Here is a 112,442-nt window from a genome sequence, read left to right on the forward strand (position 1 = left end):
GCGGTAGTTCAGTCGGTTAGAATACCGGCCTGTCACGCCGGGGGTCGCGGGTTCGAGTCCCGTCCGCTGCGCCATATCTGCATCAAGGCCCACTGAACGCCTTGAAGCACAAGGAAAGCCACTGGCTCACCTTGATCCGATAGCAAAGACCCTGGTCGAAAGACCGGGGTTTTTTGTGTCTGGGGTTTGAAAAAAAGCCTCATCTTCTTCGCTACCAACAGCGCTCATTATCGGCAAACGGCCGGCAGAACATTTCGATTCTGTCGGCCGTTTTGCGTTCTTGTGTCAAAAAATTTCAATGTGGTTATTTGCCGCAGGCGCAGAAACCTTTAAAGTTAACCCTTCGGTCAACTTTGCACTGTCATCATGGCCTTTTGATTCGTCGAGAAAGGTTTCTGCAAGTCTCCAGATTTGGTGTACTTAACCATAAGGGCGGATTTATAACCGCTCAGAGGATGATCCATGTCCAACCGTGAAATAACCCGGCGCTCGTTCCTCCAGGGCGGGCTGGTGGCGGGTGTGAGTGTCACGCTCACGCCGCTCAGCACCCAGGCGCTGGCTGCCTTGATGGAAAACAGCGTGACCGTGCCGTCTGAAAAGTGGCTTGGCCATAACGGCAAGGCGCGCCAGCGTAACGATGCCTTGTCGAAAGTCTGCGGCAGCAAGGTGTTTGCCCGCGACATCCGTTCCAAGGACATGCCTGGCTGGCCCCAGCAGCAAGGTCACGCCATGTTGCTCAAAACCATCAAGGCCGACCACATCTACGCGGGCTACGACCTGTCGTGGCTTGGCGCCGAGTTGCAGCCGGACCGCATTGTCACCGCTGCCGACCTGGACAAGGACGGTATCGTCTTCCCGGAAGAACATGCGCCGGACCCGTTGCTACCCGAGGGCAAAGTGCCGATGTTCATCGGTCACCCGGTGGCGATCCTGATCTGGAACGACTTCGAGCGTTTCCGTCAGGCCAAGAACAAACTCAAGTTCAATGACAAGGCGATTCGTTACGGCGCCAAAGTGCCGTATTACGAAGGTGACCCCTACGGTAGCTTCCGCTACGTGCGCGTGGGTGGCCCGACCTCGGCCGATGAAGACGAATTCGCCAGCCTCAAGGATTCGATCCTGTTCCCGATGCTGAAAAACCGTCGCCCAGTGTGGAATTCCCAGCCGAACCTGCACGGCAACCTGACCGAGCGCGGGCTGTTCTACGCCGAGCGCATGAAGAGCCAGATCAACACGCCACCGGACAACTGGCTAGTGTTTGACGAGCGCTACAAAACCCCATCGATCGAACCGGCCGCCATGGAGCCGGACAACGGCAACGGTTGGTACGATCCAGCGACCAAAACCCTGCACTTTGTGGTGGCCACCCAGTGCCCATTGGAAGTTGCGACCGAGACCGCCAAGATGATCTCGCCGTCGCGCTTCGGCCTGGCTCATCTGAACATGCACCCGGGTTACACCGTGGGTTACGGTTCCAAAGACCACAACATTTTCGTCTACTACGCCGCCCTCGCTGCGTTGTATGGCGCTGGTGTGCCGGTGCGCCTGGCCAACGACCGTTACGAGCAATTCCAGAGCGGCATCAAGCGTCACCCATTCGATATCCGCTATCAGTTGGCGGTCGACAAGAACGACCACAGCTTCAAAATCTTCCTCGCCGACATGAGCGTCGACGGCGGTGGCCGGATCAACTACAGCCCATCGGTGGCTGCGGTCGGCGCCACGGCGGCGCAGTCGATCTACTACATGCCGCAGAACGACCTGCAAGTCACCGCGTACCATTCCCGTGGCGTTGAAGCCGGTTCGATGCGGGGCTACGGCACCCTGCAAAGCATGGCGGCGACCGAGATGATGGTCGACGAAATCGCCGGCCGCCTTGGTGTGGATGCCATCGAGCTGCGGCGCAAGAACGCATTGCGTTCGGGCATGAAGAACACCCAGGGCGCGATCCCTGCCGGTGCGTTGCGGCTGCACGAAATTCTCGACAAGGCCGCTGTGCACGACGTGTGGAAAAACCGTGACGCGATCAAGCAACAACGCGAAGCCGCAGACCCGGATAACTGGTATGGCGTCGGTTTTGCCATCTGCCAGAAAGACTTCGGCACCGGTTCCGAAGCGCCGATGGCCAGTGTTGAATTCAGCGCTGACGGTCGCATCAGCCTGCGCCACATCGGAATCGAAATCGGCACCGGCATGTCCACTTCGCAGTCGCTGGTGGTTGCCGACTTCCTCGGCAGCCCGGCCCACGAAGTGAAGACCGGCGAAACACAATGGCAGGAAATGCAACTGGTCACCGGCGGCAACCCTTACACCATGAGCCAGGCCGAGCAGGACAACCTGCTGCGTAACCCGCGTTGGGTGGGCAAGCTCGCTTCGGCGTCTTCGGCGACCAACTCGGCGTACTACTTCAGCCACGCCACCCGCGAAGCGGCGCGTGTGCTGTTCAACCACGGCCTGTGGCCAGCGGCGCTAGAGATCTGGCGCCAGGGCCCGTTCGGCGGCCAGGCCAACCCCTATGTGGTACGCCGCGAAGACGCACATTGGGTGGACGGCAAGCTCACCGCCAACGGCATGCAGCCATTGAGCTTTGAAGAACTGGCCAGGCGCGCTCATGAGCGAGGCCTGGTCACCGCTGCCACGGTCCACGGGTTCAACCGCTGGAGCTGGGCCGAGGCTGAGTACAGCATCGACGGCGTGCGCGAGCGCCTGCCGCTCGACGGTCTGGCGGTGAAATACGGTGATGGCGCACCGAAAGCCAAGCAGGCGCTGATGAGCACTGCCGGTTTCCACCTGCTCGATCGCCAGAACGTCAGCTATCCCGCCACCCAGTTGAATAACGCTGCGGTGACGTACTACAGCCCCGTCGCCACGTTGGTCGAGTTGAAGGTCAACAAGGGTTCGGCGCAGGTCGAAGTGCTCAATCACCATTCATGGGTCGAGTGCGGGCGTGTGCTGGTTGAAGAGTTGGTCAAAGGCCAGCTCGAGGGTGGAGTGGCCATGGGTATCGGTCACGCCTTGATGGAAGAAATGCCGTTGTACGAAGGCGGGCCGGGGGAGGGTGACTGGAACTTCAACCGCTACCGTCTGCCGATGGCGCGTCACGTTGCCGTGTGGAAACAGACCTCGGAGATTCTGCCGGCGCTGTCGCCAAGCGACCCGTCCAAAGGTATCGCTGAAGTGGTGATGATCCCGATTGTCGGGGCCATTGGTAATGCGGTGGCACACGCCATCGGTAAACGTGTTCGCGACCTGCCAATCACGGCTGCACGCATCAAGGAGGCCCTCAATGGCTAACCGTCCGCTTCAACTGACCCTCAATGGTCAACCCGTCGGCCCGGTGGACATCCCTGATGACCTGCCGATGATCGACTACCTGCACGAATACAAAAACCTCACGGGCTCGCGGCTGGGCTGCGGCCAAGGCATTTGCCACGCCTGTGTGGTGATCGTCGACAACCCGGACGGCACCAGCGAAGAAGTGCGCACCTGCATCACTGGCGCGCATTACTTTGAAGGCAAGCAAGTGCGCACTATCGAAGGTCACGCCAAGCGCGATGAGTCGGGCCAGGTCACTGAGCTCAACCCGATCCAGCAGCGCTTCGTGGATGAGTTCGCCTTTCAGTGCAGCTATTGCGCGCCGGGCTTCGTCAATGCGGCGACCGTGTTGGTGGAGAAACTGCAACGCCAGCCGACCGTGTACAGCAAGCTGGAACAAATCATCGAGGACAGCCTCGGTCATCACGTCTGCCGTTGTACCGGGTACGTGCGTTATTACAACGCCACCCGCAACGTGCTGACCGATCTCGGCCTGGTCAAGGAGGGTTAAGCATGAAGCTTTTTCTGACCCGCCTGGCCTTGGCGGTCGGCCTGGCCGCGCCGGTATTGTTTGCCCACGCTGATGATCAAGCCAAGCGCGGCGAATACCTCGCCCGCGCCGCTGACTGCATGGCCTGCCACACTGCACCGGGCGGCGCGCCGTTTGCCGGCGGCCTGCCGATTGTCTCGCCGTTTGGCACCATCTATGGCACCAATATCACGCCAAGCAAAGAACACGGCATCGGCTTGTACAGCGATGACGAGTTCTTCGCTGCGTTGACCGAAGGCAAGCGTCGCGACGGTGCGTACTTGTATCCGGCGATGCCCTACACCTCGTACCACCTGATGCCGCGTGAAGACTCGGACGCTATTCATGCGTACCTCAAAACCATCGAGCCGATCGAGCGCGCAGCGCCGGTCACGAGCCTGAGCTTTCCCTTCAACGTGCGCCTGGGCCTGATGGGCTGGAACGTGCTGTACGGCAAAGCGCTGAAACTGGAACCGGCCGAAGGCAAGAGCGAAGCCTGGAAGCGCGGCCAGTACATGGTCGAAGTGCTCGGCCACTGCGGCGAATGCCACACCCCACGTGGCCTGCCCGGTGCGATGGAGCTGGACAAGCGCCTGACCGGCGGCATCCTCAATGGCTATCTGGCGCCCAGCCTGCTCGCCACCGACCTGGCCGCGCGCGGCTGGAATGAGCAGGACCTGGCCACGTTCCTCAAGCATGGCATGAGCGCACAAGGGACGATGTTCAACGAGATGTTCCCGGTGTTCCACAACAGCACCCAGGGCCTGAGCGATACGGACCTGGCCGCGATGGCGACCTTCCTGCTCGGTGATAAACCGCCCGCAGCCAAGGCGCTGGTCGAAGTGCCGGTGGAACACCTTGGCCCGAGCGCTCAGCGCGGCCGCCAGGAATACCTGAACGTCTGTGCCGGTTGCCATGCCGCCGATGGTGAAGGCAAGCCGCACATCGCGGTGGCGATGCGCGGCAACACCACGCTGCGTCTGGAAGACCCGCGCAACCTGGTGCGGGTGATCGAGGACGGGATTGGCGAGCAGAAGTTCTCCGGGTTCGAGCACATGCAACCGATGCCGGGCTTCGCGGGAAAACTCAGCCCGGAACAACTCACCGATCTGATCAATTACCTGCGCCAAGGCTGGGGCGGGCAATCGGCGGAGCTGGCGGTGAGCGATGTGCAGAAGCTGCAGGCTGAGGCGCCGTCCATCGAGCACAAGGCGCACTGACATGCAGCATCTGGATCTGCAGGTGATACGACGGGCGCTGGCGTGGTCGGTGGCGGGGCAGCGCATTTGGCTCTGTACGGTGCTGGCCACCTACGGCTCGGCGCCGCGGGCGCCGGGTTCGCTGCTGGCGGTGAACGCCGCTGGGCAGTGGATTGGGTCGTTGTCGGGTGGTTGCGTCGAGGAAGACTTTCTCGAACGCGTCGCCGAAGGTGCGTTTTTCGCTGCGGTCAACGTGGTGCGCTACGGCGCAGGGGACGATCCGCGCTCGCGGGTCAGCCTGCCCTGCGGCGGCATTCTCGATGTATTGGTTGAGAAGTTCGAGCCTGACTGCGAGGTGCAGGCGCACCTGCGTGAAGTGGAGTCGGCGCTGCTCGGGCAGCGCCGCTTGATTCGCCAGGTCGACCTGGCCAGCGGGGCGCGCAGCCTGGTCGCTGATTGTGAGCAGGGCGCGCGCATCGAGCGTGACAGTGCGCGGGTGCGCATCCGCGTCGGTGCGGCTCAGCGTCTATTGCTGGCCGGGTACTCCAGCGTGGCGCAGGCGTGTGCCGAGTTTGCGGTCGGCCTTGGGTTTGAAGTGATTCTCTGCGACCCACGCGAGGAGGTGCTGGAAGGCGTGGTGCTCAATGGCGTGGAGATTCGTCGCCAGTTGCCGTCGGTGTTTATTGCCGACGGCGGCTGTCACCGTGATACGGCGGTGGTTGCGCTGACGCATGACCCGCGTATCGACGATCTGGCGATGATGGAAGCGGTGCGTACCGACGCGTTCTACATTGGCGTGATGGGGTCGTTGCAGACCTCGCAGAAGCGCTTTGAGCGACTGCGCCGCATCGGTGGGTTGGGGGAGCCTGAACTGGCGCGGATACACGCGCCCATCGGGCTTAACCTGGGGAGCAGGACGCCGTCGGAAATCGCGTTGGCGGTATTGGCGGATATCGTACGGATTCGTAGCGGGATTGCTCGCGACCAGCTCTGAGCGCATCTTTGCTTGAAGGCTTGATGTAAATGTGGCGAGGGAGCTTGCTCCCGCTGGAGTGCGTAGCGCTCCCAGGCTTTTGGGGCCGCTTCGCAGCCCAGCGGGAGCAAGCTCCCTCGCCACAGTCTGCCTGTGTTTACATCCCGAATTTATCCCGCAACCCGTAGTACCAAGCCCCCAGCGCCGCAAACGGCGTGCGCAACATTTGCCCACCCGGGAACGGGTAATGCGGCAGGCCCGCAAACGCATCAAAACGCTCAGCCTGACCTCGCAAGGCCTCCGCCAGTACTTTGCCTGCCAAGTGCGTATACGTCACGCCATGGCCGCTACAGCCCTGGGAGTAATAGATGTTGTCACCCAGGCGACCAACCTGCGGCAAGCGCGACAGGGTGAGCAGGAAATTGCCGGTCCAGGCGTAGTCGATCTTCACGTTCTTCAGTTGCGGAAATGCCTTGAGCATTTTCGGTCGGATGATCGCTTCGATATTCGCCGGGTCCCGCGCGCCATAGACCACGCCGCCGCCGAAGATCAGGCGCTTGTCGCTGGTGAGGCGGTAGTAGTCGAGCAGGTAGTTGCAGTCCTCGACACAGTAATCCTGGGGCAACAGCGTCTTGGCTACTTCATCGCCCAGTGGTGCCGTGGTGATCACTTGGGTACCGCACGGCATCGACTTGGCCGCCAGCTCCGGCACCAGGTTGCCCAGGTAAGCGTTCCCCGCGACGATAATGAACTTGGCTCTGATCCTGCCTTCAGCAGTGTGCACCACCGGATTGGCGCCGCGCTCAATGCGCACCGCTGCCGATTGCTCATAGATCGTGCCGCCCAGGGATTCCACAGCCGCGGCTTCACCGAGCGCCAGGTTGAGCGGGTGGATATGGCCACCGCTCATGTCCAGCAAACCCCCCACATAGTTGTCACAGGCCACCACCTCGCGGATGCGGCGCTCGTCCAGCAACTCCAGTTGCGTATGGCCGTAGCGCTCCCACAGACGCTTTTGCGACTCCAGGTGGCCCATGTGCTTGCTGTTGAGGGCGGCGAACACGCCACCGTCCTTCAAGTCGCACTGGATCTGATACTTGGCCACGCGCTCACGGATGATCCTGCCGCCTTCAAACGCCATCTGCCCCAACAACTGCGCCTGGTGAGGCCCGACGCTGCGCTCGATCACGTCGATATCGCGGCTGTAACTATTGACGATCTGCCCACCGTTGCGGCCCGAGGCACCAAAACCGACCTTGGCGGCTTCCAGCACCGTAACGCGAAAGCCGCTCTCCAGCAAAAACAGCGCACTGGAAAGCCCAGTATAGCCGGCCCCGATCACGCACACATCGGTCTCGACTTCACCTTGCAACACAGGACGGGGCGGAACTGCATTCGCGGAAGCGGCGTAATACGACTGGGGGTAGGGGGTGTTCGCCATCCTGGAACCTCTGTTTTATATTTTTTACGAGTGCGCCGATCCTACCTGAGTTAAAAATCGCCTGCCAGCCACCCGAAAATCACGGGTGTACCCGGCGCAAATAAAAAATTCGCATATTCATAGGGTTAGCTGCAAAAAAGATGTTGACACCCCTTCGGAATTCCGTAGAATGCCGCCTCACAGCAGGCACGTAGCTCAGTTGGTTAGAGCACCACCTTGACATGGTGGGGGTCGTTGGTTCGAGTCCAATCGCGCCTACCAAACAAAATCCGCTCTGCTGGGCGGTCTAGAAGGGCCCACCGAAAGGTGGGCCCTTTTTTGTTGCTTGAAATTTGGGCAAAGGAAAGCCAAGACGCCGAGCGGCGTCCTTTCAGGGCTTGAATGTTCGATCAGGCGAACAGCGTCGCCACCGCCAGCAGGCAAATTACCTGGGCGAACAGCTGGCAGCGTATTTCGCCAAGCGTGGTCGCCATACTACTCATTTGTCCGGCATACATAGCGGGAACCCTCATTGTCGGCACGACGCCGTGGATGAACTCCAAGTACACACAGCTGCATCGTGGAGTATAGGCGCTGATCAGGAATTTTCCCTGCCGACGCCATAGCGAGTTCATCCTCGCGATATTTCCAAAAAAACTGCGCTGAATCTCTGCATGGCACCGTACCGCCCGAAGCCATCCCCCCACAAAAATTATTGGTTTGCAGCAACAATTTTTCTTGTTGGACACCCCCGGCCCCAGGCAGCAAAGTTGCGCCACTGACGCTCGACCTTCCAGGTCAACAATAAAAAACCGAGCCGACTGCACGCCACTTTCACGCTGTGAGCCCTTTGCCCACATCCTGCTGTAATGGCGCCGCAGCGCGCACTAAAGGACCTCCCCGCCATGCAAACTGTTGTGAACTTATGGCCGTTGATCGGCGTACTTGTCATCGTGGTCGGCTTTGTATTGCGCTTCAATCCGCTGTTGGTGGTCACCGCGGCCGCCATCGCCACCGGGCTTGCCGCCCAGTTCCCCCTGGAAAAAATTCTTGCCACCATGGGTGATGGCTTCCTTCAGACCCGTGCCTTGCAACTGATTCTGTTATTGCCGCTGGCGGTGATTGGCCTGCTGGAACGCCATGGCCTGCGCCTGCATGCGCAGAACTGGATTGCACGCTTCGAACGCGCCACGGTCGGGCGTTTGTTGATCATCTATCTGTTTGTGCGTGAGTCCACGGCGGCCATGGGGTTGACCAGCCTGGGTGGGCACCCGCAGATGGTGCGGCCGCTGCTGGCGCCGATGGCCGAGGGCGCAGCGGAAAAACGCTATGGCAAGTTGCCGGATAAGCTGCGCCACAAGGTACTGGCCATGTGCGCTGCCACCGACAACGTCGGGTTGTTCTTTGGTGAGGACATCTTCGTGGCCTTTGGTGCGATTGCGTTGATGCACACCTTCCTGCTTGGCTCGGGGATTGATGTGGAGCCGCTGCACATTGCGGTGTGGGGCATCCCGACGGCGATCTGCGCCTTCATCATTCACGCTATCCGGTTGCATCGTTTTGACCGGCGCTTGACCCGCGAAATGAGCTCGGCCACCGCTCCGGTGGAGGCTGCTCAATGATTATTTCCATTCAATACCTGTACTGGCTGGCGGGCGTGCTGTTGCTGATCACCGCCGGCATGACCCTGCTCGACCGTTCCCACCCCAAGCGCTGGTCCAGTGCGCTGTTCTGGTTGTTGTTCGCCGTACCGTTCCTTATAGGCGAGCGCCTGCCTTCGGTGGTCATCGGAGTGGGTGTGGTGGTGATGGCATTGATTGCGGGCTTGGGCGGCGTTGGTCGTGGCCGCCATGCCGAATTGCACGACAAGGCGTCCCGCGCCAGTGCCGGGCGCCTGGGCCACAAACTGTTCATCCCGGCGTTGGCGATTCCGCTAACCACGGTGATTGGTTCAGTGTTGCTCAAACACACCGAAATCGGCGGTGTACCGCTGCTGGACCCGAAGAACACCACCTTTGTCTCCCTCGGCATCGGTTGCCTGATCGCCCTTGGCCTGGCCTGCTGGCTGACCCGGGATACGCCGGTACAAGCGTTACGCGAATCCCGTCGCCTGACCGAAGCCCTGGGCTGGGCCATGGTGCTTCCGCAAATGCTGGCGATGCTCGGGCTGTTGTTCAGTGAGGCCGGGGTGGGCACGGCGGTCGCTCATGTCACCACCACCTACATCAACCTGGACTACAAGTTGGTGGCGGTGATGGTCTATGTGTTGGGCATGGCCTTGTTTACCGTGATCATGGGCAATGGTTTTGCGGCCTTTCCGGTGATGACCGGTGGCGTCGGCGTGCCGGTGCTGGTGGGGATTTACGGCGGCAACCCTGCGGTGATGGCGGCGATTGGTATGTTCTCTGGCTATTGCGGTACGTTGATGACGCCGATGGCGGCCAACTTCAATATCGTACCGGCGGCGCTACTGGAGCTGCCGGATAAAAATGCGGTGATCAAAGCCCAACTACCCACGGCGCTGATGATGCTGGTGGTCAATATCGTGCTGCTCTATCTGTTGATGTGAGGCCACTGTGCAAAACGTATTGCTGACGGGCTTCGAGCCCTTTGATAAGGCGGCGGTAAACCCTTCTTGGGAGGCCGTGCGCCAGTTGGACGGTGTGCAGTTGTGCGAGGGGGTGCAAATGGTTTCGCGTTGCTTGCCCTGCGCATTTGCCACCGCTGCCGAAACCTTGCTCCAGTTGATCAATGAACTGCGGCCGGCAATGGTCATCGCCACGGGCCTGGGGCCTGGGCGCAGTGATATTTCCGTCGAGCGCGTTGCGATCAACGTAAACGATGCGCGTATCCCCGACAATCTGGGGGCGCAGCCGATTGATATTGCGGTAGTGGATGGCGGCCCGGCGGCGTACTTCTCGACGTTGCCGATCAAGACCATGGTCAAGGCGGTACGTGAGGCGGGCATTGCGGCTTCGGTATCGCAGACGGCGGGGACGTTTGTGTGCAACCAGGTGTTTTATCGTTTGCAGCATGCCTTGGTGGGGACTGGGGTGCGCAGTGGGTTTATTCACGTACCTGGTTTGCCTGACGCGGGCGAGCATTCGATGGCGCTATCGACAATAGTCGAGGGGTTGCGTGTGGCGGCATTGGCAGCCTGGCAAACCCAGGTAGATATCGCCTTGAGTGGTGGTCAGGTGAGCTGACGGCCGGCGCTGTTGTTTGGGTACGCTGTGTTGCGATTTCAACTACAGTTCAAGCACATATTTGCCTTGGGAAGTCGCCATGTTAAAGCGTACGAAGTTCGTGTCGGTTGCGTTGTCCCTTGCACTGTCCGTGACCAGTGGCCTTGCCATTGCAGATCCAGGGAATGGCAAAGGCCAGGGTAACAATAAAGGTGATGTCTACGGTGGGCAGGGCAAAGGCCAAGGCAATAGCAAGGGTGATGCCTATGGTGGGCAGGACAACGGCAAAGGTCACGGTAATAACAAAGGTAATGCCCAGGGTGGGCACGGTAAGGGCAAGGACAATGGCGGGCCCTCCAGGAATGACTTCAGCGTTGATCGCGGTCTTGTACTGAACGTGCTGGGCGGTCACCGCGATTATTGGCGCCCAGGGCCAGCCTTGCCGCCTGGCATTCAGAAAAACCTGGCACGCGGCAAGCCCCTGCCGCCCGGCATTGCCAAGAAGCTGGACGGCCGCTTGCTGGGGCAGTTGCCTCGCTACGACGGTTACGAGTGGCAGCAAGCGGGAACCGACTTGATATTGGTGGCCATTGCGACCGGTATCATCTACGAAGTTCTGAACGGTGCGTTTGATTGAGTCGCAGCGCCCTCAGGCTTCACGGCCGGGGAAAAACAACTCAAAACAGGTCACGCCGTCTTCACTGCTTACGCGGTACCGCCCGTTATGCAGCTGCATGATGGTCGCCACGATCGATAGTCCCAGGCCGTTGGACTGGGCTGACCGCTCGCGGGATTCATCCACCCGGTAGAACCGTTCGAACAGCCGCGGCAGGTGCTCGGCCGGGATCGTCTGGCCGTGGTTGCTGACCCTCAGGTTGATGCCCGCACCATCCGGCACTGCCTGGATACTCAGTTCCGAGCCCGGCGCGCCATATTTGATGGCGTTGGCGCACAGGTTGGCCAGGGCACGGCGCAGCAACATCGGTTCAGCCCAAATCACCCCTTCGCCCAAGGCGGTGATGTGCATGTCCACATCACCGGCCAACCCCTCGAAGTAATCCGCGATGCGTTCCACTTCATCCGCTGCGTCCAGCGCCTGGCGTTGGCGCAGTGCGCTGGCGGGGTCGGTGCGGGCCAGGAACAGCATGTTGTCGAGCATTCGCGCCAGGCGTTCCAGCTCTTCGACATTGGAGGCCAGCAGTTGCTGGTAGCTCTCGATGCTGCGCTGCTGCTGCAGGGCAACCTGGGTTTCGCCGAGCAGGTTGTTGATCGGGGTGCGCAGTTCATGGGCCATGTCGGTGGACACTTGGCCCAGTTGTACAAAGCCTTTGGCCAGGCGTTCAAGCATGGTGTTGAACGAGTCGATCATGGGCAGCAACTCTTTCGGTGCGCCGTGGCTGTCGAGCCGTTCGGCCAGGTTGCTGACGCCGATCCCTTGGGCATGCCGGGCCAGGCGGCGCAATGGCAGCAAGCCGCGATGAACCAGCAGGTAACCCACCAGCGCCAGGATGATCGCGGCGATACTCGCCAGGATGTATACGCTGAGTCGATAACTGGTGAGCACCGCGGTGCGCTCGGTCATCAGGCGGCCGCTGGCGATTTGCAGGCTGCCCAGGTCGCCGGAGTCGATAGCCACGGCCACTAGCGAGAAGGGAATACCGTTCAGGCCTGGCAAATGTTGCACGTCGCTCAACATGAGTTTGTGATCCTTGGGCAGCGGCTGGATCGACGGCAACTCAATATTCCCCGGGTTTACCAGCAGCAGTGGCTGTTTGTCGGGGGCGGCAATGCTCAGCACGGATTCGCGGTTGCCCAACATGTTCTGGAACAGCTCTGGCTTGGTCTTGATCAGGTCCAGGGTATTGCTGTCGTTGAGCAGGTTGCGTAACTGGTCCACCCGGGATATCAGCGCGGCGTCATCGCGGCGGATCAGTTCGCGCTCCAGTTCCCGGTACAGCGCCACGCCCAGGGTGGCCAGCAAGGCGAAGGCGAGCAGGGCGAAGATCAACGCCAGGCGCAGGGTCAGGGAGTAAGGGTGTTGACGGTTCATGGCTGGGTATCGAAGCGGTAGCCAATGCCCCGCACGCTGTGGATCAGCTTGAGCTGGAACGGGTCGTCGATTTTCAGGCGCAGGCGGCGCACGGCGACATCCACCACATTGGTGTCGCTGTCGAAGTTCATGTCCCACACCCGCGAAGCAATCAGCGAGCGGGACAGTACCTGGTCCTGGTGCGTCGCGAACAGATGCAGCAGGGCGAACTCTTTGTTGGTCAGGGTAATGCGCGTGCCGGCGCGGGTCACCCGACGTTTGAGTACGTCAATGTGCAGGTCGGCGATTTGCAGTTGTTCTTCATCCCGGCTCGGGCCACGACGATTGAGGGTACGCAGGCGCGCCACCAGTTCGGCGAACGAAAAGGGCTTGATCAGGTAGTCATCGGCACCCAGCTCAAGGCCTTTGATGCGGTCGGCGATGTCATCGCGGGCGGTGAGGAACAGCACTGGCGTATCGGCTTCTTTGCGCAGTCGGCGCAGCACTTCCCAGCCATCCATTTTCGGCATCATCACGTCCAGTACGATCACGTCGAAGGGCGTTTCAAGGGCCTGGTGCAAGCCGTCCACCCCATCGCGGGCCAGGCTTACGCAATGCCCCAGCTCCTGCAGCCCATTGAGCAGATAATTACCGGCCTTGGGTTCGTCTTCGACTACGAGGATGTTCATGGAAGGTGCTCTGCTTCAATAAGTTGCGCCAGTGTAGCCCGATCAATTGTCATTGGCGCAACCGGTGCCCTGGACTTGGTAATCCAGCACATGTTCGCGGTCTTGGTGGTCCAGATAGCGCAGTTGCGCCGGCACAACCCCGCATTGGCCGTAGGTGTCGGTGCTCGACAGCACCCTGGCGACATCCAGGTGCACGAAGAAGCCGGTTTTGTCGTGGATCACGTTGGTAGCGGGGGCGGTATCGGCAGCGAATGCCGAGCCAGTGGCGAGCAAAGCGGCGAAGCCCAGGGCAATCAGTTTCATGGTGGTGTCTCACGTTCCGGGTGGGTAGTGAGCTCACGGTAACCAGGCGACCCCAACAGCCAACCAACAGGATCATGACAAGTTCGTCATTTTTTACTTGGAGGTGACGGGCCAGGACTCGGCGTTTACAAGCGTCGAGGTGATCCGTAGATTGCAGGGCCCAGCCCATGAGGAAGCCGCGCAATGTCCAGCCCAACTCCAAATGTATTTACCCGGCGTTACCGCGCCTTTCTGTTCGATATGGACGGGACCCTGCTCAACTCCATTGCCGCTGCGGAGCGCGTCTGGGGCATCTGGGCTGCACGGCATGGCTTGGATGTGGAAGCGTTTCTGCACACCATTCATGGCGCCCGCGCGATTGATACGATCACCCGCCAGGCATTGCCGGGCGTCGATCCGCAGGTAGAAGCCCAATGGATCACCGAGGCTGAGCTGGACGATGTCGAAGGCATCGTGGCGATTCCCGGCGCGGTGGCGTTTTTGGCGAGCCTGCCCGTCGATCAATGGGCGTTGGTCACCTCAGCGCCAAAGGCATTGGCCGTGCGCCGGCTGCAAGCAGCGGGCATCCCCGTGCCGGCGGTACTGGTGACAGCCGAAGATGTGAAGACGGGCAAGCCCGATCCGGCCTGTTATGTGCTGGGTGCTCGGCGCCTGGGCGTGCCGATGCAGGACTGCCTGGTGTTCGAGGACGCCACAGTGGGTATTCAGGCTGGGGAAGCGGCGGGGGCGGATATCATGGTGGTGACCTCGACACACGTGGCGCCGATGGTGACCGCCCATGCTTGCATCGAGCAATACGGTGCATTGAAAGCCGAGCGTGGGGCTGATGGCTTGCTGTCCTTAAGTTCGTTGGCGCCATGATACGTGGAAGGCCGAGCCCGTCACCGGTCTCGGCCTTCCATGCAGTCGATGGGATCGGACAGTGCCTGCAGTCGGCTGTTTTTCATCCCCTGGCGCGACACCACCATTTCCCTGAGTATCTCGGTGGCGAGCCGGTTGATGGCTTCTGTACCGTGATAATGCGCGCGCACGATGCCGGTAATCGCGAAGTGATCGGTTCCCGGGCCGCTGAGAACGGCTGAGAGAGTACCGTCGGCATGCAGCGTGCACTCAACGGTATAGCTGGGCAGGCGCGCTGCCAGTGCTGACTCGATCTGGGCTTTACTGAGGGTATCCATCTGTATCTGCACCTTTGACTGACTGCGCAAGCCCAATGATAGGTGGTGCGGCGGCGCTGTAAATACCGGCGATCCGATAACAGGTAAACGCCCTCAACGTGCGGTTTTTCCATGGGTGCGATGAGCGGCGCGCTGACGCAGCTTGCGCAAGATCACCTTCTGGATGGGCTTGAGGCAGAACGCAAGCAGGTAGCCACAGAGCAGAAGCGCAAGATCCAACCAGGAATGGGCGTCGGGATCGGCCCCTTCCACTTCCATTCTCAAGCAGCACCCGAGTGCCACGAAGACCAGCCCTATCAGCAGGGCGATCATCCAGGATCTTGAAACAAGCGGTTGCGACGCGGCTGGCCTCATCGACGTGTTCCCGAAATGCACTCGGACGGCAGGATAAAGTGTCAGAAGTTGGGCTGCCAATAGCGCGACAAGTTCCGGATGCCCTGACAGTTTCATCTTGCAGCGAAGGAAGGGCTCAACGTGCGCTGGTCACCCGGGAAGCGCGAACAGGCCAATTGGGTTTTCGCCAGCCGTTACAGTGAACGAAAAGGCTGGCTACTGGAGGCGTTTCAAGGCGTCTGGTTTTTGTCAGGTGCAGTCAGGCCGGCCTGGATACGCTGGTAAATCTCCTCGCGATGCACGGCAACATCCTTAGGTGCGTTGATGCCGATTCGTACTTGCTGGCCGCTAACGCCCAGGATGGTGATCGTAATGTCATCACCGATGTTTATGCTTTCACCGACTTTGCGGGTGAGTATAAGCATGGACTTCTCCTTGAATTACTTTTAAGGACACATGTTTCAGACAGGGTAGGTGTCGGATGTGTGTAGCTTACTGCGAAGCGCTTCCCTGTGACTGCCTCTTTCTAGGACGCATAGAGGCGACATTAATTCCCATGGCGGTATCATACAGGTCGCGATACATGATTCGCATTGTTTAAGCCAACGTTTATGACGGCCAGAATAGACAGTGAATGGTAAAGTTGCCTCTTTGATCCTCAAAGGAGCAGGGCAGTGCGTAAAGTAGCGATGGCAATTGTGGTGTTGGCGTTGGCCGGATGCGGTGAAGGTAAGTCGGTCGACGCCCCCAAGGCCAAGCCTGCCGTGACCGAAAGCCTGCCGCAAACCGGTGCGATTGCCGCTCAGGAATGGGATATACGGGTCGGCCCGCCGGACCATAAGCTGCAGGCGATCACCGACCTGACCGCCTGGTTGCTGGAGCACGGGTTCAATTTCTACATTGTGAAAGTCGACGGCAAGGATGAGGTGCTATTGGGGCCGTTCGCGACCAAAGCCGAGGCCGAAGCCAAGCAGGCGCTGCTAAACGAAAAAATGGCGCGGGCCAAGAAAAACGACACCGTGTCGGAGATTATCGAACACCAGGCTGCGCAGTAGCAGGTGAAGTGGGCGGGCACCCCGCCCACAGTCAGCCGCAGGCCTTGAGGTTGACCGGGCCGACGAATTCATTACCACGTCCCATCACGCACGCCACTGTCTGGTTGCGCTGGCGCTCCCAGGTTTGCACCGGATAGGTCTTGTTCCAGGCTTCATACAATTGCCGGTCCTGCTTCGACAGGCGCAGGCCATACTGCTTGCTCATATAAAAATACGTGCGTGCGATCATCCCGCGAATGGACGGGCGCGGCATGACTTTCTTCGCCTTGAAGTCCACCTGGGTCAGGCATGAGCCGTACTGCCCGCTTTGCACCGGCAGCCAGCCAAAACTGAAGTTGTTACGGTCACCATTCACTTCGCCGATGCTCGGCACCAGGTTGTGCAGGTCTGCCTCGGCGCGCTTGAACACCTCATCATGGCGCGTGCAGTTTTTTCGCCCGCCATTTTGCCAGCATTGGCGCTGATGTCCGATTTGCCAGGCCGGCACGATGTGTTCCCACTCAATGCGTGCAGCGCGGTTGGCGTTTTTGCGGGGGATGTAACCGCAGGCTTTCAGGTTCACCCGGTTACCGGTGTATTTGCAGCCGCAATAAAATTCGGTGGATTGCGGCGCGTAGAGCTTCCAGGCGATCTTCTTGGCTTCGCTGAAGGTGCGAGGGGCTTGGGCGTTGGCAGTGAAGGTTAAAAACAGACAGCACACAGCAATAAAACGGGCACTCACAATCAATCTTCCTTCGGTACAACCCAAAAAATCTGCACGCCACCGTCGTCCCGATAGGCGAGGGTGACGTTGTCATTCTCTGCAATCTCTTCCAGTAAACGTTGCCAATCGTTCTCCGGTTCCTCGGGTAAACGGAAGATCAACGCCGCCTTGGCTTTCTGCGCGTTGGTCGAATTGATGATTTTTTGCACGCGGATAGCCAGGCGCTGATAGGCGTCAGGCGCTGCAGGTGCTGCGGAAGAGGGCTTTGCCACAGAGCATTCCTTAATTGGCTGTACGCACATACAGTATTTAACTGTAGGAAATTTCGCAACTGCTTAAATTTCAAGAAGTTCGTCTGACAGCGAATCAGGGAGTTTGTTGAAGTTCGGGGGGAGAGGGGCTGAATGTGGCGAGGGAGCTTGCTCCCGCTCGGGTGCGTAGCGCCCGCAAGTATTTTGGGCGCTTCGCAGCCCAGCGGGAGCAAGCTCCCTCGCCACAAAAGCATCTTTCTACAGATGAATCAGCAGGGATTAGTATTCCCAGAAGATCCGTTGCAGTTCCTTGCTGTCCTGGGTCTTGGTCAGGGCGACCATGGCCAGGATGCGGGCTTTCTGCGGGTTCAGGTCAAGGGCGGCGACCCAGTCGTATTTGTCGTCTGGCTGTTCGGCGTTACGCAGAACCATGCCACCGGCGTTGACGTGGGAAGAGCGAATGATCTGCACGCCTTGTTTACGCAATTCCACCAGCGCTGGAACGACCTTGGACGATACTGACCCATTACCGGTACCGGCGTGAATGATCGCTTTGGCGCCCGCTTGGGCCAATGCCTTGTAGGCAGTGTCGCTCACGTTGCCATAGCCGTAGGCAATTTCAACGTCAGGCAGGCTTTTGATGGTCTTGATGTCGAACTCAGAATCCATGGTGTGACGCTTGGCCGGCAGGCGGAACCAGTAGGATTTACCCTCGACGACCATGCCCAGCGGGCCCCATGGGCTCTTGAACGCTTCGGTCTTGATGTTGATCATCTTGCTGACGTCGCGGCCAGATTGGATCTCGTCGTTCATGGTCACCAGCACGCCTTTGCCCCGTGCATCCTTGCTGCCCGCGACCGCAACCGCGTTGTAAAGGTTGAGCATGCCGTCTGCCGACATCGCGGTGCCTGGGCGCATGGAGCCGACCACCACGATAGGCTTGTCGGTTTTTTCCACCAGGTTCAGGAAGTAGGCGGTTTCTTCAAGGGTGTCGGTGCCGTGGGTGATCACGATGCCGTCCACGTCCTTGTTGTCGGCCAATTCGGCGACACGGCGACCCAGTTGCAGAAGGTTTTCGTTATTGATGCTTTCCGACGCAATTTGCATCACTTGTTCGCCGCGAACATTGGCGATCTGGCTAAGCTCAGGAACGCCGGCGATCAGTTGTTCGATGCCGACTTTGGCCGCCTGGTAGGTGGCACTGTTGGCCGCACTGGCGCCGGCGCCAGCGATGGTACCGCCGGTGGCGAGGATGACTACGTTGGACAGTTTGGTCTTGCTTTCGACTTCCTTTGCCTGGGCGGCAACGGGGAACAGCAGCAGAAGGGCCAGGGCGCCCGGAATGACGTTCTTCAATGCAGATTTCATTATTTTTCTCTCTGGTTTTTGATGAGTGCTGTAGCAGGTTCATCTAGAACACCCGGGCGGTTCTGAACGCCGCGAGGTGCTGAGAAAGAGCAGGATTTGTACCAGACTGAGCATGTTGGTTTTTATAAATTAACTTATTGATTTAAAACAACTTAACCTAAGATTTTAGTTTCATGGGGCTTGGCGCTGTCCGGCTTTCCGAACGCGAAGGGTTGTGGTGTTCGGTTGTCCGAAAGCGATCACGATATGTCCGAGCGCTGTGGTCGATCATTCGCAGTGCACTCTGTCGTTTCAGCGAGCGGCAGAAACGGCGAGCTGGCTTAAACGTATCAGCGGTCGGTGGCTCAAGGGAGAGCTTGGAGGGCGCCAATGAAAGGCTTGCTGCTACCGTTGACAAATCTCGACAAGGTTCTCATAGTTTGCTCAACGCAAACGTTTGCGAGATGTTTCACTGCGCCCTTGGCGCATCGTGAAAGCTCGTATCAGCCGCCCAGGTGGGAGGGCTGCCGAAGGGCTCTTCGGTGCAAGCGTTGCTCACAATAATCATAAGATCGGAGTGAACCCATGAAGCTGCCATTTGCTGGACGTCTTCTTGCTGTTGCTGTGCTTGCTGCCGCATCCGCCGCTTTGCCTCTCTCTTCTGCATTTGCCGATGACGCTGCCAAAACGCCTACCGTGGGTTTGGTCATGAAGTCCCTTGCCAATGAGTTTTTCGTCACCATGACCGACGGTGCGAAGGATTACCAGAAAGCGCACCCAACAGAATTCAAGTTGATCTCCAACGGCATCAAGAACGAAACCGATACCAGCGCGCAGATCGCCATTGTCAACGAAATGATCAACGCCAAGGTTGATGCGCTTGTCATTGCTCCCGCCGACTCCAAGGCACTCGCCAGTGTGCTGAAAAAGGCTTCCGATGCCGGTATCAAGGTGGTCAACATCGACAATCGCCTGGACCCGGAAGTACTCAAAAGCAAAAACCTCGATATTCCGTTTGTAGGCCCGGATAACCGCAAAGGCTCCAAGCTGGTGGGCGACTACCTGGCCAAGCAACTGGCCGCCGGTGACAAGGTCGGCATCATCGAGGGCGTACCCACTACCACCAATGCCCAGCAGCGCACCGCAGGCTTCAAGGATGCGATGGACGCCGCAGGCATGAAGATTGTTTCCACCCAGTCCGGTAACTGGGAAATCGACCAGGGCAACAAAATCGCGGCAGCGATGCTGAGCGAAACGCCGGATATCAAGGCGCTGTTGGCCGGTAACGACAACATGGCTCTGGGCGCTGTTTCCGCCGTGCGTGCGGCAGGCAAGGCCGGCAAGGTGTTGGTGGTAGGTTACGACAACATTGACGCGATCAAGCCAATGCTCAAGGACGGCCGCGTGTTGGCCACCGCTGACCAGGCCGCCGCCCAGCAAGCCGTGTTCGGTATCCAGAACGCGCTGAAGCTGGTCAAGGGTGAGAAAGTCGATGCCAAAGATGGCGTGATCGAAACCCCGGTCGAACTCGTCATCAAGCAGTAATCCTGGCAGTACCCAACAGCGCCCGCTCGTCCTGAGCGGGCGCCTGGAGATTTTCCTATGTCATCTTCCGCCCCGAACGCTGTCCTCTCGGTCAGCGGTATCGGTAAGACCTATGCCCAACCGGTTCTGTCCGACATCACCCTGACGCTCAATCGCGGGGAAGTGTTGGCGCTGACCGGTGAGAACGGCGCAGGCAAAAGTACCTTGTCGAAGATCATCGGCGGCCTGGTCACGCCCACCACCGGGCACATGCAATTCAACGGTCAGGATTATCGCCCCGCCAGCCGCACCCAGGCCGAAGCCTTGGGCGTGCGCATGGTCATGCAGGAACTCAACCTGCTGCCGACGCTGACCGTGGCTGAAAACCTGTTCCTGGATAACCTGCCGAGCCGCTGTGGTTGGATCAGCCGCAAACAATTGCGCAAAGCCGCGATCGAAGCCATGGCCCAAGTCGGCCTGGACGCGATCGACCCGGACACACTGGTAGGCAGCCTGGGCATTGGTCACCAGCAAATGGTCGAGATCGCTCGTAACCTGATCGGCGACTGCCATGTATTGATCCTCGACGAGCCCACGGCGATGCTTACTGCTCGTGAAGTCGAGATGCTGTTTGAACAAATCACGCGCCTGCAGGCTCGAGGCGTGGCGATCATTTATATTTCGCACCGGCTCGAAGAGTTGGCCCGTGTCGCCCAGCGCATTGCGGTATTGCGCGACGGCAAGCTGGTCTGCGTCGAGCCGATGGCCAATTACAACAGTGAGCAGTTAGTGACCTTGATGGTCGGTCGCGAACTGGGTGAACACATCGATTTGGGCCCGCGTACCATCGGAGGTCCGGCCTTGACCGTGACGGGCCTGACCCGTTCGGACAAGGTCCGCGATGTGTCCTTTGAAGTGCGCGCCGGTGAAATCTTTGGCATTTCCGGCCTGATCGGCGCCGGTCGCACCGAATTGCTGCGCCTGATCTTCGGCGCCGACCCGGCTGACAGCGGCACCGTGGCCTTGGGTTCGCCGGCCAAGGTGGTGAGCATTCGCTCGCCGGTCGACGCGGTCGGTCATGGTATTGCCTTGATCACCGAAGACCGCAAGGGTGAAGGCCTGCTGCTGACCCAATCCATCAGCGCCAACATCGCCTTGGGCAACATGCCGGAAATTTCCGGCGGGGGCGTCGTCAACAGCCGCAACGAAACCGCTCTGGCCAAGCGCCAGATCGACGCCATGCGAATCCGCAGTTCCAGCCCGACGCAACTGGTGTCCGAGCTGTCGGGTGGTAACCAGCAGAAGGTGGTGATTGGCCGCTGGCTGGAGCGCGACTGCGCAGTAATGCTGTTCGATGAGCCCACCCGCGGTATCGACGTCGGTGCCAAGTTCGATATCTATGCCTTGCTCGGTGAATTGACCCGCCAGGGCAAAGCGCTGGTGGTGGTGTCCAGTGACCTGCGTGAGCTGATGCTGATCTGTGACCGCATCGGTGTGCTGTCCGCCGGGCGCCTGATCGAGACCTTCGAGCGTGACAGCTGGACCCAGGACGAATTGCTCGCCGCCGCCTTTGCCGGCTATCAGAAACGTGATGCGCTGCTCAACGAAGCAGCGCCTAGGAATACCCCATGAAAACAAACATTTCCCCCGGTAAAACTGGCGGCAACTTCTATGGCCTGGGTACCTACCTCGGGCTGGCGGGTGCCCTGCTGGCGATGATTGCGCTGTTCTCGATGCTCAGCGATCACTTTCTGTCCTATGACACCTTCAGCACCCTGGCCAACCAGATTCCAGACCTGATGGTGCTGGCGGTGGGCATGACCTTCATCCTGATCATTGGCGGCATCGACCTGTCTGTGGGATCGGTACTGGCATTGGCGGCCTCGGCAGTCAGCGTGGCGATCCTGGGCTGGGGCTGGAGCGTGTTGCCTGCCGCCCTGTTGGGCATGGGTTGCGCGGCGTTGGCCGGCACCATCACCGGTTCCATCACGGTGGCCTGGCGCATTCCGTCATTTATCGTATCCCTCGGCGTGCTGGAGATGGCCCGCGGCGTGGCCTACCAGATGACGGGCTCGCGCACCGCTTATATCGGTGACTCGTTTGCCTGGCTGTCCAACCCGATTGCCTTCGGTATTTCTCCGTCGTTCATCATCGCCTTGCTGGTGATCATCGCGGCCCAGTTGGTACTGACCCGTACGGTCTTCGGTCGCTACCTGATCGGCATCGGCACCAACGAAGAAGCGGTGCGCCTGGCGGGTATCAATCCCAAGCCTTACAAGGTCCTGGTGTTCAGCCTGATGGGCCTGTTGGCTGGTGTGGCGGCGCTGTTCCAGATCTCGCGCCTGGAAGCGGCGGACCCGAATGCCGGTTCGGGCCTGGAGCTGCAAGTGATCGCCGCCGTAGTGATCGGTGGCACCAGCCTGATGGGCGGGCGTGGCTCGGTCATCAGTACGTTCTTCGGGGTGTTGATTATTTCGGTCCTGGCCGCCGGGCTGGCGCAGATCGGCGCGACGGAACCGACTAAACGCATCATTACCGGTGCCGTGATCGTGATTGCCGTGGTCCTCGATACTTATCGCAGCCAGCGCGCCAGTCGGCGGGGCTGAACCATGGCAACGATCAAGGATGTGGCAGCGCTTGCAGGTATTTCCTACACCACCGTGTCCCATGTGGTGAACAAGACGCGCCCAGTCAGCGAGCCGGTACGCATCAAGGTCGAGGCGGCGATCAAGCAGTTGGACTACGTGCCCAGTGCCGTGGCACGCTCGCTCAAGGCCAAGACCACGGCCACCATCGGGCTGCTGGTGCCCAACAGCCTCAACCCGTATTTTGCCGAGCTGGCTCGGGGTATCGAGGATTACTGCGAGCGTAATGGCTATTGCGTGATCCTCTGCAACTCGGATGACGACGCAGAGAAACAGCGCAGTTATTTGCGCGTGTTGCTGGAAAAACGCGTCGACGGCTTGATCGTGACATCCGTGGGCGGTGATGACAGTGGCCTTGCCGCAGGCTTGAGTGCAGTGCGCACGCCGATGGTGATTGTCGACCGGGCGCTGGATGGGATTGATGTGGACCTGGTGCGCATCGATCACGAAGAGGGCGCTTACCTGGCGACCCGGCACTTGCTGGAGTTGGGGCACCGGGACATCGCCTGTATCGGCGGCCCTGGGCATACCCGCGTGGCGCAGATGCGCCTGGCCGGGTACCAGCGTGCATTGCGCGAGGCGGGCATCGAGGTGTTGTCCAGTCGTACCCTGGAAAGCGATTTCACCAGCACGGGCGGGTATGCCGCAGCCGTACAGTTATTATCGCAACACCCGCCCAGCGCGATTTTCGCCAGCAACGATATGATTGGTTTTGGCGTGCTGCGCGCCGCCGCCGAGCGCAATGTGCGGGTGCCGGGCGAGCTGTCGGTCATCGGTTTCGATGACATCCAGATGGGGCGCTACGTCTACCCGGCGCTGACGACGGTTGGCCAGTCGATCCTGCAATTGGGCGAGACTGCGGCCGAATTATTACTGCAACGAATAGCAACCCCCCAACTGCCGATCGATCAACGTATCGTGACGCCCAGTATTGTTTTGCGTGAGTCGACCGCGCCATTGGCTGATGTGTTCGCCCAATACCGCTGAACCGAATTGATGAGTACTGATGTATGCCAGCAAAAGTAGTGGTAATAGGCAGCTTGAACATGGACCTGGTCACCCGCGCCAGTCGCTTGCCGCGTGCCGGTGAAACCCTGATCGGCCAGACATTTTCCACTGTGCCCGGTGGCAAGGGCGCCAACCAGGCCGTCGCCTCGGCACGCCTGGGGGCGAGTGTCGCCATGGTGGGGTGCATCGGTACCGACGCCTATGGCAGCCAATTGCGCGATGCGCTGCTGGTGGAAGGGATCGACTGCCAGGCCGTCAGCACGGTGGATGGCTCCAGCGGTGTGGCGTTGATCGTGGTCGATGACAGCAGCCAGAACGCCATTGTCATTGTGGCCGGCAGCAACGGTGAGCTGACGCCTGCGTCGCTGCGAACGTGCGACGCTGTGCTGCAGGCGGCAGACGTGATCATCTGCCAGCTTGAGGTGCCGATGGAGACCGTTGGGTATGCGCTCAAGCGGGGTCGCGAACTGGGCAAGACCGTCATCCTCAACCCGGCCCCGGCAAGCGGACCATTGCCCGCTGACTGGTATGCCTCGATCGATTATCTGATCCCCAATGAAAGCGAGGCCAGCGCTCTCAGCGGCGTAGCGGTCGACTCCCTCGACAGTGCCAAGGTCGCCGCGACCGCGCTGATCCAGGCGGGTGCTGGCAAGGTCATCATCACCCTGGGCGCCCAGGGCGCGCTGTTTGCCGACGGCAAGAGCTTTGAGCACCTGGTGGCGCCGAAGGTCAAGGCGGTGGATACCACCGCTGCTGGCGATACCTTTGTCGGTGGCTTTGCCGCCGCGCTGGCCGCGGGCCAGAGCGAAGCCGAGGCGATCCGTTTTGGCCAAGTGGCGGCGGCGTTGTCAGTGACCCGCGCCGGCGCTCAGCCTTCCATTCCTACGCTGCACGACGTACAAGGTTTTGTGCCCGCATGAAAAAGACACCTTTGCTGAATATCGCCCTGTCGCGCGTGATCGCGTCCCTGGGCCACGGTGACATTCTGGTCATCGGCGATGCCGGCCTGCCGGTACCTCCCGGCGTCGAATTGATCGACCTGGCACTGACCCAGGGCATCCCGGACTTCATCAGCACCTTGCGCATCGTGCTTAGCGAAATGCAGGTGGAAAGCCATGTTCTGGCAGAAGAGATCCTGCTGAAGCAACCGCCCGCGCTGACCGCGCTAAATACGCTCACAGAGCAGGCTGCACTGGGCGAGCGACGCCTGCTCAGCCATGACCAATTCAAGCAATTGAGCCGCAATGCCCGCGCTGTGGTGCGCACTGGCGAGTGCCAGCCGTACTGCAATATCGCGCTGGTGTCCGGCGTAACGTTCTAGCGTCCCCCCTATGACAAGGAGTGCTTTATGCAACGTGGTCTACCTACCCTGAAAAACCTGTTCCGGAGTGTTCTGCTTTTGTCCGCGCTCACTGCTGCAAGCGCCCAAGCGGCGGAAAAAATCGACCTGATCATCGATACCGACCCGGGTGCCGATGACGTGGTGGCCTTGCTGTTCGCCATGGCCTCGCCGGAGGAGTTGAGCATTCGTGCGCTGACCACCGTCGCCGGCAATGTGCGCCTGGACAAGACCTCCCGCAACGCGCGCCTGGCGCGCGAATGGGCAGGTCGCGAGGACATCCCGGTGTACGCAGGTGCGCCAGCGCCGTTGTTGCGCAAACCGATCTACGCCGAGAATATCCATGGCAAGGAAGGCATCTCGGGCGTCACGGTGCATGAACCGAAAACAGGCCTGGCCGAAGGCAATGCAGTCGACTACCTGATCAAGACCCTGAGCAGCGCCAAGCCGCACAGCATCACCATCGCCATGCTCGGCCCGCAGACCAACCTGGCACTGGCGCTGACTCAAGCGCCCGAAATCACCCAGGGCATCAAGGAAGTGGTCGTGATGGGCGGCGCCCACTTCAACGGCGGCAATATCACCCCAGTGGCCGAGTTCAACCTGTTCGCCGATCCGGTGGCGGCGGAGATCGTGCTCAAAAGCGGTGTGAAGTTGACCTACCTGCCGTTGGACGTGACCCATAAAGTCCTCACCAGCGACGCCCGCCTGAAGAAGATTGCGGACCTGAACAACAATGCGAGCAAGGTCGTCAGCAGTATTCTGAATGAGTACGTCAAAGGCGATATGGAGCACTACGGCATTCCGGGTGGCCCGGTCCATGACGCTACCGTGGTGGCGTACCTGCTCAAGCCTTCGCTGTTCAGCGGTCGTGAGGCCAATATGGTGGTCGACAGCCGCGAAGGCCCGACCTTCGGCCAGACCATTGTCGATTGGTATGACGGCCTCAAGCAGCCGAAGAATGTGTTCTGGGTTGAGAATGGCGACGCCCAGGGCTTCTTCGATCTGCTGACCGAGCGCCTGGCGCGTCTGAAGTAAGTTAGCGGGGCGGCGCTCGTCGCCCTGTTCTATTCGCGCTCTTGGGCGCCCATGTAGTCGGCCGGGTATTTCTCGAATATCTGGCCGATGAATGCTTGCGCCGCCTGGGTGCCCAGTTCCTTGACCAACAGGTCGATACCAATGATCGCCAGTTCTTCCGGGCTTCCGGGGCTGTAGGAACTTTGCCCTTGGGGCCACTTGGCTTTGATGTCGGCTTGAAGCGTTACGGTGGTCATGGAAATCTCACGGGCTAAAAATGCGGGGGCAATGCACTGGAACGCCGTTCCAGAGGGGCGCAGTTAAGCATTTTGTACGGCATTTGGCACTGCTACTTAGGCATGAAGCGGCGGCTGTGCGACACTGTTGGCCTGTTAAATGGCCGGGAAACACCGCGTGCAAATCGATTTGAGCAAGCCCGACAACCTGACGCTGGACGCCGTGCGCCAATTGCTTGGCAGCGCCAGTGACGACGAACATACCCAGTTGCGGGTAACCAAAGAAGGCATCGCCTACATTTCTTCCGGCGTAGTCGGTGGGGCTGATATCGCTGGCCTGGTGTTTCGCCTGGAGACCTGGGCCAAAGGTTCCGGCTATGTCGGCAACGTGGCGGCCAGCGATGAAGTCTGGGTCATGCAGATTTTCAACGCGCTGAAGCAGAATTGGCCTACTCCTTCGTCGGACTACATCGATATCTACTGAATACGTTCATATCTAGTCACGATTCACCAAGCGATTGCAGGCCGTGACTCAGGCAGACTTGCCCACAGGCGGTTAACGTCTTGAAACCAATCGCTTTGAATGCTGTCGCACGATCTCTGTCCACTTTTTATCATAGGAGGCTTCATGCCTTGGAAGCTCGCATCATTCGGTACTTTGTTGGCTGCGCTCGCGTTGGCGGGTTGCAGTACCCCGGGTGCCTCTGAGCCAGGCAAAGCTGCCACTGTGACCGATGCCGGTCATAGCCGCTGTGAGTCGAAGGCCGCAGAGTTCGCCATCGGCCAGAAAGCCTCGCCCCAGTTGCTGGAGCAAGCACGTACGCGTGCTGGCGCGCAGAATGCACGCATCCTCAAGCCCAACGACATGGTCACGCTGGAGTATCGCTCTGACCGCCTGAACCTGAACACCGATGACAATCTGGTGATCAACCGGGTTAACTGCGGCTGATACGGCTTTTGCATCGCCCATAAAAAACCCCGTCACATGGACGGGGTTTTTTTAGCTCAGCGGAGAATTACTCGCCGCGAACCTGTGCAGCTTGCATACCCTTTTGGCCTTTCTCAGCCACGAAGGAAACGGTTTGGCCTTCTTTCAGGCTTTTGAAACCGTCGCTTTCGATAGCTTTGAAGTGTACGAACAGGTCGTCACCGCCACCTTGAGGAGTGATGAAGCCGAAGCCTTTTTCATCGTTGAACCATTTAACGGTGCCGGTTTGGCGATTAGACATGGTGTATCTCCAAGAAACATATATTTTCAGTAGTGCTGTGCTGCTCAGGCCAACTGGGCACACAGGGCTATCATAGTCGAAATGTTCGGCTTGGGAGCCCCCCCAAGGCACTGTTTGCTAATCAATCGCTTTGCGTTTGATTCATTTTTTGGCTGAAAGCCCCGATTCACGGGGCTTTGCGACGAAATATCAGCTGTTAAAAAAAGCCGTAAAACCTGCATAATTTGTGTGAAATGGCAGTTTTCAGGCTGTTTTTTCAGCGAAATGACCGTCGAATCGTCAGCCAATCTTACTTTTTCTTCACCACTTTGCAGGACGAAATAGCCGCGACTGCTTTGTTTTTAAGCTCCGGGCTGGCGTTCTGGTTGGTCATCAATTCCTTGATCTCGGCAGTGCTCAATTCGGCATTGATCTTGTCAGCGCCACATTCACAGTGGGCTTTGGCAGTTTTGACGTCCACGTTCTGGCTGGCTGCGGCACTGCAGTCGTTGACGAAGGCGTCACGGGCGCCAGCTGGCCAGTTGGAAGGGGCTGCAGCCTGCGCGCCGAGGGAAAGGAGGCTCAGCGTAGCGGCGACAGCGAGGGTAGAGGTAAAACGCATCATGGGATGCTCCTTTGGGTCGAGGACGAACGGCGATTCTCAGTGGCTTTGAGGCCCTGCGTACAGCTCAAGTTCACTTTTGCAACTGTAAAGCCATGAATTGCTCTTTACCCAGCGCTTGACCAACGCGATGACCGTTCATCTGTGCTAGCATCCTTGCCTGGCTATTTCCGGGCGCGCCATTTGCCGCCTTGCCAGGTTCTTTTTGTTCACTCCAGTCACTCTGGTTCGATTATCGGTTGGCCGAAAGGCTCCTGCCGCTGTAAGGCAGGCGTTCATTATTGAGCGGCCTGGTGTTGGATCTTGTACTGGCTCATCCCAACCCACGTGACCTTTGGTAGGGGTCACCACTAGGAGAGGAGGCGCCATGCCAACTATTACTCTTCCCGACGGCAGTCAGCGTTCATTCGATCATCCGGTTTCCGTAGCCGAGGTCGCCGCATCCATTGGTGCTGGCCTGGCCAAGGCCACCGTGGCCGGCAAGGTCGACGGCAAGCTGGTTGATGCCAGCGACCTGATCACCAGCGACGCCAGCCTGCAAATCATCACGCCCAAGGATCAAGAGGGGCTGGAGATCATTCGCCACTCTTGCGCGCACTTGATTGGCCATGCGGTCAAGCAACTGTATCCAACCGCCAAGATGGTGATCGGCCCGGTCATTGAAGAAGGCTTCTATTACGACATCGCCTATGAGCGTCCTTTTACGCCGGACGACCTGGCGGCCATCGAGCAGCGCATGCACGCGCTGATCGAAAAAGATTACGACGTCATCAAAAAAGTCACCCCGCGTGCCGAAGTGATCGACGTGTTTACTGCACGTGGCGAGGACTACAAGCTGCGTCTGGTAGAAGACATGCCGGACGAGCAGGCCATGGGGCTGTACTACCACGAAGAATACGTGGATATGTGCCGTGGCCCGCACGTGCCGAACACGCGCTTCCTCAAATCGTTCAAGCTGACCAAGCTGTCCGGTGCCTACTGGCGCGGTGACGCCAAGAACGAACAGCTGCAACGGATCTACGGCACGGCCTGGGCTGACAAGAAGCAATTGGCCGCCTATATCCAGCGCATCGAAGAAGCTGAAAAACGCGACCACCGCAAGATCGGCAAGCGCCTGAATCTGTTCCACCTTCAGGAAGAAGCGCCGGGCATGGTGTTCTGGCACCCGAATGGCTGGACTCTGTACCAGGTGCTTGAGCAGTACATGCGCAAGGTGCAGCGCGAAAACGGTTACCTGGAGATCAAGACTCCTCAGGTGGTTGATCGCAGCCTGTGGGAGAAATCCGGGCACTGGGCCAACTACGCCGACAACATGTTCACCACCCAGTCGGAAAACCGCGACTACGCCATCAAGCCGATGAACTGCCCGTGCCACGTGCAGGTATTCAATCAGGGCCTGAAGAGCTACCGCGAGTTGCCGATGCGCCTGGCCGAGTTCGGTGCCTGCCACCGTAACGAACCATCGGGTGCGCTGCACGGCATCATGCGGGTGCGTGGCTTCACCCAGGACGACGCCCACATCTTCTGCACCGAAGAGCAGATGCAGGCCGAGTCCGCAGCGTTCATCAAGCTGACCATGGACGTTTATCGCGATTTCGGCTTTACCGAAGTCGAGATGAAACTGTCCACTCGTCCGGAAAAACGCGTCGGTTCCGACGAGCTATGGGATCGCGCCGAAGCGGCACTGGCCGCTGCGCTCGACAGTGCGGGCCTTGCGTACGATCTGCAGCCGGGTGAGGGCGCGTTCTACGGTCCGAAGATCGAGTTCTCGCTCAAAGATTGCCTTGGCCGTGTCTGGCAGTGTGGTACCCTGCAGCTCGATTTTAACCTGCCGATCCGTCTGGGAGCCGAATACGTCTCCGAAGACAACAGCCGTAAACACCCGGTTATGCTGCACCGGGCGATCCTCGGTTCGTTCGAACGGTTCGTCGGTATCCTGATCGAGCACTACGAGGGCGCGTTCCCTGCGTGGCTGGCTCCGACCCAGGCAGTGATCATGAATATCACTGATAAACAGGCAGATTTTGCCGCTGAAGTTGAAAAAACTCTCAACGAAAGCGGATTTCGTGCCAAGTCCGACTTGAGAAATGAAAAGATCGGCTTTAAAATCCGCGAGCATACTTTGCTCAAGGTTCCCTATCTTTTGGTTATCGGAGATCGGGAAGTCGAGATGCAGACTGTCGCTGTGCGTACTCGTGAAGGTGCTGACCTGGGCTCGATGCCCGTCGCCCAGTTCGCTGAGTTCCTCGCGCAAGCGGTTTCCCGGCGTGGTCGCCCAGATTCGGAGTAATTATTATTAAGCGTGAAATGAGACAAGATAAACGAGCTGCACCGAAAGCCCCGATCAACGAGAATATCTCGGCACGCGAGGTTCGGTTAATTGGCGCTGATGGCGAGCAGATTGGCATCGTCTCGATTGATGAAGCGCTTCGTATTGCAGAAGAGTCCAAGCTGGACCTGGTGGAAATCTCCGCCGATGCAATCCCACCTGTTTGTCGGGTGATGGACTACGGCAAATCGATCTTCGAAAAGAAGAAGCAGGTTGCCGCAGCGAAGAAGAACCAGAAGCAGATTCAAGTAAAAGAAATCAAGTTTCGTCCAGGGACGGAGGAAGGGGATTACCAGGTAAAACTGCGCAACCTGGTACGTTTCCTGAGTGATGGGGACAGGGCCAAGGTATCCTTGCGATTCCGCGGCCGTGAGATGGCCCACCAGGAGCTGGGGATGGAACTCCTCAAGCGGGTTGAAGCTGACCTGCTGGAGTACGGTTCGGTCGAACAGCATCCTAAGATGGAAGGACGCCAGCTTATTATGGTCATCGCCCCGAAAAAGAAGAAGTAATCAACAGGGCACGGCAGGCCTTCTGATTATGTTTATCAACTGAATGCGGAGTACCGAACATGCCAAAGATGAAAACTAAAAGTGGTGCTGCTAAGCGGTTTCTGAAAACTGCTAACGGCATCAAGCACAAGCACGCTTTCAAGAGCCACATCCTGACCAAAATGTCGACCAAGCGTAAGCGTCAACTGCGCGGTAGCAGCTTGCTGCATCCGTCTGACGTGGCAAAAGTCGAGCGCATGCTGCGCCTTCGTTAATTTTGGTTCAAGAATAGAGGAAGTAACTCATGGCTCGTGTAAAGCGTGGCGTCATGGCCCGTAAGCGTCACAAAAAAATTCTGAAACTTGCTAAAGGCTACTACGGCGCGCGTTCACGCGTATTCCGTGTTGCCAAGCAAGCGGTAATCAAGGCAGGCCAATACGCCTACCGTGACCGTCGTCAGAAAAAACGTCAGTTCCGCGCTCTGTGGATCGCTCGTATCAACGCCGGTGCACGTGTTAACGGTCTGTCCTACAGCCGTTTCATCGCTGGCCTGAAAAAAGCGTCCATCGAAATCGACCGTAAGGTTCTGGCTGAACTGGCCGTGAACGAAAAAGCGGTGTTTGCTGCGATTGTCGAGAAAGCTAAAGCCTCCTTGGCTTAAGTACCCCCGACAGTCACCCTGGGCTACTCCTGTGGCCCAAGGTGGTAAACGTCATAAATAGGGGAAGAGCCTTCAAGCTCTTCCCCTATTTTGTATCTGGAGTCTGTACATGGAAAACCTGGACGCGCTCGTCGCCCAAGCCCTTGAGGCTGTGCAAAGCGCTGAAGATGTAAATGCCCTGGAGCAAATCCGGGTTCACTACCTTGGCAAGAAAGGTGAATTGACTCAGGTGATGAAGACCCTGGGAAATCTGCCCGCTGAAGAGCGTCCGCAAGTCGGTGCGCTGATCAACGTCGCCAAGGAGCGTGTCACAGAGGTTCTCAATGCGCGCAAGGCGTCGCTCGAGGAGGCCGATCTTGCGGCCAAGCTCGCCGCCGAGTCCATTGACGTGACCTTGCCTGGTCGTGGCCAGGCGTCGGGCGGTCTGCATCCGATCACCCGGACTCTGGAACGTATCGAACAGTTCTTCACCCACATCGGCTACGGCATTGCCGAAGGCCCTGAGGTCGAAGACGACTACCACAACTTCGAGGCGCTCAACATCCCAGGCCATCACCCGGCCCGGTCGATGCACGACACCTTCTATTTCAACGCCAACATGCTGCTGCGCACCCATACCTCGCCGGTACAGGTCCGCACCATGGAAGCGAACAAGCCGCCGATCCGCATTGTCTGCCCAGGCCGTGTGTACCGTAGCGACTCGGATATCACCCATTCGCCGATGTTCCACCAGGTCGAAGGCCTGCTGGTTGATCGCGATATCAATTTCGCCGACCTCAAAGGCACCATCGAAGAGTTCCTGCGGGTGTTCTTCGAAAAAGAGTTGGCGGTACGTTTCCGTCCTTCGTTCTTCCCGTTCACCGAGCCATCCGCTGAAGTCGACATGGAATGCGTGATGTGCAGCGGTAAAGGCTGCCGTGTGTGCAAGCAGACCGGCTGGCTGGAAGTGATGGGCTGCGGCATGGTTCACCCCAACGTGCTGCGCATGTCCGGGATCGATCCAGAAGAGTTCTCGGGCTTTGCCTTCGGCATGGGCGTTGAGCGTCTGGCCATGCTGCGTTACGGCGTGAACGACTTGCGTCTGTTCTTCGACAACGACTTGCGGTTCCTCGCGCAATTTCGCTAGTCGTAACGAATCTTTAGGAGAGCAGGATGAAATTCAGTGAACAATGGCTGCGTGGCTGGGTAAGCCCGCAGGTAGATCGCGACGAGCTGGTTGCTCGCCTGTCGATGGCCGGTCTTGAGGTCGATAGCGTTACGCCGGCCGCCGGTGTTTTCAGTGGTGTGGTGGTGGGCGAGGTGTTGAGCACCGAGCAGCACCCTGATGCCGACAAATTGCGTGTGTGCCAGGTCAGCAACGGTTCGGAAACCTTTCAGGTCGTGTGCGGAGCGCCTAATGTGCGCCCGGGCCTGAAGATCCCGTTCGCTATGATCGGTGCCCAGTTGCCGGGCGACTTCAAGATCAAGATCAAGAAGGCCAAGCTGCGTGGCGTTGAATCCAACGGCATGCTGTGCTCCCAGGCCGAACTGCAAGTGGGTGAGGGCAATGATGGCCTGATGGAGCTGCCGGCCGACGCGCCAGTGGGTCAGGACATCCGTGTTTACCTGGAACTGGAAGACGCCAGCATTGAGGTCGACCTGACCCCCAACCGCGGCGACTGCCTGTCCCTGGCTGGCCTGGCCCGTGAAGTGGGCGCGCTCTACAACGCACCTGTCACTCGTCCAGTGGTCGCTGCCGTACCGGCGATACACGACGAAGTACGCTCGATTGAGGTACTGGCACCAAACGCCTGCCCGCGTTACCTGGGGCGTGTGATCCGTAACGTGGACCTGTCCAAGCCAACGCCGCTGTGGATGGTTGAGCGCCTGCGTCGTGCCGATGTACGCAGCATCGACGCCGCCGTCGACATCACCAACTACGTGATGCTGGAACTCGGCCAGCCGTTGCATGCGTTTGATCTTGCCGAAATCAATGGCGGCATCCGCGTGCGTATGGCCGAAGAAGGCGAGAAGCTGGTGCTGCTCGATGGCCAGGAAGTCAGCCTGCGTGCCGACACTCTGGTCATCGCCGACCACGCTCGCGCCCTGGCAATTGCCGGCGTGATGGGTGGTGAGCACAGCGGTGTATCCGCGACCACTCGTGACGTATTCCTTGAAAGCGCGTTCTTCGACCAGATCGCGATCGCTGGCAAGGCTCGTTCCTACGGCCTGCACACCGATGCGTCGCACCGCTACGAGCGTGGCGTGGACTGGAAACTCGCCCGTGAAGCCATGGAGCGCGCTACCGGCCTGCTGCTGGAAATCACCGGTGGTGAAGCCGGCCCGATTACTGAAACTGTCAACGAACAGTACCTGCCGTCGATTGCACCGATTACCTTGCGTGCCAAAAGCGTTGAGCAAATGCTCGGCCTGGTCATCGAGCCGGCTGAAATCGAGCAACTGCTGTCTGCACTCGGCCTGGGTATTTCCGCGGGTGGGGAAGGGCAGTGGCAGGTTGCAGTACCTAGCCATCGCTTCGACATCAGCCTGGAAGTCGACCTGATCGAAGAGCTGGCGCGCCTGTACGGTTACAACCGCCTGCCGGTTCGCTATCCGCAAGCACGCCTGGCACCGCAACCCAAGGCCGAAGCGCGTGCGCACCTGCCTGAACTGCGCCGCCTGCTGGTTGCCCGTGGTTATCAGGAAGCCGTGACCTATAGCTTCATCGATCCAAAACAGTTCGAACTGTTCAACCCTGGCGTTGAGCCGTTGCTGCTGGCCAACCCGATCTCCAACGATATGGCCGCCATGCGTTCGTCGTTGTGGCCGGGCCTGGTGAAGGCACTTTCCCACAACCTGAACCGCCAGCAAGACCGCGTGCGCCTGTTCGAAAGCGGCTTGCGTTTCGTCGGCCAGCTTGATGGCTTGAAGCAAGAACCGATGCTGGCGGGCGTCGTATGCGGCGGCCGTCTGCCTGAAGGCTGGGCGCAAGGCCGTGAGGTCGTGGACTTCTTCGACGTCAAGGCAGACGTGGAAGCGGTGCTCGGCTTTGCCGGTGCGTTGGACGCCTTTACGTTCGTGCCGGGTAGCCACCCAGCCTTGCATCCAGGCCAGACTGCACGTATAGAGCGTGAAGGTCGCCTGGTAGGCTTTGTGGGCGCCATTCACCCAGAACTGTCGAAAACCTTGGGGCTGGACCGTCCAGTCTTCGTGTTTGAGCTAGTCTTGGCTGAAGTTGCGTCGGGCAAGATGCCTAAATTCAGCGAGTTGTCGCGCTTCCCTGAAGTGCGTCGCGACCTGGCCCTGATTGCCGACCGTGAAGTCGCTGCCACTGCAGTTCTGGATATAATCCGTGAAAATGCAGGGGAATGGCTGACAGACCTCAGGCTATTTGACGTCTATCAGGGTAAAGGCATTGATCCGCATAGAAAAAGCCTTGCAGTTGGCTTGACCTGGCAGCATCCATCGCGCACTCTTAATGACGATGAGGTGAATACCACGACGCAAAATATCCTCACCTCGCTCGAACAAAGGTTGAACGCCACGTTAAGGAAGTGACGTATGGGGGCTTTGACGAAAGCTGAGATGGCGGAACGTCTGTACGAAGAGTTGGGTCTGAACAAGCGCGAGGCCAAGGAATTGGTTGAGCTGTTTTTTGAAGAGATCAGACACGCTCTGGAAGACAACGAACAGGTCAAATTGTCCGGTTTCGGCAATTTTGACCTGCGAGACAAACGCCAGCGGCCTGGCCGCAATCCAAAAACGGGAGAAGAAATCCCGATCACGGCTCGCCGTGTGGTCACCTTTCGTCCAGGGCAGAAGTTGAAGGCCCGAGTTGAGGCTTATGCTGGAACCAAGTCATAACGACGAGCTACCCGTCATCCCAGGCAAGCGCTACTTCACCATCGGTGAAGTCAGCGAGCTGTGTGCGGTAAAACCACACGTGCTGCGCTATTGGGAGCAGGAGTTTCCTCAACTCAACCCCGTCAAACGCACCGGGAACCGTCGGTATTATCAGCGCCAGGACGTGCTGATGATCCGACAGATCCGCGCGTTGCTGTACGACCAAGGGTTCACCATCAGCGGCGCACGCCAGCGTATGTCCGGTGACGAAGCCAAAGACGACACCACTCAATACAAGCAACTGATCCGCCAAATGATCTCCGAATTGGAAGATGTACTGGTGGTGCTGAAAAAATGATTCAAGCTTTAAAAATACTTCCACATTTCAAAAGCTTGCGGTATATTCCGGTTCGCTTCGTTAAGAAGCGAACCCAGTAACACGCCTAGTCGGGGCGTAGCGCAGTCCGGTAGCGCACTAGCATGGGGTGCTAGGGGTCGAGTGTTCGAATCACTCCGTCCCGACCATATTTTTCAATGACTTTAGGCCAATGTTCACAGCATTGGCCTTTTTCATGTGCGTGACATTTGCGTGACTTGTCGTTTTTTCACGCCTGCTCCCTCTTCAAAATTGTCAGGACCGGTCCGCGAGAATCGATTGCTGATCCCATGTTCGCAGCTCCTATCAAATGCCCGCGCTCAGCGCCTGAGTAGTGACTGGTGATGCTGCCGTTCTTGTGCCCCAGAAGGGCCTTGCGGTCTTCCTCGGTTACGCTGCACGCAGTCGGCGGCCAAACGTGTACTTAAGGTCATGAATCCTGATGGATGCATAACCAGAGTGAGCGGGGCGAAGGTTTTCCTCCTGCCAGAGTTTCGCCGCTCTCACCCGCGCTTTCTTCCAGGCCGAGTCATTCATCCGGTGCATCGCGGTTCTGTTGTATGGGAAAACCCATACCTTACTGATGCCGCGCTGCTTCTCGATGATCGACCTGGGCATACTGTTTAGCACCACCAGTCGCTCGTCGCCGTTCTTCACGCCGGATTGCTCATACCGGCCGCCAAAATCGGCTGGTATCAGAAATACGCTGGTGCCCAGTTCGGGTAACGAAATCTCCCAATCCCACCTTAGCTTGCAAACCTCCTGTTCCCGCGTGCCGGTGTTCACCTTGAACAGCGCCATCGTTTGCAGGTGAACCGGCAACTCTCCAGACAGCAGCGATTGCTCCGGCCCCGACATTGGGTACGGCTTGCGGCTCGACTTCTTCTCTTCCAGTTTCGTGAGCATCGGCACGCTATCCAGCCACGGCCTACGCTCATCGTCTCGCCATTTCCTGGCACACAACGACAAAACCCGTACTACACGTTCGATCAAGATATTCACCGTTCTGTTGTGGTGTCGCCCAAGAATTACAACGCCGCCCAGGCCGCGAAGATTATCTGCACTGGCCGCACCAGGCTGTTGCAGTTCAGGCGGCAGAAGCGTTACCTGTGAAGAGCACCGGCCCGATGTCGACTGGGCCTATCTGCGCAATTCAGGCCAAGAGCCAGATCTTTAATCCCGATTAAAAGAAGCCCTGATTGAGGGCGCATATCTTCGCCCCTGAGCTGAACGTTCTGCCACGACAACCACGAAGAGGTTTCCCGAAATGGAACAGGTACACCGCGCAATACATCAGGCAGTTCTGGAGGCGGGGCCAAAGCAACTGGCTTACCTGATGGGTAACCAACGGTGTTCTCCCCACGCTGAGCGCATCAGGTGGAACGCTGTCAGTCGAACTACGACGGCTGTTAGCTCAGATTTACAATCTGGTCAGGTGTATCGAATCAACGCGAAAGGCACGCTGACCGTGGCTGTTGGAAGTCTGATGCAGCTGGATATAATCGGGGGGAGGAGGTTCAGGGCTTGTACCTGAATACGGTCACGACAGAGATTCGCCCAGTGTTCTATCGCGCCTCCCAGGGGATACGTGGTTACGCGGCCAGATACGCAAGCACCACTCGAGATCGTGCTTTATGTAACTGTTGCCTGACGCGCACAGGAGTTAAGCCTTCGCCCAGATCTTGGGGCGAAGGTTGCGGCAGGCCAACCGCCAGCAGTACCATGCGCGGCTAGATTGGCCGGGCCAGGTCATCGGAACCTCACTTCGCTTCATGTTTCATTGAGCTGTTGCGAATCATCTCCAGAATGGAACTGCGCTGTAATGAATGTTAAGACGCCGCTACTCAAGGATGTCAGAGAGTCGTCAGTGGTTGGAAATACAAAAGCTCATGACCATTTGAAGTATCGTCCCGATATTGATGGGTTGAGGGCGATAGCAATTTTATCAGTTGTTATCTTTCATGCATTTCCATCCATTGTTCCCGGTGGATTTGCAGGAGTTGACGTGTTCTTCGTTATCTCCGGTTTTCTAATTTCAAGCATTATTTTTAAGAGTTTGGGTCGGGGTCACTTTAGCTTTGTAGATTTTTATTCTCGTAGGGCTAAACGAATATTTCCTGCGCTAGTGGCTGTCCTTTTGATCACGTATGTGTTTGGCTGGTTTGCGTTGCTTCCTGATGAATTCAAACAGTTGGGACGGCACATAGCGGCCGGCACCATATTTTTGCAGAACTTTAATTTGCTTGGTGAGTCTGGCTATTTTGATACGTCCTCAGAGCTAAAACCGTTAATGCATCTTTGGTCGCTAGCGATTGAAGAGCAGTTTTATCTTGTTTATCCACTAATTATTTGGGCAGCATGGAGAACTGGTGTAAGCATAAAGCTTACGGTTGCTGCTTTGTGTCTTATATCTTTCGGTCTGAATGTTTATGGTGTTGCTTCAGATCCTGTGGGGACTTTCTTTTCTCCTCAAACAAGATTTTGGGAGCTGTTAGCAGGGGGCGTCCTAGCCTATTTTTACTATTCTCGTTCGAAAGCAGTTGAAAGGAACGATGCTCCAATAGTTTTTGGTGAAACGCTTAATAGTGCAATTTCTATACTCGGCCTTGGGCTAATCGTTGCCGCGGTAGCATTCCTAAAAAGCGGTGACATCTTCCCTGGCTGGTGGGCTCTGTCGCCCGTAATTGGCACCGCGATGCTGATCTTTTCGGGTCCCAACGCATTGGTGAACCGAACCCTTCTGAGCAATCGATTCATGCTCTTCATTGGCGTGATCAGTTACCCGCTGTACCTCTGGCATTGGCCGATTCTTTCGTTCGCCAGAATTATGGAATCCGCTGTCCCATCCTGGGAAATACAGGTTGCCGGTGTTCTGTTGAGCGTTCTGCTTGCTTGGCTCACTTATCGTTTTATCGAAAGCCCGATTCGATTTGGTGCACAAACTGCACTGAAACCAACGCTGCTTTGGGGTGTGATGCTGTGTTTGGGCGGCGTTGGATACGCCACATTTGCGCGCGATGGCCTGCCTTTTCGCGTTCAAGAACTTGCCAGCAATAACAGCCAATTCAACTGGGGCGATCTGGCGAACGAAACTTGCCGAAAGGCCTACCCCGCGTTCTGGCCCATTGATCATTGCTCAATGACTCGGGAGGGTGACCCATCGGCTATGTTGATTGGCGACTCCCACAGTGACCATATTCGCCTCGGGCTGTCCGAAGCCATGGCAAAGGAAAATAAAAACCTTCTAAACATCGGAGTTTCCGGATGCACGTCGTTCTATAACGTCACATCTCACCCGAGAGGCGTCCGTGATTGGTGCTCGACCTACATCAACAAGGCAATCGAGTTGGCAGTCAATACGGAGTCTGTAAAAACAGTTGTGTTGTCGTCCCGGGGCCCCATGTACCTGACCGGTAACGGTTACCATGAGGGAGATGATCTAATCCATCACGATAGAGTCCTGGAGCTAGTCGGCCATCCGGAGGTGACAGATTACGCAGCAGTCTTTGAGGCCGGTATGAGAAACACCTTCACGATGCTCGCCAAAGCGGGCAAGCAGGTGGTGTTCGTATTGGATATTCCTGAGCTTGGCTTCTCTCCGATGTCGTGCGTTGATAGTCGTCCATTACGTTTGACCAACAAGGTTAAGAGCCCGTGCGCTATATCTCGGGCAGAAGTGGACTCTCGAAACAAAGAATACAAAGAAGTAGTTGCCAGGGTCATGAAAGACTTTCCGGCAGTGACGCTGTTTGATACGCAGGCGAAGCTGTGCGACGCCGAATGGTGCTGGGCCATGATCGACGGCCAGATGATGTACCGTGATGACGATCACCTGTCTGCGAAGGGTTCTGAATTTATGGCGAAGGATCTGATGCCGATTATTAATAGGGCACTGGCGGATCCTGAGAGCCAGGCGCAAAGATAACGACCAAGTTGCGTTGCTGATGTTAAGCCCGCCGCGTGCGGGCTTTTTCTCTCGTGTTTGAATTTTGTGTTAGGTCTGCAGGACGCCGGAGGGAGCCTAAATAGGCTCAGTGACTTTACAAGAGACTTCGTGAGTTACGGTTCCGCACTCTTAGGCATCGTTGCAGCGAGCGCCAGGCGCGAAGCCTTGTGTTTAGCGGCCTGTAGAGGTGTCCGCGTACACGGGGTGTTAGGGGGCGGGTGTTCGAATCACTCCGTCCCGACCATATTTTTCAATGACTTAGCCGAACTCGAACCTGTTCGGCTTTTTCATACGTAGGCACTTTGCGGGGGATCATCTCGATTTCCTCCTCAAAACGGTCAGCACTGGCTCGCGAGAGTCAGTTGCCAACACTTTGTTCGCAGCCTCAATCAGATGCTGCAACACCGGGGTGGAATAGTGGCTCGTAATACTGCCGTTCTTATGCCCCAATAACGCTTTGCGATCTACCTCTGTCACGCTTGCTGCACGTGGTCTTCTGCCAAAGGTGTGTTTCAGGTCGTGAATCCTGATCAATCTGAACCGCGGGTGTGTCGGCGCCTTGTAGGCCGTCTCCGACTTTCCGCTATGCGCGCACCCTGGCTTTCTTCAAGACCGAGTCATTCATGCGATGCATTACCGTTGGCCCGAACTGATCTGCCTTCCCGTAGGGGAACACCAGGTCTTTGTGCAGACCGCGCTGATTGTCGATGATCGACATGGCCACCTTGTTCAGGATCACTAGGCGTTCATCGTCATTCTTCACCCCGGCTTTCTCACTTCGCCCGCCGAACCCGGCAGGTATCAGAAACACGCTGGTGCTCAACGCCGGTACCCGTATTTCCCAATCCCACCGCAATTTGCAGACTTCCTGTTTCCGGCATCCAATGTCCACCTTAGAGAGGGCCATCCTCAACAGGTGGTCCGGCAGCTCGGCGAACAGCATTGACTGGTCATCCAATGACAGCGGATAAGGTTTCCTGCTGGATTTCTCTTCTTCCATCATCGATATCACTGGCACGCTTTCCAGCCATAGCCGCTTTCTGTATCCCGCCCTTGCGGTGGTACGGATTCAAAAATCCGACGACTCCTTGTAGGGCGATATTCGCCGTCTTGTTCGATACGCCTGGTTTGACCTTTCCTTGCGCCGTCCTTGGTTGGCTTCTGCTGGCCACGCACAAACGGCGTCAGGGTACTGTCATCGATGAGCGTGATGTACGGGGCCCAATGTTTTCGAGTTAATGGAATAGGCGCGCTTTCTCTGGCGGCAGTTAGGCTGATGCAGCTGGATACTCGACGTTCAGGGCTCGTACCTGAACACGGTCACGACAGAAATTCGAACGGTATTTTATCGCGCTTCCCGGGGCTAAGTGTTGATGCGTCCTTATTAAGCAAGCACCGCTGGCGATCTTGCTTTATGTGGCTGTTGCCTGACACTCCAGCACTGTTGGCCTTAGCCTCTAACACTGGGCGAAGGTTGCGGCGGGCTATCCGCCAGCAGTACCATGCGCGACCAGATTGGCCAGTTGAGGCCAACGAACATTGAGCTTCGCTTCACACTTGTAGCGAAGGTCTGCCAATGGAATTGCACTGTAATGAATGTGAAGGCTCCGCTACTCAAGGATGCAAGAGGGTCGTCAGTGAGTGGCAACACGAAAGCTCATGACCATTTGAAGTACCGTCCGGATATTGATGGTCTCCGGGCTTTTGCAATACTTTCAGTTGTTCTATATCACGCATTCCCATCTTTCATGCGTGGTGGTTTTATTGGCGTTGATATTTTCTTTGTTATTTCTGGATATTTGATATCCAGCATTATTTTCAAAGGGTTAGATTCAAGAGCGTTTAGTTTTCTGGACTTTTACCAGCGCCGCGTAAAGCGAATTTTCCCCGCGCTTATTCTTGTCTTGGTGTCTTGCTACGCGGTTGGCTGGTTCACGCTGATGGCTGGCGAATTCAAGATGTTGGGTAAGCATGTCGCGGGCGGTATCGGGTTTATTCAAAACCTTGTCCTTTACCGCGAGGCCGGATACTTCGACACATCGTCAGTGCTTAAGCCATTGCTCCACTTGTGGTCGCTGGGAGTCGAGGAGCAGTTCTATATCTTGTTCCCCATTGCAGCCTGGGTCATGTGGCGCTGGCGCTCTGCGGTCCTGCCTGTAATCGTCTTGCTCGCGGTCATTTCCCTGGGCGCCGATGTGCATAAGCTGGGGACGAACCCGTCAGCAGCCTTCTATATGCCGCAGTATCGGTTCTGGGAGATTTTGTGCGGCAGCATCATTGCCTACATCGCGGTGTTCCGCCCCTATACTGCCGACAAGATCCAGGGCTCAGCGCAAGTTCGAAATCTGGTATCGATTGCCGGGGCAGTGCTGTTGATCGCATCAGTTGTGGTCGTGGACAAGTACAAGGCTTTTCCTGGGTTTTGGGCATTGCTGCCGGTATCAGGCTCTGCGCTGATGATCATGGCCGGACCGAACGCCTGGCTGAACAGGAAGGTGATGGCCAGCCGCCCGATGGTGTGGATTGGTCTGATCAGCTACCCGCTTTATTTGTGGCATTGGCCGGTAATCACTTACATCCGGATTCTTGGCGCCGAGGAACTGAGCATAATCAGCGGCGTACTTGCTGTGGTCGCCAGTACGCTGCTGGCCTTTGGCACCTATAAGTATGTGGAAGTACCTTTCAGAAACGCCAAGCTGCGGGTTCCAAAAACAGGGTTATTGCTGGCGCTGGGCCTGACTGTTGCTGCCGTTGGTGCTGTGACGTTTGTCAAAAATGGTCTCATGAATCGCCCTGGGCTATCAGCCGGCCTCAAGGACCGCGAAAGCTACGCGCAGTATTTCGAAAACTCTCTGCCGGCCTGGGCCTACTTTACCAACCAGGGGATTATCGAGGGCTATCGGTTCGGCTGTGACTTCTTTGACATCGAGCGTTACCGTGCCGGTGGCTTCACAATGGAGCCACGCAAGCAAATCAGCACCGAATGCTACGTGCCGACCACGGACACAAAGGTCATGCTTTGGGGAGACTCCCATGCCCAGCAATACTATTACGGCCTGAGCAAGACGCTCCCGCCCTCTGTATCCATATTGCAGGTGGCAAGCTCTGGCTGTGAAGCGAACTTGCCTGGCACCGCTACAGGGGGCTTGAAGTACTGCGACCGATCCAATGAGTTCGCCTTTGAGGTGATGGCAAAGGAAAAACCACAGGTACTTGTAATCGCCCAACTTGAGCAGCACGACACAAAGAACAACTTGACCGACCTTACGGCAAGGGCCAAGGCGCTTGGGGTCAAGAAGGTGATTGTGGTTGGTCCGGTACCGCGCTATGACCAGTTCCTGAATCAGTTGGTCGTGCGCAAGTTTTGGAACAACACGCCGCGCCGGACTAAAGAAAATCTGCTGCCTGCATCCTTCGACACCGACAGGGCGCTGGCCTCCAAGTACGCTGGTGGTGCTGGTGGGTTTGAATATCTGTCGGCGCTGGGGGCGTTTTGCAATGCAGATGGTTGCATGACTTACCTTGGCGATGATCGGAAAACAGGATTGGTGACGTTTGACTACGGTCACCTGTCGCCGCCAGCCTCGATCTATTTTGCCAAGACCGCACTGGCACCGCTGATCATGAAGGAGCTGTCTGCGGAATAGCCTCGTCAACATCAAATGAGCCCGCCGCGTGCGGGCTTTTTCTTGCGAGATTGAGTTTGGTATTCATTCGGCAGGACGCCGGGGCGCAGGGACTTTCTGTCAGAAAGCCTGTAGGGAGTTTTGCGGGGATTCGTGAATCTTCGTTCAGCATCGTTAGGCGTCGATTGCAGTGGGCGCCCACGTAAAGTATTGCTATGAAAGGATTTTCAAGACTCCCGCCAGCATGGGGTGCTAGGGGTCGAGTGTTCGAATCACTCCGTCCCGACCATTATTCCTGAGTAAAATCAGACACTTGAGCCGATCAGCTAGATCGGCTTTTTTGTGCCTGCGCAAAAACTTGCACAAAAACTACCCGGTGATCTCAATGATATTCAGGTCCAGTATTGCCTCGGACCAGATGATTCTTCGTTGGTCTCCCTGGGAGCTTTCAGTCATTCCGCCATTGCGTTCATTAGGCTCGGCCTAAGCAGGCTCTCAGTGATCCCTGATGTTCGATAATCTGGGCTTTCGTCTCTTCCCTCCGATCATCCGCTAAGCGAAAGTAATCATTACGAGCCAGGGTCGCCTCAAGTTTCGCGATGGTCTGTTGTATGGCGATGCACGGGTCGTTCCTAGAGAGCTGCCTCTGGAGTCGATCAGACGTTATGGTGTAATGCTCGATCGTTGCGTATGCAGTGCCGAGTTGTTTATCGACCTCTACCAGTTTATTTTCCGCTGCCGTGAGTTTCGATTTCACTAAGTTGAGTTCTTTCGACAGTTCATCTCTGGTGTCCGAAAGCTTACGGTTTTGCTCTCGATACTCATCAATTCTTAAGCTTTGCTGCTTAACAGTAGCTTTGACGTTACCGAATTCCATGAGTTGGTAGCCCGCACCACCGAGCAGTGTGAGGGCAGGCACCAATACCGCGATTACTGTGCCCGCTTTAGCCCACCCGCTTCTCGGATGTACTTGTTCATTATGTTCTTTCGGCATTTTCACGCTCAGCTTTGTGAATGAGATGAGATCCGACTGCCTTATCTTAGCGGACGTCCGAGAATCGAACGCCATGGTTCGGCCGAAACCTTTATATGAGTTCCTTCAGGATTCAGCAATGACAATGGGCTCGGACCTTATCTGGGGAGTGTCGCCAGGCCGGGTATCTGTCTTTCAGCCGCCAATGGTGACTGTGTAACCTTCTGCCTGAAAGGCAAGATAGAATCCCTCGCATCAAAAACAAAGGAGGGTCGCGGATGTTCAGTCACATCACTGTTGGAACAAATGATCTTGATCAGGCTGCCGCTTTTTACGACGCTGTACTGATCCCGCTGGGGCTGTGTCGCCGCACCGTAACTCCTGATGGTGGACCGACGTCGGCATGCTGGGTCAAGCCAGATAGCGCTCTTCCTCGCTTTTATGTGTACAGCCCTTATGATCGCAACGAAGCCAGGGCAGGGAATGGCAGCATGGTCGCTTTCTCGGCTCCCTCTCCAGATGCGGTAGACGTTGCCTATACCGCCGGGCTTCATGCGGGCGGATCGGATGAGGGAATGCCCGGCTTACGTCCGCAGTATGGTGAAGGTTACTACGGCGCATACTTGCGTGATCCAGATGGCAATAAGGTACATGTTGTTCATCGTGGAGATTTGTAAGTTCGGCACATTCTGGCTTGTACGGGGTGTTTGCGGCAGTGCCGTTCTGGCTGCCGTCTTACCTGCGGCTTCATGATCGCGTCTTCTTGAAACGGCTGACCGGGCGCACCAAACCAAGGTTTTCGCGCAGTGTGGTGCCGGTATATTCGCGCCGAAATAAACCGCGCCGCTGTAACTCGGGAACCACCCAGCGGGCAAAATCCTCCAGCCCGCCCGGCAAGTGCGGCACCAGAATATTGAAGCCATCCGCCGCACCTTCTTCGAACCAGCGCTGCAGTTCATCGGCGATCTGAATCGGCGTGCCGATCACGCTGTAATGACCGCGGCCACCGGCAATGCGTCGGCCCAGTTGCGCCAGTGTCAGCTGTTCACGCTGGGCCAGTTCACTCAGCAGTTGCTGGCGGCTGCGTTGACCGCTGTCGGTCAAGGGTAGCTGCGGCAGCGGCCCATCCAGGGGGTAGCCGGACAGGTCGAAATTACCCAGCATGCGCCCCAGCAACGCCACCCCCACCTTGGGTTCGACCAGCGCCTGGAACGCTTCGAATTTGGCCTGGGCCAAGGCTTCGGTTTGCCCCACCACCACAAACACGCCCGGCATGATTTTCAGCGAATCGGCCTCGCGCCCGTATTGGCCCAGGCGAGCTTTGAGGTCGCTGTAGAAGGCCTGCGCGTCGGCCAGTGAGGTCTGCGCGGTAAACACCACTTCGGCGGTCTGCGCGGCCAGTTCACGGCCGGTTTCCGAGGAGCCAGCCTGCACGATCACTGGCTGGCCCTGGGGCGAGCGCGCCACGTTCAGGGGGCCTTTGACCTGGAAGTGTTCGCCCACATGGTCCAGCACATGGCGTTTACTTGGCTCGTAATAGCGCCCGCTGGCCTTGTCGCGCACGAAGGCGTCTTCGTCCCAGCTGTCCCACAGCCCCGTCACCACCTGATGAAATTCCCGTGCGCGGCTGTAGCGTTCGGCGTGACCCAGGTGCTCGTCACGACCAAAATTCAGCGCCTCGGCCGCGTTATCCGACGTCACCAGGTTCCACCCTGCGCGGCCGCCGGAGAGGTGATCCAGCGAGGCGAATTTGCGCGCTACATGGTACGGCTCGTTGTAGCTGGTGGTGGCGGTGGCGATCAAGCCGATATGCTCGGTCACGGCACTGAGGGCCGAAAGCAGGGTGAGCGGCTCGAAATGATCCGAACGCGCCATCTGGCTCGCGACCTCACCGGTGGCGGCGGCGATGCTGTCGGCCACGAACAGTGCGTCGAACTTCGCCGCTTCCGCCACCCGTGCCAAATGCTTGTAGTGGGCGAAGTCCAGGCCAGCATTCGCCGGTACGTCGGGGTGGCGCCAGGCGGCCACGTGGTGCCCGGTAGCCATCAGGAAGGCGCCGAGTTTGAGTTGACGGCTCATGCTAGAAATCCTTGCGCAGTTGCACGCCGAAGTAACGCTCATCGTCACGAGGCACGGCGCGGTAGATGTAGTTGCCGCCGCTGGCTAGCAGCGGTGAGTAGGATTTGTCGGCGAGGTTCTTCGCCAACAGCGCCACGCGCCAGCCATTGGTGTAGTCGGCCAGGGCCACGCTGGCGTTCCAGATGCCGTAGGCGCCTTGTTTGGTGTTCAGGTTCTGGCTGATGTCGTATTGCACTTCGCTCTGCCAGCTGTAGTCAGTGCCCAGTTCGATATCCAGGCCGTTATCCAGAGGGATGCTGTAGTCGGCGCGCACGTAGCTTTTCCAGTCCGGGCTGAAGGGCAGTGGCTTGCCATTGACGTTGCAGGTCGCCGCCGCGCCTGGCGGGCACGCGAACTGATCGATGCGCGCTCGGGTATAGGCCAGGGCACCGGAGAGCTTGAGTTGCTGGGTGGCTTGCAGGGCGTAATCGAGCTCGACGCCTTCGGTGCTGACGCTGCCGGCGTTGATCAGGCGCGTCACGACTTGGCCGGCGACGGTGTCGAAAAAGTTGGCCTGGTAGTTGTCGTAGTCACTGTGGAACACCGCCAGGTTGGTGGTCAGGCGGTTGTTCCAGGCAGTGGCCTTGATTCCGGCTTCCCAGGTATTGGAAGTCTCCGGCTTGAGCGCGTCGGTGTCGCGCGGCTGCATGTTGAAGAACACGTTATAGGCCGGGCCTTTGTAGCCGCGCGAGTAAGTGAGGTAGCTGGTCACGGTGTCGCTGATGTCGTACTGCACGCCCAGCCGCCCGGACCAACCGTCCTCGTCTACCGAACCAGAACTCGATGTCGCCGGTTGAATGCCGCTGACGGTAGTGGCAGAGGTGGACACGCGGCGATGGTCGTACTTCAAGTCGTCATGGGTGTAACGCAAACCGGCGATGCCGCGAAAGCGCGAGGTGAAGTTGAGCGTGGTCTCGCCGAACGCCGCGTAGCTGTCGCTGGTGGTGCTGTAGTCGGCAATGCCTCGATCGACCCGCGTCGTGGTGGTGAGGGTGCGCTGATAGGTCTCCTCATCCTTGCCATGCATGTAGAACAGGCCGCCTACGTACTCAAGGAACTCACCTTTGGGCGAGGCCAGGCGCAGCTCTTGGGAGTACTGGTCGAACGCCAGGTCGCCTTTGTCGGCGGTGCCGGGGAACACGGCGGTGACCGTGCCGAGACGGTCGCCATCCTGATATTGAATGTTGTCCCAGCCGCGCCAGGCGGTGATCGAGGTGAGGGTGTAGTCGCCCAGGTTCCAGTCCAACTGTGCCGACAGGCCCTTGTTGGTGTCTTGCACATGGCTGCGGGTATCGGTGTTGATATCGCGGTTGTCGCTTGAGGCGCGCACCGGCCTCAAGGCATTGCTGAACGCCGGGTTCAGGGACTTGCTGACCACACCATTGGGCGCGTCATCGTGGGACTGCATGTAATCGGCGATCAGGGTCAGCTTTACGTCGTCGTTGGGCGTGAACTCCAGCTTGCCGCGAACGCCCTTGTGGTTGTAGCCATTGACCTCCTGACCGTTATGGCGGTTGTCGACGTTGCCGTCGTAGCTGCCGAACAAGGTGCTGATCGAGCCTTTGAGTACCTCCGGTACCAGGCTGCCGCCGATGCCGAAGCGCGTGCGGCTTTCATTGCCGCTGTAGAACGACTGATCGATAAACCCGTGGGTCTGGGCCGTCGGCGCCTTGCTGGTGATATTCAGCACGCCGGCCGAGGCGTTCTTGCCGAACAGCGTGCCTTGCGGGCCGCGCAGTACTTCGATGCGCTCAAGGTCCAGCAGGTCGAGGGTGGCCTGGCCGGGGCGTGCATAGACCACGCCGTCGATCACCGTAGCCACCGTTGGCTCAACGCCCGGCGAGGTAGAAATGGTGCCTACGCCGCGCACGAACAGTGACGTGTCCTTGTTCGAAGCGCCGGTGCGAAAGTTCAGCGACGGTACTTGCTGCGCGATGCTCGCCACCCCGTTGCGATTGTCACGCTCCAGTTGCTCGCCCTCAAGCACCGAGACGGCCACCGGGACTTTTTGCAGCGATTCTTCGCGGCGGGTAGCGGTGACTGTCACGGATTGGAGCGTGGGTTCCTGCTCATCAGCTGCAACAGCGCCGCAGACGGGCAAGGCGCTGAGGCCGGCCAGAAGCAACAAATGGGTGTGCCGTGGAAAGTTATGCATGCTGTGCCCGCTCGAAAAAATACCCTGGTCCGCTGCGGTTCTGCGACCGTCAGCGCCTGTGAACATGTCTTGGGCATTCGCTCGAGCGAGTAGCAGACAGCGCGCTTTGTTAGCGCTAACATCAACATTATTGAAGCGGGCCATTTAGAGCGTCAAATACTAAAAAATTAGTTTTATATTCCTTTTTGAGGTTTTGCCGTGGACGAACACAAACCGCGCAAGCGCCGGGGCGCCGGCCGCGTCACCCTGAACACCGTGGCGCGCCAGGCCGGGGTGTCGGCTATTACGGTGTCGCGTTACTTCAACCAACCTGAACAGGTTTCACCCGAGCGCCGTGGACGTATCGCCGAGGTGGTCGCGCAGTTGGGGTATGTGCCGAACCTGGTGGCCGGTGGCTTGGCCTCTGCGCGAGGCAAAATCGTCGCGATGGTGATTCCGAATATCTCGGGGCCGATTTTTGCCAATACGCTGCAGGGCTTCAGCGACACCCTCAGTCGTCACGGTTACCAGCTGTTGTTGGCCTCCAGCTATTTCAGCATCGAACAGGAAGAAAGCGCGGTGCGTGCCTTTCTCGGCTGGTCGCCGGCAGCGCTGGTGCTGACCAGCCGCTTTCACAGCCCTGGCACCGAGAAGATGATCGCCGAGGCAGATATACCGATCGTCGAAACCTGGGACTACGTGCCAGAACGCGCGCCGTTGCAAGTGGGTTTTTCTCATTATGAAGTGGGCGTCACCGCCGCTCGCTACTTGCATGGCAAAGGCTATCGGCGCATCGCCTTCGTACAAAACAGTGCAGTGGGCGACTTCAGCGCATTGGAGCGGCGCGATGGGTTTACCGCGACCCTCTCCGAGTTGGGTGTGCAGCCGTGGGTCTTTGTGCCGGACGCCGACCGTGCGCCCTTCGAAGCTGGCAAGCAGGCCATGGACGCGCTGATGGGGCAGACGATCACGCCCGACGCGATTTTCTTCGCCAACGATAACCTCGCCGCCGGTGGTTTGCTGGCCGGTCAACGGGCCGGGCTGAGCATTCCCCAGGACTGCGCCGTATTGGGATTTGGCGACTACCCGTTTGCCCATATGTTGCTGCCCAGCCTCAGCACCCTCCAGCCACCCGCGTTGGAGATTGGTGTACTCGCTGCCACACGCGTCCTGCAAAGTCTGGGCGTATTAGCCACCGATGAGGAAGTTGAGCGCTTGAATCTTTTGCACTGTCAGTTAATTGAAAGAGAGAGCACCTGAATGACCCGTCGTTATGGCTAATTGCAACTAGTGGCTATTGGCTGCTAACGCTCTAAATCAGTGCATTTGGCAATGTTTTGTATTTAATTACCCCCTTATCCGGAACTAGGGCTATAACTTCCAGTCGATACACCCGGCTAACGCCTGCCTGGGCTATGGCGAACTAATGGCATTGTTCGGTAGTTCTAAATAGCCATACTTTTCGCAACGTTAGATATTCCTCAATGATGTCGTCAGCGCCCATCGATGCTTGCAAGATGCAGATCCCGCATACCGACCAGGTGTGCGCGTGGCTGATGCAGCACGCCGGGCTCAAAATCGCTGATCTGGAACGCGCCCAGCGTTTATCCACTGAGCCTGGCGACCTGCTCGGTTTACTCACGCGCCTGGGCCTGGTGTCCGAGGTCGAACTGGCTCGCGCCTGGGCCGATTTGCTGGATGCGCCACTGCTGCTGGCCGACGCGGCGCCACCGTTGCTCGACCCGCTTCCCGTGCTTACCGAGCGCTTTATGCGTCATTACCAGGTCGTGCCCATGGGGTGGCATCAGGGCGGGTTGCGTGTAATGGCCGCCAACCCGGCGCAGTGGTATCCGTTCCAGGCCCTGGCGTATGCCTGTGAGGTGCCGGTCTGGCTGGCCGTCGGTTCGCGTAATGAAGTCGACACGCTGATCGAGCGCTATTACGGCCAGGGCCGTTCCGCCATGGGCAGCCTGATCGAAAACCTCGATGAGCAGGGCGGCGTGCTGGAAGACATCGAACACCTCAAGGACATGGCCTCCGAAGCGCCAGTGATTCGCCTGGTCAATCTGATCCTGCAGCGCGCCGTGGAACAGCGCGCCTCGGATATCCATATCGAACCCTTCGAAAACCAACTCAAGGTGCGCTACCGCATCGATGGCGTGCTGCACGACGCCGAAGCACCGCCTGCCAGTTCGTCGGCGGCGGTGATCTCGCGGGTGAAGATCATGGCGCGCCTGGACATCGCCGAACGACGCCTGCCCCAGGACGGGCGCATCATGCTGCGCATCCAGGGCAAAGCGTTGGACCTGCGGGTGTCCACGGTGCCCACCAGCTTTGGCGAGTCGGTGGTGATGCGCCTGTTGGACCGGCAAACCGTGCAATTCGATTTCCCCAGCCTGGGCTTTGATGGCCCGCGCCTTGCGGCCTTCCAGGATCTATTGGCGCGGCCCCACGGCATCCTGTTGGTCACCGGGCCCACAGGCTCGGGCAAAACCACCACGCTCTATACCGCGCTGTCGCAACTCAACACGGCTGAACGCAAGATCATCACGGTGGAAGACCCGGTGGAATACCAGCTTGAAGGGATCAACCAGATCCAGGTCAAGCCCGCCATCGGCCTGGACTTTGCCGGAGCGCTGCGCGCCATCGTGCGCCAGGACCCGGACGTGATCATGATCGGCGAAATCCGCGATCTGGAAACCTGTCGTATCGCCGTACAGTCCTCCCTCACGGGTCACTTGGTGCTCTCAACCCTGCACACCAACAGCGCCGCTGCGAGCATCACGCGCTTGCTGGACATGGGCGTGGAGAGCTACCTGATTGCCTCCACGGTCAGCGGTATTCTCGCCCAGCGCCTGGTGCGACGCCTGGACCCTGCCACGCGCGTGGCCTTCCAGGCCCCGCCGGAATTGATCAAGGAGCACGGCCTGGATCGCCTGACCGAGCAGCGTCCGATCCTGCTTTACCGCGGTGACTATCACGGCCGCAGCGCCCTCACTGAGTTGTTGGTAATGAACGACGAGTTGCGTGGCCTGCTGATGGGCCACGCCGACGCCGCCAGCCTCGAGCACGCCGCCCGCCGCGCCGGTTTGCGCACCTTGTATGAAGACGGTTTGCGCCAGGCCCTGGCCGGTGTCACCTCCCTGGAAGAAGTGCTGCGCGTCACTCGCGGAGATGACGCGTGAGCCTGTTCAAGTTCCGCGCCCTGGACAGCCAGGGCGTGGCCCAGAGCGGCACGTTGCAGGCCATTGACCAAGCGGCCGCTGTCGCCGTCTTGCATCAGCGCGGGTGGCTGTTGCTGCACATCGAAACGGCCAGCGGCCCCTTGTTGCGCCAGGCACGTGGGCAGTTGAAGGGCGTAGCGCTGGTGAGTTTCACCCAGCAATTGGCCACGCTACTGGGCGCCGGCCAGCCCCTCGAACGCGCTTTAAACCTGTTGCTCAAGCAAGCCCGCCATCCTCAGGTGCGGGCCTTGATCGAGCGTATCCGCGACCAGGTCAAGGCCGGCAAACCGCTGTCGGCGGCGCTGGAGGAGGAGGGCGGCACGTTTTCCCCGCTGTACCTGAGCATGGTGCGCGCCGGTGAAGCCGGCGGGGCGTTGGAAGGTACCCTGCGCCAGCTCAGCGACTACCTGGAGCGTAGCCAGTTGCTGCGCGGCGAGGTGATCAATGCGCTGATCTACCCGGCGTTTCTGGTGGTGGGCGTACTGGGTTCCCTGGCGTTGTTGCTGGCCTATGTGGTGCCGCAGTTCGTGCCGATTTTCCAAGACCTGGGCGTACCGATTCCTATGATCACCCAGGTGATCCTGGCGCTCGGCGAGTTCCTCGGCGCCTATGGCCTGGTGGTGCTGGCCGGGTTGTCGATCAGTGCATGGATCCTGGCGGGGAGCCTGCGCGACCCCCTTCGCCGTGAGCGTTACGACCGTCACCTGCTGAGCATCCGCGTGATCGGCCCGCTATTGCAACGGGTGCAAGCCGCCCGCCTGACCCGCACCCTCGGCACGTTGCTCAGCAACGGCGTGGCGCTGCTGCCCGCGCTGGTGATCGCCCGGCAAGTCTGCAGCAACCGTGCGCTCCAGGCGCAAGTGGCGCTGGCAGCGCAACGGGTCAAAGGCGGCGGCACCCTGGCCGATGCGTTCGGCCGCCAGCCGCTGCTACCTGAGTTGGCACTGCACATGATCGAAGTCGGTGAACAGGCCGGTGAACTGGACAGCATGCTGCTCAAGGTCGCCGACATCTTCGACGTCGAGGCCAAGCGCGCCATCGAACGCTTGCTCGCGGCACTGGTGCCGACCCTGACCGTGGTCATGGCGGTGCTGGTGGCGGTGATCATGCTGGCGATCATGCTGCCGTTGATGAGCCTCACCAGCCATATATGAACTTTCAAGGAGCAGAACCGATGAAAACCCGACACCGCCAAGGCGGCTTCACCCTCTTGGAAATGCTGGCGGTGATCGTGCTGCTGGGCATTGTCGCGACCATTGTGGTGCGCCAGGTCGGTGGCAATGTGGACAAGGGCAAGTACGGCGCGGGCAAGGCGCAACTGGCCAGTTTGAGCATGAAGATCGACAGCTACGCCTTGGACGTGGGTGCGCCGCCTAACAGCCTGCAACAGCTGCTCGACAAGCCGGCCAGTGCGTCCAACTGGGCCGGCCCCTACGCCAAGCCTTCGGAGTTGAAAGACCCGTTCGGCCATGGGTTCGGCTATCGCTTCCCCGGTGAGCACGGTGCCTTCGACCTGATCTTCTACGGCCAGGATGGCCAACCCGGCGGCGAGGGCTACAGTGCCGACCTGGGCAACTGGGAATAACCCGCCCGTGGCCCAGCGAGGCTTTACCCTGCTGGAGATGCTGGTGGTCATCCTATTGATCGGCATTGCGGCGGGGTTGTTGGGGCTGGGTGTACGGCAAGGGCTGCAGGTGGCCAAGGAGCGCCGGGTGGTCGCGCAGATGGTCGAGGCACTGCGCGCCACGCGGGCGAGCGCCATCGTCAGCGGCCAGGTGGCGCGCACTCAATTCGACCTCCAGGGCCGCACATTCCAGGCTCCAGGGCGTGCGTCACAGCAGTGGCCAGCGCAGGTGCAAGTGACCTTGCACAGTGCCGAGCAGGCAGGGTCCGCCGTGGTGTTCTATCCCGACGGCAGTTCTACCGGCGGTAACCTGCTGCTGGCCAACGGTAGCCGTCGTTGGCGTATCGACATTGGCTGGCTTACCGGCAGTGTGCAGTTCAAGGCGCTGCCATGAAGCACCAGGCCGGTTTCACCTTGCTGGAAATGCTCGCCGCCCTGACGTTGATGGCGGTGTGCAGCAGCGTGTTGCTGGTTGCCTTCGGCCAGAGCGCGCGCGCCTTGTCCCAGGTGGCCCGCAGCGACCGCCTCAACCATGCCGCGCTCACGGTGCTGGACCAGGAAGCCGCCGGCCCGCTGACGGAGGGAACCCGCCAAGGCGAACTCGAGGGTATCCATTGGCAATTGACCAGTACCCGCCAACAGCCGCACCTGTTTCGTCTCGACCTTAACGTGCGTGAAGGCGCGCATCAGGCGCACTTCAGCACCTTGAAGGCGCGCCTGTGAAGCGCCGGGAGCAGGGCTTCACGCTGCTGGAAGTGCTCGTGGTGCTCAGCTTGCTGTCGGTGTTGTTGCTGCTGGTGAGCGCAGCGTTGCTGGGGGCCAATCGGGCGGTGGCCAAGGCCCAGGCCTACACCGTCAGCCTGGATGAAATGCGCGCCGCCCAACAGTTTTTGCGCACCTCGATCAGCGAGGCGCTGCCGCTAAAGCTCACTGACGATGACAGCCACGCCGAAGGTTTTTTTATCGGCACGCCTGAACGTCTGCAGTTTGTGGCGACCTTGCCCAGTGTATTGGGCGGGGGTATCCAGCGCTTTACCCTGCAACGGGTCGGGCAGGATCTGCAGGTGGCTTTTTCGCAGAGGGCCTCCCACGCCAACGCGCAGCGCGATGAGCCGCAGGTGCTTTTGCATGACGTCGAGGCGCTGCAGTTCAGCTATCGCGGTGTCTCGCCACTGGGCCAGCCCACCGACTGGTTGAGCCCGTGGCCCTGGCCCCGGCGCCTGCCCACTGCGGTGCGTATCGACGCCTCTGTCGACGGGCCGGTGCCATGGGTCGCCCAGGTGGTTGCGCTGCGCCTGAACCTGTCCAGCGCGAGCAGCGAAGAATGAAGCGCCAACGCGGTGCGGCCCTGTTGCTGGTGTTGTGGGTGCTGGCCTTGCTCAGCGTATTGCTGGGTGGCCTGGCCGGGTGGGTGCAACTGCAAAGTCGCCAGGCGCTATGGCTGCGCCAGCACACTCAGACACTGTTGGCCGCCCAGGCCGGTATCGCAGAGGTCATGGCGCAAGGGCAGTGGGTGGCGGACGGGCGTCCTATTGCGCTGACCTTCGACGATGCCCGCTTGCAGGTCAGTGTGCGCAGTGAGCGCGGCAAGCTGTACCTGGTCAACGCCGCCCCCCAGGACCTCACGCGCCTGGCCCTGGCCTGCGGCGCAACACCGGTTCAGGCCCAGCAGTTGGCCAAGGCCCTTGAGACTCGCCGCCATCAGGGCCTGGCGCCGTTTCGGGTGCTGGAGGAGGTACGTCAACTTCCCGGCATGACCCCGGCGCTCTACAGCCAACTACTGCCGCACATCACCTTGTGGAGCGACTTCGACCGGCCCGCTCCGGCATTCGCCAGCCCCCTGATGCGCAAGGCGTTGAACCTGCCACGCCAGGACGCCGAGGGCGTCGACCCCGGCCAGGTCGTGGAAATCGACAGCCGCGCCGAGCGCCCCGGCGGCTATCAGGCACGCCTGCGACTGACCCTTTTATTGAGCCCTGCGGAGGACAGCGCACAGCCCTATCGGGTGGTGCGGTGGCAAGAATGATTCAACTCGAACCGATTGCCCGCTACTGGCGCGGCAGCCTGCTGCAACAAGGCTGGCGCCTGTGGCTCACGGAGTTACGCGGCTGTGTGCCGAAGTGGCTGGCGTTCCAGGAACCGCCTGAGCAGGTTCATCACTGGCCGCTGACGGCTCCAGTGTTGCCAGGCAATGCGCGCCAGGTGCTGATGCTTGCTCCTGATGCCGTGTTGCAGCAAAGCGTGCAACTGCCTCTGGCTGCCGCGCGCAACCTCGTGGAGGTGGTTGGCTATGAACTGGACCGCTATACCCCGTTCAACGCCGAGCAGCTCTACTTCGTCGCCCGTCAGGAGCGACGCACACCCAGCCACCTGGAGGTGAGGGTGGTGGCGATCCTGCGCGAGCGCCTTGACCAGGTCCTCACTGACTGCGCCAGCCTCGGCCTGTACCCACACCGCGTGGATGTGGCGGGCCTGGGTATCGACCTGCTGCCCGCGCCGTTACGCCCGCGTTCGCGGCCTGCCGGCAAGCAATTGCAGCGCAGCCTGCCGTGGTTGTGCGGCGCGTTGCTGATCGCGGCGATGCTGTTGTGGCTCAACGACCGCCAGCGGGTACTCGACAGCATGCACGCCACTGTCCAACAGCAAAAAGCCGAGGTCGCCCAGGTGCACGCCCTGCGCCAGCAACTGCTCAACACCCGTGGCGCGGCGCAGTACCTCAGCCAGCGTAAACGGGCGCAACCGCCCCTGGCCGCGCTGCTGAATGACTTGACCAGTTGCCTGCCCGCCGACACCTGGCTCGACCAATTGGACGTCAAGGACGGCGAGGTGAGTTTCTCCGGCCAGAGCGCCAAGGCCAGTGGCCTGATCAGCCGCATCAAAGGCTGCCAGCGCTTGGACAACGCGCAGTTCGAAGGGGTGATCCAACCCGACGCACGCAGCGGCAAGGACCAGTTTGCCTTGCGTGCCCACTTACGCCAGGAGGCCGCCGATGCGCCGACCCCTCACACCCCGTGAACGCCGCGGCGCCGCCTTGTTGACCCTGGCGTTGGTGCTCGGCGCGGCCTATTGGCTGTTGATCGACAGCTGGTTCGCCGGGCCGCTGCGGGCCATGGGTGAACAGGCCGAACAGTTGCGTGAACAGCAGCAGCGCTATGCCAGCGTCATACGCCAGGGCGATGCCTTGCGCGAACAGCTGGCGCAAGCACAGCAAGACCCGGCCAGCAGCGCCAGCCTGTTGCCGGGGGACGACCCGGACGTGGTCGCCGCCGACCTGATGCAGCGTCTTGCCGACCTGATCAACAGCCACGCCAACCTCGGCGGCGGCTGCAACCTCACCCAGCGCAAGCCGATCACGCCTGAACAAAACGACAGCGAGCCCTATCGTCAGGTCAAGGTCAGCCTCACGCTCAATTGCGCCATCGAACCGCTGACCGCGATCCTGCATGGGCTGGAATATCAGCCGCCTTTTCTGTTCGTCGATGAGCTGCATATTCGTCGCGACAAACAGGCGCCAGCCAGTGGCGGGGCAGGCAAGCTGGCGGTGCAACTGCTGGTGCGCGGCTACCTGCAACCGGCGCGGGTGGCACCATGATCGGCCCCTTGCGTCCTCTTGAATGGGGCTGGCTCGGCGTGGCCGGGCTCTTGGGGCTGTTGATGGCGATGATCCTCAGCAGCATCGGCGACGCCCCCCGGTGGTTACCCGATGCACCGGTGCACGCGCCACCCTCGTTCCAGGTGCAGGCCGCTCCCACGCCAGCGTTGCAAGACCTTGCCGGTACCTGGCAAGCGCCGCTGTTCAGCCCGGATCGCCGCCCGGACCGGGAGGTGGGTAAAACCCAGGTGGCGAGCCTGGCCAACCTGACCCTCAGCGGCATCATGATCACCGGCAACCTGCAAATGGCCATGCTCAAGCAAGCCGGTGGCCCCACGCTCACGGTACGCTTGGGCCAGGCGTTGCCCAACGGCTGGCGCCTGGAACACCTGACCCCGCAATACGCCCGTTTCGCCCTGGACGGGCGCACCCAGACCCTGAGCCTCTACGGTAAGCGGTTACCCCTGAACTCACATCCCCGCGAGTCTCTCCCTTGATCGATATGCGCACTTCGCTGTTTTGCCTGGCTACCGCCGTCTCCCTGGGCGGCTGTGGATCTTTGCCCGACACCCTCGACCCGGACGACGACCTGCTGCACGAGGCCCTGCAGGGCACCGGCGCACAACGCCCGCCGCTTCAGGCGCCTGTGGCCGAAACCGCTCCACCTGCCACCCAGGCTCCGCCGCAGCGCCAGCTCATTCGTGGCAATCAAGCGTTTGTGCGCCAGCCCGCGGCACCCGTAAACGTGCCGGAGCAGGGCGGCGACATCGTGTTCAACTTCGCCGATCAGCCCATCGAGGCCGTGATCAACAGCGTGATGGGCGACCTGCTGCACGAGAACTACAGCATCGCCGAGGGCGTGAAGGGCACGGTCAGCTTCTCCACCTCCAAGCCCGTGGACAAACAGCAAGCGCTGTCGATTCTCGAAACCCTGCTGTCTTGGACCGACAACGCCATGATCAAACAGGGCAACCGCTATGTGATCCTGCCGGCCAACCAGGCCGTGGCGGGCAAGCTGGTGCCGCAGATGCGCGTGGCGCAACCGGCCAGCGGCCTCTCGGCACGTCTGTTTTCACTGCGCTATATCTCGGCCACCGAGATGCAGAAACTGCTCAAACCCTTCGCTCGTGAAAACGCTTTTTTGTTGGTGGACCCGGCGCGCAATGTCCTGAGCCTGGCCGGCACGCCCGACGAACTGGCCAACTACCAGGACACCATCGACACCTTCGACGTGGACTGGCTCAAGGGCATGTCGGTGGCGGTGTTCGGCCTGCAACGCGCCTCGGTGGCCGAGCTGATGCCCGAGCTGCAAGCCATGTTCGGCGCGGACAGTGGCACACCCCTGGCCGGCATGCTGCGGTTCTTGCCGGTCGAGCGCACCAACTCGGTGGTGGCGATTTCTTCCCAGCCCCAGTACCTCAGCGAAGTGGGCGACTGGATCCGCACCATCGACGAGGGCGGCGGCAACGAGCCGCAGATGTATGTGTACGACGTGCGCAATATGAAGGCCGCTGATCTGGCCAAGTACCTGCGGCAGATCTACGGCAACGGCGCGATCAAGGATGACGCCCCGGCGAAAGTAGCGCCGGGGTTGCGTACCACCACCTTGTCCTCATCCACCAGTGCCGGTTTGCAGGCGAGCGCCCCGGTGCCCGCAGCCGAAGAACCTGAATCCGAGCCTGCCGAAAACACCCAGGCATCGCCCACCAGCGACCTCGAAGCGGGCACGCGCATCACCGCGCAAAAGAGCAGCAACCAACTGCTGGTGCGCACCCGCCCGGCGCAATGGAAAGAAATCGAAGCGGCGATCAAACGCCTCGACAACCCACCGCTGCAAGTGCAGATCGAGACCCGCATTCTGGAGGTCAAGCTCACCGGCGAACTGGACCTGGGGGTGCAGTGGTACCTGGGCCGCCTGGCCGGTAATTCCACCAGCACTACGGTGGCCAATGCCTCCGGCAGCCAAGGCGCCCTGGGCGGTGGCGGGGCAGGGCTGGGGGCGGCGGACTCGTTGTTCTACTCCTTCGTCAGCTCCAACCTGCAAGTGGCCCTGCACGCCCTGGAAACCAACGGCCGCACCCAGGTGCTGTCGGCGCCATCCCTGGTGGTGATGAACAACCAGCCGGCGCAGATCCAGGTGGGGGACAACATTCCCATCAGCCAGACCACCGTCAATACCGGGGACGCCGACACCACCTTGAGCAGTGTGGAATATGTGCAGACGGGGGTGATTCTGGATGTGGTGCCGCGCATCAATCCGGGTGGGCTGGTGTACATGGATATCCAACAACAGGTCAGTGACGCCCAGAACCCGACGGGGAACAGTGAGACGCCGGTGAACCCGCGTATCTCCACGCGCTCGGTGTCCACCCAGGTGGCGGTGCAGAGTGGCCAGACGGTGCTGCTCGGCGGGTTGATCAAGCAAGACAACGCTGAGAGCGTCAGTGCCGTGCCTTACCTGGGGAAGATTCCGGGGTTGCGCTGGTTGTTTGGCAATACCAGCAAGTCCAAGGACCGCACGGAGCTGATTGTGCTGATTACGCCGAGGGTGATTACCAGCAGCAGCCAGGCGCGGCAGGTGACGGATGATTATCGCCAGCAGATGCAGCTGTTGCGCCCTGCTCAATGATCCTGGCTGCACCGAGTACCCATGTGGGAGGGGGCTCGCTCCCGATGGTGGCTTGACACTCCGCAATCAAAAATGTGGGAGCTGGCTTGCCTGCGATAACGGCCTACCAGCCGACACCTATCAACCTGACACCCCGCGATCAAAAATGTGGGAGCTGGCTTGCCTGCGATAACGGCCTACCAGCCGACACCTATCTACCTGACACTCCGCAATCAAACTGTGGGAGCGGGCTTGCTCGCGAAGGCGGCCTAACAGGCGACGCAGTTATACCGGGTACATATCCATTCCTGCGGTAACGGCCACTTAGGGTTCCGCCCTGACGGCGTCTCACTTTTGAAAAGCGCAAAAGTAAGCAAAACGCTCTTGCCCCACCACTCGGCACCTCGCTTTGGCTCGGTGTGCCCGTAATCCGCCAGTGATTTGTGGGGCCGCCGCCACGCGCCATCCATGGCGCGGGACGGCTAAACCGGCATCCCTGCCGGTTTACCCCCCAAATCCCTGTCGAATTCCGGCCAGCGTGGTTTGACGGGGCGCTTAAGATCAAAAGCAGATCAAGATCAAGAGCGGCTCGCTTCGCATCGTGGTTACCGTCCGTAGTTACCGTTGCGATGGGGCGTGTCAGTAAATGCATTTTGACTGGCCCACAGTCATCAGGAGCACGCCCCCTCCCACACTTTGAGCGTTCTGCGCGCTCAGATTAAAAATCATTTTTATGAATAATTGTTTTTATAAATAATGAAAGTACAGAATATTAGCTTATGCCCAAATAGCATTATATTTTTAAAATCCATTCCGTTATGTTTGATCCCAACAGCCTACCCCTGACCTCGGATGGTACCCAGCGTGATTCAGATTCTGCGCGCCTGATCGGGTAATCATCCCGCCGCAGCAGAGTCGTTGGACGGGAGCTCAACGTATGTTGCCACTGCAAACCCCTCGCTTGCCCCACACCTAGCCCAAGCCGCATCGCCCCTTTGACTACCGGCCACGTCGCGCCAGGCGCATGCCTGCCCGACTTTGCGATTTGGAAAAAGCTGGGAATGGATATGAAGCAAATTCTGCAACCTACTGCTGCCCTGACCCTGTCGCTGTTCGCCGCAGCAGCCCAGGCCCAGGATGACAGCACCTTGTCGACGGTCGTCGTGACCGGCAACCGTGGCGCCGAGCAGCGCACGGTCACCAGCAGCCCGGTGCCGATTGACGTGGTCAGCGCCCGGCAATTGCAAAACACCGGCAAGCCCGGGTTGATGGAGGCGTTGAGCGCGGTGATCCCTTCGCTGACCCTGCCGGAAAAAACCGGTTGGGACGCCAGCGGCATTGCCCGGGCACCGAACCTGCGGGGTTTGAGCGCCGCCGAAGTGTTGGTGCTGGTCAACGGCAAGCGCCGCCACACCAGTGCCACCTTGAATATCAACGGCATCAACACCGGCGCGGCGCCGGCTGACCTGGACCTGATCCCCATCAGCGCCATCGACCATGTCGAAGTGCTGCGCGATGGTGCGGCTGCCCAATACGGGTCTGACGCCATTGCCGGGGTGATCAACGTGATCCTCAAGGCCGACACCCGCGGTACCTCGGTGACCCACGCGGGCCTTGGCTACGACGGCAAGAAACAGACCGTGCAGCAAAGCCTCAACAAGGGCTTCGAAATCGGCAACGGCGGCATCGTGCAACTGGCCCTGGATGCACGCAGCCAGAACGATGACAACAAGGCCAGCGCCAACGGCTACAGCTATGAGCAAGCCTATGGCCTGGCGGGCAAGTCCACCTATGGCGGCTACGGTACGCCCAAGACCAACCTGCTGACCCTGGGCTACAACGCCGAGTTGCCGATCGACGACAGCCTCAGCCTCTACTCCTTTGCCACCTACTCGCGACGCAAGGCCGAGCAGGGGCAGAACTTCCGTCTGCCGACCATCACCAACACCATCACCACCGGGCCTAACGGTTACCCGGCCGGGTACACCCCGACCTGGTACATCGACGAGGACGACTTCCAGGCGGCGTTTGGTGGCAAGGGTACTGTGGGCGAGTGGGACTGGGACTTGTCTACCACCTATGGGCGCAACGAAGCGGAGCAGGGCACCACCCACAACCAGAACCCTTCCCTGGGCGAAGCCACGCCGAACAGCTTCACCTCCGGTACCTGGATTTCCACCGAGCTGACCACCAACCTGGACTTCAAGCGTGGCTTCGACATCGGACTGCAAAAGCCCTTGGACCTGTCCTATGGCTTCGAGCATCGGCGCGACACTTACGAGGTGCAAGCCGGCGATTACGCGTCTTATGCCAATGGCGGTTACTGCGTGGCGCCGGGTAACTGTGCGTCGTCCGGGGCACAGGTCACCAACGGTATTTCACCGGACGAAGAAAGCAGCGCGTCACGCAACAGCCTGGCCGGTTACGTGGATGTGGGTTTCAACCCCATGCCGGACTGGTACGTTGGCACGGCGGTGCGTTATGAGCATTACAACGAGGGCGTGGGCGCCACCCGCAGCGGCAAGCTGACCACCCGCTACGACTTCACCCCGCAGTTCGCGGTGCGTGCCACCGTGAGCAATGGCTTTCGTGCGCCGTCCCTGGCCAACAGTCTGTTCAGTGCGCGCTCCACCACCTATGGCGTCGTCGATGGGGTGTATCAGTCGATCAACTATGGCGTGCTCCCCGTGGGCTCGGCGGCGGCCCAGGCGCTAGGCGCGCAGGCGTTGAAGCCCGAGCGCTCCACCAACTTCAGCCTTGGTTTCACGCTCACGCCCACCGACCGCCTGAGCTTCACCGCCGATGCCTACGTGATCAACCTGCGTGACCGCATCACCCTTACCGGCACCTTGCTGGGCCCGGAAGTCACCCAGGTGTTGCAGAACAACGGCATCAACTCCACCTCCGGCGGCCAGTACTTTATCAACGGCGCCGACACCCGCACCAAAGGTCTGGACCTGGTCAGCAGCTACAACCAGGACCTGGGCGCGTTCGGCGCGCTGAAGTGGACCGCCGCGTTCAACTGGAACCAGACCCAAATCCTCAACTACAAGGAATCCACCCACATTCTTGGTACCTCCTACGACCTGATGGACCGCCAGGCGCGCAACCTGATCACCGGCGTGCAACCCAACACCAAGCTGATCCTGGGTGGTGACTGGAGTATCGAACGCTTCAACCTCAACCTGGCCCTGACCCGCTACGGCTCGTACAAGGAAGTGAACTCATCGGCCAATCGTGACCTGGACCGGGTCTACAACGCCCGCTGGATCACCGACCTCGACCTGGGCTACAGCCTCACCAAAGACCTGAACATTGCCATCGGCGCCAAGAACCTGTTCGACCTCTATCCCAAGAAACAAGGGGTGCCGAGCAGCACCATGGTTGCCAGCTACGGCACCTATTCGCCCTACGGTTTTACCGGTGGGTATTACTACACCCGGCTGACTTACGCCTTCTGAGGCCTGCGAGGAAAAGAACATGCCCATTGTCGCCAAACCCTATGACCTGCTGGATGAAGTCAGCGCCCAACCGCTGCGCCAGCGCCGTGCCGCCACGCCAATCAAGGCGTTGCGCGTGGTGCCGGCCCGGCACCCCTGGCGCTGGGCCGGGTCGATTTTCGCCGCGCTGGTATTACTCGCCATCGTGCACTCCCTGGCCACCAACCCGCGCTGGGAATGGGGGGTGTTCGGCCGGTGGTTCTTTTCGCCCTCGGTGCTGCGCGGGTTGGGCCAGACGTTGCTGCTGACGCTGTTGAGCACAGTGTTCAGCATCCTGCTGGGTACCGCGCTGGCCCTGGCGCGGCTGTCGGGTTCGCCGTTGCTGGCGGCGTTGGCCTGGGGCTATATCTGGTTTTTCCGGTCGATGCCGGCGCTGCTGGTGCTGATCATCCTCTACAACTTTGCCTACCTGTACGACCACATCGTGCTAGGCGTGCCGTTCACCGACCTGGTGTTCGCCGAGTGGTCGACGGTGGATGTGCTCAGCCAATTTACCGTGGCCGTCCTGGGCTTGAGCCTGATGCAGGCGGCCTACGCGGCGGAGATCATTCGCGGTGGGCTGATTGGCGTGGATGCCGGCCAGCATGAGGCGGCGGCGGCCTTGGGGCTGCCGGCCTCTCGACGCATCTTCCGGATCATCCTGCCCCAGGCGCTGCGCTCGATCTTGCCGTCGGGGTTCAACGAAATCATCGGCCTGGTCAAGGGCACCTCGATTGTCTACGTGCTGGCCTTGCCCGAGCTGTTCTATACCGTGCAGGTCATCTACAACCGCACCCAGGCGGTGATCCCGTTGCTGATCGTCGCCACGGTCTGGTACCTGATCATCACCACCGTGCTCACCAGCGCCCAGTACTACGTCGAGCGCCACTTCGCCCGGGGCACCGCGCGGGTGCTGCCACCCACGCCGTTGCAGCGCGTGCGCCGCTGGTTCAAGGAGAAGGCCCATGCCTGAAGCACGCGCCGGGCGCATTCAGATCCAGGGCGTGGGCAAGCGCTTTGGCAACCAGCAGGTACTCGATCATATCGACCTGAGCATTGACCCTGGCAAGGTCACGGTGATCCTCGGGCCGTCCGGCTCGGGCAAGTCCACCTTGCTGCGCACCATCAACCATTTGGAGAAGATCGACAGCGGGCATATCACCATCGACGGTGAGTACGTCGGATATCGGCGCAAAGGCGAGCTGCTTTTTGAACTCACCGAACGCGAGATTCTCAAGCGCCGTATCGACGTGGGCTTCGTGTTCCAGAACTTCAACCTGTTTCCCCACCTCACCGCCTGGGAAAACATCGCCGAAGCGCCCCTGGCGCACAAGCGCTGGAGCCGGCTGCAGGCCCGTGACAAGGCCGATGAATTACTCGCCAAGGTCGGTCTGGCGGACAAGGCCGACGCCTACCCGCGCCAGCTATCCGGCGGCCAACAGCAACGCGTCGCCATCGCCCGGGCCTTGGCGCTCGACCCCAAAGTGCTGCTGTTCGACGAGCCCACCTCGGCCCTCGACCCGGAACTGGTGGGTGAAGTGCTGGACGTGATCAAGGGCCTGACCCAACTGGGCGTGACCCTGGTGATCGTCACCCATGAGATCGGCTTTGCCCGCGAAGTGGCCGACCACGTGGTGTTCCTCTGCGACGGCCAACTGATCGAAGAAGGCCCGCCCGAACAGATCCTGCGCCAACCCCGACATCCCCGCACCCAGGCCTTTCTCGGCAAAGTGCTTTAGTTCAAGGAGTGACTGCCCATGTTTATCACCACTGCCCGTGTCGTCCTGTTGGCAATTGCCGGGGCCGCTGCCCACAGCGCATTTGCCGTGCAACAGGTCGACCTCAGCCCCGATCGCCCGCGCATCCATGCGCCACGCAATGAAGCGGCCATCGCGCAGATCCCGCCGGGCTTCAAGTTCGCCCAGCCGGGCAAGTTCACCGTGGCCGTGTCAGGTGTAGCCGGGCCACCGCTGGCGCTGCTGGCCAGTGACGACAAGACCACCATCGGCAGCGAGGCGGACACCGCCCAATTGGTAGCCGACAGCCTTGGCCTGCAACTCAACGTCGTGCAGACCAGTTGGGAAGACTGGCCCCTGGGCGTCAGCTCGGGCAAATACGACGCGGTGATCAGCAACGTCACCGTGACCGAGGCGCGCAAAAAGCGTTTCGACTTCGCCACCTACCGCCAGGATGTGCTCGGGTTTTACGTCAAGAGCACCAGCAAGATCAGTGAGATCAAGCAGGCGGCGGATATTGCCGGGCTGAAGATCATCGTCGGCTCCGGCACCAACCAGGAAAAAGTCCTGCTGGCGTGGAACGAGGCCAATGAGAAAGCCGGCCTCAAACCTGCGTTGTTGCAGTACTTCGACGACCAGGCCGCCGCACAACTGGCGGTGCAGTCTGGGCGCAGCGACGCACTGTTCGGGCCGAACTCGGTGTATGCCTATTCGGCAGCGATCACCGGCGGCATCAAGCGTGTCGGCACCGTCAATGGTGGCTGGCCGTTGCAGGCGGATATCGCGGTGACCACGCGCAAGGACAACGGCCTGGTGCAGCCGATCCACACGGCACTGCAGGGCGCGATTGTCGGCGGCCAATACGAGCAGGTGCTGCAACGTTGGGGCCTGGATGTCGAGCGCGTCGACAAGTCGCTGATCAACCCACCGGGCCTGCCGGACTAGGAGCATCGACATGGGACTGACACGACGTGAAGCGCTATCGAGTATTGCCGCAGTCGGCGGTGAGAAGGCGGTCAAGGACGCATTGGCGGTGTTGGGTCTGGGCCCATCGTCACACCGCCGACCGCAACCGCTGAAACTCAAGGACGACCTGGGGCAGGGCACTCGGGTTCTGGTGCTGGGCGCCGGAATTGCCGGGCTGGTCACTGCGCTGGAGTTGACACGCGCCGGCTTCAGTGTGCAGGTGCTGGAGGCCCGCGAGCGCGTGGGTGGCCGCACCTGGACCCTGCGTAACGGCGACCGCGTGGACTATAAGGACGGTCGCTCGCAGACGGTGGGGTTTGACCCAGGCCAGTATTTCAACGCCGGGCCGGCGCGCATCCCCAGCCAGCACCGCACGATCCTCGACTATTGCAGTGAGCTTGGCGTGCCGTTGGAAGTGCTGGTCAACAGCAGCCATGGCGCCCAGGTGCGGCCGGACCTCAGCCAAGCGGCGTTCAGTGTCGGCCAGGCGCTCAACGATACCCGCGGGCATCTGTCGGGGTTGCTGGCCAAAGCGGTGCAACGCGACGCTCTCGATGATGTATTAAGTGGCGAAGAGCGCACACGCCTGCTCGGTTTTTTGCAGGTGTACGGTGACCTGTCCCAAGAGTTGGCTTTTGAAGGCACCCTTCGCTCCGGGCACCTTGAATCTGCCGCCCACCCTGGCGCCTTGCCCGACCGCCGCAGGCCGTTGACGTTAGAGCGGTTGCTGCACCCGGAACTCTGGGGGGCTTTACTGCACACCGAGTTCCCGGAATTTTCGGCCACCATGTTCCAGCCAGTGGGCGGCATGGACCGTATCACCGAGGCCTTCTACCGACGCGTGCAGGAGCAGGTGCAACTGGGCGCCCAGGTGCGGCAGATCCGCCAGCTGGAGGACGGCGTGGCGGTGACTTACCACGACCAGCACAGTGGCCGTGAACAGGTGGTGCGTGCCGACTTTCTGGTCTCCACCTTGCCGCTGCCCCTGCTGGCCAAGCTCGATACGGACTTCAGCGCGCCGGTCAAGGCGGCCCTGCTCAGCACCCGCAGCGACCAGGCGACCAAGGTGGCCTGGCAATCCCCGCGCTTTTGGGAGACCGACTACCGTACCTACGGCGGCTTGTCGTGGATCGAGCACCCGGCGCGCCTGCTGTGGTACCCCAGCAACGACCTCAACACCCGCGAAGGCGTGCTGGTGGCCGGTTACGTGACCGGCGAGGGCGCCGACGTGTTTGGCGGCCAGCCCCTCGATCAGCAGTACGCCGCTTCCCGGCAAGCCGTGGAGCTGTTGCATTCAGGTTACTCCAGGCACTTGCGCAGTCCTCTGGCAGTGTCCTGGGAGCAGATCCCCTACAGCGAAGGCCCGTGGTTGCAACGTGAACACTTCCCCGCCGAGGCCCACGCCCTGCTTGAACAGCCCCATGGCCGGGTGTACTTCGCCGGCGACGGCCTGGTGCAGAGCGGCGTGGGTATATGGCAGGAATCGGCAGCCAACTCGGCGCGCCATGTGGTCGCGCAACTGGCCGAGCGCATCACCCAACAACACCAACTCGCGGCGTTGGCCGCATCCTGAGGAGCCTCACCATGAGCGACAGCATCCAACGCACCAGCGTCGGCGAGTTCCCCATCTCGCAAACCGTCACCGTGCCGGCCTCGGCCAGCCTGGTGTTTGTCAGCGGCACGCTGCCGGACCCCGCCGACCCGAAGGTGCCTGGGGTGTATGGCGACACCGAAGTGCAGAGCGTTTCAGTGTTCAACAAACTGCGCCAGATCCTGCGCCAACACGACCTGGACCTGGGCGACATCGTGCAGTTACGGGTGTTTCTGGTCGGCGCCGAAGAGACCGATGGCAAGCTGGATTTTGCCGGGTTGCAGCGCGGCTATACCCAGTTCTTTGGCACGCCCGAACAGCCAAACAAACCGGCGCGCACCGCGTTGCAAGTAGTGGCGTTGCCGTTGCCGGGGGCGTTGGTGGAGGTGGAGGCGATTGCGGCCAGGGCGGTGTGATCACACCCGTCACTCTGCGGATCGTTCCCACGCTCTGCGTGGGAATGCCGCCCCGGACGCTCCGCGTCCCATCGCCTCGCAAGCGCCACGCACTGCACAAGGTGACGCGGAGCGTCACAGAATGTATTCCCATGCAGATCGTGGGAACGATCATCATGGCAGAGGTTCCACCTACTCCTGCAACAGCAATGCCTGCTGCTTGAGCCTGCGTTTTTGCGCAAACGGCAAGCTCTCATCATCCCCATACGGCGCGCTATACCAGTTGCCGTAGCTCGGGTTGGGCAGCAGGAACCAACGCTGGCCTAGCCAATTCACATAGGGTTCGACGGCCTTGCGTTGTGCATCCAGGGTGTTGTGTTCGGCTTGCACGAAATCTCCCAGCGAGTCACCGGCCATCAACAGCACGCGGGCATGGCTGGCGACCCACTGGCGGCGGCACTGCTTGCCGTAGCCCGCGCTTTCGCAGTGGCCGATGGGGGTGCTGGCCGCCAGGATCTGTGCGTCGCTCTCAATCGGAAAGCCGCGCAAACGCAGGTTTTTGGCGGTGGCCGCGACCTGGCTGTGTTCGCGGTTGGTGAGGTAGTACACCTTGACACCTTTTTGTCTGGCCGCTTGCAGGAACGCCACGGAACCTGGCAGCGCCTGGGCCTTGGCCTGCTCGACCCAGGTATTCCAGCGATCGTAGGAATAGACCTGATTGTTGATGATGTCGCGAGCGTTGAGGGGCACGTTGTCCAACAGCGTTTCGTCGATGTCCACCACCACGGCCGGGGGCAAGCCGGCCAGGTTGCGTGGGGCAAAGGGCAGGGCGTCCCAGCTCGGGTCGGCCAGGGCGACATCCAGTTGGCGGGTGGCGTTGGCGAAGAGCTGGCGGTAGATCAGCTCGTGTTCGATGGACGTCTGGGTCCAGAGCACTGCATCGAGTTGGTCGTTGGCCGGGGGTGTTTGCTGGCAGCCTGCCAGAGCGGTGGTCAACAGGCAGACACTGGCGAATAACAAGTTACGCATGAGCAAGTCTCGCAGAGGGTAGGCGCGTGGTCAGCACAGTAGCGCAATTACCCGCACAATCAAGGCGTGCACACCAGTGACTGGCGCTCATAGTTCAGCGCCTTGTTCTGCGGTGGTAACGCATAGGTGGCACGACAATGCTGCTCACCCCACTTGATGATCAGCGTGCCCTGATCCTCTTCCACCAGTGCCAAGGCATTGCCATTCGGATCGGCAATCGCCAACTGCTTGCCATTGGCGTCTTCCAGTGAGGCACCAAACGACAGCGGTTGATGCTGGGCATCAAACAACTCAAACAATACGCGACGCCCGCTAGTGCCACTGTAATGCGCCACCACGATGGCGCCACGGCGCGGCACCAGTTGCTGGGTGGCGTTGGTGATTTCCACGTCGCCTCCCAGATCGCGAGTGTCCAGGCTGATCCAGTTGACCCGGTAGGGTTGCGCAGTGGGCACCACGGCATAGCCGTTGTACCCGGTCTCCACCCCGCTGTAGCTGCTGATCTTGGCACCAGAGACGCCTGGTACTTCGGCCAGGGCGAAGGTCTCGCTGACCGTCTGCCCCAGGTTGACGCCACCCGCATGAGCCACCACCGAGCCTGCGAGGTTGAAGTTCTGTGAGTTGTAGCCCTGGCCCTGGCTGTAACCGAGGCTGACATCTGCCACGGCGGTGCGACTGTTGACGTTCACCGAGCCTGAGTCGCCGCTGGTGTCACTGTGGCCGGCCTGCACCGAATAGAAAGTGTCGCTGGTATCGGCCACGTAGCCATTGATGCCCGCTTGGGTGGTGGTATCGCCACGTTGGTGGCTGGTGGTGACAAACGCCCGTGGCGCGCGGGCCTGGCTGCCCAGCGGGAAAGACACCGACAGGTTCACCAGCGTGTCGCTGCTCGGCTCGCCCCAGGTGACGATCTGCTTGGTGCGCGTCACGCCAAGGTTGTAGCTCAGGTCGCCCCAGTTGCCGGTGTAGCCCGCGGAAAAGCTCTGGGAGCCGCCCCGATTCCAGTAGCGTTGGTCGCTGGCGTTCACATACAGGCTGCCGAATTCGCTGTTGCGTCCGATGCTCTGGTTGATGGTCAGGTCGGTGCGGGTTTTCGAGTGGCCGGTGCGTACGCGCAGGTCTTCGCTGCTGTCTTCCACATGGTCGGTGAGGGTGCGATAGCCCTCGGTGGAGTAGCGATAGGCGGCCAGGGTGAAGTTGGTATCGGTGCCGGCAAAGGTCTTGGCGTACAAGGCGCGTACGCTGCTGCCCTGGGAGGTTCGCCCCTGGGCCTTGCTGGACGAATGGGTGGTATCCAGGGAGAACGCACCGAACGAGGTGTTCCGCCCGGCACCGATCGACAGCGCGCTGTAGTCCTCACTGGCTTGCACACCGACAATCCCACTGAGGTTGCTGGTCAAGCCGTAGGCCAGCGTACCGCTGAGAAAGCGCGGGGAGGCCAGGCCATCGGCATTGCTTTTGAACGTGCCCGCCGAGACGCTGTATTTCACCTGGCCTTCGCGCACCATGATCGGCAGGCTGGAGAACGCCTGCATCGTCACCCGGCGCGTGCCGTCGGCTTCAATCACGGTGATTTGCAGGTCACCGTTGGAGCCGCTGGGGTAGATATCGTTGATCTCGAACGGGCCTGGCGCGACGTTGGCGGTGTAGAGGATGTAGTCGTTCTGGCGGATTTCCACCGTCGCGTTGGTCTGCGCCACCCCACGGATTACGGGTGCATAGCCGCGCTCGCTGTCGGCGCGCATGCCATCATCAGAGGCGAGCTTGACCCCGCGATAGCGCACGCTGTCGAACAGGTCAGTGTCGGAGAAAATCTCACCGGCGCTGAACTGGCCCTTGATCGCGGTGACGTCATGCTGCAAGTAAGTGCGGTTGCTGGTGAAGGTGTTCGAGCGATCGGTGCCGCCGCTCAGGTTCGACTCGTTGCGCAGGCGCCAGGCCCCCAGGTTGATGCCGTTGCGCAGGCCCAGGTTATTGGCAATGCGGGTTTTATAGTCGCCGGCGGTGCGGCTGCTGTTGAGCTGGTAGTTGATGAAAGCGGCGGGCACACCGTCGTCCCACAACTGTGGGTCGACATACCCGCGCAAGCCACGCTGCATCGCCACCTGCGGGATACTTGCGAGCAGGCGCAGACGGCTGCTGTCGTAGCGCACGCTGGCGTCTTCGATCATGTCGGCAAGGGCGTAGCAGTCCTGCGGCTGCTGCGGGTCAAGTTTGCCCTCGGCCTGCAAACGGTGCAGGTCGATACCCAGTTGCTTGAGCAGGTCGAGGGTCAGGCAGGCTTCTACACGACCGTTTTTCGGGTTGCGCTTGAAATCGATATCGCGTCGGCCCACCAGCATTTCGTTGCTGTACAGGTCGACGCGGTAATTGCCCGGCAGCACGCTGTTGGCCGAGAGCAATTGCTGCAAGTCCACCGGCGACTGCGAGCCTTGCAGGAAGGTGGTGTTGAAGGTTTGCGCAGCGTCATCGGCCATGGTCAGACTGGGCAAGCTGGCAGCAATCGCCAGCGACAGCGTCTTCAACTTCAATACGCCACGTGCGGGCCTGTTGCTGGAAAGAAAAGACATGCGAAGACCTATGACATCCCTGATTGACGGACAGTCGGGCACGCAAACACGCACGCGAAGTGAGCTTGTGAGTTAGCGAAAGTGCTTAGGGGTTAAGTCGCGATTCAGTCGCATACGCCGGTAGCGCAGTGCCGCTAGACAGTGGCGCGCTGTAGTGATTCTGCGCGCCGTAATCATTGATGCTGGAAAACGACAACCGCACCGGCCCGCTGGCAACTGGAGCACTGAGCGCAAACTGTTTTTGTTCGCCGGGCGCAATCATGGTGGAGTCGCTGGCCACTACCGCCTGCACTTTGATGTCGGCCATGGACACGTGGTACAGCGTCGGGTTTTTCACCTGCAACAGGGTTTGGCTGCCGTGTTTGGCCAGCGTCCATTCAAGCTGTGCAGGGGCTTGCAGCGCGCTGCCGGTAAGACCGGCAGGGCGGTAAAAAATCTTGATGCGTTGGCGGATGGCCAACTGCAAGGTGTTCTCGGATTCGCTGGCTTGGGGGATTTCCTGCACATTGAGCCACACCACCGACTCGCGGTCCGTGGGCATGCCGGTGCCCTCATACAGAATGCGCAGCAGTTGTTGTTCCTTGGCGAATGCCCGGGCCAGTGGCGGGGTGACGGCAAACGGTGCACGGCTGGCGCTGGCGTCGTTCATGTCGACCCAGGATTGAATCAATACATCCTGGTTACCGTTACGCACGGTGATGTTGGCTTCCTTGTGGTCACCGTCAAACACGATACGGGTGGCATTCAATGAAATGCTGGCGGCGGCCTGGGTAGCCATGAGCAAGCCCAGCAGCCCCAGACATGCGGCGATAGAACGAGGCGGCATGAGGGTTATCCGGTGTAATCAGAAGACAATGGCGAGGCCGCAAGGCCTCGCGCGTTCGGTGCCCGGGGCGCCGAATTATTCGTATTGCAGGATGAACGGCAGGGTGGCGTCACCGCGACCGGCGGTCGACGAACCCGCCGCTGCGGTAGTGACGTAGGCGGCCGCGAAGCTCAGGGTGGCGTCGCCGCCTTCAGTACCGGCACCGTGCATGGTGCTTTCAATGCGTGCGGTGCTTGGCGAGCTGAGGTCAATCAGACTGCCCTTGCTGTCCAGCAGGGCAATACCGACGTTTTGTGCAGTGGCCGAACCCGGGTTCAGGGCCAGTACTTTTTTGCCGGTGACCAGGCCGGAACCGCCGTTGTTGGCGTCAAAGATCATGGCGACCTTGGTGCCCTGGTTGCAGTTGACGTTCAGGTTGAAGTCTTTGGCGGTCACACGACCTGCGGTTGGGTTTTCCGCGGTGCCCATGTCCTTGATCGAAACGTTGCCCATGTCCACCGAAATGGTGCGGTCGGAGTTGGCGCCGTCCACCGAGCACGCGTCGTTGTTGATCACGCCGGTGAAGGTGATTTTGCCGCTGCCGCCCAGGGTTGGCGCTGCTGCTTCACCTTCGGCGAATGCACTGCCGGAGGCCCCGATAATAGCCGAGGCGATAACAGCCAGGGAAAACTTCTTCATGATGATGTCCGTAAGGTTTAGTTGGAAAAAAAGTGCTGTTGTTGAACTGCGAGCAAAGAGTAGGCGACGAGGCGGTAGGAGCGAATAAGACGATTCTTATAAGCGCTGGGGCGGGCAGGTTATTTGCACGGTTGCAGCAGTGAAGAGCCAGAAAACAAAGGGCGAAGCCATTGTCCAGAAATGGCTTGCAAGTTATGCGTTAGTTGAAGATGTTACGTTCCAGGCAATAAGCAAGAAGGTCCTGGTCGCTGCTCACTTCAAGTTTGCGCATGGCCGATACTTTTTGTGCGCTGATGGTCTTTGAACTTCGATTCTGGCGGCGCGCAATGTCACTCACGCTCATGCCGGAAATAAACAGGCGCAGGATCTCGAACTCTTTGGGTGACAAACTTGTAAAGCGCTCGTCAATTGCCGTGAGGGTCTCTATCACCGAGGTCTTTGGCGGCTCCAGGCTGCGATAGTCGCTGTCTTGGGCGATCGCCTTGAGTGCCAGTTGAATCTCGGTATGCAACTGGCTTTTCTGGATGATGCCGACCACGCCCAGCTCTTGCAGGCGGGTGAGGATCAGGTGGTTGGAGATCATGGTCAGGATGAGGATCTGTACCTGCGGGAAGTGCCGTTTGAGGTACTCCACCAGCTTCAGGCCATCGCCATAAGGCGAGTCGCCCGGCATGTTGTAGTCGGTAATCACGATGTCAGCGCCTTGATGCTGCAACAGCTCGATCAGGCCGGCCGAACACACGGCCTCGCCGACGACTTGAAAGCGCATGTCACGCTCTACCAGTTCGCGAACGCCAAGCAACACGATCGGGTGATCGTCCGCGATTACCACGTTGAATTTTTTCATAAAGGGCCGTCCGTAGTGCCAGTTCAAGTGAGTGAAGAGTGCCCGAGCTGGAGAGTCTCCAGAACGGCCGACAGACGCTGCATCACAGTCTTCACCTTGAGCTCAAGCGTTGTGTCGAGGCTGCCGCGGTTAAGTGCGCTTTCCAGTTCGATGCAGGCCTGGGCCAGGCTGAGCGCCTGCACTGCGCCCAGAGCGCCGGCGATCGAGTGCAGCAATTGGCCGAGGCCATGAGCATCACGCTGGACCAGGGCCGCGCCGATGCGCTGCATATCCTGCTGCACGCTGCTGATGAACAGCGGGCGCATCTTGTCCGACAGTTGCACGCGATCGTCGAATACTTGGGCGTCAGGCTCAACCGGCGACTTGACCTTGCACAGTTTGATCAACTGATCGCGCAGGGTTTGCAGGCTCAAGGGCTTGACGATCCAGGCGTTCATGCCCACTGCCAGGCAACGTACGCCTTCCTCGCGCATTGCATTGGCGGTCACGCCGATAATCGGCAAGTGTGGATCATGCTCACGCAAGGTTCTGGCCAGTTCATAGCCATTCATCAACGGCATGTTCACGTCGGTCAGCACCAGGTCGAAGGCCTTCGGTTGCCATAACTGCAACGCCTGTTCACCGTTGGCGGCCAGGCTCACCGAGCAACCGAGCGCCTCCAGCTGTTCCTTGATAATCGCCTGGTTGACCGGGTTGTCCTCGGCCACCAGGATGCGCAGCTCTAGCCGCCCGGCGCTTTGTGGCCGGGTCGCCGTGGGTTGCTCGTGCCTGCCGTGCTGCGCCAGTGATACGGTGGCGGCGATGGTGCGTATGTCGTGCATATCCACCACCCAGCCTTGGGCTGTGTGCAGCGGCGGGCTGTGTGCACCGGGCAGGCAGAGCACACGTTGGCCGGGCCATGGCTTAGGGGGATCGCCGGGTAACAGTTCTACCAGTACCGCGTGGTGACTGTCTTTGTCCTGGGTGGTCGCGGCCAGGGCGGCGGTGATTCCCAAGCGGTTGAGCCAGTCACTCATTGCCTGCGCCAGTTCGCGTACCGGTGCCTGCACATACACCGGCGTCGAGCTGGGCTCGATCAGCGGCAGGTTGGTCAGTGCACCACAACACAGTGGCAAGCGCATTTTCAGGGTAAAGCTGCTGCCCAGCCCGGGCTCGCTGACCACGCGGATTTCGCCGTCCATCATCTGCGCCAGCCACCGGCAAATCGGCAGGCCAAGCCCGGTGCCGCCTTCGCTGGCGGTGTCCGGTGCCTGGTAGAACAGATCGAAGAGCTTGGCCTGCTGCGCCTCGGCAATGCCAACGCCGGAATCGGTGACTTGCCATTCCAGGTCGACATTATTGGCGTCGCTGCCCACCACCCTGGCACGAATCACCACGCACCCAAAGTCGGTGAACTTGATGGCGTTGCTCACCAGGTTATTGAGGACCTGGCGGATGCGCATCGGGTCGCCCATCAGGCAGTTCGGCAACTGCGGGTCGATGCAACTGTAAAGCTGCAACCCCTTGCGCCGGGCGAAGGCGGCGTAGGTGTGCAAGGTATCTTCGAGCATGTCCAGCGGGCAGAAATCCACGGCTTCTATCGCCATTTGCCCGGACTCGATCTTCGAGACATCCAACACATCACTGATCAGTTGGAACAGTGTGGCGGACGAACGCTGGATGGTGTGCAGGTACGTTTTCTGGTGCGGGTCGAGGTCGGTCAGGCCGAGCAATTCGAGGGTGCCGAGCACGCCATAAAGCGGCGTGCGGATCTCATGGCTCATGGTTGCCAGGAACAGCGTCTTGGCCTCGCTGGCCGCATCGGCGGCATGACGTGCCTCTTCCAGGGCCTGGGCGTCTTCGATGTGCCGGGTGATATCGTTGAATGCATACAGGCGTACGTCTTGAGCCTGATAGCGGGTCGACACAAAGCCGATCTGCAGGTGCCGGCCTTCGATCTCCAAGTGCGTCTCACCGCTCTCGGCGCCATCTTGCTTACCGGCCATTGCCTCCACCAGGCGTGAGGTGCCCGGCCACTGCTGGGCGCGCTGGTTCTCGATCAATACCCTGCCATCGCTGCGTCGCACAACGCATAACCCAGTGGGTGCGGTGTCGATGATCACGCGGCTGAACGCCACGCTTTCGGCGATGCGTTCGTGGGCCAGTTGTGCTGGGGTGATCACCTGGCGTCGATACCATCGGCTGCCAGCCCAACCCAGTGTAATCAGGCTGAACAGCACCAACGCCATGGTGCTCAACGGCCACAATGCGGAGTGAAAGAAGTGCGAGTAGTTCAGGCCATAGACCGCGCTCCAGGGCTGGTCGCCGGCCTCGGTGACCTTGAATTCAAAGCCGTCGGCCGTGAAATGCACACCATCGCTGAGCTGCGCCTGGTTGGCTGGCCCAATCAACCGGTTACCGTCAGGGCCAATCAGGGTAAAGCGATCAAACGCCGAGTGATTCAGCGCGCGCTGTACATCGTCGACCTGCGACACGTCGAGCAGGGTGCCGATCACGGCCTGGCCCTGGGCGTCGAGTGGCAGGCCGATGTAGGCCAGCAAATGTTCGGGTTCGGGGCCGGCCTGCCAATACACCCGATTCTGCTCCAGTGGCTGCGGCGCCTGTGCAAGGATTTGCTGCACGGCGTTGACCCGGGCCACCGGGTTGTCGGTATCCTCGGGGCTTTCCCGGTGCTGATAGCCCACGGACGGAATGGTGATGGCGTAGTCGGCCTGGCGATTGAGCAGGAAGGTTTGCGGCGCCTCGTACGGCGAGGAGGACCAGAAGGCGCTGTAGTAGCTGGTCAAGTGCGCACCCAGGGCAAAAATCGGCGGCCTCGCGGCGGTGCTGATCTGCTGTTCATCGAACTTGACGCTGAAGGGCACCGAAAACGAATACTTCTGGCCCTCGTACAGCGTGCGACGGTTGTCGACCATGCGGCTTTTGAGGCTGACCTGCACGTTGGTGGCGTGCAGCAGTTCGGCCTGGATGCCGGGGTGTGTCAGGCTCTTGAGGTAGGTTTGCTGTTCTGCGAGGTTTTCCATCAGCCGCGCAAAGTGAAAGCGCATCGCGCTGTAGCGAATTTCGACGCCCCGGTGCAGAGACCAGTAATTGGTCAGCATCAGCAGCAACGCGATTCCCATCAACACCATCAAGCCTTTGTTCAGGCGCAATGAGCTGCGGGTAAAGGCTTCGAGAATCGCGTTATTGTGCTTCATCAGGGGTTTCCGCAGGCGCAGGATAAATCGGCACTGGATGGAGCTTACTCCTTATGATCGTGGCCGCCAGCTAGTGAGATGTCGCGGGGCCATCATTGTTCAGTAGCTGCTGAAATTGGTCCGAAGACACTGCGTGAGAGATCAGGAACCCCTGCACCTGATTGCAGTCGATTTTGCGCAGCAGCGCCAATTGCTGCGGGGTCTCCACGCCCTCGGCAACCACCGTCAGACCCAACTTGCGGCCCAGCGCGATAATGCTCGCCAATGCCTGGGCGATGCCTTCGTTGTCGTGGCTGCCCTGCACCAGCGCCTGGTCGATCTTCAGTTCGGTAAATGGCGTGGACACCAGATTGAGGTAGGAGCTGTAGCCCTTGCCGAAATCATCCTGGGACAAACCGAACCCCTTGATCCGCAATCGGCAGGCGCCGGCGTAGAAATTGCTGATGTCCTGCGGCACCGAACATTCCATCAACTCGAAGCAGATCATTCCCGGGATACCATCGTGGTGCAGCACGAACTCCAGCAAACGGTCGGCCAGGTCATGGCTGTTGAGCAAGTGGGTCGGCAGGTTGATCGACACTGGAATTTCATAGCCGCGCTGGCGCCAGTGTTCCTGGGCGTGGATCGCTTGCTTGAGCACCAGCCACAACAGCCGCTCCTCGAGTTCGAACGCCTTGATTGCCGGCAGGAACGCGGCAGGCAGCATCACGCCTTGTTCGGGGTGCATCCAGCGCACCAGGGCTTCGGCAGCGACGATACGGCCGTTGGCCAGGGATTTTTTCGGCTGGAACCAGGCCTGGAACTGGCCGCTGCTCATGGCCTGCACCAGCGTGTGACGGTCGATGTCCATGTGCTCGGGCAGTTCGGGGGTAGGCGTGCGCACCCTGTTCCTGAGTTGGTTGACCAGGGTGCGCAAGGCCTCGGCGTTCACGGGCTTGGAAATCAGGCCAAGCACTTCCACATCGAGGTTTTTCGCCACCAGGCTGGCCGCCATCAGCATGCGCCTCGACGCCGCACTCATGATTGCCAGCGCCGGCTTGCAGCGCAGGCTGGCCAGGCACTGGATAAACTGCACGCCGTCCATGCCGGGCATCAGCAGGTCGGTCAGTACCAGGTCGAAGTCCCGCTGGCGCAGGCGCTCCAGCGCTTCTTTGCCATCCTCGGCGGTTTCGAGCAGGAAGTCTCCCAACTCGCTGAGCAAGTTCTGCAGGTAGATATGCTGCAGGGGATGGTCCTCGACAATCAGAATACTAAGGGGCTTCATGGGTGATCCGTGCATAAGGCGCCAGGGAGTTGAATAGAGCCCGCAACGCAAAGGGTTTGACCAGGCAATGGTTCATGCCGGCGGCCAGGCACAGGTCGGCCTCGCCGCGCATGGCGTTGGCGGTGGCCCCGATAATCGGCAACGTGCAGCCCTGGCGCCGCAGTTCACGCGCCAGTTCATAGCCGTTGATATGGGGCATGTTCACATCCGTCAACACCACGTCGAAGTTGCCGGCGGTGTGGAGCTGCAACGCTTGCTGACCGTCGGCCGCCAGCTCCACGGTGCAGCCGAGTTCTTCCAGTTGATCACGCAAAATCAGCTGGTTGATGATGTTGTCCTCGGCCACCAGCAGGTGCAGGTTGAGTTTGTTCAGATCCCGCCGGTGCGTTTGCTCATCGGCACGGGCCACCCATAGCCCTTGCGCCTGGCTCACGGCCTGATGAATAGCCCCCAGGTGGTTGAGGTTGACGTGCCAGGCGCCGGCGTCGGCTTCTACGCCGGGGCAGGCGTTGCTGCTCACGTGAATCACCGGCCCGGGCCACTCGGGCACCAGCAACGGGTCGACACTGCCGGGGTGCACTTGCAACAGCAGATGTGTGTCCGCCAGCGTCGGCAAGCCGGCTTGGGCCCTCGCGCCCCAACGGCGCAACCAGCCGGCGATGGCGTTTGCCAGTTCCGGGATCGGCGAGGCTACGTAAATGGTCTCGGCCAGCAACGGTGTCATCGGTGGAACAGATGCTTCTTCCAACGGCAGGATCAGGCTGAAACTGCTGCCCAGGCCGAGTTCGCTGACCATGCGGATATTGCCGTTCATCAACTCCGTCAGACGCTGGCAGATAGGCAGGCCCAGGCCGGTGCCGGCGACCACATTGGTATTGCCCTCACTCTGGTAAAACGGCTCGAAGATCATCGCCTGGTCTTCCTGGGCGATACCTTTGCCGGTGTCCGAGACTTGCCACAACAGACTGGAGCGTTCTCCGTCGCGGCCCAGCACTTTGACCCGCAGCACCACGCGCCCATAGTCGGTAAATTTCACCGCGTTGTTGAGCAGGTTATTGAGAATCTGGCGGATGCGCGTTACGTCGCCGATCAGACGTTCCGGCAGCTTGGGATCAAAGCAGGCATACAACTGCAGGCCCTTGGCGTGGGCCGCTGCGGCGTAGCCCTGGATGATTTCATGCACAAGGTCCAGCGCAGAGAACTCGCCCATCTCCAGTGCCAACTGCCCGGCCTCGATCTTCGATACGTCCAGCACATCGCAGATCAGTTGCAGCAAGGTCGACGATGAGCCTTCGATCGCCTGCAAGTAGTCCTTTTGTTGTGCATCCAGTTGCGTGCGCGCCAGTAGTTCCAGGGTGCCGAGCACGCCATACAGCGGTGTACGGATTTCATGGCTCATGGTCGCCAGGAACAGGGTTTTTGCCGCGTTGGCTGCGTCCGCCGATTGCCGCGCCTCTTCCAGCGCCGCCTCGACCTGCTTGCGCGCACTGATGTCACTGAAGGCGCAAAACAGCACGTCTTCGCCTTTGTAGCGGGTGGGTGCACTGCTCAGGTACAGGTGACGGCCATCGATGGTTTCAAAGTAGTCACTGCGCTCGGAAGGTCCGTTGGCAAAGGCTTGCTCGATCCAGCCGGCGCGCAGCGCCTCGCGCTCCGGCCCGTTACCCAGCCATTGCTGGGCCAGGGCGTTTTCCAGTACCACCTGGCCGTCGGTGCGGCGCAGCACGCAGAGGGCCACAGGAGCGGTCTGGATCACATCGCGGCCGAAGGCTTCGCTTTCGATCAGCGCCTGGATGCGATGGATCGACGGAATGATAAAACGCTGGTCGACGCGGCGCATCACCAGCCCGATCAGCGTCAGGCTGAACAGGCAGAGCAACAACGAACCGAGCAGCTGTTTCCACAGGCCAGTGACCACTGCACGCAGGTCGATGGAGTACATCAACTGCCACTCAGAGGACTTCAGGTGTTTGCGAATCACCAGGTGGTCGGGTAGCCAGCCGTTGCCGACAAAACCGAAAAAACTGTCTTCGCCGGGCCTCAGCTGTTGCTGGCTCAACTGTGTATCGGTGCTGTTGGTGAACACCAGCATGCCCTGGGAATTGAGCATCATGAACTCGCCGGCGCTCTGGTCGCTGAGTGTCGAGGAGACTTCACGGCTATCCATCTCCAGGCCGAGCCAGCCGGAGTCGGGGTCGCGTTCGTCCAGGCGGATGAAGATGTACAGGTGCGAGTGCTGTTCAGTCCTGTCGCTCAGCCAAAGTTCGTTAAGTGTGGCCGGGTCGGTGTGCTGCAGGGCCTTGAGGCGGTTGAGCATGCATTTGGAAATCGGCAATACCTGCGCGGTGGCGTCGTAAAGGCGCATCACTTGCGGGTTGGGGCCGGCGTTGACATAGAGTAGGTTCAGCTGTTTGGCCTTCAGGTAGTCGCGCATGCGTGCGGTCAGCCAGATGCTCCACTGGTTGCCCGATGTGTCGCCCAATTCCAGGTGCTGTTCTTCGGCCGAGGATGGATAGACCCTGGACTGCTTGCGCACTGCCGACAGGCTCAGGCTTTCGAGCAGGGCTTGGCGGTTGGTGAAAAAGGTATGGGCTTCGGCAATGGCGCTGCTCATGTAGCCGCGGCGCTGGGAGATGTCGTTGTTGAAGGTCGACAGCAAAAAGGTATAGACCCCGCTGAGGATGCCTACCAGCAGCACGCTCGCAAAAATACGAAGCAGCCTTCTGGCTGCTTCGGGTCGGGAGAGGACGGGGTTGATCTGGAGCAGATAACTTTTCAATCGCATCGGCGGACTTTACGTCTGGGCCTTTGCCGGTGGCATAAGACGATCCTTAAAAATCACCTACTTGTAGTACATATCCACCACCACGGCAGCATCGAACGCTCCTGGAATCGGTAGGGTGCGCCACTTGAGGTCGGCCCGGAATTCATCGTGGCTCTGGCCCAGGCCCATCAGTTCCTGCAGCGTGAACCAGTTATTGAAGGGCAGTTGCTGCTGGCTCTCGGCGCGAGATAGCGAGATGCCGACTGAGCTGTTGTTGTCCGGCACCAGCAGGCCATTGTTCACACTGCCGCCGCCCGGCGTGGTGGCGAAGCGTGCGCTGACGGTATAGGGCGTGTCGCAACCCTTGCGCAGGTTCAGGCTGAAGTTTGCGCTGCTGGCGACTTCACTGATCGAGGCTTTGCGCGAAGGTGTGGGGAAGTTGACCACGCTGGGGCTGATGGTCAGTTCGGGAGTGCAAGGCACGAAGCGGATATCGTTCATGCCAGTGACCACATAATTGAAGTTGCTGTTGGGGCGTGAGTTGAGCCCGCGCACGCCGTCCAGTTGGAACACGCGGTAAGAGGTCAGCGTGCTGGCCTGGCCGCTCGGTGGCGTGGGGTCGTACTTCTCGATGAACACGCTGAAATTGAGGGTGAAGCGCGCCTTGTCCCAGCCCACGCAGTTGGACAAATTGCAGCCTCGGTCGGAGAAAAAACCGGTACCGACCTTGCCGGTACTTTGGGTAATCGGTTGGTTGTTGTAGCGAATGCCCACGCGAATCCCGGTGCCGATACTCACGCTGGCGGGGTTGACGTAGAAATACACTTCCTCACGGCCGTGGAGGTAGTCGTCCTTGCAGATGACATTGGTCGAGCGCGGGCCTGATTCCCAAATGATAGTGCCGTTAGGTGCGTCGGCGGCGACCGCCAGCGCCGTACCCAGCGCTTCCTGGGTGATGATCGAGTTGGTGCCGTCCTCGCGGCAGGCCAGTGCGTGGCTGGTGGCGGGCAAGACCGCGCAGGCCAACACCAGAAGCGGTAAACAGCGTTTGGTCAGTGACATCGGTTCAAATACCCCGTGATTTATCAGTTGAGCGCCGTGCTATGACGGGCTTGCAAACCGATATCGGTGATTTCGGTGAAGTGGAGAGTGGTGCCCTTGGGTACAGCGTCGAGCGCGGTCAGGGTTTTGCGTTCATGAGGCTTGAGCAGCAGGTAATCGCTGAGTGTCTGGCTGTCGGTTCGCAGGTTGACCAGCGATAGGTGGAAGGCGCTGGGGTTGTTGGCCGTCACCGTGCGCCCGTCGCTGCTCCATACCAACTGCTGCACCGCCTCGGCCGAGCCGCCCAGGAGTGCGGGAGGGCGATAGAACAGCTTGAGCCGCTGGCGGATCGCGAATTGCACGCTGTTGGGGTCTTCGACCTTGAGCGGGATTTCCATGATATTGAGCCAGAACAGCGATTCACGATCGCTGGGCAAGCCCTCACCGGCATACAGTATGCGCAGCTTGTGATGCTCCCCGGCGCCCAGTTGTACCAATGGCTCGGTGGCGGCAAAGGGCACGGTACGGTCGGCTGATTCGTCCTCGCCGGTGATCCAGGTTTGCACCACCACTTCCCGCGAGGCCTGGTTGACCACACTGATACCGGCGGCCTTGTCCTGGCCGAAATAGATCAGGCGGGTGCCTTCGATCTTCAGCGCCGCATTGGCAGGCGGGGGTGCAAGCACCAGCAGCCCGCAGGCCAGTAGCACCACTCTGAGTAGAAACATGAACACGGCAATTCCATGGTCGGGTGAGGGAACGCAGACCATGGTAGGTAGCGAGTGGCACGAAGGCTTTGAGGCGATTCTTAAAAGTACGGTGTGCCCCTGATTGCCGTTTCAGAATCGCCTTAAAGTCAGGGTTCACCCCTGACGGTTACTTTGCTCAGCGTTGAATGATCGACGCGGATGCCCAACTGTCAGGTTTACCCTATGTCCAATAAAGCGTTACGCCTTCTGATTGCCGATGCAGAGCTTTTGCAACGGATCAAGATCGAGAAAATGCTCAACCAGCTGGGCTATCACCGCATCGCCCCGTTGAGTTCGTTCGACGAGTTGCAGGCACTGACACGCTCGGGCGTTGTGGCGTTTGACCTGCTGATCATCAACACTGCGCTGGTGCACTCACGGCAGGTCAACCTGCTCAAGTACTGCCATGACAACCCGTTGATCCGCCACACGCTGATCTATGACGGGCAATGTGCGCAGCGCTCTGTAGTGTCGGTCTCGGTTAGCCAGACCCTGCACCTGTCATTGTCACAGTCGCCCGACTTCACCTCCCTACGACGCTGCATGGAAATTGTCGATCCGGCACACAGTTCTCCGATCGCTGAGTGGCCCATGCTGCACGCCGTGGACGGCCGAGCGTCCCAGCCTTCGATTAGCCCGCGGGCGGTCTATCAAGGCGACCCGACGGTGGTGGCATGTGCCGTGGGGTTGTTTCCCAAGCGCTGATCGTATCGTGCAGCATCAGTCACGCCAGACGGGCAGATCATCTTGGTCCAGTGCCCAATGAGGTTGCCGTGGCCGCAGGCACACACCACCGACCCAGCGCTCATGGCTGGCGTGGTCCAGCCAGCAGGCATTGCCGTCCAGTACCTGCTGCGCCAGTGGCGTCAGCGCCAATACGCGGCGCGGCCACTCCATGTTCGTTTCGGTCTCGATCAGCAGCGGCGCCGTCCCATCAATCAATGGGCGCAGCAGCGCGTGAAACATCATATCGCCCAGGAAAGGCAGTGGCTCGCGCTTGGCCATCAACTCGGCAAACACCCGACCGAAAGGCACAGGCCCGACCTCAGTAATATATTTCAAGGACAAACGTTCAGTCAGTGACAACCCGTCCTCGAGACCCGGCAACTCCTGTAACTGACGCCGTAACGCCGGCGCCAGAAAGGGCAGGGCAGGGTGATTGCCATGGGCCAGTTCCGCGAGCTTGAGCGGTGAGCTGTCGCAGTAAGCCGACCAGGCCCGTTTGGCCAACTGCACTGCGTCGTCGTCGATCAAGCGCCGCTGCGGCCAGAGCCAGGCCAGCACATCGGGGGCCAATTGGCCTATGCCGATAAATCGCTCGACGCCGGGAATTCGGTCTGCCTCAATCAGCTCCAGCTTGCGCGGCGCCTGCTCAAGGCCAGCCAGGGCGCGGACCAGGAACAATTGATCGTAGGCGTCCGCCTCGCACCACAGCACACTGTGATCGGCGTTGTTCAAGGCTTGTAGTTGGTTGTATTCATCGTTGATGCGATGCGCAACTTCAGTGGAGTCAAGGGCAAAGGCCTGACTGATAAAGGTACTGCGCATCGCTCGGAACGCTTCGCTGGGTAGTTCACGCACTGGCCCCATGCACAACGGGTCAGTGAGCATCCGGAACTGTCCCTTGAACCCGGCCACTTGCAGGCTGTGGGCAATATCATTACCACACCGCCAATGAGTGGTGCGGGATTCATCGCTGGCATCGAAACCAGGGTGGCGGGCGGCAAAGTCGAGGGCGTCGACGTGGGCCTTGAGCTTGGGCCAACTGGCGAAGCCCAGCTGTTTGGCTACCTGCCATTGAGCCTGGGACAAGGTTGCGCTGGGGTCTAGGCTTTTCAGCTGCGACAACAGTTCCTTGGCGCGCTTGCGCTGCTGCTCAAGGTTGAGGCGGCCATGGGTAGTGGAGGCTAAAGGGCGTTGCGACATACGAGCTCCTTGCACAAACCTTTTCCGCTTCAAGGTTGGGAGTCGTAGAAATGAGGTGGAGCTGGGATGTCTTGGGCGCAGCCCTTTCCGCGGAAGGTGGCGTAGAGAGCGCCAGACGGGAAATATAGGCAGCATTGCCGTTCGGTGCAACCCTGAAAATGTGGGCATTGCCCCAGTGCCACTCAGTCAAGCGCAGTCCCTGTGTGGCAGCGGGCTTGCTCGCGAAAGCGGTAGGTCAGTCGCTGCATCTGTTACTGCACCACCGCTTTCGCAGGCAAGCCAGCTCCCACATTGGATCTTCGTTGCTTTGAGCATTGCGTTCGCTTAATTCGTCGGCATTGGAGCGGGTGCTGTTTTACTTGTCCTGGCGCGCATCCAGGGTTTTTTGATGCTCGGCCAGGAAGGGTTGCTCCGCTGGATCAAAACGATCAATCCCGGCAGTGAAGCGGTGCCAGTAGGGGTACAACGGCTGACGGCGAGTGACGGCTTCGATGCGCGCCGACTGCTCTTCGGTGAGTTTCAGCTCGGTGGCCGCCAGGTTATCGCGCAGGTGTGCTTCCGTACGGGCGCCGATAATCAGCGAGGTGATCCCCGGGCGATCCTTGAGCCAGGCCAGGCAGGTGCGGGCGACCGAGACGCCGTGTTCATCACCGACGGCGGCGAGGGTCTCGATAATGTCCAGCGCACGCTCCTGGTCGTGGACGTAGGGTTCCGGCCAACCGCTGCCCTGGCGGGTATTGGCGGGCGGCTTGTGCCCGCGTCGGGTCGTGCCGGTCAGCAAGCCTTCGCCCATCGGGCCCCACACCAAAGTGCCAACCTGCTGGTCCAGGGCCAACGGTAGCAACTCGTACTCGGCCTCGCGGGATTCCGGGGTGTAGTAGATCTGCTGGGTAATCGGCTTGAGCATGCCGTGCAGTTCAGCCTTGCCCAGGGTTTTCATCATCTGCCAGGCGGTGAAGTTGCTGGTGCCGAAGTAGCGGATCTTGCCCGAGCCGACCAACAGGCGCAGGGCTTCCAGGGTCTCTTCGATTGGCGTCATGCCGTCCCAGTTGTGCAGTTGGTACAAGTCGATGTGGTCGGTGCCCAAGCGCTTGAGGCTGGCTTCGCAGGCGCGGATCAAGTGGTAGCGCGACGAGCCGGAGTTGTTGGGGTTGTCGTCTACCGGGCTGCGGCCCTTGGTGGCCAGCAGAATGTCGTTGCGCTTGTCGCCCAGCGCCTTGCCCACCACTTCTTCGGCCAGGCCGTGGGAATAGAGGTCGGCGGTGTCGACCATGTTCACCCCGGCGTCGAACGCCATATCGAACATGCGCTTGGCCAGGGGCACGTCTACCGCACCGCATTTTTCAAACTCTGCGCGACCGCCAAAGGGCACGGTGCCCAGGATGATTTCCGATACCAGCAGGCCGGAATGACCCAGTTGTCGGTACTGCATGTTGCCTCCTACTTAACGTTGCACGTGAAGGTGTGAACGATGGGGACGGCGATAGTTTGAATTTTTTCATGAAAACCTCGCGCCAAGCTTGGCTATGACGTCAATGAAGATTGTTTCGCTGGATGAAATGCTGGATTGTGAATCCTGGTCATTCCGCCAGACATGGCAGTGTTAGAACATCCCTGGCGTCGATACCCACTCATTTGGAGCCTGTCATGACCCAGCCTGCGATCAAACTCTATGGTTTCCCCCTGTCCGGCCATTCCCACCGGGTCGAACTGATGATGTCCCTGCTGGGGCTGGCGAGTGAATTTATCCTGGTGGACCTCAAGCAAGGTGCGCATAAAACGCCTGAGTTCCTCACCACCCTGAACAGCTTTGGCCAGGTGCCGGTGATTGATGACGGCGGCACGGTACTGGCCGACTCCAATGCGATCCTGATTTATCTGGCCAGCACCTATGGCCGCGGCGAATGGCTGCCGAGCGACCCTGTCGGGCAAGCCCGGGTGCAGCGTTGGCTCTCGGCCGCCGCCGGCCCACTCCATGCCGGGCCTGCCACGGCGCGCTTGGCCACGGTGTTTGGCGCCGAGGTGGACACTGTCAGTGCAATCAACCGCGCCCATGCCTTGCTGAGCGTGATGGAACAGCAACTGAACCAGAGCCGTTTCCTCGCCAGTGAGCAGCCCAGCATTGCCGATATCGCTTTCTACACCTACGTGGCCCATGCGCCGGAAGGCAATGTGTCCCTGGCCGACTACCCTGAGGTACGCGCCTGGCTCGCCAGCATCGAAGCACTGCCGGGTTTTGTCGGCATGCCGCGCACGGCTGTCGGTTTGCAATCGAGTTGAAGCCCAACACCTGTGGCGAGGGAGCTTGCTCCCGCTGGGCTGCGCAGCAGCCCCAACAAGGCTGCCGTATTTATTCAGCCAAACCGCGCTGGCAGCTTTCAGGGCCGCTGCGCGCCCCAGCGGGAGCAAGCTCCCTCGCCACAGGGGGACACATAATCAGAAGGCGTAAAGATGGATCGATTTCATGAAATGCAGGTGTTCCTGGCCGTGGCCGAGGAGGAGGGCTTCGCTGCTGCCGCCCGGCGCCTGAACACGTCGCCGCCCAGCGTGACCCGCGCCATTGCCGCCATGGAACAACGCATCGGCACGCAGTTGCTGGCGCGCACCACCCGCAGCCTGCACTTGACCGAAGCCGGCCAGCGTTACTTGGACGATTGCCGACGCATCCTTGCCGAACTGGACGAAGCCGAGGAAGCGGCGGCGGGCAGCTACTCCATCCCGGGCGGCCAGTTGACGGTGACCGCACCGGTACTGTTTGGCGAGCTGTATGTGGCGCCGGTACTGGGGGATTATCTGGACCGTTTTCCGTTGGTGAGTATCAACGCCTTGCTGGTCGATAGGGTGGTCAATATGACCGACGAAGGTGTTGACGTGGCGGTGCGTATCGGCCACCTGCAGCCATCCTTGCAGCAAGCGATCAAGGTCGGCGAAGTACGCCGGGTGGTGTGCGCATCGCCGGCTTATCTTGACCAACACGGGCGCCCCCAGCGGCCCGAGCAGTTGCGTGAGGCCAAGCTCGTCACCTCATCGTCCAGCCAACTGGTCAGTGAGTGGACATTCGTTGACGCTGGCCAGCCGCTGAAGGTACCGATCGCGCCACGCCTGGTTGTCACCGCCAACAATGCCGCGATCAACCTGGCCCGCCTGGGGTGGGGCATGACGCGGGTGCTGTCTTATCAAGTCGCGGCAGCGGTGGCGGCGGGGGAACTGGAACTGGTACTGGAGGATTTCGAACCGGCGCCGCTGCCGATCCACGTGGTGTTCCAGCAAAACGGCCGAGTACCGGCCAAGGTCAATACGTTTGTGGATTTCCTCAGCCATCGCCTCGGGCAGGACCCGGCCCTGAACGCCGCGACCAAGCAGCGTGCCTGATGGAGCGTTATCGCGATATGCAGCTGTTTGCCGCGCTGGCCGGGCAACCCAGCCTGGCGTCGGCGGCACGTCATGCGCAGGTTTCCGGGCCGACGCTGGTACGTGCAGTTGCGCGCCTGGAGGCACGCCTGCGCGTGGTGTTGCTGCAACGTAGTACACGCGGTGTCAACCTGACCGATGCAGGCCAGGCTTACCTTGCCGACTGCGTGCGCCTGCTGGCAGCGGTGGACGCGGCCGAGGCCTCGGCCAACGGTTTGCATGTGCAGGCCCAGGGCGACCTGCGGATATTTCTGCCGTTACTGTTCAGCCGCTATGTCATGGCGCCGCTGTTGGCCGGTTATGCGGATCGCTACCCAGCGGTGCGTGTCATCGCGCATTACCACGACTATTTCCCTAACCTGCACGTAGAAGGGCTGGACGTGGCGGTGCTGGTCGGCGAATTGCCCAACTCGTCACTCATTGCGCGGCAAGTCGGGCAGGTGCGCACTGTTGTATGTGCCAGCCCCGCTTACTTGGCGACCCGGGGCGAACCCCGGCATCCGGCTGAACTCAAGCAGCATCATCTGATTGCCAGCGCCGACCCGGTGCACTGGGATTTCCCGCATTACACCCTCAAGGCTCGCGCCCGGCTGCGTTGCGCCACTGTCCAAGGCGCGATCAATGCAGCGGTGCAGGGGGCGGGCGTGATTCGAGCCTTGAGTTATCCACTGCACGAACACCTGGCGAGCGGCCAGTTGCAGCGCCTGTTGCCTACCTTCGAGTTGCCGCCGCAGCCGGTGCATGTGGTCTACCGCGAAGGCCGTCATGCATCGATGCGCGTGCGCAGCTTTGTCGACTACTGCGTCACCGCGTTGCGCGAGCATCCGGCGTTTCAGTTGGCGTAATAGTGGATTGCCCTGGGTGGGCATTCTCTCTATCAAGGCCTGGGCGCAGCATGCTCGTATCTAACCGGAGGTGAGCGCCATGCACTCGATTGAAGCAACCCCTTGGCATGTCGGCGAACGACACATGCAGGAAAGTGCCGGCGTTTCTGAACGCATGGCCATGATCGGGCCCAAGGTCATTCGTGATCATTTGCCTGAGCAGCACCGCGATTTTTATCCGCTGCTGCCGTACTTGATCGCGGGTGTGGTAGACGAACAAGGCATCCCCTGGGCAACGATGCTGGAAGGCGCACCAGGGTTTGTGCATTCACCGGACCCACACACGCTGCAGATCGACAGCCTGCCCGCCAAAAGCGATCCCGCCTGGGCTGGGATAACGGATGGCGCGGCGATCGGCCTGCTGGGCATCGACCTCAACACCCGCCGCCGCAATCGCATGAATGGCCGGATCGGATCGCTTGAGGATGAGGGCTTTACGGTGGACGTAGTACACACCTTCGGCAATTGCCCCAAGTACATCCAACTGCGGCCCGTCGCTGGCATTGCACGCAAACCCGGCAACCTGGCCGAGCGCAGCCGCCGCCTGGACGATGCGGCTCAAGCGCTGATCCGCCAAGCCGACACCTTCTTCGTCGCCAGCTACGTCGACCAGCACGGCGAACGCTCGGTGGACGTTTCCCATCGCGGCGGCAACACGGGGTTTGTGCGGGTGGAAGGCAACGTACTGACCATCCCGGATTTTGCCGGCAACCTGTTCTTCAACACCCTCGGCAACCTGCACGCCAACCCGGTGGCGGGGTTGTTGTTTGTTGATTTTGAGACCGGTGACGTGCTGCAAGTGGCCGGGCGTACTTCGTTGATCCTGAGCGGGCCGCAAGTGGCTGAGTTCGAAGGCGCGCAGCGCCTGTGGACGGTAACGGTGGAACATGTGGTCCGCCGCCCGGCAGCATTGGCGTTGCGGTGGCAATTCGCGGAGTTTTCGCCGCACAGCCTGGCGATGGGTACTTGGTAGCCTGGCGCACTCTCCCAGGCGCAGCCTATCCAGTGTGGGAGCTGTCGAGCCCCAGCGAGGCTGCGATGGCGGCGGCACGGTCAACATATTCATTGCCTGACCCACCGCTATCGCGGCCTCGCTAAAGCTCGACGGCTCCCACAGGGGAATGTCATTGTCCGCTGGGTTTGCGCGTTTTCATCAGGCCCCCGGGCATTCCCGGTTCAGCGCTTCCCCCATGAAATGTTGCTGGATGTTGAACCGTCAGCGTGGGCAGAGTCTCTAGGTTAGCCTTGTCTTCCTACTGACAAACAAGGATTGGTCATGCAACGAAAGGTCATTAATCCCACGACGGTATTCAACTCCCTGCAATACGGATTCAGCCAGGCCATGGAAGTGCCAGAGGGTCGGCGGATCATGCTGTCCGGGCAGGTGGGGGTCGATGCTCAAGAGCGTACGGTGGGCCCAGGCATTGCGGAGCAGACGGCCACGGCGTTGGACAATGTCGAAAAGGTGCTGGCCGCGGTGGGCGGTGATCTGTCTCATGTGATCATGCTGCGGCTGTATATCGTCGAATCTGCCCGGGATCAGCAGGAGCCGATTGTCGAGGCGCTGCGCCAGCGCTTCGCGCACAACCCGCCGCCGTCTTCGTGGATTATCGTCAGTGGGTTGTCGTTGCCTGAGTGGTTGATCGAGGTTGAGGCGGAGGCGGTGGTTCCATTCAGTTAGGGCTTTTGCAGGAGCGAGCTTGCGAAAAAACCATAGCCGCCGCACTTATTCAGGATGCACGCGTTATCGTTGACGTTTTTCGCGAGCAGGCTCGCTCCTACAGCCATTCAATACCGAATCATCACCGACTTAAGCTCGGTGTAATCCTCAATAAACGCACCACCAAACTCCCGGCCTAACCCCGAAGACCGGCTGCCGCCAAACGGCACCGCCGGGTCGAGCAGGGTGTGCATGTTCACCCACAAGGTGCCTGCCTTGATCGCCGGGATCATGCGCAGGGCCTTGCCCAGGTCGTTGGTCCACAGGCTGGCACTCAACCCGTAGGGCCCGTGGTTCATCAGCGCCAGCAGTTCGTCTTCGTCGTCGTAGGGCAGGAAGGTGGCGATGGGGCCGAAGGTTTCTTCGTTGAGCAGGGTGTCGTGCAGGTGGTTGGCCAGGATCACGGTGGGTTCGACGTAGCAGCCGGGACGGTCGATGAGGTGGCCGCCGTGGATGATCGTGTTGTTTTCGGTGCGGGCCTGGTTGAAGTAGCCGAGCAGTTTTTGTTGGTGTTGCTGGTGGGTCACCGGGCCGAATTCGGTGTGTTCATCCAGGGGCGAGCCGATGGTCAGGCGGCTGAGACGCGCCTTGAGTTTTTCCAGCACAGCGTCGATTTGCGAGCGGTGCACGAAGAAACGTTCGGCCGCTGCGCAGATTTGCCCCGAGTGCAGGAAGCCCGCTTCGATAATGCCATCCACCGCTTTGTCTACATCCATGTCGCGCAGGAAGCCGGCGGCGTTCTTGCCACCCAGTTCCAGGGTCGCGCGGGTCAGCCCGGCGCCCATGGCACTGCGGCCCACCGCAATACCGGTGGGCACTGAGCCGGTGAAGGACACCTTGTGCGTGCCGGGGTGTTCCACCAGCCCCTTGCCGACATGGCCGCCGCCGGTCAGCACGTTGAGCACCCCCGCCGGCAACCCGGCGTCGATGGCCAGTTCGGCGATGCGCAGCAGGGTTAGCGGTGTGAATTCGCTGGGCTTGATGATGATGCTGCAACCGGTCACCAGTGCCGAGGCGAGCTTCCAGATGGCGATCATGGTCGAGAAATTCCACGGCACAATGCCCACCACCACGCCCACCGGTTCGCGCAAGGTGAAGGCGGTGTAGCGCTCGCCATTGAACGAAGGCAGGGAGGGCGTGAGGGTCTGGCCGCTGAGCTTGGTGGCCCAGCCTGCGTAGTAGCGCAGGAAGTGCGCGGCCTGGTCGACCTCAAAGGCACGGGAAATCTGGATGATCTTGCCTGACTGGCAGGTTTCGATCTGCGCGAGTTCTTCGCGGTGCTGTTCCAGCAGGTCGGCCAATTTAAGCAGCACGTTGCCGCGGATGGCGGGCGCAGCCTGGGACCACAGCTGAAAACCACGGTTGGCAGAAGCGACCGCAGCGTCGATATCCGCCAGGTCAGCATCGGCCACTTCGGCGATCACCCGGCCGTTGGCAGGGTTGATTACGTTCAGGGTTTGATCGGCGTGGCTGTGCACGCTGATACCGTCGATAAACAGCCCATGGCGGCGACGCAAAAAGGCTTCCACTTGAGGCAGCAACGGGATATCGCTCATGGCAGGTTCCTGGCAGTTCACAAAGAAACCCCGAGGTTAACCAACGCACTGATAAGCGGCTTGACTGTGCCTGCCAGCTTTTATGCCTGTGCCTGCCGTGCTTGTGAAAAGTACAAGCTTGCCTGCCGAACGTGCATTTCCCGCCTGCACGACCCGTTTGATACTGGCCCTGCATCCCGCGCCGTTCCACGATTCGGAGCGCCTGCCGGACTTCCAATAATAAGCAGGGCCGTCCATGAAAAAGCCAAAACCGCTCCTCGAAGACCTCAAGCCTCTTCTGCCTGCCATTGCCGCGAACGCCAGCCGTGCCGAACAGCTGCGCCAGGTGCCGGATGAGAATATCGCGCTGCTCAAAAGCATCGGCCTGCACCGCGCCTTCCAGCCCAAGGCATTCGGTGGCCTGGAACTGTCGCTGCCCGAATTCGCCGACTGCATCGCCTTGCTCGCCGGCAGTTGCGCCAGCACCGCCTGGGCCATGAGTTTGTTGTGTACCCATAGCCATCAACTGGCGCTGTTCTCGGCGCAGTTGCAGGAGGAGATCTGGGGCGCCAACCCGGATGCCACGGCCAGCAGCAGTATTGCGCCGTTCGGTCGGGTGACCGAGGGCGAGGGCGGCGTGTACTTCAGTGGTGAGATGGGCTGGAGCAGCGGCTGTGACCATGGCGAGTGGGCGATTGTCGGCTGCCGTCGCCAGAATGCCGAAGGTACCCAGGATTACTGCTTTGCCGTGCTGCCGCGCAGTGACTATCAGATCCGCGATGACTGGTTCGCGGCCGGCATGAAAGGCAGCGGCACCAAGACCCTGATCATCGACAACGCCTGGGTGCCTGAGCACCGGATCCAGAAGGCCAAGGACATGATGGAAGGCAAGTCCGCAGGCTTTGGTCTCTACCCAGACAGCCAGATTTTCTACGCGCCGTACCGGCCGTATTTCGCCAGTGGTTTTTCCACCGTCAGCCTCGGCGTGGCCGAGCGCATGCTGGAGGTGTTCCGCGAAAAAACCAAAAACCGTGTGCGCGCCTATACCGGTGCCGCCGTCGGCGCAGCGACCCCGGCGCTGATGCGCCTGGCCGAGTCCACCCACCAGGTGGCCGCTGCTCGGGCGTTTTTGGAGAAAACCTGGCAAGACCACGCCGAACACAGCGCCGCCCACCGCTACCCAGCGCGAGAAACCCTGGCGTTCTGGCGCACCAACCAGGCCTACGCCACCAAGATGTGCATCGAAGCGGTAGACCGGCTGTTCGCCGCCGCCGGTGGCAATGCCTGGTTCGAACACAACGAAATGCAGCGCCTGTTCCGCGATGCCCACATGACCGGCGCGCATGCCTACACCGACTATGACGTGTGCGCGCAGATCCTTGGCCGTGAGCTGATGGGCCTGGAACCCGACCCGAGCATGGTGTAGCTGCGTTTTCCCTACAACAATCAGGGCGGCCCATAGAGGCCACCCGGGAGTCTTGCATGTCCGACGTATTCGACCCACGAGCCTTTCGTCGTGCCTTGGGCAATTTTGCCACTGGCGTGACCGTGGTCACCGCCGCCACCGCCTCCGGGCGCAAGGTGGGCGTGACGGCCAACAGTTTCAACTCGGTATCCCTCGACCCGCCGCTGGTGCTGTGGAGCATCGACAAGCGCTCCAACAGCCATGCCGTGTTCGAGGAGGCCAGCCACTTTGCCGTGAATGTCTTGGCGGCGGACCAGGTGCACCTGTCGAACAATTTTGCCCGCCCCCGTGAAGACCGCTTCGCCCTGGTCGAGTACGAGCCGGGGAAGGGTGGCTCGCCGGTATTCGCCGATTGCTCGGCGCGTTTTCACTGCGAGAAATACCAGCAGGTGGACGGCGGCGACCATTGGATCATGATCGGCAAGGTGGTGGCCTTCGATGATTTTGGCCGTGCGCCGCTGCTCTATCATCAGGGCGCCTATGCCGAGGTCCGGGCGCTGCCTCCCTGCGCGCCCGAAGCAGTTTAGAACGGCACGGCGACCACCAGTTGGCTGTAGACATTGGTGCCGTTGCCGCCGACCTGATTGCCACCGGTATCGGCTGATTTATCGGGTTTGTACAGACCCAGCAGCGGCGTGATGATCAGGTGCTCGTTGACGGCCCATTCGGCATACAGGTCCAGTTCGCGGCCATCCAGGTTCAATTGGCCGCGGGTACTGACGGTGTTGTAGTCGAAGAACAGCGCCCCCAGGGTGATGTTCTCCAGTGGTTTGACCTTGAGCGCCACGTGCTGCACGGCGGTATTACTGTTGAAGGGGCCGGAATAGTTGCCCGCCACTTCGCCCTGCACCCAGGTGCCGTAGCCACGGTTGAAGCCTGAAAACATGCCGTCCCAGTTCTTCGAATAACGGGCGTAGCGGTAGGTCAGGTCCGGTGACCACGGCAGGTTGGCGAAGGTGTAGCCGGCTTCGGCGTAACCGGCATTTTCCTGGCCATCGCGACGGCTTTGGCGCGCCAGTTCGAAGGCGAAGTGCGCGTTGTCGATACCGGCATTGCCGGTGCCGCGCAGGCTGTAGAGGTTCATGCCTTTGCGCTGGCGCTGCAGGTCGGTGGCGAAGCGCTCATCCACATCGATGCCGTGAATATAGGTCAGCCCCAGGGTGCCCGGCGCGGCACTGTATTCCAGGGTGCCGGCGGCCATTTCGGTGAGGGCCTGGGCGCGGTTGTCGGACTTGATCCACATCAGGCTGCTGTGCACACCGTCCTTGCCGCCCAGGCGAATCACCGCCGTCTTATCGAAGGCATGGCGTGCGGCGATGTAGTAGGCGCCGCCGCGATTGAACTCGCCGTCGCCGACGCCATTGCCCAGGTTGGGGCCGTCGTCGTTAAGGATAAAACCGTCGCCGAGCATGATGATCTGGCGACCGAACGACAGGTCCAGGCCGTCCTTGCCCAGCGCCGGTAACAACTCGCCAGACCGCCAGCCGGCGAAGGCTTCGTCAAACTTGGTGGTGCGCTCGGTGCCGTTGGTCAATCCGGCCGCATCGCCGTCGCCCCAGGTACCGGAACTCACCAGGTTGGCCGTGCCATACACACCGCCCAGGTTGCCCAGGCGCTGTTCGACGCTCAGACCGTACTTGATGAACGCCTCACGCCAAGTGGAGCCGCCGCTGCGCCCATCGTAGTTCTTCGGGCTGTTGAACATACCGTACACGGCGAGGAAGTTGCCGGTGACCTGGGTGTCGACGTCCGCATACAACTCGATGGCCTGCGCCTGGCCCACCAACAGTGCCACGCCCAGGCCGACCGTCTGGCGCAGGCAGCGGTTTTTCAGTGTGTGCTCCATTGTTATTGCCCCCATCTTGGTTAAGAGTGAGGGCGCATTAGGGCGAGCGGTGTGAGGCCAAGTCTTTTCCCTGCGTGCCAGGCAATTGACTCTGGCCGCCAGGCAGCAGGCCTTGGCAGGCAGCAACAAAACCGGCGGCAGACAGGGGCAAGACGATCAACGGGAGTGGGGCGCAGAGTGCCGACACATTAAAAAAAACCGCTTCGAGGACCCCTCCATGTCGATCAACGACCGACTCACCGCACACCTCAACCGGGGTACGGTAGGTTTTCCCACTGCGTTGGCCAGCACCATCGGCCTGATCATGGCCAGCCCGGTGATTCTCACCGCCACGATGGGTTTTGGCATCGGTGGCAGCGCGTTTGCCCTGGCGATGCTGATCGCCGTGGTGATGATGCTGGCCCAGGCGACGACTTTCGCCGAGGCCGCCTCGATGCTGCCCACCACCGGTTCGGTGTACGACTACATCAACTGCGGCATGGGCCGGTTCTTTGCGATCACCGGGACCTTGTCGGCCTACCTGATCGTGCATGTGTTCGCCGGCACCGCCGAAACCATCCTCGCCGGCGTCATGGCCCTGGTGAACTTCGAACACCTCAATACCCTGGCAGAGTCGGCCGGCGGCTCGTGGTTGCTGGGCGTCGGTTTCGTACTGGTGTTCGGCGTGCTGAACGCCTTTGGCGTCAGCGCATTTGGCCGCGCCGAGATCATCCTGACCTTCGGCATGTGGACCACCCTGATGGTGTTCGGCGTACTGGGCCTGGTCGCCGCGCCGGCGGTGCAATTGGAGGGCTGGTTCGGTGAGTCGCTGGTAGGCACCGACCTGGTCACCGTGCTGTCGCTGGTGGGCATGGCGATGTTCATGTTCGTGGGTTGCGAGTTCGTCACCCCGCTGGCGCCGGACCTGCGCCAATCGGCCAAGGTGATGCCACGGGCGATGATGCTCGGGCTGATGGGCGTGGCCACCTGCATGTTCATCTATGGCGCGGCGATGAAACGCCAGGTGGAAAACGTCGTGCTCGACGCCGCGTCCGGCGTGCACCTGCTGGACACACCCATGGCCATCCCCCGATTTGCCGAACAGGTAATGGGGCAGATCGGCCCGTTGTGGCTGGGTATCGGCTTTCTGTTCGCTGGCGCTGCGACCATCAATACCCTGATGGCCGGCGTGCCGCGCATCCTCTACGGCATGGCGGTGGATGGCGCCTTGCCCAAGGTGTTCACCTACCTGCACCCGCGTTTCAAGACGCCGCTGTTGTGCATCCTGGTGGCCATGTTGATTCCGTGCCTGCATGCGCTGTACCTGGGCGGCAACACCGACAACATCATGCACCTGGTACTGGCGGCGGTGTGCGCGTGGAGTTTCGCTTACCTGTTGGTGACGCTGTCGGTGGTGATCCTGCGCATTCGGCGTCCGGACTTGCCACGGGCCTATCGCTCGCCGTGGTTCCCGCTGCCGCAGATTGTCTCCAGCATCGGCATCCTGCTGGGCATGTGGTTCATCACTCCGCCAGGCATGAACCCGGCTGACATTTATGTGCCGTTTGGCGTGATGCTCGGCGTGACGGCCACCTATGCGCTGTTCTGGACCCTGGTGGTGCAGAAGGTCAACCCCTTCAAGCCCGCCTGCGTGGAAGAGGTGTTGGCCAAGGAATTAAATCACGAACCGGGACACGCCCATGCAAGTTATAGCGACCTTGCGGCAAAAACTGTTTGAGCTGTTTCGTGCTGACCGCGCACCCAGCGGGTATCGGCCGGGGGTGACCCTGGCCCACCTGCGGCGTGACCTGGGCCTGGCAAGCCTTGAAGTGGGCGGTGTGGCCTTCGAGATTGTCGAGCGCACCGAGTCGCAGTTGTTGATGCACCTGGTGCTGACCGAATGTGTCCTGCGCGTTCCTGCTGCAGCGGGTGGCGCTGGCAGCTTCGAGGTGCACCATGGCGGCGCGATCCGGCGCAGCGGTATTCATGTGCGGCGCCGCGCTGGCAACCAGGCACTGGGCCGTGAGTTGCAGGCGCGTTTGCAGGCTGACAGCGCGTTGTTCCAGGCGTTGATGCCGCTGGATTTCAAGCGCCTGCGCATCGAGCTGCAAGACCAGCAATGGTGCGTGCGCCTGGAGCATATGGGCGGCAGTGAGGTGGTCAACCGCATGCCGGCGTTCCGGCGCTACATTGCGTTGAGCACCGAGCAACGCGGGTATCTCTTGGTCGTACTGGCCGGATTGCGGCGGGTATTGTCGGACCTCTGATTGGCACCATTAGTGCTTCTGCAAAGGGCAAACAGGTTGTTGTTGCGTGCATATAGATAACATGTTAACTATTGCGCCAGAACAACAAGAATAACGCCACTGCGGAGACACCCAATGAGCATCCCACAGCATGCACCCGACGGGCTCGACAGCTGGAACCGCGAACTGCGCGACGCGTGCGGCCACTTCGATACCGAACTGGCTTTCAACCGTTCGCTGTTTATCGGCGAGATCCATAACCTGCCGCGTGGCTTGGCCATCCTGCGCACCAATGCCGGGCTGATCAAGCGCCCGACGCACCACGCCGACCATGACAACGACCAGGAATGTTTTCTGGTCAGCCAGCGCAGCGGCTATTCGCAAATCACCCAGAACGACCAGACGGTGCAACTGGCCCCCGGCGAAATGCTGTTGATGGATTCGGTAGGCTCCATTGAAATTACCCCTTTCGGCCTGATCGAACACGCCTCGCTGTCCCTGTCGCGCAACGCGGTATGCAAGCACCTGGGCGGTCAGGCACGGGCCTTCGGCAAGATCTCCTCGACCAAGGCCTGTGGGCGCATGCTGCATGTGCTGATGGACCAACTGTGCAAGGACGATACCGACGATGACGCCACGCAAGAGGAGGCGCTGCAAGCGGCCTTCGTCTCGCTGTTGGGTTCGGCGTTGGAGCAGGGCGACGAGTGCCGCGAGGGCGTTGCTGCGTTGCACGGCAATAACCTGCGCAGCTATGTGCAAAAAGTCATTGATGAGTCGCTGAGCCAGCCAGGCCTGAGCCCGATCGGCCTGGCCAACCGCCTGAATATCTCGGTGCGGCACCTGTACCGTCTGTTTGAAGAACAGGACGACAGCGTCTGCCGCTATATCCAGCGCGCACGGCTCAAGCGCAGTGCGGATGATTTGACCAACCCGTTCCTGCGCAGTGAGTCGATCACCTCGATTGCCTACAAGTGGGGTTTTACCGACTCGGCGCACTTCAGCCGCTCGTTCAAGAAGCAGTTCGAAGTATCGCCCAAGGATTTTCGTTCCAGCCGGTTGCAGGCGGTGCAAGCGTGATCGTTCCCACGCTCCGCGTGGGAACGCCGCCCCGGACGCTCCGCGTCCCGCTCCAGAAGTCGTGACGCGGAGCGTCACAGGATGCATTCCCACGCAGAGCGTGGGAACGATCGGCAAACCGCCCTCATCAAAGCGGCGTTCCCAGAGACCGATGATGTCGAACTTACGGATGTCGAACAAGGCCGCCGTCTGCCGATAGGACAGCTGTTGATCGTTCCTACGCTCCGCGTGGGAACGCCGCCCCGGACGCTCCGCGTCCCGCTCCAAGTCGTGACGCGGAGCGTCACAGGATGCATTCCCACGCAGAGCGTGGGAACGATCGGGTTTCATATTTCGGGCAGCGTCGCGCCACCATCCACCACCAGCGTCTGCCCGGTGATATAGCCCGCCAGGTCAGAGGCCAGAAACACCATCGCCCCGGCAATATCCGCCGCAGCGCCCAGGCGCCCCAGCGGCACACGGCGGGCGATGCTGTCATTCACGGCCGCATCGCCCAGGTTGCCCATCGCCGGCGTGGCGATCATGCCGGGCTCCACGCCGTTGACCCGCACATTCAACGGCGCCAGCTCCAGCGCTGCATTGCGGATAAACCCATTCACCCCGGCCTTGGACGCCGCATAGTGGCTCAGCCCCGGATAACCGACCCGGTTGCCGGTGACCGAAGACGTCACCAGCACGCAGCCCCGGCCTTGTTCGCGAAACATCGGCAACGCCGCCTGGGTCAGCCAGAACAGCGCAGACAGGTTCACCGCCAGGGTGCGCTCCAGGATCGTTGGGGTAATGTCGGCAAAGGCGGTCAGCGGAAAGTACCCGGCGTTGTGCACCAGCACATCCAGTTGCGCCAAGCCTTGGACGCAGGCGAACACCGCTTCGGCATCCGCCAGGTCAACGCCAACGGCGTCAACGTGATGCCCCTGGGCGCATAACCCGGCAGCCAGGGCTTCAGCCTGTTCAACCCTACGGTCGGCAATCACCACTCGCGCACCGCGTTGGGCAAAGGCCTGGACGATACCCAGGCCAATGCCCTGGGCGCCGCCGGTGACCAGCACGACCTGGCCGCTGAAATCCAGGTCATTCGTCATGGGCAGGCTCCAGGTGCGTAAACGCCAGCGTCGGCACGTCGACGATGCTGGAGCCACCGTCCGCCACCAACGTGGCGCCGGTAATGATCGAGGCGTCGTCGCTGGCCAGGAAGCGGCACACCTTGGCGATCTCGTCGGCACGGGCGGCGCGCCGCAGCGGGACATCGGCACACACACGCGCATAGGCCTGCTGCAAGGTTTCGCCGTACGCCTCCATCAACGGCTGCATCTCCGCGTCGGCCATCGGCGTGTGCACCCAGCCTGGGCACACCGCGTTCACCCGCACGCCATGGGGCCCATAATCACGGGCCAGCGAGCGGTTGAGCCCGAGCAGCGCATGCTTGGCGGTGGTGTAGCCACACACCTCGGGGCCTGCCGCCAATGAGGCGATGGAGCCAATCAGCACGATGTTCCCGGCGCTTTCCTGCAACAGCGGCAGGCAGGCGCGGGCGCTGTAAAACGCACTGTCGAGGTTGCTGCGCAGCGCGTCTTCCCAGGTGGCCGGGCTGGTCTGGGTCGCACTGCCCAGCCCGTGGCCACCGGCACAGGCCAGCAGCACATCGAGGTGCCCGAAGTGGCTACGGATTTGTTGGATGAAGCCGTCCCAGGTGTCCGGGCAGGCGGCATCGCCCACCAGGATCAGCCCGCCGGTGTCTTGCGCCACCTGTTCCAGTGGCTCACGACGCCGACCGATCAGCACCAGATGCGCGCCTTCCTGTGCGTACAAGCGTGCGCAGGCAGCGCCGATGCCGGTGCCGGCCCCGGTGATCACCACCGTGCGCGGCTCAGTCACGGGGGTACTCTGTGCGGTTGAGCACCTGGCAATAGGAACTGATCGGGAAGTTCGACAGCGCGTCGAAGGACGCCCCGGCATAGCCGAAGATCTTGCCGTCGCTGCGGTGCTGTTGCAGGTCGATCAGCACCAGGCCGAGGGTCGGTACGATCTTCTCCTGCCAGACGAACAGGTATAGCTGTTCGGCGATCTTGTAGTAATGGCAGCGGTCGGTGTCGCACAAGCCTTTCTCCACGCCCTCAAGGCATTGCCAGGCGTAGAACCGCGGGTTGAGGTAGATGTGTTCGTAGACCTCGCTGGGGCTGTAGCGGTAGTGGTTGCGCAGGCCGACCAACTCGTCGGTGGGGGCGTGCAGGCAGTGGCCCTCCTGCCACGGCCGGTCGAGGCTGCCGTGGAGGAAGTCAACCTGTACCGAGGTCAGCGGTTTGCCAGCCAGGGCGCGGTGGTAAAGGCCTTCGTGGGTCTCTGCCGGTTCCGGCATACGGCCAATCACCGCGGTAAAGGACGCAGTTGGCGTGTCCAGCACCAGGCTGATCGACCAGCTTTGCCCCGCCTCGTGCTTGATAAAGTCCACCAGGTACAGGCCCGGGCGAATGGAGCTGGCGCGGTAGACGGCGCTGCCGCTGGAGTGGCCATCGGCGGCGTGCCAGGCCAAGCGCTCCTGTTCGAAGCGGTGTTCGATCTGCCAGCCATTGGCAAAGTGCAGGGTGAAGGTCTGGCCGGCCAGGTCGGCCAGGGTCGGCAGGATGAACGCCTCGGGTGCAAAACCGTCGGCCAGGGCGCCCACGGTGATCCAGTCAGATGAATTCGACATGGCAACCCCTCCCTTACACGACGGCGAAGTAGTGTTTGACGAAACTCTCGCTGACCACTTCCCACAGCACGGGCGTGCCCTTGGTCACGAACCAGCTGTCACCGGCTTTGTAGCGGGTGGATTGGCCGGTGGACTCGTCGGTCAGCACCACTTCACCGGTGACTATCGTGGCCTGTTCGGCGAACGGGTAAACCATGCGGAACTTGCCCTGGGTCGTGCCGAAGTACGCACTGCTGACCGCATCGGTGGGCGCGCCAAAGGTCATCTTGCCGAAGGCGCGTACTTCGCCTTCGAGGATTTGCGAGCCGAGGTCGGCCACGGTGCCCCAGGCGTCGAGTTCCGACAGCTGGACGTTGTGTTTCAGGGCGGTAAGAGGCATGGCAGTGGTTCCTGTGAGTGAGAAAAGAGGGTTAGCGGCGCCCATTCCAGTAGCCGGAAAGTTGGTGCCAGGATTTGCCCGCCGTCAGCAGCAGGGGGCGAATCGCGTCCTTGCCGATGATGGTGGGGCGGTGAATCGAGCTGACCAGGTCATAACGCGCCGAGCCTTCGCTCATGCCTTCGGCCAGCACCTTGCAGATGATGTGGCTGGGCGTGACGCCAAAGCCGGAATAGCCCTGCACGAAAAATGCATTGCTGCGCCCCGGCAAGGTGCCCACCTGCGGGAACAGGTTCGGGCTGCATGCCATCGGGCCGCCCCAGGCCAGGTCGATTTTCACGTCCTTGAGGTAGGGGAAAATCTTCAGCATGAGGTTGCGGTTCCAGGCTTTCAGGTCGCCGGGAATGTGCTCCACCAAAGGCGTGGCGGCACCGAACAGCAGGCGGTTTTCGTTAGTCACGCGGTAGTAGTCGATCACCGGGCGGATATCGCTGTAGGCCCCACGGATCGGGCTGATGCGCTGGATCAACTCCTCGGACAACGGTTCGGTCATCATCTGGAACGCGTAGGTGTTGATGGTCGAGCGGTGCAGTTCTGGCTCCAGCTTGTTGAGAAAGCTGTCACAGGCCCACAGCAACTTGCTGGCGCGTACCGAACCGCGACCGGTGCGCACGGTGATGCGCTCGCCGTAGCTGACTTCCAGCGCCGGGCTGTTTTCGAAGATCTTCACGCCATGGCTGGCCAGTGCGGTAGCTTCGCCCAGCAGCAGGTTCAGCGAGTGCACATGCCCGCCACCCATGTGCAAAAGGGCGCTGGTGTAGGCGGTGGAGCCGATGATCTGCTGCACATCGGAGCCGCCGAGAAAGCGGATTTCGTGCTGGCTGTTGATCGACTTGAAGTCTTTCTCCCAGGCGCGCAGGGTTTTTTCCTGGCGGGCGTTGAAGCCCATGTAGCCGTAGCCGTGGCAAAAGTCCGCGTCGATGTTGTACTTGGCGATGCGGTTCTTGATGATGTCGGCGCCCAGGTCGCTGATCTCGAACACTTGGCGCAGGCCGTCTTCGCCCACGTCCTTCTTGATCTTCTCCAGGTCATGGCCGATGCCTGCCATGATCTGCCCACCGTTGCGGCCCGTGCCGCCAAAGCCCAGGTAGCGCGCTTCAAGCACCACAATGTTGGTGATGCCTTTTTCCGCCAGCTCAAGGGCCGTGTTGATCCCGGAAAAGCCGCCACCGATGACCACGACGTCTGCCTCGATATCCTGTTCCAGGGTGGGGAAGCTGAGGTTGTATTTCTTGGTGGCGGTGTAGTACGTGGGGGTTTCGATGTTGATCATGGCGCGGCCTGAAAAAGTGAAGGAAGGCGCTAAAGCGGATGCCTCCATTAGGGCCCCTGGCGGGCGGGAAGTCTTGATCCTGCGTGCCCGGGTTTTTGATTCAGCGCGCCACGGACGAGGGCACCTACAAGTTATAGCGCGCTCGCCGGCCGGGAATGTTAGAGTTTCGTTAAACTATTAACTAAATACTTCGTGACCCTGAGCCCTATGTCCACACCTCGACAATCCCTGACCCTGGCCTTGCTGCAAGCGCGTGAGGCCGCGATGAGTTTTTTCCGTCCTTCCCTGAATGAACACGGCCTGACCGAACAGCAATGGCGCATCATCCGCATCCTTGAACAGCACGGTGAGTTGGAGATCTACCAACTGGCGGAGCTGGCCTGCATCCTCAAGCCGAGCATGACCGGCGTACTGGTGCGCATGGAAGCGGCCGGCATGGTGCACCGGCGCAAGGCCGAACAGGACCAGCGCCGGGTGCTGATTACCCTGGCGGACAAGGGCAAGGCGAGTTTCGAGTCCATGAGCCAGTGCATGGAGGCCAACTATCAGCGTTTGCAGGATCAGTTTGGCGAAGAGAAATTCCAGACCTTGTTGGGGTTGCTGGATGACTTGAAGAACATCAAGCGCTGAACTAATGACTGAGCCACCACCGATCAACTGTGGGAGCTGGCTTGCCTGCGATAGCGCCGGGTCAGCTGGCTTATCTGTCGCTGATGCACCGCTATCGCAGGCAAGCCAGCTCCCACATGGATTTCAGTAGACACCACCGGTATTGGCAGCCACCGGTACGTCTTTGAACTTCCCGGCCAGGCTTTGCAGCCCCCGCATCAACACCGTGGTATCCACCCCCACTGCCACGAACGTCGCCCCCAACTCGATATAGCGTCGGGCGAGATTTTCATCCGCACTGAGAATCCCTGCCGCCTTACCCGCCTTGACGATACGCACGATGGCTTCCTCAATCGCCGCCTGTACCTGCGGATGCCCCGGGTTACCCCGGTGGCCCATGGACGCGCTCAAATCTGCCGGGCCGATAAACACCCCGTCCACGCCTTCGACGGCGGCAATGGCGTCCAGATTGGCCAGGCCCTCGGCATTCTCAATCTGCACCAGCAGGCACATCTGCGCGTCGGCCTGGTCGAGGTAATCGGCGATGCTGTTCCAGCGCGAGGCGCGGGCCAGGGCGCTGCCGACCCCGCGAATACCCTGGGGCGGGTAGCGCAGGGCGCGCACCAGTTCCCGGGCCTGGGCGGCGTTTTCGACCATGGGCACCAGCAGCGTCTGGGCGCCGATATCCAGCAGTTGTTTGATCAGCGCCGTGTCGCCGATCACCGGGCGAATCAGCGCCTGGCTGGGGTAGGGCGCGATGGCCTGTAATTGCGCGAGCATGTTCCCCAGCTGGTTGGGCGCATGTTCGCCGTCGATCAGCAGCCAGTCGAAACCGGCGTTGGCGGCCAGTTCCGCGCAGTAGGCGTTGGCAAGGCCGAGCCACAGGCCGATCTGTATCTCGCGGTTGTGCAGGCGTTGCTTGAAGCGGTTGACAGGCATGTCCATGAAAGCACTCCTGGGTTCAGACGAAGCGGCAGGCAATCGAGCCGAGCAGGTCGTAGTCGACGTGGAAGGTATCGCCAGGGCGGGCTGCCACGGGGCGGGTAAACGAGCCGCCGAGAATCACCTGGCCGGGCAGCAGGGTGACGTCATAGGGCGCCAGCTTGTTGGCCAGCCACGCCACGCCTTTGGCTGGGTGGTTGAGCACCGCCGCCGACACCCCGGACTCTTCGATCACGCCATTGCGATACAACACCGCCGGCACCTTGCGCAGGTCGATCTCGGTGGGGCGCACGGCGCGGCCGCCGAGGACCACACCGGCGTTGGCGGCGTTGTCGGAGATGGTGTCGAACACCTTGCGGGTGGCGTTGGTATGCGGGTCGACCTGCTGGATGCGGGCGTCGATGATTTCCAGCGCCGGGATCACCCACTCGGTGGCGTCGAGCACATCGAACACCGTGCAGTTGGGCCCTTTGAGCGGCTTGCCGAGGATGAAAGCCAGTTCCACCTCCACCCGTGGCACGATGAAACGCTCGAAGGGAATGTCGCTGCCTTCGTCGAAAAACATGTCGTCGAGCAGAGCGCCGTAATCGGGTTCGGTGATATTCGACGACACCTGCATGGCCCGTGACGTCAGGCCGATCTTATGGCCCTTGAGCGTGCGCCCGTGCTTGATCTTCTGCGCGACCCATTCACGCTGGATGGCGTAGGCGTCCTCGATCGTCATATCGGGGTAGTCGAGGGAAAACTGGCGCACCTGTTCGCGGCTGCGTTCGGCATGGTCCAGGTGGGCGGCGGCTGTGAGGATTTGCTGGGAGTCGAGCATGGCAACGGTCTCTAGTGTGGGTTGACGATGGCGGCCTGGGTGCGCAGCACCAGCAAACCACCGAGGGCGATAAACAGGGCGAGTACGTACAGGGCCAGGCTGGCGCTCTGGGTGGCGTCGCGCATCCAGCCGATCAGGTAGGGCGCGAGGAACGCTGCGATGCTGCCGAACGAGCTGATCATGGCGATGCCCGCCGCCTGGGTGGTGTGGGAGAGAAACGCCGGTGGCAGTTGCCAGAACATCGGCAGGGCGGCACTGGCGCCCATGCCGGCGACCACCAGCCCGCCCATCACCAGCAGCGCATTGGCGGGCGCCAGGCCCGCGACGGCGATGCCGAGCGCCGCCATCAGCAATGGCACGCACAGGTGCCAGCGGCGTTCGCGGTGGCGGTCGGACGAGCGCCCGCAGCCGAGCATGAAGAAGCAGCCGGCCAGGTACGGCACGGCGCTGAGCAAGCCGACCTGGCTGTCACGGCCGATGCCGGCGCCGTGGATCAGGGTGGGCATCCAGAACGCCAGGGTGTTGACCGCCAGCATCACCGCAAAGTACACGGCCACCAGCAGCCACACCTGCGGGTCACGCAGGATGCCGCCGAACGAGGTGATGGTCTTGCGCTGTTCCTCGTTGCTCAGTTGGGTGTGCAATTGCTGTTTTTGCTCGGCAGTCAGCCAGTGCACCGACTCGAAACTGTCCGGCAGCCACTTGAGTACCACCAGCCCCAGCAGCACCACGGGCGCGCCTTCGATCAGGAACATCCATTGCCAGCCGCGCAGGCTGCCGACGTCGTGGAAGTTCTCCAGGATCGCCCCGGAAATCGGCCCGCCCAGCACTCCGGCCATGGGCACCGCAATGGCAAACAAGGCAGTGACCTGGGCACGACGGCGTGCCGGGTACCAACGGTTGAGGAATACCAGGATCCCCGGGAAAAACCCGGCCTCGGCCACACCCAGCAGAAAGCGCAGCACGTAGAACCCGCGCGCGCTCTCCACCCACAACATGCCGGTGGAGAGCAGGCCCCACACCACCATCAGGCAGGCGATCCAGCGCCGTGGCCCGACGCGGTCCAGGGCAATGTTGCTGGGCACGCCGAACAGTGCGTAGGCGATGAAGAACAGGCCGGCGCCGAAGCCATACACGGTGTCGCTGAAGTGCAGGTCGCTGCTCATCTGCATCTTGGCAAAGCCGATGTTGATGCGGTCCAGATGGGCAAACAGGTAACACACCAGCAACAAGGGCATCAGGCGCCAGGTCACCAAACGATGGGTGCGGTCGTGCTCGGCAAGCTGCAGGCTTGCAGTGGAATGGGCTGTGCTCATGATGTTGTTCTTTTTGTTGTAGGAGCGAGCTTGCTCGCGAAAAACGTTAACGAAAACGCAGCGCTGGCGGTGATCCGCGGGGCCTGTGGGTTTTTCGCGAGCGAGCTCGCTCCTACAGGGAGGGCGGGGCCGTTTCAGTTCGCCGGGTTGTTCAGGAACGCATGCACATTGTTCTGCTTGAAGTTGAGCTGCGGGTGCAGCTCGATCATCTCGAACGACAGCGCCAACAACCGTTGCGCCTGCAGCTCGGCGAAGTGTGCGGTGATCACCGCGAACACCGCTTGGGCGACTGCTTCGCGCGTCGCCAGGTCGCGGCCATGGCCGACCTTGAGGGTCATGTGTACAAAGGCATAATCGTGCTTGCCGTCGGCCATGCGCCAGGTGTCCAGGCGCACGCCGCGACTGCGAATGCCGCCCAATGGAAACACACCGCTGTCACCCAGCACGCGGTGGACTTTTTCAAACAGGCCGGGCAAATCGGCCTGCTGTTCGAGGTTGTCGGTGTACTCAGCGATAAAGTGCGGCATGGTGTTCTCCCAGGGTTAAAGCGGGAAAATCGCGTTGATCTGGCCGGTGCCCGAACTGCCGAACGGCGGCGTGATGATCTCGGTCGGCTTGGCATAGTCCGGCCCACCCAGCAGGCCCAGGAGCATGGCGGTGTCGTGCATCTTGCCTTCGCCAAAACAATGTTCGGCGTAGTCGGGCAACATGGCGCAGAACTCCTTGAAGCGACCTTGCTTCCACATTTGCACGACATGCAGGTCCACCTGCTTGTCGAATTCGCGGGTCCAGTTGTGGATATTCGCCTCAGCCTGGCGGTCGTCCGAGAACCGATGGGACAGCGAGCCGGACGCCAGCACCAGCACCTTGCGGTCGCTCTTTTCGATCGCCCGGCGCACGGCGGCGCCGAAGGCAAAGCTGTCTTCCAGGCGATGCCAGGCGCACCAGGCAGCGATGGAAATGACCTTGAATTTCTCTGCGTCGGGCACGCCCATGTGCATGTAGCGCATGGGCACCAGGGTGCCGTATTCCAGCTCCAGGCTCGGGATGTTGTGGGCCATGCTGCGCACGCCAGCCAGGTTGGCTTCGGCGGCGATCAGCTCACCCAGTTCAGGGCAGCCGGGGTAGGCGTATTCCATGTTCTTGATGAAGTGCGGCAGTTCGTTGCTGGTGTAGGTGCCCTGGAACTGCTCGCCGCAATTGACGTGGTAGCCGCTGTTGACCAGCCAGTGCACGTCGAACACCACCGCAGTGTCGGCCCCCAGTTCGCGGGCACGCCGGCCGATCTCCTTGTGCCCGGCAATCGCCGCTTCGCGACAGCCGTGATGTTTGCCGGGCAGTTCCGACAGGTACATCGACGGTACGTGGCAGATCTTCGCTGCCAGAACCACTTCGCCCATGATGACTCTCCTGAATAATTATTCTTGTAAGGCCGTTGAGGTCCCTGCGGGAGCTGACTTGCCTGCGATGGCATCGACTCGGTACGGCTGAAGGACCGCGGTGTCTGCATCGCGGGCAAGCCCGGCTCCCACAGGAGGCTTGTTTGAGCCTGGGCTACACGCCCCAGCGCGGAATGTGATGACTGCCCATGGAAATACACACGTTCTTGATCTCGGCAAACACTTCGAAGCTGTACTGGCCGCCTTCACGCCCAGTGCCCGAGCCTTTGACCCCGCCAAACGGCTGGCGCAAATCCCGTACGTTCTGGCTGTTGATAAATACCATGCCCGCTTCGATACCGCGCGCCAGGCGGTGGCCCTTGCCGATGTCCTGGGTCCAGATGTAGGAGGCCAGTCCGTATTCGGTGTCGTTGGCCAGTTGCAGCGCTTCAGCTTCGTCTTTGAACGGGATCAGGCACACCACCGGGCCGAAGATTTCTTCCTGGGCGATGCGCATCCGGTTGTTCACGTCGGCAAACACCGTCGGCTGGATAAACTGGCCGCGGCTGAGGTGCGCCGGCAGGTTGGCCGGGCGTTCCAGGCCGCCAGCCAGCAGCGTGGCGCCTTCGTCCATGCCGATCTTGATGTAGCCGGTGACCTTGTCGTAATGGGCCTGGGTGATCATCGAGCCGACCTGGGTGTTCGGGTCCTGGGGGTCGCCGACGATCAAGCGCTTGGCTCGCGCCGCGAACTCGGCGACAAATTGCGGGTAGACGCTTTCCTGGATGAAGATGCGGCTGCCAGCGGTGCAGCGCTCGCCGTTGAGGGAAAAGATCGTGAACAACGCGGCGTCGAGGGCGCGTTCCAGATCGGCGTCTTCAAAAATCAGCACCGGCGACTTGCCGCCCAGTTCCATGGAGTACTTTTTCAGGCCGGCGCTCTGCATGATTTTCTTACCGGTGGCGGTGCCGCCGGTAAAGGAAATTGCCCGTACATCCGGGTGGCGCACCAGTGCATCACCGGCGGTGGCGCCGTAGCCCTGGATCACATTGAGCACGCCGTCGGGAATCCCGGCTTCCACCGCCAGGCGCCCCAGTTCATTGGCGGTCAGCGGCGACAGTTCCGACATCTTCAACACCGCCGTATTGCCCAGCGCCAGGCACGGCGCGGTCTTCCAGGTGGCGGTCATGAACGGCACGTTCCACGGCGATACCAGCCCGCACACGCCCACCGGCTGGTACAGGGTGTAGTTGAGCATCTGGTCATCCACCGGGTAGGTGTGGCCGTCCATGCGGGTGCAGACTTCAGCGAAGAAATCGAAGTTGTGCGAGGCACGCGGGATCAACACGTTCTTGGTCTGGTGGATCGGCAGGCCGGTGTCCAGGGTTTCCAGCTCGGCCAGGTGTGGCACGTTCTGTTCGATCAACTCACCCAGTTTGCGCATCAAGCGCGCGCGCTCCTTGGCCGGCGTATTGGCCCACTTGGGGAACGCCGCCTTCGCCGCCGCTACGGCTTGCGCGACTTCTTCGGCGCCGCCGCTGGCGACTTCGCCGATGGCCTCGCCGGTGGCCGGGTTGTAGTTGATAAAGGTGTCTTTGCTTTCGACCTCACGGCCGTTGATCCAGTGTTTGATCATGGTGCTCAAGCCTCTTTGCGCTCGGAGAAAAACTCCGTTTCACTGACGATACGGTTGACCAGGCGGCCCACGCCTTCGACTTCCACCACTACCTCATCCCCCGGCACCACATCGGCCAGGCCCTCGGGCGTGCCGGTGGCGATCATGTCGCCCGGTTGCAGGGTCATGAAGCTGGACAGGTATTCGATGAGGTAGGGGATATCGAAAATCATGTCTTTCGTGCTGCCTTCCTGGCGCAGTTCGCCGTTGATCCAGGTACGCAATTTCAGGTTGCCTGGGTCGGGCACATCGGCCACGTCGACAATCCACGGGCCGACCGGGGTGGTGGCGTCGCGGTTTTTCACGCGCAGGTTGGGGCGGTAGTAGTTTTCCAGGTAGTCGCGGATCGCGTAGTCGTTGCACACCGTGTAACCGGCCAGGTAGTCCAGGGCGTCGGCGCGCTTGACGTTGCGCGCGGTCTTGCCGATCACCGCCACCAGCTCGCACTCGTAGTGCATGTAGGCGACGTTGTCGGGGCGCCAACTGACTTGGCGGTGACCGGTGTAAGTGCCCACCGACTTGATGAATGCCAGCGGTTCGGTCGGCGGCGTAAAGGCCAGTTCGGCGGCGTGGTCGGCGTAGTTCAAACCCAGGGCGAACATGTTGCCGGTGGCGGGTGGCAGCCATTGCACCTGGTCTTCGGCCAGCAACCGCCCATCCTTCAGGCGCACGCTGCAGTCGGCTTGCACCAATACGTTGTGGGTTGCACCTTCAAAGTGGATACGTGCGCGTTTCATGCCGATGCCTCCGCTGCAATGGTGTTGCTCAGGCGGCCAATGCCGGTGATATCGACCTCAACCTGGTCGCCTGGCTGCACATCCACGCGGCCTGGCGGGGTGCCGGTGATCAGTACATCGCCGGGGTACAGGGTCATGAACTCGCTGATCTCGGCGATCAATTGCGGGATGTCGCGTACCCAATCGGCGGTAGAGCTTTCCTGGCGCAGCTCGCCATTGACGAACAGCTTGAGGCTCAATTGATTGGGGTTGGCCACTTGATCCCGCGCCACCAACTGCGGGCCCAGGGCGCAAAACCCATCGCGGCATTTGGCTTTGACGGCGGGGCGGTAGTAGCTGTCTTCCGGCAGGCTGAATTCATTCACCACCACATACCCGGCCACATGCGCCATGGCGTTCTCCAGGCTGACACGGCTGGCGCGCTGGCCGATCACCACACCCAGCGCCGGGCCCGGCTGCAGGCGCTCGCCCGCAGGCTGCAGCACTACGCCGCCATGGGCATTGCGGGTGTTGGGAGTTTTGATAAACAGCACCGGCTTGGTCGGCGGCTGCTGGTAGGGCGGCTGTTGGAAGGCGGCGAGATGCTGGTCCAGCAGGCCCTGGTAGTTCAGCGCAACGCCGAACAGGGTGCCGCTGGCAACATCATGCAGGGTTCGGCTCATGCGTTTCTCCTGGCGGTGACGACGGCTGCACAGGCCGTTCGTTAAGTTGTTAACGTTATAATTAATATGTTAACTACCGTCAAGCGTGGCACACTGCGCTGGCCTCACAACAACAAGAAGAGAGCCCCGTGAAGCCGATTCCCAACATCAACATCGGGCAGGTCTACGACCAGCGCTACAGCGACGCCGAGGTGCATTACGACAAGCTCGGCAACCTGGCGGGGTTTTTCGGGCGCAATATGGCGGTGCATCGCCATGACCGGTTTTTCCAGGTGCATTACGTCAAGAGTGGTGCAGTGCGGGTGTATCTGGATGACCGCCAGTACGTTGAATCGGGACCGATGTTTTTTCTCACGCCGCCCACGGTGGCCCACGCGTTTGTCACCGAAGCCGATGCCGACGGGCATGTGCTGACGGTGCGCCAGCAACTTGTATGGGGATTGATCGACGCCGACCCCAGCCTTGCCTCCGGCGCCGCATGTGTGGCCTTGACTGGCGACGCTGAGGGGTTGGAACAACTCTTCGAGGCGCTGTGCAGTGAGATCAACGCCGAACGGGCAGGGCGCGCCGCCGCCCTCGACAGCCTGACGCGGTTGATCATGATCCGCCTGCTGCGCCTGTGCGCCCACGCCCAGCCGGCACGCCCGACAGCCCACGAAGACCTGCGCATCTTCCATCGTTTCAACGAGCTGATCGAAGCCCACTACCTGGAACACTGGCCGTTGGCGCGTTATGCCGAGAGTATTGGCGTGACCCAGGCGCGGCTCAATGAAGTGTGCCGACGCATTGCCGACCTGCCCTCCAAGCGCCTGATCCTCGAGCGGCTGATGCAAGAGGCCAAGCGCCTGCTGTTGTTTACCGGCAGTTCCGCGAATGAAATCTGCTACCAGCTGGGGTTCAAGGACCCTGCGTATTTCAGCCGGTTTTTTTTGCGCTATGCACAGATGACGCCGGGGGAGTACCGGCTGCGGCAGTCGGGGTTGCGCTGATATCCCAGGCGCCACCCAGTGCGGTATACAAATTCACCTCGGCGACCAACTGCGCCAGC

The 112,442-nt window shown here is 60.4% G+C and carries 104 protein-coding genes, 2 tRNA genes and 3 pseudogenes (1 of these 109 running past the window's edge); 63 read left to right on the forward strand and 46 right to left on the reverse strand.

What is annotated here, in order from left to right; genetic code table 11:
- Positions 1-462: 462 nt before the first annotated feature.
- The 4 genes from AC1RAC_RS16355 to AC1RAC_RS16370 are packed head-to-tail and all read left to right on the forward strand — an operon-like array spanning position 463 to position 6,037.
- Complete coding sequence (locus tag AC1RAC_RS16355) at positions 463-3,294, forward strand: xanthine dehydrogenase family protein molybdopterin-binding subunit (RefSeq protein WP_089042165.1); 2,832 nt, start codon at positions 463-465, stop codon at positions 3,292-3,294.
- Positions 3,287-3,826 (forward strand): (2Fe-2S)-binding protein, encoded by a 540-nt coding sequence (locus AC1RAC_RS16360; protein WP_014719147.1) that lies wholly within the window; start codon positions 3,287-3,289, stop codon positions 3,824-3,826. Before AC1RAC_RS16355 ends, AC1RAC_RS16360 begins: the two co-directional genes overlap by 8 nt.
- A 2-nt stretch (positions 3,827-3,828) precedes the next feature.
- The gene (locus AC1RAC_RS16365; protein WP_034128254.1) at positions 3,829-5,064 is read left to right on the forward strand and encodes a c-type cytochrome; all 1,236 of its coding nucleotides are present in this window, start codon (positions 3,829-3,831) and stop codon (positions 5,062-5,064) included.
- A gap of 1 nt (position 5,065) precedes the next feature.
- Positions 5,066-6,037, forward strand: coding sequence for an XdhC family protein (locus AC1RAC_RS16370; protein WP_054922410.1), 972 nt, complete (start codon positions 5,066-5,068; stop codon positions 6,035-6,037).
- 136 nt (positions 6,038-6,173) lie between these two features.
- Here the strand turns inward: AC1RAC_RS16370 and AC1RAC_RS16375 are convergent, their stop codons facing one another.
- On the reverse strand, positions 6,174-7,457 hold the full coding sequence (locus AC1RAC_RS16375) for an NAD(P)/FAD-dependent oxidoreductase (RefSeq protein WP_314550508.1): 1,284 nt from the start codon (positions 7,455-7,457) through the stop codon (positions 6,174-6,176).
- 184 nt (positions 7,458-7,641) lie between these two features.
- Between AC1RAC_RS16375 and AC1RAC_RS16380 the strand changes: the two genes are divergently transcribed.
- The 5 genes from AC1RAC_RS16380 (at position 7,642) to AC1RAC_RS16400 (ending at position 11,258) form a co-directional block, all read left to right on the forward strand.
- Positions 7,642-7,718, forward strand: a tRNA-Val gene (locus AC1RAC_RS16380).
- A gap of 623 nt (positions 7,719-8,341) precedes the next feature.
- Positions 8,342-9,058, forward strand: coding sequence for a DUF969 domain-containing protein (locus AC1RAC_RS16385; protein WP_014719143.1), 717 nt, complete (start codon positions 8,342-8,344; stop codon positions 9,056-9,058).
- Complete coding sequence (locus AC1RAC_RS16390; protein ID WP_314550493.1) at positions 9,055-10,005, forward strand: DUF979 domain-containing protein; 951 nt, start codon at positions 9,055-9,057, stop codon at positions 10,003-10,005. Before AC1RAC_RS16385 ends, AC1RAC_RS16390 begins: the two co-directional genes overlap by 4 nt.
- Before the next feature lie 7 nt (positions 10,006-10,012).
- Positions 10,013-10,642, forward strand: a complete 630-nt coding sequence (gene pcp / locus AC1RAC_RS16395; RefSeq protein WP_492616765.1) for a pyroglutamyl-peptidase I — start codon at positions 10,013-10,015, stop codon at positions 10,640-10,642.
- Between the two features lie 79 nt (positions 10,643-10,721).
- Entirely contained in the window at positions 10,722-11,258 is a 537-nt protein-coding gene (locus AC1RAC_RS16400) for an anti-virulence regulator CigR family protein (protein ID WP_492616766.1), read from the forward strand.
- A gap of 12 nt (positions 11,259-11,270) precedes the next feature.
- On the opposite strand, the gene AC1RAC_RS16405 is transcribed toward AC1RAC_RS16400, so the two are convergent.
- From AC1RAC_RS16405 to AC1RAC_RS16415, 3 genes are read right to left on the reverse strand one after another with little or no spacing between them, the layout of a single operon-like run.
- Positions 11,271-12,671, reverse strand: a complete 1,401-nt coding sequence (locus AC1RAC_RS16405; RefSeq protein WP_492616767.1) for a heavy metal sensor histidine kinase — start codon at positions 12,669-12,671, stop codon at positions 11,271-11,273.
- Complete coding sequence (locus tag AC1RAC_RS16410; protein ID WP_032896183.1) at positions 12,668-13,339, reverse strand: heavy metal response regulator transcription factor; 672 nt, start codon at positions 13,337-13,339, stop codon at positions 12,668-12,670. The genes AC1RAC_RS16405 and AC1RAC_RS16410 overlap by 4 nt, the downstream gene beginning before the upstream one ends.
- Positions 13,340-13,381: 42 nt before the next feature.
- Positions 13,382-13,642, reverse strand: a complete 261-nt coding sequence (locus tag AC1RAC_RS16415) for a DUF2790 domain-containing protein (RefSeq protein ID WP_054898328.1) — start codon at positions 13,640-13,642, stop codon at positions 13,382-13,384.
- Between the two features lie 183 nt (positions 13,643-13,825).
- On the opposite strand from AC1RAC_RS16415, the gene AC1RAC_RS16420 reads away from it, so the two are divergent.
- On the forward strand, positions 13,826-14,503 hold the full coding sequence (locus tag AC1RAC_RS16420; protein WP_252951058.1) for an HAD family hydrolase: 678 nt from the start codon (positions 13,826-13,828) through the stop codon (positions 14,501-14,503).
- Between the two features lie 20 nt (positions 14,504-14,523).
- Here the strand turns inward: AC1RAC_RS16420 and AC1RAC_RS16425 are convergent, their stop codons facing one another.
- From AC1RAC_RS16425 to csrA, 3 genes are all read right to left on the reverse strand, one after another.
- Positions 14,524-14,820 carry a hypothetical protein gene (locus AC1RAC_RS16425; protein ID WP_054898326.1) on the reverse strand — a complete coding sequence of 99 codons (297 nt, stop codon included), beginning with the start codon at positions 14,818-14,820 and terminating at the stop codon, positions 14,524-14,526.
- A gap of 93 nt (positions 14,821-14,913) precedes the next feature.
- Positions 14,914-15,174 carry a hypothetical protein gene (locus tag AC1RAC_RS16430; RefSeq protein WP_054898325.1) on the reverse strand — a complete coding sequence of 87 codons (261 nt, stop codon included), beginning with the start codon at positions 15,172-15,174 and terminating at the stop codon, positions 14,914-14,916.
- Positions 15,175-15,383: 209 nt separating this feature from the next.
- Positions 15,384-15,578, reverse strand: coding sequence for a carbon storage regulator CsrA (csrA, locus tag AC1RAC_RS16435; protein WP_003192511.1), 195 nt, complete (start codon positions 15,576-15,578; stop codon positions 15,384-15,386).
- A gap of 264 nt (positions 15,579-15,842) precedes the next feature.
- Here csrA and AC1RAC_RS16440 point away from each other — a divergent pair, with 264 nt between their 5' ends.
- Complete coding sequence (locus AC1RAC_RS16440; protein WP_034128243.1) at positions 15,843-16,208, forward strand: SPOR domain-containing protein; 366 nt, start codon at positions 15,843-15,845, stop codon at positions 16,206-16,208.
- Positions 16,209-16,239: 31 nt separating this feature from the next.
- Here the strand turns inward: AC1RAC_RS16440 and AC1RAC_RS16445 are convergent, their stop codons facing one another.
- From AC1RAC_RS16445 to AC1RAC_RS16455, 3 genes are all read right to left on the reverse strand, one after another.
- Positions 16,240-16,929, reverse strand: a complete 690-nt coding sequence (locus tag AC1RAC_RS16445) for an endonuclease (protein WP_052199994.1) — start codon at positions 16,927-16,929, stop codon at positions 16,240-16,242.
- Between the two features lie 2 nt (positions 16,930-16,931).
- On the reverse strand, positions 16,932-17,183 hold the full coding sequence (locus AC1RAC_RS16450) for a DUF1654 domain-containing protein (protein ID WP_034128242.1): 252 nt from the start codon (positions 17,181-17,183) through the stop codon (positions 16,932-16,934).
- Between the two features lie 258 nt (positions 17,184-17,441).
- Positions 17,442-18,530, reverse strand: a complete 1,089-nt coding sequence (locus tag AC1RAC_RS16455; RefSeq protein WP_054922390.1) for an asparaginase — start codon at positions 18,528-18,530, stop codon at positions 17,442-17,444.
- A 564-nt stretch (positions 18,531-19,094) separates the two neighbouring features.
- Between AC1RAC_RS16455 and AC1RAC_RS16460 the strand changes: the two genes are divergently transcribed.
- Genes AC1RAC_RS16460 through AC1RAC_RS16490 form a run of 7 tightly spaced genes read left to right on the forward strand, consistent with a single transcriptional unit; the run spans position 19,095 to position 26,063 of the window.
- Positions 19,095-20,054: a sugar ABC transporter substrate-binding protein gene (locus AC1RAC_RS16460; RefSeq protein WP_003192504.1), complete on the forward strand. Its 960-nt coding sequence runs from the start codon at positions 19,095-19,097 to the stop codon at positions 20,052-20,054.
- 57 nt (positions 20,055-20,111) lie between these two features.
- Positions 20,112-21,665, forward strand: coding sequence for a sugar ABC transporter ATP-binding protein (locus AC1RAC_RS16465; protein WP_054898322.1), 1,554 nt, complete (start codon positions 20,112-20,114; stop codon positions 21,663-21,665).
- The gene (locus AC1RAC_RS16470) at positions 21,662-22,639 is read left to right on the forward strand and encodes an ABC transporter permease (protein WP_054898321.1); all 978 of its coding nucleotides are present in this window, start codon (positions 21,662-21,664) and stop codon (positions 22,637-22,639) included. Before AC1RAC_RS16465 ends, AC1RAC_RS16470 begins: the two co-directional genes overlap by 4 nt.
- A 3-nt stretch (positions 22,640-22,642) precedes the next feature.
- A complete protein-coding gene (locus AC1RAC_RS16475) occupies positions 22,643-23,665 on the forward strand; it encodes a LacI family DNA-binding transcriptional regulator (RefSeq protein WP_054922657.1) in 1,023 nt (340 codons plus the stop codon).
- A gap of 23 nt (positions 23,666-23,688) precedes the next feature.
- Positions 23,689-24,606, forward strand: a complete 918-nt coding sequence (gene rbsK / locus AC1RAC_RS16480; RefSeq protein ID WP_054922656.1) for a ribokinase — start codon at positions 23,689-23,691, stop codon at positions 24,604-24,606.
- Positions 24,603-25,007, forward strand: coding sequence for a D-ribose pyranase (rbsD, locus tag AC1RAC_RS16485; protein WP_034128236.1), 405 nt, complete (start codon positions 24,603-24,605; stop codon positions 25,005-25,007). The genes rbsK and rbsD overlap by 4 nt, the downstream gene beginning before the upstream one ends.
- 27 nt (positions 25,008-25,034) lie before the next feature.
- Positions 25,035-26,063, forward strand: coding sequence for a nucleoside hydrolase (locus AC1RAC_RS16490; RefSeq protein ID WP_054898319.1), 1,029 nt, complete (start codon positions 25,035-25,037; stop codon positions 26,061-26,063).
- Between the two features lie 29 nt (positions 26,064-26,092).
- Here the strand turns inward: AC1RAC_RS16490 and AC1RAC_RS16495 are convergent, their stop codons facing one another.
- Positions 26,093-26,299, reverse strand: coding sequence for a hypothetical protein (locus tag AC1RAC_RS16495; RefSeq protein WP_003192496.1), 207 nt, complete (start codon positions 26,297-26,299; stop codon positions 26,093-26,095).
- A 157-nt stretch (positions 26,300-26,456) separates the two neighbouring features.
- On the opposite strand from AC1RAC_RS16495, the gene AC1RAC_RS16500 reads away from it, so the two are divergent.
- Positions 26,457-26,762, forward strand: a complete 306-nt coding sequence (locus tag AC1RAC_RS16500) for a hypothetical protein (RefSeq protein WP_034128280.1) — start codon at positions 26,457-26,459, stop codon at positions 26,760-26,762.
- A 144-nt stretch (positions 26,763-26,906) separates the two neighbouring features.
- The gene (locus AC1RAC_RS16505) at positions 26,907-27,227 is read left to right on the forward strand and encodes an I78 family peptidase inhibitor (protein ID WP_054898318.1); all 321 of its coding nucleotides are present in this window, start codon (positions 26,907-26,909) and stop codon (positions 27,225-27,227) included.
- A gap of 67 nt (positions 27,228-27,294) precedes the next feature.
- Here the strand turns inward: AC1RAC_RS16505 and AC1RAC_RS16510 are convergent, their stop codons facing one another.
- Entirely contained in the window at positions 27,295-27,507 is a 213-nt protein-coding gene (locus AC1RAC_RS16510; RefSeq protein WP_003234260.1) for a cold-shock protein, read from the reverse strand.
- 289 nt (positions 27,508-27,796) lie between these two features.
- Positions 27,797-28,111 carry a hypothetical protein gene (locus AC1RAC_RS16515; RefSeq protein ID WP_019820908.1) on the reverse strand — a complete coding sequence of 105 codons (315 nt, stop codon included), beginning with the start codon at positions 28,109-28,111 and terminating at the stop codon, positions 27,797-27,799.
- A gap of 364 nt (positions 28,112-28,475) precedes the next feature.
- On the opposite strand from AC1RAC_RS16515, the gene thrS reads away from it, so the two are divergent.
- The 9 genes from thrS (at position 28,476) to AC1RAC_RS16560 (ending at position 35,936) form a co-directional block, all read left to right on the forward strand.
- Positions 28,476-30,398 (forward strand): threonine--tRNA ligase, encoded by a 1,923-nt coding sequence (gene thrS / locus AC1RAC_RS16520; protein ID WP_003192490.1) that lies wholly within the window; start codon positions 28,476-28,478, stop codon positions 30,396-30,398.
- Positions 30,398-30,949, forward strand: coding sequence for a translation initiation factor IF-3 (gene infC, locus AC1RAC_RS16525; protein WP_015884933.1), 552 nt, complete (start codon positions 30,398-30,400; stop codon positions 30,947-30,949). Before thrS ends, infC begins: the two co-directional genes overlap by 1 nt.
- Positions 30,950-31,008: 59 nt before the next feature.
- Positions 31,009-31,203, forward strand: coding sequence for a 50S ribosomal protein L35 (gene rpmI / locus AC1RAC_RS16530; RefSeq protein WP_002553160.1), 195 nt, complete (start codon positions 31,009-31,011; stop codon positions 31,201-31,203).
- A gap of 29 nt (positions 31,204-31,232) precedes the next feature.
- The gene (gene rplT / locus AC1RAC_RS16535) at positions 31,233-31,589 is read left to right on the forward strand and encodes a 50S ribosomal protein L20 (RefSeq protein ID WP_003192488.1); all 357 of its coding nucleotides are present in this window, start codon (positions 31,233-31,235) and stop codon (positions 31,587-31,589) included.
- Between the two features lie 109 nt (positions 31,590-31,698).
- Complete coding sequence (gene pheS / locus AC1RAC_RS16540; RefSeq protein WP_003192486.1) at positions 31,699-32,715, forward strand: phenylalanine--tRNA ligase subunit alpha; 1,017 nt, start codon at positions 31,699-31,701, stop codon at positions 32,713-32,715.
- A gap of 26 nt (positions 32,716-32,741) precedes the next feature.
- Positions 32,742-35,126: a phenylalanine--tRNA ligase subunit beta gene (pheT, locus tag AC1RAC_RS16545; RefSeq protein WP_492616768.1), complete on the forward strand. Its 2,385-nt coding sequence runs from the start codon at positions 32,742-32,744 to the stop codon at positions 35,124-35,126.
- A 3-nt stretch (positions 35,127-35,129) separates the two neighbouring features.
- On the forward strand, positions 35,130-35,432 hold the full coding sequence (gene ihfA / locus AC1RAC_RS16550) for an integration host factor subunit alpha (RefSeq protein WP_002553164.1): 303 nt from the start codon (positions 35,130-35,132) through the stop codon (positions 35,430-35,432).
- A complete protein-coding gene (locus AC1RAC_RS16555) occupies positions 35,413-35,769 on the forward strand; it encodes a MerR family transcriptional regulator (protein ID WP_003174972.1) in 357 nt (118 codons plus the stop codon). The genes ihfA and AC1RAC_RS16555 overlap by 20 nt, the downstream gene beginning before the upstream one ends.
- Before the next feature lie 90 nt (positions 35,770-35,859).
- Positions 35,860-35,936: transfer RNA gene (locus AC1RAC_RS16560), tRNA-Pro, on the forward strand.
- Positions 35,937-36,016: 80 nt separating this feature from the next.
- On the opposite strand, the pseudogene AC1RAC_RS16565 reads toward AC1RAC_RS16560, so the two are convergent.
- Positions 36,017-36,798, reverse strand: a pseudogene (locus AC1RAC_RS16565) (tyrosine-type recombinase/integrase); the annotation flags it as partial.
- A gap of 811 nt (positions 36,799-37,609) precedes the next feature.
- Here AC1RAC_RS16565 and AC1RAC_RS16570 point away from each other — a divergent pair.
- Positions 37,610-39,712, forward strand: coding sequence for an acyltransferase family protein (locus AC1RAC_RS16570; protein WP_089042170.1), 2,103 nt, complete (start codon positions 37,610-37,612; stop codon positions 39,710-39,712).
- Between the two features lie 333 nt (positions 39,713-40,045).
- On the opposite strand, the pseudogene AC1RAC_RS16575 reads toward AC1RAC_RS16570, so the two are convergent.
- Positions 40,046-40,945: pseudogene (locus AC1RAC_RS16575) on the reverse strand (site-specific integrase); the annotation flags it as partial.
- Positions 40,946-41,325: 380 nt separating this feature from the next.
- Here AC1RAC_RS16575 and AC1RAC_RS16580 point away from each other — a divergent pair.
- Positions 41,326-43,380 (forward strand): acyltransferase family protein, encoded by a 2,055-nt coding sequence (locus AC1RAC_RS16580; RefSeq protein ID WP_492616769.1) that lies wholly within the window; start codon positions 41,326-41,328, stop codon positions 43,378-43,380.
- Between the two features lie 451 nt (positions 43,381-43,831).
- Here AC1RAC_RS16580 and AC1RAC_RS16585 read toward each other — a convergent pair whose 3' ends face one another.
- Positions 43,832-44,353: a hypothetical protein gene (locus AC1RAC_RS16585; RefSeq protein WP_125919826.1), complete on the reverse strand. Its 522-nt coding sequence runs from the start codon at positions 44,351-44,353 to the stop codon at positions 43,832-43,834.
- Between the two features lie 257 nt (positions 44,354-44,610).
- Between AC1RAC_RS16585 and AC1RAC_RS16590 the strand changes: the two genes are divergently transcribed.
- On the forward strand, positions 44,611-45,009 hold the full coding sequence (locus tag AC1RAC_RS16590) for a VOC family protein (RefSeq protein ID WP_072446255.1): 399 nt from the start codon (positions 44,611-44,613) through the stop codon (positions 45,007-45,009).
- 70 nt (positions 45,010-45,079) lie between these two features.
- Here the strand turns inward: AC1RAC_RS16590 and AC1RAC_RS16595 are convergent, their stop codons facing one another.
- Positions 45,080-46,411, reverse strand: coding sequence for an LLM class flavin-dependent oxidoreductase (locus AC1RAC_RS16595; protein WP_072446253.1), 1,332 nt, complete (start codon positions 46,409-46,411; stop codon positions 45,080-45,082).
- Position 46,412: 1 nt separating this feature from the next.
- Positions 46,413-48,605, reverse strand: coding sequence for a TonB-dependent receptor (locus tag AC1RAC_RS16600; protein ID WP_492616770.1), 2,193 nt, complete (start codon positions 48,603-48,605; stop codon positions 46,413-46,415).
- Positions 48,606-48,803: 198 nt separating this feature from the next.
- Here AC1RAC_RS16600 and AC1RAC_RS16605 point away from each other — a divergent pair, with 198 nt between their 5' ends.
- The 18 genes from AC1RAC_RS16605 to AC1RAC_RS16690 all read left to right on the forward strand — a co-directional run bounded on the left by AC1RAC_RS16605 (position 48,804) and on the right by AC1RAC_RS16690 (position 67,820).
- Positions 48,804-49,844: a LacI family DNA-binding transcriptional regulator gene (locus AC1RAC_RS16605; protein WP_072446249.1), complete on the forward strand. Its 1,041-nt coding sequence runs from the start codon at positions 48,804-48,806 to the stop codon at positions 49,842-49,844.
- A gap of 227 nt (positions 49,845-50,071) precedes the next feature.
- Positions 50,072-51,769 carry a GspE/PulE family protein gene (locus tag AC1RAC_RS16610; RefSeq protein ID WP_492616840.1) on the forward strand — a complete coding sequence of 566 codons (1,698 nt, stop codon included), beginning with the start codon at positions 50,072-50,074 and terminating at the stop codon, positions 51,767-51,769.
- The gene (gene gspF, locus AC1RAC_RS16615) at positions 51,766-52,962 is read left to right on the forward strand and encodes a type II secretion system inner membrane protein GspF (protein WP_492616771.1); all 1,197 of its coding nucleotides are present in this window, start codon (positions 51,766-51,768) and stop codon (positions 52,960-52,962) included. The genes AC1RAC_RS16610 and gspF overlap by 4 nt, the downstream gene beginning before the upstream one ends.
- Before the next feature lie 20 nt (positions 52,963-52,982).
- A complete protein-coding gene (gene gspG / locus AC1RAC_RS16620) occupies positions 52,983-53,393 on the forward strand; it encodes a type II secretion system major pseudopilin GspG (protein ID WP_054917549.1) in 411 nt (136 codons plus the stop codon).
- Between the two features lie 7 nt (positions 53,394-53,400).
- Positions 53,401-53,826 (forward strand): type II secretion system protein, encoded by a 426-nt coding sequence (locus AC1RAC_RS16625; protein ID WP_492616772.1) that lies wholly within the window; start codon positions 53,401-53,403, stop codon positions 53,824-53,826.
- Positions 53,823-54,155: a type II secretion system protein gene (locus AC1RAC_RS16630; protein ID WP_060764329.1), complete on the forward strand. Its 333-nt coding sequence runs from the start codon at positions 53,823-53,825 to the stop codon at positions 54,153-54,155. Before AC1RAC_RS16625 ends, AC1RAC_RS16630 begins: the two co-directional genes overlap by 4 nt.
- Positions 54,152-54,760, forward strand: a complete 609-nt coding sequence (locus AC1RAC_RS16635) for a type II secretion system protein GspJ (protein WP_492616773.1) — start codon at positions 54,152-54,154, stop codon at positions 54,758-54,760. Before AC1RAC_RS16630 ends, AC1RAC_RS16635 begins: the two co-directional genes overlap by 4 nt.
- The gene (locus AC1RAC_RS16640; RefSeq protein WP_492616774.1) at positions 54,757-55,458 is read left to right on the forward strand and encodes a type II secretion system minor pseudopilin GspK; all 702 of its coding nucleotides are present in this window, start codon (positions 54,757-54,759) and stop codon (positions 55,456-55,458) included. Before AC1RAC_RS16635 ends, AC1RAC_RS16640 begins: the two co-directional genes overlap by 4 nt.
- Entirely contained in the window at positions 55,455-56,447 is a 993-nt protein-coding gene (locus AC1RAC_RS16645; RefSeq protein WP_492616775.1) for a PilN domain-containing protein, read from the forward strand. Before AC1RAC_RS16640 ends, AC1RAC_RS16645 begins: the two co-directional genes overlap by 4 nt.
- A complete protein-coding gene (gspM, locus tag AC1RAC_RS16650) occupies positions 56,422-57,024 on the forward strand; it encodes a type II secretion system protein GspM (protein ID WP_020300756.1) in 603 nt (200 codons plus the stop codon). The genes AC1RAC_RS16645 and gspM overlap by 26 nt, the downstream gene beginning before the upstream one ends.
- Entirely contained in the window at positions 57,021-57,521 is a 501-nt protein-coding gene (locus AC1RAC_RS16655; RefSeq protein ID WP_057975011.1) for a type II secretion system protein, XpsN-like, read from the forward strand. The genes gspM and AC1RAC_RS16655 overlap by 4 nt, the downstream gene beginning before the upstream one ends.
- A 5-nt stretch (positions 57,522-57,526) precedes the next feature.
- Positions 57,527-59,653 carry a type II secretion system secretin GspD gene (gspD, locus tag AC1RAC_RS16660; protein WP_057975010.1) on the forward strand — a complete coding sequence of 709 codons (2,127 nt, stop codon included), beginning with the start codon at positions 57,527-57,529 and terminating at the stop codon, positions 59,651-59,653.
- A gap of 1,046 nt (positions 59,654-60,699) precedes the next feature.
- Positions 60,700-63,093, forward strand: coding sequence for a TonB-dependent receptor plug domain-containing protein (locus AC1RAC_RS16665; protein WP_197900659.1), 2,394 nt, complete (start codon positions 60,700-60,702; stop codon positions 63,091-63,093).
- 19 nt (positions 63,094-63,112) lie between these two features.
- Positions 63,113-64,084: an amino acid ABC transporter permease gene (locus AC1RAC_RS16670; protein WP_181125086.1), complete on the forward strand. Its 972-nt coding sequence runs from the start codon at positions 63,113-63,115 to the stop codon at positions 64,082-64,084.
- Positions 64,077-64,850, forward strand: a complete 774-nt coding sequence (locus AC1RAC_RS16675) for an amino acid ABC transporter ATP-binding protein (protein ID WP_034128215.1) — start codon at positions 64,077-64,079, stop codon at positions 64,848-64,850. The genes AC1RAC_RS16670 and AC1RAC_RS16675 overlap by 8 nt, the downstream gene beginning before the upstream one ends.
- Before the next feature lie 18 nt (positions 64,851-64,868).
- A complete protein-coding gene (locus AC1RAC_RS16680) occupies positions 64,869-65,792 on the forward strand; it encodes an ABC transporter substrate-binding protein (RefSeq protein ID WP_054898356.1) in 924 nt (307 codons plus the stop codon).
- Positions 65,793-65,802: 10 nt separating this feature from the next.
- Positions 65,803-67,386, forward strand: a complete 1,584-nt coding sequence (locus AC1RAC_RS16685) for a flavin monoamine oxidase family protein (RefSeq protein ID WP_294164679.1) — start codon at positions 65,803-65,805, stop codon at positions 67,384-67,386.
- 11 nt (positions 67,387-67,397) lie between these two features.
- A complete protein-coding gene (locus AC1RAC_RS16690; protein WP_032896335.1) occupies positions 67,398-67,820 on the forward strand; it encodes a RidA family protein in 423 nt (140 codons plus the stop codon).
- Positions 67,821-67,991: 171 nt separating this feature from the next.
- Here the strand turns inward: AC1RAC_RS16690 and AC1RAC_RS16695 are convergent, their stop codons facing one another.
- The 10 genes from AC1RAC_RS16695 to AC1RAC_RS16740 all read right to left on the reverse strand — a co-directional run bounded on the left by AC1RAC_RS16695 (position 67,992) and on the right by AC1RAC_RS16740 (position 82,743).
- Complete coding sequence (locus AC1RAC_RS16695) at positions 67,992-68,828, reverse strand: 5'-nucleotidase, lipoprotein e(P4) family (RefSeq protein ID WP_197900661.1); 837 nt, start codon at positions 68,826-68,828, stop codon at positions 67,992-67,994.
- Positions 68,829-68,887: 59 nt separating this feature from the next.
- On the reverse strand, positions 68,888-71,398 hold the full coding sequence (locus AC1RAC_RS16700; RefSeq protein ID WP_197900662.1) for a fimbria/pilus outer membrane usher protein: 2,511 nt from the start codon (positions 71,396-71,398) through the stop codon (positions 68,888-68,890).
- Between the two features lie 85 nt (positions 71,399-71,483).
- On the reverse strand, positions 71,484-72,224 hold the full coding sequence (locus AC1RAC_RS16705) for a fimbrial biogenesis chaperone (protein WP_492616776.1): 741 nt from the start codon (positions 72,222-72,224) through the stop codon (positions 71,484-71,486).
- Between the two features lie 75 nt (positions 72,225-72,299).
- Positions 72,300-72,902 (reverse strand): fimbrial protein, encoded by a 603-nt coding sequence (locus AC1RAC_RS16710; protein WP_492616777.1) that lies wholly within the window; start codon positions 72,900-72,902, stop codon positions 72,300-72,302.
- A 199-nt stretch (positions 72,903-73,101) separates the two neighbouring features.
- Positions 73,102-73,749: a response regulator gene (locus tag AC1RAC_RS16715; protein WP_054898360.1), complete on the reverse strand. Its 648-nt coding sequence runs from the start codon at positions 73,747-73,749 to the stop codon at positions 73,102-73,104.
- 23 nt (positions 73,750-73,772) lie between these two features.
- A complete protein-coding gene (locus tag AC1RAC_RS16720; RefSeq protein WP_057975005.1) occupies positions 73,773-76,946 on the reverse strand; it encodes a hybrid sensor histidine kinase/response regulator in 3,174 nt (1,057 codons plus the stop codon).
- 70 nt (positions 76,947-77,016) lie between these two features.
- Positions 77,017-78,210 (reverse strand): response regulator cyclic di-GMP phosphodiesterase PvrR, encoded by a 1,194-nt coding sequence (pvrR, locus tag AC1RAC_RS16725; RefSeq protein ID WP_003192443.1) that lies wholly within the window; start codon positions 78,208-78,210, stop codon positions 77,017-77,019.
- Positions 78,197-80,995: an ATP-binding protein gene (locus AC1RAC_RS16730; protein WP_057975004.1), complete on the reverse strand. Its 2,799-nt coding sequence runs from the start codon at positions 80,993-80,995 to the stop codon at positions 78,197-78,199. The genes pvrR and AC1RAC_RS16730 overlap by 14 nt, the downstream gene beginning before the upstream one ends.
- Before the next feature lie 57 nt (positions 80,996-81,052).
- Complete coding sequence (locus AC1RAC_RS16735; RefSeq protein ID WP_492616778.1) at positions 81,053-82,036, reverse strand: fimbrial protein; 984 nt, start codon at positions 82,034-82,036, stop codon at positions 81,053-81,055.
- Between the two features lie 23 nt (positions 82,037-82,059).
- Positions 82,060-82,743: a fimbrial biogenesis chaperone gene (locus AC1RAC_RS16740; protein WP_229999901.1), complete on the reverse strand. Its 684-nt coding sequence runs from the start codon at positions 82,741-82,743 to the stop codon at positions 82,060-82,062.
- A 204-nt stretch (positions 82,744-82,947) separates the two neighbouring features.
- Here AC1RAC_RS16740 and AC1RAC_RS16745 point away from each other — a divergent pair, with 204 nt between their 5' ends.
- Positions 82,948-83,469 carry an ANTAR domain-containing protein gene (locus AC1RAC_RS16745; protein ID WP_014719098.1) on the forward strand — a complete coding sequence of 174 codons (522 nt, stop codon included), beginning with the start codon at positions 82,948-82,950 and terminating at the stop codon, positions 83,467-83,469.
- A 15-nt stretch (positions 83,470-83,484) separates the two neighbouring features.
- On the opposite strand, the gene AC1RAC_RS16750 is transcribed toward AC1RAC_RS16745, so the two are convergent.
- Together AC1RAC_RS16750 and AC1RAC_RS16755 are read right to left on the reverse strand one after the other, a co-directional pair.
- A complete protein-coding gene (locus AC1RAC_RS16750) occupies positions 83,485-84,690 on the reverse strand; it encodes a DUF1835 domain-containing protein (RefSeq protein WP_054898364.1) in 1,206 nt (401 codons plus the stop codon).
- Positions 84,691-85,045: 355 nt separating this feature from the next.
- Complete coding sequence (locus tag AC1RAC_RS16755) at positions 85,046-86,122, reverse strand: aldo/keto reductase (RefSeq protein ID WP_054898365.1); 1,077 nt, start codon at positions 86,120-86,122, stop codon at positions 85,046-85,048.
- Between the two features lie 215 nt (positions 86,123-86,337).
- Between AC1RAC_RS16755 and AC1RAC_RS16760 the strand changes: the two genes are divergently transcribed.
- The 5 genes from AC1RAC_RS16760 to AC1RAC_RS16780 all read left to right on the forward strand — a co-directional run bounded on the left by AC1RAC_RS16760 (position 86,338) and on the right by AC1RAC_RS16780 (position 90,666).
- On the forward strand, positions 86,338-86,970 hold the full coding sequence (locus tag AC1RAC_RS16760; protein WP_492616779.1) for a glutathione S-transferase family protein: 633 nt from the start codon (positions 86,338-86,340) through the stop codon (positions 86,968-86,970).
- A 171-nt stretch (positions 86,971-87,141) separates the two neighbouring features.
- A complete protein-coding gene (locus AC1RAC_RS16765) occupies positions 87,142-88,062 on the forward strand; it encodes a LysR family transcriptional regulator (RefSeq protein ID WP_492616780.1) in 921 nt (306 codons plus the stop codon).
- A complete protein-coding gene (locus tag AC1RAC_RS16770; RefSeq protein ID WP_034128203.1) occupies positions 88,062-88,946 on the forward strand; it encodes a LysR family transcriptional regulator in 885 nt (294 codons plus the stop codon). The genes AC1RAC_RS16765 and AC1RAC_RS16770 overlap by 1 nt, the downstream gene beginning before the upstream one ends.
- Before the next feature lie 79 nt (positions 88,947-89,025).
- Positions 89,026-89,958: a flavin-nucleotide-binding protein gene (locus AC1RAC_RS16775; RefSeq protein WP_492616781.1), complete on the forward strand. Its 933-nt coding sequence runs from the start codon at positions 89,026-89,028 to the stop codon at positions 89,956-89,958.
- Positions 89,959-90,261: 303 nt separating this feature from the next.
- Entirely contained in the window at positions 90,262-90,666 is a 405-nt protein-coding gene (locus tag AC1RAC_RS16780; protein ID WP_197900668.1) for a RidA family protein, read from the forward strand.
- A gap of 107 nt (positions 90,667-90,773) precedes the next feature.
- On the opposite strand, the gene AC1RAC_RS16785 is transcribed toward AC1RAC_RS16780, so the two are convergent.
- Entirely contained in the window at positions 90,774-92,261 is a 1,488-nt protein-coding gene (locus AC1RAC_RS16785) for an aldehyde dehydrogenase family protein (protein ID WP_492616782.1), read from the reverse strand.
- 235 nt (positions 92,262-92,496) lie between these two features.
- Between AC1RAC_RS16785 and AC1RAC_RS16790 the strand changes: the two genes are divergently transcribed.
- Positions 92,497-93,666, forward strand: a complete 1,170-nt coding sequence (locus AC1RAC_RS16790) for a p-hydroxyphenylacetate 3-hydroxylase oxygenase component (protein WP_492616783.1) — start codon at positions 92,497-92,499, stop codon at positions 93,664-93,666.
- A 56-nt stretch (positions 93,667-93,722) separates the two neighbouring features.
- Positions 93,723-94,196 (forward strand): annotated as a pseudogene (locus AC1RAC_RS16795) (flavin reductase family protein); the annotation flags it as partial.
- A 32-nt stretch (positions 94,197-94,228) separates the two neighbouring features.
- On the opposite strand, the gene AC1RAC_RS16800 reads toward AC1RAC_RS16795, so the two are convergent.
- Entirely contained in the window at positions 94,229-95,551 is a 1,323-nt protein-coding gene (locus AC1RAC_RS16800) for an alginate export family protein (protein ID WP_492616784.1), read from the reverse strand.
- Positions 95,552-95,768: 217 nt separating this feature from the next.
- Here AC1RAC_RS16800 and AC1RAC_RS16805 point away from each other — a divergent pair, with 217 nt between their 5' ends.
- The 3 genes from AC1RAC_RS16805 to feaR all read left to right on the forward strand — a co-directional run bounded on the left by AC1RAC_RS16805 (position 95,769) and on the right by feaR (position 98,853).
- Entirely contained in the window at positions 95,769-97,268 is a 1,500-nt protein-coding gene (locus AC1RAC_RS16805) for an APC family permease (RefSeq protein ID WP_492616785.1), read from the forward strand.
- The gene (locus AC1RAC_RS16810; protein WP_463388951.1) at positions 97,231-97,797 is read left to right on the forward strand and encodes a DUF3156 family protein; all 567 of its coding nucleotides are present in this window, start codon (positions 97,231-97,233) and stop codon (positions 97,795-97,797) included. Before AC1RAC_RS16805 ends, AC1RAC_RS16810 begins: the two co-directional genes overlap by 38 nt.
- A 114-nt stretch (positions 97,798-97,911) precedes the next feature.
- The gene (feaR, locus tag AC1RAC_RS16815) at positions 97,912-98,853 is read left to right on the forward strand and encodes a transcriptional regulator FeaR (protein WP_492616786.1); all 942 of its coding nucleotides are present in this window, start codon (positions 97,912-97,914) and stop codon (positions 98,851-98,853) included.
- Positions 98,854-99,179: 326 nt separating this feature from the next.
- On the opposite strand, the gene AC1RAC_RS16820 is transcribed toward feaR, so the two are convergent.
- Genes AC1RAC_RS16820 through AC1RAC_RS16840 form a run of 5 tightly spaced genes read right to left on the reverse strand, consistent with a single transcriptional unit; the run spans position 99,180 to position 103,251 of the window.
- Positions 99,180-99,935: an SDR family oxidoreductase gene (locus AC1RAC_RS16820; RefSeq protein WP_089042187.1), complete on the reverse strand. Its 756-nt coding sequence runs from the start codon at positions 99,933-99,935 to the stop codon at positions 99,180-99,182.
- Positions 99,925-100,728 (reverse strand): SDR family NAD(P)-dependent oxidoreductase, encoded by an 804-nt coding sequence (locus tag AC1RAC_RS16825; RefSeq protein ID WP_198790593.1) that lies wholly within the window; start codon positions 100,726-100,728, stop codon positions 99,925-99,927. The genes AC1RAC_RS16820 and AC1RAC_RS16825 overlap by 11 nt, the downstream gene beginning before the upstream one ends.
- A complete protein-coding gene (locus AC1RAC_RS16830; protein WP_198790592.1) occupies positions 100,721-101,542 on the reverse strand; it encodes a molybdenum cofactor biosynthesis F family protein in 822 nt (273 codons plus the stop codon). Before AC1RAC_RS16830 ends, AC1RAC_RS16825 begins: the two co-directional genes overlap by 8 nt.
- A 13-nt stretch (positions 101,543-101,555) precedes the next feature.
- The gene (locus AC1RAC_RS16835; RefSeq protein WP_020301331.1) at positions 101,556-101,921 is read right to left on the reverse strand and encodes a cupin domain-containing protein; all 366 of its coding nucleotides are present in this window, start codon (positions 101,919-101,921) and stop codon (positions 101,556-101,558) included.
- A 31-nt stretch (positions 101,922-101,952) separates the two neighbouring features.
- Entirely contained in the window at positions 101,953-103,251 is a 1,299-nt protein-coding gene (locus AC1RAC_RS16840) for an NAD(P)/FAD-dependent oxidoreductase (RefSeq protein WP_492616787.1), read from the reverse strand.
- Between the two features lie 207 nt (positions 103,252-103,458).
- On the opposite strand from AC1RAC_RS16840, the gene hpaR reads away from it, so the two are divergent.
- Entirely contained in the window at positions 103,459-103,881 is a 423-nt protein-coding gene (hpaR, locus tag AC1RAC_RS16845; protein WP_014719078.1) for a homoprotocatechuate degradation operon regulator HpaR, read from the forward strand.
- A 123-nt stretch (positions 103,882-104,004) separates the two neighbouring features.
- Here the strand turns inward: hpaR and hpaI are convergent, their stop codons facing one another.
- From hpaI to AC1RAC_RS16885, 8 genes are all read right to left on the reverse strand, one after another.
- Positions 104,005-104,805 carry a 4-hydroxy-2-oxoheptanedioate aldolase gene (hpaI, locus tag AC1RAC_RS16850; protein ID WP_492616788.1) on the reverse strand — a complete coding sequence of 267 codons (801 nt, stop codon included), beginning with the start codon at positions 104,803-104,805 and terminating at the stop codon, positions 104,005-104,007.
- Between the two features lie 16 nt (positions 104,806-104,821).
- Positions 104,822-105,625 (reverse strand): 2-oxo-hept-4-ene-1,7-dioate hydratase, encoded by an 804-nt coding sequence (gene hpaH / locus AC1RAC_RS16855; protein WP_057974991.1) that lies wholly within the window; start codon positions 105,623-105,625, stop codon positions 104,822-104,824.
- Positions 105,626-105,636: 11 nt separating this feature from the next.
- Positions 105,637-106,941: an MFS transporter gene (locus tag AC1RAC_RS16860; RefSeq protein ID WP_492616789.1), complete on the reverse strand. Its 1,305-nt coding sequence runs from the start codon at positions 106,939-106,941 to the stop codon at positions 105,637-105,639.
- A gap of 134 nt (positions 106,942-107,075) precedes the next feature.
- Positions 107,076-107,468: a tautomerase family protein gene (locus AC1RAC_RS16865; RefSeq protein ID WP_105227272.1), complete on the reverse strand. Its 393-nt coding sequence runs from the start codon at positions 107,466-107,468 to the stop codon at positions 107,076-107,078.
- Between the two features lie 15 nt (positions 107,469-107,483).
- Entirely contained in the window at positions 107,484-108,341 is an 858-nt protein-coding gene (gene hpaD, locus AC1RAC_RS16870) for a 3,4-dihydroxyphenylacetate 2,3-dioxygenase (RefSeq protein WP_259038737.1), read from the reverse strand.
- Positions 108,342-108,495: 154 nt separating this feature from the next.
- Entirely contained in the window at positions 108,496-109,956 is a 1,461-nt protein-coding gene (gene hpaE / locus AC1RAC_RS16875; RefSeq protein WP_492616790.1) for a 5-carboxymethyl-2-hydroxymuconate semialdehyde dehydrogenase, read from the reverse strand.
- A 5-nt stretch (positions 109,957-109,961) separates the two neighbouring features.
- Entirely contained in the window at positions 109,962-110,732 is a 771-nt protein-coding gene (locus AC1RAC_RS16880) for a fumarylacetoacetate hydrolase family protein (protein WP_492616791.1), read from the reverse strand.
- On the reverse strand, positions 110,729-111,394 hold the full coding sequence (locus AC1RAC_RS16885; RefSeq protein ID WP_492616792.1) for a fumarylacetoacetate hydrolase family protein: 666 nt from the start codon (positions 111,392-111,394) through the stop codon (positions 110,729-110,731). Before AC1RAC_RS16885 ends, AC1RAC_RS16880 begins: the two co-directional genes overlap by 4 nt.
- A gap of 128 nt (positions 111,395-111,522) precedes the next feature.
- Between AC1RAC_RS16885 and hpaA the strand changes: the two genes are divergently transcribed.
- Complete coding sequence (gene hpaA / locus AC1RAC_RS16890; RefSeq protein ID WP_054917478.1) at positions 111,523-112,383, forward strand: 4-hydroxyphenylacetate catabolism regulatory protein HpaA; 861 nt, start codon at positions 111,523-111,525, stop codon at positions 112,381-112,383.
- On the opposite strand, the gene adeC is transcribed toward hpaA, so the two are convergent.
- Positions 112,310-112,442, reverse strand: the 3' portion of a protein-coding gene (gene adeC / locus AC1RAC_RS16895; RefSeq protein ID WP_492616793.1) for an AdeC/AdeK/OprM family multidrug efflux complex outer membrane factor. It continues 1,337 nt past the right edge of the window; 133 of the gene's 1,470 nt are visible here — the last part of the coding sequence; its start codon lies off the right edge, out of view; its stop codon occupies positions 112,310-112,312. The genes hpaA and adeC overlap by 74 nt on opposite strands.

This window comes from Pseudomonas sp. GW823-FHT02F05, assembly GCF_058797315.1.

Excerpts from the sequence above, each read along its gene's own strand:
- AC1RAC_RS16355 (WP_089042165.1), top strand. The coding sequence starts at position 463 with ATGTCCAACCGTGAAATAACCCGGCGCTCGTTCCTCCAGGGCGGGCTG.
- AC1RAC_RS16360 (WP_014719147.1), top strand. The coding sequence starts at position 3,287 with ATGGCTAACCGTCCGCTTCAACTGACCCTCAATGGTCAACCCGTCGGC.
- AC1RAC_RS16365 (WP_034128254.1), top strand. The coding sequence starts at position 3,829 with ATGAAGCTTTTTCTGACCCGCCTGGCCTTGGCGGTCGGCCTGGCCGCG.
- AC1RAC_RS16370 (WP_054922410.1), top strand. The coding sequence starts at position 5,066 with ATGCAGCATCTGGATCTGCAGGTGATACGACGGGCGCTGGCGTGGTCG.
- AC1RAC_RS16375 (WP_314550508.1), bottom strand. The coding sequence starts at position 7,457 with ATGGCGAACACCCCCTACCCCCAGTCGTATTACGCCGCTTCCGCGAAT.
- AC1RAC_RS16385 (WP_014719143.1), top strand. The coding sequence starts at position 8,342 with ATGCAAACTGTTGTGAACTTATGGCCGTTGATCGGCGTACTTGTCATC.
- AC1RAC_RS16390 (WP_314550493.1), top strand. The coding sequence starts at position 9,055 with ATGATTATTTCCATTCAATACCTGTACTGGCTGGCGGGCGTGCTGTTG.
- AC1RAC_RS16400 (WP_492616766.1), top strand. The coding sequence starts at position 10,722 with ATGTTAAAGCGTACGAAGTTCGTGTCGGTTGCGTTGTCCCTTGCACTG.
- AC1RAC_RS16405 (WP_492616767.1), bottom strand. The coding sequence starts at position 12,671 with ATGAACCGTCAACACCCTTACTCCCTGACCCTGCGCCTGGCGTTGATC.
- AC1RAC_RS16410 (WP_032896183.1), bottom strand. The coding sequence starts at position 13,339 with ATGAACATCCTCGTAGTCGAAGACGAACCCAAGGCCGGTAATTATCTG.
- AC1RAC_RS16415 (WP_054898328.1), bottom strand. The coding sequence starts at position 13,642 with ATGAAACTGATTGCCCTGGGCTTCGCCGCTTTGCTCGCCACTGGCTCG.
- AC1RAC_RS16420 (WP_252951058.1), top strand. The coding sequence starts at position 13,826 with ATGTCCAGCCCAACTCCAAATGTATTTACCCGGCGTTACCGCGCCTTT.
- AC1RAC_RS16425 (WP_054898326.1), bottom strand. The coding sequence starts at position 14,820 with ATGGATACCCTCAGTAAAGCCCAGATCGAGTCAGCACTGGCAGCGCGC.
- AC1RAC_RS16430 (WP_054898325.1), bottom strand. The coding sequence starts at position 15,174 with ATGAGGCCAGCCGCGTCGCAACCGCTTGTTTCAAGATCCTGGATGATC.
- csrA (WP_003192511.1), bottom strand. The coding sequence starts at position 15,578 with ATGCTTATACTCACCCGCAAAGTCGGTGAAAGCATAAACATCGGTGAT.
- AC1RAC_RS16440 (WP_034128243.1), top strand. The coding sequence starts at position 15,843 with ATGGCAATTGTGGTGTTGGCGTTGGCCGGATGCGGTGAAGGTAAGTCG.
- AC1RAC_RS16455 (WP_054922390.1), bottom strand. The coding sequence starts at position 18,530 with ATGAAATCTGCATTGAAGAACGTCATTCCGGGCGCCCTGGCCCTTCTG.
- AC1RAC_RS16460 (WP_003192504.1), top strand. The coding sequence starts at position 19,095 with ATGAAGCTGCCATTTGCTGGACGTCTTCTTGCTGTTGCTGTGCTTGCT.
- AC1RAC_RS16465 (WP_054898322.1), top strand. The coding sequence starts at position 20,112 with ATGTCATCTTCCGCCCCGAACGCTGTCCTCTCGGTCAGCGGTATCGGT.
- AC1RAC_RS16470 (WP_054898321.1), top strand. The coding sequence starts at position 21,662 with ATGAAAACAAACATTTCCCCCGGTAAAACTGGCGGCAACTTCTATGGC.
- AC1RAC_RS16475 (WP_054922657.1), top strand. The coding sequence starts at position 22,643 with ATGGCAACGATCAAGGATGTGGCAGCGCTTGCAGGTATTTCCTACACC.
- rbsK (WP_054922656.1), top strand. The coding sequence starts at position 23,689 with ATGCCAGCAAAAGTAGTGGTAATAGGCAGCTTGAACATGGACCTGGTC.
- rbsD (WP_034128236.1), top strand. The coding sequence starts at position 24,603 with ATGAAAAAGACACCTTTGCTGAATATCGCCCTGTCGCGCGTGATCGCG.
- AC1RAC_RS16490 (WP_054898319.1), top strand. The coding sequence starts at position 25,035 with ATGCAACGTGGTCTACCTACCCTGAAAAACCTGTTCCGGAGTGTTCTG.
- AC1RAC_RS16495 (WP_003192496.1), bottom strand. The coding sequence starts at position 26,299 with ATGACCACCGTAACGCTTCAAGCCGACATCAAAGCCAAGTGGCCCCAA.
- AC1RAC_RS16505 (WP_054898318.1), top strand. The coding sequence starts at position 26,907 with ATGCCTTGGAAGCTCGCATCATTCGGTACTTTGTTGGCTGCGCTCGCG.
- AC1RAC_RS16510 (WP_003234260.1), bottom strand. The coding sequence starts at position 27,507 with ATGTCTAATCGCCAAACCGGCACCGTTAAATGGTTCAACGATGAAAAA.
- AC1RAC_RS16515 (WP_019820908.1), bottom strand. The coding sequence starts at position 28,111 with ATGATGCGTTTTACCTCTACCCTCGCTGTCGCCGCTACGCTGAGCCTC.
- thrS (WP_003192490.1), top strand. The coding sequence starts at position 28,476 with ATGCCAACTATTACTCTTCCCGACGGCAGTCAGCGTTCATTCGATCAT.
- rpmI (WP_002553160.1), top strand. The coding sequence starts at position 31,009 with ATGCCAAAGATGAAAACTAAAAGTGGTGCTGCTAAGCGGTTTCTGAAA.
- rplT (WP_003192488.1), top strand. The coding sequence starts at position 31,233 with ATGGCTCGTGTAAAGCGTGGCGTCATGGCCCGTAAGCGTCACAAAAAA.
- pheS (WP_003192486.1), top strand. The coding sequence starts at position 31,699 with ATGGAAAACCTGGACGCGCTCGTCGCCCAAGCCCTTGAGGCTGTGCAA.
- pheT (WP_492616768.1), top strand. The coding sequence starts at position 32,742 with ATGAAATTCAGTGAACAATGGCTGCGTGGCTGGGTAAGCCCGCAGGTA.
- ihfA (WP_002553164.1), top strand. The coding sequence starts at position 35,130 with ATGGGGGCTTTGACGAAAGCTGAGATGGCGGAACGTCTGTACGAAGAG.
- AC1RAC_RS16555 (WP_003174972.1), top strand. The coding sequence starts at position 35,413 with ATGCTGGAACCAAGTCATAACGACGAGCTACCCGTCATCCCAGGCAAG.
- AC1RAC_RS16570 (WP_089042170.1), top strand. The coding sequence starts at position 37,610 with ATGAATGTTAAGACGCCGCTACTCAAGGATGTCAGAGAGTCGTCAGTG.
- AC1RAC_RS16580 (WP_492616769.1), top strand. The coding sequence starts at position 41,326 with ATGAATGTGAAGGCTCCGCTACTCAAGGATGCAAGAGGGTCGTCAGTG.
- AC1RAC_RS16585 (WP_125919826.1), bottom strand. The coding sequence starts at position 44,353 with ATGCCGAAAGAACATAATGAACAAGTACATCCGAGAAGCGGGTGGGCT.
- AC1RAC_RS16590 (WP_072446255.1), top strand. The coding sequence starts at position 44,611 with ATGTTCAGTCACATCACTGTTGGAACAAATGATCTTGATCAGGCTGCC.
- AC1RAC_RS16595 (WP_072446253.1), bottom strand. The coding sequence starts at position 46,411 with ATGAGCCGTCAACTCAAACTCGGCGCCTTCCTGATGGCTACCGGGCAC.
- AC1RAC_RS16600 (WP_492616770.1), bottom strand. The coding sequence starts at position 48,605 with ATGCATAACTTTCCACGGCACACCCATTTGTTGCTTCTGGCCGGCCTC.
- AC1RAC_RS16610 (WP_492616840.1), top strand. The coding sequence starts at position 50,072 with ATGTCGTCAGCGCCCATCGATGCTTGCAAGATGCAGATCCCGCATACC.
- gspG (WP_054917549.1), top strand. The coding sequence starts at position 52,983 with ATGAAAACCCGACACCGCCAAGGCGGCTTCACCCTCTTGGAAATGCTG.
- AC1RAC_RS16630 (WP_060764329.1), top strand. The coding sequence starts at position 53,823 with ATGAAGCACCAGGCCGGTTTCACCTTGCTGGAAATGCTCGCCGCCCTG.
- AC1RAC_RS16640 (WP_492616774.1), top strand. The coding sequence starts at position 54,757 with ATGAAGCGCCAACGCGGTGCGGCCCTGTTGCTGGTGTTGTGGGTGCTG.
- AC1RAC_RS16645 (WP_492616775.1), top strand. The coding sequence starts at position 55,455 with ATGATTCAACTCGAACCGATTGCCCGCTACTGGCGCGGCAGCCTGCTG.
- gspM (WP_020300756.1), top strand. The coding sequence starts at position 56,422 with ATGCGCCGACCCCTCACACCCCGTGAACGCCGCGGCGCCGCCTTGTTG.
- AC1RAC_RS16655 (WP_057975011.1), top strand. The coding sequence starts at position 57,021 with ATGATCGGCCCCTTGCGTCCTCTTGAATGGGGCTGGCTCGGCGTGGCC.
- gspD (WP_057975010.1), top strand. The coding sequence starts at position 57,527 with ATGCGCACTTCGCTGTTTTGCCTGGCTACCGCCGTCTCCCTGGGCGGC.
- AC1RAC_RS16665 (WP_197900659.1), top strand. The coding sequence starts at position 60,700 with ATGAAGCAAATTCTGCAACCTACTGCTGCCCTGACCCTGTCGCTGTTC.
- AC1RAC_RS16670 (WP_181125086.1), top strand. The coding sequence starts at position 63,113 with ATGCCCATTGTCGCCAAACCCTATGACCTGCTGGATGAAGTCAGCGCC.
- AC1RAC_RS16675 (WP_034128215.1), top strand. The coding sequence starts at position 64,077 with ATGCCTGAAGCACGCGCCGGGCGCATTCAGATCCAGGGCGTGGGCAAG.
- AC1RAC_RS16680 (WP_054898356.1), top strand. The coding sequence starts at position 64,869 with ATGTTTATCACCACTGCCCGTGTCGTCCTGTTGGCAATTGCCGGGGCC.
- AC1RAC_RS16685 (WP_294164679.1), top strand. The coding sequence starts at position 65,803 with ATGGGACTGACACGACGTGAAGCGCTATCGAGTATTGCCGCAGTCGGC.
- AC1RAC_RS16690 (WP_032896335.1), top strand. The coding sequence starts at position 67,398 with ATGAGCGACAGCATCCAACGCACCAGCGTCGGCGAGTTCCCCATCTCG.
- AC1RAC_RS16695 (WP_197900661.1), bottom strand. The coding sequence starts at position 68,828 with ATGCGTAACTTGTTATTCGCCAGTGTCTGCCTGTTGACCACCGCTCTG.
- AC1RAC_RS16700 (WP_197900662.1), bottom strand. The coding sequence starts at position 71,398 with ATGTCTTTTCTTTCCAGCAACAGGCCCGCACGTGGCGTATTGAAGTTG.
- AC1RAC_RS16705 (WP_492616776.1), bottom strand. The coding sequence starts at position 72,224 with ATGCCGCCTCGTTCTATCGCCGCATGTCTGGGGCTGCTGGGCTTGCTC.
- AC1RAC_RS16710 (WP_492616777.1), bottom strand. The coding sequence starts at position 72,902 with ATGAAGAAGTTTTCCCTGGCTGTTATCGCCTCGGCTATTATCGGGGCC.
- AC1RAC_RS16715 (WP_054898360.1), bottom strand. The coding sequence starts at position 73,749 with ATGAAAAAATTCAACGTGGTAATCGCGGACGATCACCCGATCGTGTTG.
- AC1RAC_RS16720 (WP_057975005.1), bottom strand. The coding sequence starts at position 76,946 with ATGAAGCACAATAACGCGATTCTCGAAGCCTTTACCCGCAGCTCATTG.
- pvrR (WP_003192443.1), bottom strand. The coding sequence starts at position 78,210 with ATGAAGCCCCTTAGTATTCTGATTGTCGAGGACCATCCCCTGCAGCAT.
- AC1RAC_RS16730 (WP_057975004.1), bottom strand. The coding sequence starts at position 80,995 with ATGCGATTGAAAAGTTATCTGCTCCAGATCAACCCCGTCCTCTCCCGA.
- AC1RAC_RS16735 (WP_492616778.1), bottom strand. The coding sequence starts at position 82,036 with ATGTCACTGACCAAACGCTGTTTACCGCTTCTGGTGTTGGCCTGCGCG.
- AC1RAC_RS16740 (WP_229999901.1), bottom strand. The coding sequence starts at position 82,743 with ATGTTTCTACTCAGAGTGGTGCTACTGGCCTGCGGGCTGCTGGTGCTT.
- AC1RAC_RS16745 (WP_014719098.1), top strand. The coding sequence starts at position 82,948 with ATGTCCAATAAAGCGTTACGCCTTCTGATTGCCGATGCAGAGCTTTTG.
- AC1RAC_RS16750 (WP_054898364.1), bottom strand. The coding sequence starts at position 84,690 with ATGTCGCAACGCCCTTTAGCCTCCACTACCCATGGCCGCCTCAACCTT.
- AC1RAC_RS16755 (WP_054898365.1), bottom strand. The coding sequence starts at position 86,122 with ATGCAGTACCGACAACTGGGTCATTCCGGCCTGCTGGTATCGGAAATC.
- AC1RAC_RS16760 (WP_492616779.1), top strand. The coding sequence starts at position 86,338 with ATGACCCAGCCTGCGATCAAACTCTATGGTTTCCCCCTGTCCGGCCAT.
- AC1RAC_RS16765 (WP_492616780.1), top strand. The coding sequence starts at position 87,142 with ATGGATCGATTTCATGAAATGCAGGTGTTCCTGGCCGTGGCCGAGGAG.
- AC1RAC_RS16770 (WP_034128203.1), top strand. The coding sequence starts at position 88,062 with ATGGAGCGTTATCGCGATATGCAGCTGTTTGCCGCGCTGGCCGGGCAA.
- AC1RAC_RS16775 (WP_492616781.1), top strand. The coding sequence starts at position 89,026 with ATGCACTCGATTGAAGCAACCCCTTGGCATGTCGGCGAACGACACATG.
- AC1RAC_RS16780 (WP_197900668.1), top strand. The coding sequence starts at position 90,262 with ATGCAACGAAAGGTCATTAATCCCACGACGGTATTCAACTCCCTGCAA.
- AC1RAC_RS16785 (WP_492616782.1), bottom strand. The coding sequence starts at position 92,261 with ATGAGCGATATCCCGTTGCTGCCTCAAGTGGAAGCCTTTTTGCGTCGC.
- AC1RAC_RS16790 (WP_492616783.1), top strand. The coding sequence starts at position 92,497 with ATGAAAAAGCCAAAACCGCTCCTCGAAGACCTCAAGCCTCTTCTGCCT.
- AC1RAC_RS16800 (WP_492616784.1), bottom strand. The coding sequence starts at position 95,551 with ATGGAGCACACACTGAAAAACCGCTGCCTGCGCCAGACGGTCGGCCTG.
- AC1RAC_RS16805 (WP_492616785.1), top strand. The coding sequence starts at position 95,769 with ATGTCGATCAACGACCGACTCACCGCACACCTCAACCGGGGTACGGTA.
- AC1RAC_RS16810 (WP_463388951.1), top strand. The coding sequence starts at position 97,231 with ATGCAAGTTATAGCGACCTTGCGGCAAAAACTGTTTGAGCTGTTTCGT.
- feaR (WP_492616786.1), top strand. The coding sequence starts at position 97,912 with ATGAGCATCCCACAGCATGCACCCGACGGGCTCGACAGCTGGAACCGC.
- AC1RAC_RS16820 (WP_089042187.1), bottom strand. The coding sequence starts at position 99,935 with ATGACGAATGACCTGGATTTCAGCGGCCAGGTCGTGCTGGTCACCGGC.
- AC1RAC_RS16830 (WP_198790592.1), bottom strand. The coding sequence starts at position 101,542 with ATGTCGAATTCATCTGACTGGATCACCGTGGGCGCCCTGGCCGACGGT.
- AC1RAC_RS16835 (WP_020301331.1), bottom strand. The coding sequence starts at position 101,921 with ATGCCTCTTACCGCCCTGAAACACAACGTCCAGCTGTCGGAACTCGAC.
- AC1RAC_RS16840 (WP_492616787.1), bottom strand. The coding sequence starts at position 103,251 with ATGATCAACATCGAAACCCCCACGTACTACACCGCCACCAAGAAATAC.
- hpaR (WP_014719078.1), top strand. The coding sequence starts at position 103,459 with ATGTCCACACCTCGACAATCCCTGACCCTGGCCTTGCTGCAAGCGCGT.
- hpaI (WP_492616788.1), bottom strand. The coding sequence starts at position 104,805 with ATGGACATGCCTGTCAACCGCTTCAAGCAACGCCTGCACAACCGCGAG.
- hpaH (WP_057974991.1), bottom strand. The coding sequence starts at position 105,625 with ATGCTCGACTCCCAGCAAATCCTCACAGCCGCCGCCCACCTGGACCAT.
- AC1RAC_RS16860 (WP_492616789.1), bottom strand. The coding sequence starts at position 106,941 with ATGAGCACAGCCCATTCCACTGCAAGCCTGCAGCTTGCCGAGCACGAC.
- AC1RAC_RS16865 (WP_105227272.1), bottom strand. The coding sequence starts at position 107,468 with ATGCCGCACTTTATCGCTGAGTACACCGACAACCTCGAACAGCAGGCC.
- hpaD (WP_259038737.1), bottom strand. The coding sequence starts at position 108,341 with ATGGGCGAAGTGGTTCTGGCAGCGAAGATCTGCCACGTACCGTCGATG.
- hpaE (WP_492616790.1), bottom strand. The coding sequence starts at position 109,956 with ATGATCAAACACTGGATCAACGGCCGTGAGGTCGAAAGCAAAGACACC.
- AC1RAC_RS16880 (WP_492616791.1), bottom strand. The coding sequence starts at position 110,732 with ATGAAACGCGCACGTATCCACTTTGAAGGTGCAACCCACAACGTATTG.
- AC1RAC_RS16885 (WP_492616792.1), bottom strand. The coding sequence starts at position 111,394 with ATGAGCCGAACCCTGCATGATGTTGCCAGCGGCACCCTGTTCGGCGTT.